This window comes from Streptomyces flaveolus (assembly GCF_000716535.1).
Classification (GTDB): Bacteria; Actinomycetota; Actinomycetes; order Streptomycetales; family Streptomycetaceae; genus Streptomyces; species Streptomyces flaveolus_A.
Map to the genome: position 1 here is coordinate 226,917 of NZ_JNWV01000006.1, position 113,885 is coordinate 340,801.

Annotated in this window: 106 protein-coding genes and 1 pseudogene (2 of these 107 cut by a window edge); 69 read left to right on the forward strand and 38 right to left on the reverse strand. The window is 70.9% G+C overall.

The features are described 5' to 3' along the window. The 4 genes from OO52_RS07610 to OO52_RS07630 form a co-directional block, all read right to left on the reverse strand. Window positions 1-870 carry the 5' portion of a glutamate synthase subunit beta gene (locus OO52_RS07610; protein ID WP_030642283.1) on the reverse strand. It extends 618 nt beyond the left edge of the window, so the window shows 870 of its 1,488 coding nt (coding positions 1-870); the start codon lies at window positions 868-870; the stop codon falls past the left edge of the window. 154 nt (window positions 871-1,024) lie between these two features. After that, entirely contained in the window at window positions 1,025-1,504 is a 480-nt protein-coding gene (locus OO52_RS07615) for a DUF1772 domain-containing protein (protein ID WP_030642286.1), read from the reverse strand. A gap of 251 nt (window positions 1,505-1,755) precedes the next feature. Further along, entirely contained in the window at window positions 1,756-2,454 is a 699-nt protein-coding gene (locus tag OO52_RS07620; RefSeq protein WP_196945481.1) for a DUF2293 domain-containing protein, read from the reverse strand. Between the two features lie 148 nt (window positions 2,455-2,602). Then, the gene (locus OO52_RS07630; RefSeq protein WP_030642290.1) at window positions 2,603-3,295 is read right to left on the reverse strand and encodes an NAD(P)-dependent oxidoreductase; all 693 of its coding nucleotides are present in this window, start codon (window positions 3,293-3,295) and stop codon (window positions 2,603-2,605) included. 98 nt (window positions 3,296-3,393) lie between these two features. Between OO52_RS07630 and OO52_RS07635 the strand changes: the two genes are divergently transcribed. The 3 genes from OO52_RS07635 (at window position 3,394) to OO52_RS07645 (ending at window position 4,964) form a co-directional block, all read left to right on the forward strand. After that, entirely contained in the window at window positions 3,394-3,786 is a 393-nt protein-coding gene (locus OO52_RS07635; protein ID WP_030642292.1) for a winged helix-turn-helix transcriptional regulator, read from the forward strand. Between the two features lie 48 nt (window positions 3,787-3,834). After that, complete coding sequence (locus OO52_RS07640) at window positions 3,835-4,467, forward strand: uridine kinase (protein ID WP_030642294.1); 633 nt, start codon at window positions 3,835-3,837, stop codon at window positions 4,465-4,467. Window positions 4,468-4,550: 83 nt separating this feature from the next. Then, window positions 4,551-4,964 (forward strand): PPOX class F420-dependent oxidoreductase, encoded by a 414-nt coding sequence (locus OO52_RS07645; protein WP_030642295.1) that lies wholly within the window; start codon window positions 4,551-4,553, stop codon window positions 4,962-4,964. Between the two features lie 88 nt (window positions 4,965-5,052). Here OO52_RS07645 and OO52_RS07650 read toward each other — a convergent pair whose 3' ends face one another. Then, entirely contained in the window at window positions 5,053-6,180 is a 1,128-nt protein-coding gene (locus OO52_RS07650; RefSeq protein ID WP_030642297.1) for a magnesium and cobalt transport protein CorA, read from the reverse strand. A 176-nt stretch (window positions 6,181-6,356) separates the two neighbouring features. On the opposite strand from OO52_RS07650, the gene OO52_RS07655 reads away from it, so the two are divergent. Further along, window positions 6,357-7,151, forward strand: a complete 795-nt coding sequence (locus tag OO52_RS07655; protein ID WP_030642298.1) for a methyltransferase — start codon at window positions 6,357-6,359, stop codon at window positions 7,149-7,151. A gap of 483 nt (window positions 7,152-7,634) precedes the next feature. Here OO52_RS07655 and OO52_RS07660 read toward each other — a convergent pair whose 3' ends face one another. Both OO52_RS07660 and OO52_RS07665 read right to left on the reverse strand, forming a co-directional pair. After that, window positions 7,635-8,570, reverse strand: a complete 936-nt coding sequence (locus OO52_RS07660) for a carbohydrate kinase family protein (protein ID WP_030642300.1) — start codon at window positions 8,568-8,570, stop codon at window positions 7,635-7,637. Next, the gene (locus OO52_RS07665; protein ID WP_030642302.1) at window positions 8,555-9,463 is read right to left on the reverse strand and encodes a pseudouridine-5'-phosphate glycosidase; all 909 of its coding nucleotides are present in this window, start codon (window positions 9,461-9,463) and stop codon (window positions 8,555-8,557) included. Before OO52_RS07665 ends, OO52_RS07660 begins: the two co-directional genes overlap by 16 nt. 99 nt (window positions 9,464-9,562) lie before the next feature. Here OO52_RS07665 and OO52_RS07670 point away from each other — a divergent pair, with 99 nt between their 5' ends. After that, complete coding sequence (locus tag OO52_RS07670; RefSeq protein WP_030642304.1) at window positions 9,563-9,994, forward strand: VOC family protein; 432 nt, start codon at window positions 9,563-9,565, stop codon at window positions 9,992-9,994. Between the two features lie 16 nt (window positions 9,995-10,010). Here the strand turns inward: OO52_RS07670 and OO52_RS07675 are convergent, their stop codons facing one another. Beyond that, the gene (locus OO52_RS07675; RefSeq protein ID WP_030642305.1) at window positions 10,011-10,565 is read right to left on the reverse strand and encodes a methylated-DNA--[protein]-cysteine S-methyltransferase; all 555 of its coding nucleotides are present in this window, start codon (window positions 10,563-10,565) and stop codon (window positions 10,011-10,013) included. 41 nt (window positions 10,566-10,606) lie between these two features. Next, window positions 10,607-11,479: a glycerophosphodiester phosphodiesterase gene (locus tag OO52_RS07680; RefSeq protein ID WP_030642306.1), complete on the reverse strand. Its 873-nt coding sequence runs from the start codon at window positions 11,477-11,479 to the stop codon at window positions 10,607-10,609. A 278-nt stretch (window positions 11,480-11,757) separates the two neighbouring features. Between OO52_RS07680 and OO52_RS07685 the strand changes: the two genes are divergently transcribed. From OO52_RS07685 to OO52_RS07710, 6 genes are all read left to right on the forward strand, one after another. Then, complete coding sequence (locus tag OO52_RS07685; protein ID WP_030642307.1) at window positions 11,758-12,624, forward strand: MHYT domain-containing protein; 867 nt, start codon at window positions 11,758-11,760, stop codon at window positions 12,622-12,624. Window positions 12,625-12,664: 40 nt separating this feature from the next. Beyond that, on the forward strand, window positions 12,665-14,812 hold the full coding sequence (uvrB, locus tag OO52_RS07690) for an excinuclease ABC subunit UvrB (RefSeq protein ID WP_030642309.1): 2,148 nt from the start codon (window positions 12,665-12,667) through the stop codon (window positions 14,810-14,812). A gap of 172 nt (window positions 14,813-14,984) precedes the next feature. Then, window positions 14,985-15,563, forward strand: coding sequence for a TerD family protein (locus OO52_RS07695; protein ID WP_030642310.1), 579 nt, complete (start codon window positions 14,985-14,987; stop codon window positions 15,561-15,563). 63 nt (window positions 15,564-15,626) lie between these two features. Continuing rightward, window positions 15,627-17,708, forward strand: a complete 2,082-nt coding sequence (locus OO52_RS07700; RefSeq protein ID WP_030642312.1) for a TerD family protein — start codon at window positions 15,627-15,629, stop codon at window positions 17,706-17,708. Between the two features lie 228 nt (window positions 17,709-17,936). Further along, window positions 17,937-18,938, forward strand: a complete 1,002-nt coding sequence (locus OO52_RS07705) for a TerC family protein (protein ID WP_030642314.1) — start codon at window positions 17,937-17,939, stop codon at window positions 18,936-18,938. A 275-nt stretch (window positions 18,939-19,213) separates the two neighbouring features. Then, window positions 19,214-20,314, forward strand: coding sequence for a calcium:proton antiporter (locus OO52_RS07710; RefSeq protein WP_030642316.1), 1,101 nt, complete (start codon window positions 19,214-19,216; stop codon window positions 20,312-20,314). A gap of 28 nt (window positions 20,315-20,342) precedes the next feature. On the opposite strand, the gene OO52_RS07715 is transcribed toward OO52_RS07710, so the two are convergent. Further along, the gene (locus tag OO52_RS07715) at window positions 20,343-21,614 is read right to left on the reverse strand and encodes an MFS transporter (protein WP_030642318.1); all 1,272 of its coding nucleotides are present in this window, start codon (window positions 21,612-21,614) and stop codon (window positions 20,343-20,345) included. A 210-nt stretch (window positions 21,615-21,824) separates the two neighbouring features. On the opposite strand from OO52_RS07715, the gene aroQ reads away from it, so the two are divergent. Next, entirely contained in the window at window positions 21,825-22,298 is a 474-nt protein-coding gene (aroQ, locus tag OO52_RS07720) for a type II 3-dehydroquinate dehydratase (protein WP_030642320.1), read from the forward strand. Between the two features lie 13 nt (window positions 22,299-22,311). On the opposite strand, the gene OO52_RS07725 is transcribed toward aroQ, so the two are convergent. The 5 genes from OO52_RS07725 to OO52_RS07745 form a co-directional block, all read right to left on the reverse strand. After that, on the reverse strand, window positions 22,312-23,040 hold the full coding sequence (locus OO52_RS07725) for an amino acid ABC transporter ATP-binding protein (protein WP_048910302.1): 729 nt from the start codon (window positions 23,038-23,040) through the stop codon (window positions 22,312-22,314). Window positions 23,041-23,107: 67 nt separating this feature from the next. Then, window positions 23,108-24,043: an amino acid ABC transporter permease gene (locus OO52_RS07730; protein WP_030642324.1), complete on the reverse strand. Its 936-nt coding sequence runs from the start codon at window positions 24,041-24,043 to the stop codon at window positions 23,108-23,110. Continuing rightward, window positions 24,040-24,924, reverse strand: a complete 885-nt coding sequence (locus tag OO52_RS07735) for an ABC transporter substrate-binding protein (protein WP_030642326.1) — start codon at window positions 24,922-24,924, stop codon at window positions 24,040-24,042. Before OO52_RS07735 ends, OO52_RS07730 begins: the two co-directional genes overlap by 4 nt. A gap of 461 nt (window positions 24,925-25,385) precedes the next feature. Next, on the reverse strand, window positions 25,386-26,042 hold the full coding sequence (locus OO52_RS07740) for an MBL fold metallo-hydrolase (protein ID WP_030642328.1): 657 nt from the start codon (window positions 26,040-26,042) through the stop codon (window positions 25,386-25,388). 55 nt (window positions 26,043-26,097) lie between these two features. After that, window positions 26,098-26,784, reverse strand: coding sequence for a maleylpyruvate isomerase family mycothiol-dependent enzyme (locus tag OO52_RS07745; protein WP_030642330.1), 687 nt, complete (start codon window positions 26,782-26,784; stop codon window positions 26,098-26,100). Window positions 26,785-27,008: 224 nt separating this feature from the next. On the opposite strand from OO52_RS07745, the gene uvrA reads away from it, so the two are divergent. After that, on the forward strand, window positions 27,009-30,035 hold the full coding sequence (uvrA, locus tag OO52_RS07750) for an excinuclease ABC subunit UvrA (RefSeq protein ID WP_030642332.1): 3,027 nt from the start codon (window positions 27,009-27,011) through the stop codon (window positions 30,033-30,035). 159 nt (window positions 30,036-30,194) lie between these two features. Here uvrA and OO52_RS07755 read toward each other — a convergent pair whose 3' ends face one another. After that, window positions 30,195-31,115, reverse strand: coding sequence for a carbohydrate kinase family protein (locus OO52_RS07755; protein ID WP_030642333.1), 921 nt, complete (start codon window positions 31,113-31,115; stop codon window positions 30,195-30,197). Further along, on the reverse strand, window positions 31,112-32,248 hold the full coding sequence (locus OO52_RS07760) for a LacI family DNA-binding transcriptional regulator (protein WP_030642334.1): 1,137 nt from the start codon (window positions 32,246-32,248) through the stop codon (window positions 31,112-31,114). Before OO52_RS07760 ends, OO52_RS07755 begins: the two co-directional genes overlap by 4 nt. 299 nt (window positions 32,249-32,547) lie before the next feature. On the opposite strand from OO52_RS07760, the gene OO52_RS07765 reads away from it, so the two are divergent. Further along, window positions 32,548-32,976, forward strand: coding sequence for a Rieske (2Fe-2S) protein (locus OO52_RS07765; protein WP_030642336.1), 429 nt, complete (start codon window positions 32,548-32,550; stop codon window positions 32,974-32,976). 67 nt (window positions 32,977-33,043) lie between these two features. Here OO52_RS07765 and OO52_RS07770 read toward each other — a convergent pair whose 3' ends face one another. Next, window positions 33,044-33,991: a hypothetical protein gene (locus OO52_RS07770; RefSeq protein ID WP_030937290.1), complete on the reverse strand. Its 948-nt coding sequence runs from the start codon at window positions 33,989-33,991 to the stop codon at window positions 33,044-33,046. Window positions 33,992-34,807: 816 nt separating this feature from the next. Here OO52_RS07770 and uvrC point away from each other — a divergent pair. The 13 genes from uvrC to OO52_RS07835 all read left to right on the forward strand — a co-directional run bounded on the left by uvrC (window position 34,808) and on the right by OO52_RS07835 (window position 51,353). Beyond that, window positions 34,808-36,934, forward strand: a complete 2,127-nt coding sequence (gene uvrC, locus OO52_RS07775; RefSeq protein ID WP_030642341.1) for an excinuclease ABC subunit UvrC — start codon at window positions 34,808-34,810, stop codon at window positions 36,932-36,934. Beyond that, the gene (gene rapZ / locus OO52_RS07780; RefSeq protein WP_030642343.1) at window positions 36,931-38,040 is read left to right on the forward strand and encodes an RNase adapter RapZ; all 1,110 of its coding nucleotides are present in this window, start codon (window positions 36,931-36,933) and stop codon (window positions 38,038-38,040) included. The genes uvrC and rapZ overlap by 4 nt, the downstream gene beginning before the upstream one ends. Continuing rightward, window positions 38,037-39,104, forward strand: coding sequence for a gluconeogenesis factor YvcK family protein (locus tag OO52_RS07785; protein WP_030642345.1), 1,068 nt, complete (start codon window positions 38,037-38,039; stop codon window positions 39,102-39,104). The genes rapZ and OO52_RS07785 overlap by 4 nt, the downstream gene beginning before the upstream one ends. Beyond that, window positions 39,095-40,084, forward strand: a complete 990-nt coding sequence (gene whiA, locus OO52_RS07790) for a DNA-binding protein WhiA (RefSeq protein ID WP_030642347.1) — start codon at window positions 39,095-39,097, stop codon at window positions 40,082-40,084. Before OO52_RS07785 ends, whiA begins: the two co-directional genes overlap by 10 nt. Window positions 40,085-40,236: 152 nt before the next feature. Beyond that, window positions 40,237-43,191: a M14 family metallopeptidase gene (locus tag OO52_RS07795; protein ID WP_030642349.1), complete on the forward strand. Its 2,955-nt coding sequence runs from the start codon at window positions 40,237-40,239 to the stop codon at window positions 43,189-43,191. Window positions 43,192-43,489: 298 nt separating this feature from the next. After that, on the forward strand, window positions 43,490-44,497 hold the full coding sequence (gap, locus tag OO52_RS07800; protein WP_030347989.1) for a type I glyceraldehyde-3-phosphate dehydrogenase: 1,008 nt from the start codon (window positions 43,490-43,492) through the stop codon (window positions 44,495-44,497). Window positions 44,498-44,633: 136 nt separating this feature from the next. Continuing rightward, window positions 44,634-45,845: a phosphoglycerate kinase gene (locus OO52_RS07805; protein WP_030642351.1), complete on the forward strand. Its 1,212-nt coding sequence runs from the start codon at window positions 44,634-44,636 to the stop codon at window positions 45,843-45,845. A gap of 3 nt (window positions 45,846-45,848) precedes the next feature. Next, the gene (tpiA, locus tag OO52_RS07810) at window positions 45,849-46,625 is read left to right on the forward strand and encodes a triose-phosphate isomerase (RefSeq protein ID WP_030642353.1); all 777 of its coding nucleotides are present in this window, start codon (window positions 45,849-45,851) and stop codon (window positions 46,623-46,625) included. Window positions 46,626-46,738: 113 nt separating this feature from the next. After that, window positions 46,739-46,969, forward strand: coding sequence for a preprotein translocase subunit SecG (gene secG, locus OO52_RS07815; RefSeq protein ID WP_030642355.1), 231 nt, complete (start codon window positions 46,739-46,741; stop codon window positions 46,967-46,969). A 203-nt stretch (window positions 46,970-47,172) separates the two neighbouring features. After that, window positions 47,173-47,508: an RNA polymerase-binding protein RbpA gene (locus tag OO52_RS07820; RefSeq protein ID WP_003976875.1), complete on the forward strand. Its 336-nt coding sequence runs from the start codon at window positions 47,173-47,175 to the stop codon at window positions 47,506-47,508. A gap of 196 nt (window positions 47,509-47,704) precedes the next feature. Further along, on the forward strand, window positions 47,705-48,898 hold the full coding sequence (locus tag OO52_RS07825) for an MFS transporter (RefSeq protein WP_030642357.1): 1,194 nt from the start codon (window positions 47,705-47,707) through the stop codon (window positions 48,896-48,898). Between the two features lie 52 nt (window positions 48,899-48,950). After that, entirely contained in the window at window positions 48,951-50,543 is a 1,593-nt protein-coding gene (gene pgi / locus OO52_RS07830) for a glucose-6-phosphate isomerase (RefSeq protein WP_051854384.1), read from the forward strand. Window positions 50,544-50,573: 30 nt separating this feature from the next. Continuing rightward, window positions 50,574-51,353: a DsbA family protein gene (locus OO52_RS07835; RefSeq protein WP_030642370.1), complete on the forward strand. Its 780-nt coding sequence runs from the start codon at window positions 50,574-50,576 to the stop codon at window positions 51,351-51,353. Window positions 51,354-51,361: 8 nt separating this feature from the next. On the opposite strand, the gene OO52_RS07840 is transcribed toward OO52_RS07835, so the two are convergent. Genes OO52_RS07840 through OO52_RS07850 form a run of 3 tightly spaced genes read right to left on the reverse strand, consistent with a single transcriptional unit; the run spans window position 51,362 to window position 54,929 of the window. After that, a complete protein-coding gene (locus OO52_RS07840) occupies window positions 51,362-53,644 on the reverse strand; it encodes an FtsX-like permease family protein (protein WP_030642371.1) in 2,283 nt (760 codons plus the stop codon). 20 nt (window positions 53,645-53,664) lie between these two features. Then, entirely contained in the window at window positions 53,665-54,417 is a 753-nt protein-coding gene (locus OO52_RS07845; RefSeq protein WP_030642373.1) for an ABC transporter ATP-binding protein, read from the reverse strand. Next, entirely contained in the window at window positions 54,414-54,929 is a 516-nt protein-coding gene (locus OO52_RS07850) for a PadR family transcriptional regulator (RefSeq protein ID WP_030642375.1), read from the reverse strand. Before OO52_RS07850 ends, OO52_RS07845 begins: the two co-directional genes overlap by 4 nt. A 123-nt stretch (window positions 54,930-55,052) precedes the next feature. On the opposite strand from OO52_RS07850, the gene OO52_RS07855 reads away from it, so the two are divergent. The 6 genes from OO52_RS07855 to OO52_RS07880 all read left to right on the forward strand — a co-directional run bounded on the left by OO52_RS07855 (window position 55,053) and on the right by OO52_RS07880 (window position 66,750). After that, window positions 55,053-56,324 (forward strand): ABC transporter substrate-binding protein, encoded by a 1,272-nt coding sequence (locus OO52_RS07855; protein WP_030642377.1) that lies wholly within the window; start codon window positions 55,053-55,055, stop codon window positions 56,322-56,324. A gap of 158 nt (window positions 56,325-56,482) precedes the next feature. Next, complete coding sequence (locus OO52_RS07860; RefSeq protein ID WP_030642379.1) at window positions 56,483-58,093, forward strand: glycoside hydrolase family 13 protein; 1,611 nt, start codon at window positions 56,483-56,485, stop codon at window positions 58,091-58,093. Window positions 58,094-58,125: 32 nt separating this feature from the next. After that, window positions 58,126-59,451, forward strand: coding sequence for an ABC transporter substrate-binding protein (locus OO52_RS07865; protein WP_030642381.1), 1,326 nt, complete (start codon window positions 58,126-58,128; stop codon window positions 59,449-59,451). A 10-nt stretch (window positions 59,452-59,461) separates the two neighbouring features. Then, window positions 59,462-60,817 carry an ABC transporter permease subunit gene (locus OO52_RS07870; RefSeq protein WP_030642383.1) on the forward strand — a complete coding sequence of 452 codons (1,356 nt, stop codon included), beginning with the start codon at window positions 59,462-59,464 and terminating at the stop codon, window positions 60,815-60,817. Between the two features lie 10 nt (window positions 60,818-60,827). Continuing rightward, a complete protein-coding gene (locus OO52_RS07875; protein ID WP_030642385.1) occupies window positions 60,828-61,667 on the forward strand; it encodes a carbohydrate ABC transporter permease in 840 nt (279 codons plus the stop codon). Window positions 61,668-61,827: 160 nt separating this feature from the next. Beyond that, window positions 61,828-66,750 carry a DUF3320 domain-containing protein gene (locus OO52_RS07880; RefSeq protein ID WP_051818277.1) on the forward strand — a complete coding sequence of 1,641 codons (4,923 nt, stop codon included), beginning with the start codon at window positions 61,828-61,830 and terminating at the stop codon, window positions 66,748-66,750. A 73-nt stretch (window positions 66,751-66,823) separates the two neighbouring features. Here the strand turns inward: OO52_RS07880 and pgl are convergent, their stop codons facing one another. The 5 genes and pseudogenes from pgl to tkt all read right to left on the reverse strand — a co-directional run bounded on the left by pgl (window position 66,824) and on the right by tkt (window position 73,334). Next, window positions 66,824-67,606 carry a 6-phosphogluconolactonase gene (gene pgl, locus OO52_RS07885; RefSeq protein WP_030642388.1) on the reverse strand — a complete coding sequence of 261 codons (783 nt, stop codon included), beginning with the start codon at window positions 67,604-67,606 and terminating at the stop codon, window positions 66,824-66,826. After that, a complete protein-coding gene (opcA, locus tag OO52_RS07890) occupies window positions 67,603-68,694 on the reverse strand; it encodes a glucose-6-phosphate dehydrogenase assembly protein OpcA (protein ID WP_030642390.1) in 1,092 nt (363 codons plus the stop codon). The genes pgl and opcA overlap by 4 nt, the downstream gene beginning before the upstream one ends. Further along, window positions 68,691-69,964 (reverse strand): annotated as a pseudogene (locus OO52_RS07895) (glucose-6-phosphate dehydrogenase). The gene opcA and the pseudogene OO52_RS07895 overlap by 4 nt, the downstream one beginning before the upstream one ends. A 130-nt stretch (window positions 69,965-70,094) precedes the next feature. Then, a complete protein-coding gene (gene tal / locus OO52_RS07900; protein ID WP_030642392.1) occupies window positions 70,095-71,213 on the reverse strand; it encodes a transaldolase in 1,119 nt (372 codons plus the stop codon). Between the two features lie 33 nt (window positions 71,214-71,246). Next, a complete protein-coding gene (tkt, locus tag OO52_RS07905; RefSeq protein WP_030642394.1) occupies window positions 71,247-73,334 on the reverse strand; it encodes a transketolase in 2,088 nt (695 codons plus the stop codon). Window positions 73,335-73,698: 364 nt separating this feature from the next. Between tkt and OO52_RS07910 the strand changes: the two genes are divergently transcribed. The 4 genes from OO52_RS07910 (at window position 73,699) to OO52_RS07925 (ending at window position 77,090) form a co-directional block, all read left to right on the forward strand. Next, window positions 73,699-74,670 (forward strand): heme o synthase, encoded by a 972-nt coding sequence (locus tag OO52_RS07910; RefSeq protein ID WP_199819922.1) that lies wholly within the window; start codon window positions 73,699-73,701, stop codon window positions 74,668-74,670. 58 nt (window positions 74,671-74,728) lie between these two features. After that, the gene (locus tag OO52_RS07915; RefSeq protein WP_030642397.1) at window positions 74,729-75,049 is read left to right on the forward strand and encodes a hypothetical protein; all 321 of its coding nucleotides are present in this window, start codon (window positions 74,729-74,731) and stop codon (window positions 75,047-75,049) included. A gap of 178 nt (window positions 75,050-75,227) precedes the next feature. After that, entirely contained in the window at window positions 75,228-76,334 is a 1,107-nt protein-coding gene (locus OO52_RS07920) for an amidohydrolase family protein (RefSeq protein WP_030642399.1), read from the forward strand. Between the two features lie 18 nt (window positions 76,335-76,352). Continuing rightward, window positions 76,353-77,090, forward strand: coding sequence for a nucleotidyltransferase (locus tag OO52_RS07925; protein ID WP_030642401.1), 738 nt, complete (start codon window positions 76,353-76,355; stop codon window positions 77,088-77,090). A 1-nt stretch (window position 77,091) separates the two neighbouring features. Here OO52_RS07925 and OO52_RS07930 read toward each other — a convergent pair whose 3' ends face one another. The 4 genes from OO52_RS07930 to OO52_RS07945 are packed head-to-tail and all read right to left on the reverse strand — an operon-like array spanning window position 77,092 to window position 80,698. After that, window positions 77,092-78,102, reverse strand: a complete 1,011-nt coding sequence (locus OO52_RS07930) for a COX15/CtaA family protein (RefSeq protein WP_030642403.1) — start codon at window positions 78,100-78,102, stop codon at window positions 77,092-77,094. Between the two features lie 59 nt (window positions 78,103-78,161). Next, complete coding sequence (locus tag OO52_RS07935; RefSeq protein WP_051818290.1) at window positions 78,162-78,878, reverse strand: ABC transporter permease; 717 nt, start codon at window positions 78,876-78,878, stop codon at window positions 78,162-78,164. A 50-nt stretch (window positions 78,879-78,928) separates the two neighbouring features. After that, a complete protein-coding gene (locus tag OO52_RS07940) occupies window positions 78,929-79,852 on the reverse strand; it encodes an ABC transporter ATP-binding protein (RefSeq protein WP_030642407.1) in 924 nt (307 codons plus the stop codon). A gap of 30 nt (window positions 79,853-79,882) precedes the next feature. Further along, window positions 79,883-80,698, reverse strand: coding sequence for an aminoglycoside N(3)-acetyltransferase (locus OO52_RS07945; RefSeq protein ID WP_030642409.1), 816 nt, complete (start codon window positions 80,696-80,698; stop codon window positions 79,883-79,885). 184 nt (window positions 80,699-80,882) lie between these two features. Between OO52_RS07945 and OO52_RS07950 the strand changes: the two genes are divergently transcribed. From OO52_RS07950 to OO52_RS07985, 8 genes are read left to right on the forward strand one after another with little or no spacing between them, the layout of a single operon-like run. Then, window positions 80,883-81,617 carry a helix-turn-helix transcriptional regulator gene (locus OO52_RS07950; protein ID WP_030642411.1) on the forward strand — a complete coding sequence of 245 codons (735 nt, stop codon included), beginning with the start codon at window positions 80,883-80,885 and terminating at the stop codon, window positions 81,615-81,617. After that, window positions 81,614-83,035 carry a Fe-S cluster assembly protein SufB gene (gene sufB / locus OO52_RS07955; RefSeq protein WP_014671980.1) on the forward strand — a complete coding sequence of 474 codons (1,422 nt, stop codon included), beginning with the start codon at window positions 81,614-81,616 and terminating at the stop codon, window positions 83,033-83,035. The genes OO52_RS07950 and sufB overlap by 4 nt, the downstream gene beginning before the upstream one ends. 55 nt (window positions 83,036-83,090) lie before the next feature. Continuing rightward, a complete protein-coding gene (gene sufD / locus OO52_RS07960) occupies window positions 83,091-84,275 on the forward strand; it encodes a Fe-S cluster assembly protein SufD (protein ID WP_030642414.1) in 1,185 nt (394 codons plus the stop codon). Further along, entirely contained in the window at window positions 84,272-84,592 is a 321-nt protein-coding gene (locus tag OO52_RS07965; RefSeq protein WP_014671978.1) for a non-heme iron oxygenase ferredoxin subunit, read from the forward strand. Before sufD ends, OO52_RS07965 begins: the two co-directional genes overlap by 4 nt. Window positions 84,593-84,599: 7 nt before the next feature. Further along, entirely contained in the window at window positions 84,600-85,364 is a 765-nt protein-coding gene (sufC, locus tag OO52_RS07970) for a Fe-S cluster assembly ATPase SufC (protein ID WP_030642416.1), read from the forward strand. Beyond that, the gene (locus OO52_RS07975) at window positions 85,361-86,617 is read left to right on the forward strand and encodes a cysteine desulfurase (RefSeq protein ID WP_030642418.1); all 1,257 of its coding nucleotides are present in this window, start codon (window positions 85,361-85,363) and stop codon (window positions 86,615-86,617) included. Before sufC ends, OO52_RS07975 begins: the two co-directional genes overlap by 4 nt. Before the next feature lie 18 nt (window positions 86,618-86,635). After that, window positions 86,636-87,103 carry a Fe-S cluster assembly sulfur transfer protein SufU gene (gene sufU / locus OO52_RS07980; protein ID WP_030642422.1) on the forward strand — a complete coding sequence of 156 codons (468 nt, stop codon included), beginning with the start codon at window positions 86,636-86,638 and terminating at the stop codon, window positions 87,101-87,103. Continuing rightward, window positions 87,100-87,432, forward strand: a complete 333-nt coding sequence (locus tag OO52_RS07985) for a metal-sulfur cluster assembly factor (protein WP_014671974.1) — start codon at window positions 87,100-87,102, stop codon at window positions 87,430-87,432. Before sufU ends, OO52_RS07985 begins: the two co-directional genes overlap by 4 nt. 53 nt (window positions 87,433-87,485) lie before the next feature. Here the strand turns inward: OO52_RS07985 and OO52_RS07990 are convergent, their stop codons facing one another. Further along, window positions 87,486-88,229, reverse strand: coding sequence for an AbfB domain-containing protein (locus OO52_RS07990; protein ID WP_051818280.1), 744 nt, complete (start codon window positions 88,227-88,229; stop codon window positions 87,486-87,488). Between the two features lie 119 nt (window positions 88,230-88,348). Between OO52_RS07990 and OO52_RS07995 the strand changes: the two genes are divergently transcribed. From OO52_RS07995 to OO52_RS54185, 6 genes are all read left to right on the forward strand, one after another. Next, window positions 88,349-88,672, forward strand: a complete 324-nt coding sequence (locus OO52_RS07995; protein WP_030642426.1) for a DMT family transporter — start codon at window positions 88,349-88,351, stop codon at window positions 88,670-88,672. Beyond that, window positions 88,672-89,208, forward strand: coding sequence for a TetR/AcrR family transcriptional regulator (locus OO52_RS08000; protein ID WP_030642428.1), 537 nt, complete (start codon window positions 88,672-88,674; stop codon window positions 89,206-89,208). Before OO52_RS07995 ends, OO52_RS08000 begins: the two co-directional genes overlap by 1 nt. A 64-nt stretch (window positions 89,209-89,272) precedes the next feature. Beyond that, on the forward strand, window positions 89,273-90,259 hold the full coding sequence (dapD, locus tag OO52_RS08005; RefSeq protein WP_030642430.1) for a 2,3,4,5-tetrahydropyridine-2,6-dicarboxylate N-succinyltransferase: 987 nt from the start codon (window positions 89,273-89,275) through the stop codon (window positions 90,257-90,259). 349 nt (window positions 90,260-90,608) lie between these two features. Next, window positions 90,609-91,406, forward strand: a complete 798-nt coding sequence (locus OO52_RS50715) for a DUF6414 family protein (RefSeq protein ID WP_158712478.1) — start codon at window positions 90,609-90,611, stop codon at window positions 91,404-91,406. Window positions 91,407-91,544: 138 nt separating this feature from the next. Beyond that, on the forward strand, window positions 91,545-92,132 hold the full coding sequence (locus tag OO52_RS50720; protein WP_158712479.1) for a hypothetical protein: 588 nt from the start codon (window positions 91,545-91,547) through the stop codon (window positions 92,130-92,132). Between the two features lie 406 nt (window positions 92,133-92,538). Beyond that, complete coding sequence (locus OO52_RS54185; protein WP_324608277.1) at window positions 92,539-93,468, forward strand: HDIG domain-containing metalloprotein; 930 nt, start codon at window positions 92,539-92,541, stop codon at window positions 93,466-93,468. On the opposite strand, the gene OO52_RS08020 is transcribed toward OO52_RS54185, so the two are convergent. Beyond that, window positions 93,456-93,926: an NUDIX hydrolase gene (locus OO52_RS08020; RefSeq protein WP_030642440.1), complete on the reverse strand. Its 471-nt coding sequence runs from the start codon at window positions 93,924-93,926 to the stop codon at window positions 93,456-93,458. The genes OO52_RS54185 and OO52_RS08020 overlap by 13 nt on opposite strands. Before the next feature lie 27 nt (window positions 93,927-93,953). Next, a complete protein-coding gene (locus OO52_RS08025) occupies window positions 93,954-94,685 on the reverse strand; it encodes an XRE family transcriptional regulator (protein WP_030642443.1) in 732 nt (243 codons plus the stop codon). Between the two features lie 156 nt (window positions 94,686-94,841). Between OO52_RS08025 and OO52_RS08030 the strand changes: the two genes are divergently transcribed. The 11 genes from OO52_RS08030 to OO52_RS08070 all read left to right on the forward strand — a co-directional run bounded on the left by OO52_RS08030 (window position 94,842) and on the right by OO52_RS08070 (window position 101,270). Beyond that, window positions 94,842-95,198 (forward strand): hypothetical protein, encoded by a 357-nt coding sequence (locus tag OO52_RS08030; RefSeq protein WP_030642445.1) that lies wholly within the window; start codon window positions 94,842-94,844, stop codon window positions 95,196-95,198. A 2-nt stretch (window positions 95,199-95,200) separates the two neighbouring features. Continuing rightward, on the forward strand, window positions 95,201-96,556 hold the full coding sequence (locus OO52_RS08035; RefSeq protein ID WP_030642446.1) for an FtsK/SpoIIIE domain-containing protein: 1,356 nt from the start codon (window positions 95,201-95,203) through the stop codon (window positions 96,554-96,556). An 82-nt stretch (window positions 96,557-96,638) separates the two neighbouring features. After that, a complete protein-coding gene (locus OO52_RS51415) occupies window positions 96,639-96,797 on the forward strand; it encodes a hypothetical protein (protein ID WP_167347899.1) in 159 nt (52 codons plus the stop codon). After that, window positions 96,797-97,465 carry a DUF2637 domain-containing protein gene (locus OO52_RS08040; protein WP_030642448.1) on the forward strand — a complete coding sequence of 223 codons (669 nt, stop codon included), beginning with the start codon at window positions 96,797-96,799 and terminating at the stop codon, window positions 97,463-97,465. Before OO52_RS51415 ends, OO52_RS08040 begins: the two co-directional genes overlap by 1 nt. Window positions 97,466-97,487: 22 nt before the next feature. Continuing rightward, entirely contained in the window at window positions 97,488-97,679 is a 192-nt protein-coding gene (locus tag OO52_RS08045) for a mobile element transfer protein (protein WP_030642450.1), read from the forward strand. An 11-nt stretch (window positions 97,680-97,690) separates the two neighbouring features. Then, complete coding sequence (locus OO52_RS49500) at window positions 97,691-97,849, forward strand: hypothetical protein (protein ID WP_106971953.1); 159 nt, start codon at window positions 97,691-97,693, stop codon at window positions 97,847-97,849. A gap of 16 nt (window positions 97,850-97,865) precedes the next feature. Then, window positions 97,866-98,180 (forward strand): hypothetical protein, encoded by a 315-nt coding sequence (locus OO52_RS08050; RefSeq protein ID WP_030642452.1) that lies wholly within the window; start codon window positions 97,866-97,868, stop codon window positions 98,178-98,180. An 85-nt stretch (window positions 98,181-98,265) separates the two neighbouring features. Next, a complete protein-coding gene (locus OO52_RS08055) occupies window positions 98,266-98,451 on the forward strand; it encodes a hypothetical protein (protein ID WP_030642454.1) in 186 nt (61 codons plus the stop codon). Continuing rightward, on the forward strand, window positions 98,444-99,817 hold the full coding sequence (gene repSA / locus OO52_RS08060) for a replication initiator protein RepSA (RefSeq protein WP_030642462.1): 1,374 nt from the start codon (window positions 98,444-98,446) through the stop codon (window positions 99,815-99,817). Before OO52_RS08055 ends, repSA begins: the two co-directional genes overlap by 8 nt. 2 nt (window positions 99,818-99,819) lie before the next feature. After that, entirely contained in the window at window positions 99,820-100,023 is a 204-nt protein-coding gene (locus OO52_RS08065; RefSeq protein ID WP_420711383.1) for a helix-turn-helix transcriptional regulator, read from the forward strand. Continuing rightward, window positions 100,023-101,270, forward strand: coding sequence for a tyrosine-type recombinase/integrase (locus tag OO52_RS08070; RefSeq protein ID WP_030642465.1), 1,248 nt, complete (start codon window positions 100,023-100,025; stop codon window positions 101,268-101,270). Before OO52_RS08065 ends, OO52_RS08070 begins: the two co-directional genes overlap by 1 nt. A 186-nt stretch (window positions 101,271-101,456) precedes the next feature. Here OO52_RS08070 and dapA read toward each other — a convergent pair whose 3' ends face one another. Then, window positions 101,457-102,356, reverse strand: coding sequence for a 4-hydroxy-tetrahydrodipicolinate synthase (gene dapA, locus OO52_RS08075; RefSeq protein WP_030642467.1), 900 nt, complete (start codon window positions 102,354-102,356; stop codon window positions 101,457-101,459). Window positions 102,357-102,523: 167 nt separating this feature from the next. Between dapA and OO52_RS51420 the strand changes: the two genes are divergently transcribed. The 4 genes from OO52_RS51420 to OO52_RS08090 are packed head-to-tail and all read left to right on the forward strand — an operon-like array spanning window position 102,524 to window position 104,368. Further along, window positions 102,524-102,673, forward strand: coding sequence for a hypothetical protein (locus tag OO52_RS51420; RefSeq protein ID WP_167347900.1), 150 nt, complete (start codon window positions 102,524-102,526; stop codon window positions 102,671-102,673). Further along, entirely contained in the window at window positions 102,670-103,365 is a 696-nt protein-coding gene (locus tag OO52_RS08080; protein WP_030642469.1) for a hypothetical protein, read from the forward strand. The genes OO52_RS51420 and OO52_RS08080 overlap by 4 nt, the downstream gene beginning before the upstream one ends. A gap of 53 nt (window positions 103,366-103,418) precedes the next feature. Further along, window positions 103,419-103,838 (forward strand): phage holin family protein, encoded by a 420-nt coding sequence (locus tag OO52_RS08085; RefSeq protein WP_030642471.1) that lies wholly within the window; start codon window positions 103,419-103,421, stop codon window positions 103,836-103,838. After that, complete coding sequence (locus OO52_RS08090; RefSeq protein ID WP_030642472.1) at window positions 103,835-104,368, forward strand: DUF3618 domain-containing protein; 534 nt, start codon at window positions 103,835-103,837, stop codon at window positions 104,366-104,368. The genes OO52_RS08085 and OO52_RS08090 overlap by 4 nt, the downstream gene beginning before the upstream one ends. A gap of 97 nt (window positions 104,369-104,465) precedes the next feature. Here OO52_RS08090 and OO52_RS08095 read toward each other — a convergent pair whose 3' ends face one another. Continuing rightward, a complete protein-coding gene (locus OO52_RS08095) occupies window positions 104,466-106,301 on the reverse strand; it encodes an endonuclease/exonuclease/phosphatase family protein (protein ID WP_030642474.1) in 1,836 nt (611 codons plus the stop codon). Between the two features lie 265 nt (window positions 106,302-106,566). Between OO52_RS08095 and OO52_RS08100 the strand changes: the two genes are divergently transcribed. Together OO52_RS08100 and OO52_RS08105 are read left to right on the forward strand one after the other, a co-directional pair. Next, window positions 106,567-107,994 (forward strand): hypothetical protein, encoded by a 1,428-nt coding sequence (locus OO52_RS08100; RefSeq protein ID WP_030642476.1) that lies wholly within the window; start codon window positions 106,567-106,569, stop codon window positions 107,992-107,994. Window positions 107,995-108,182: 188 nt separating this feature from the next. Beyond that, window positions 108,183-109,634 (forward strand): PhoX family protein, encoded by a 1,452-nt coding sequence (locus OO52_RS08105; RefSeq protein WP_030642478.1) that lies wholly within the window; start codon window positions 108,183-108,185, stop codon window positions 109,632-109,634. Between the two features lie 132 nt (window positions 109,635-109,766). On the opposite strand, the gene OO52_RS08110 is transcribed toward OO52_RS08105, so the two are convergent. After that, window positions 109,767-111,215, reverse strand: a complete 1,449-nt coding sequence (locus tag OO52_RS08110) for an MFS transporter (protein ID WP_030642480.1) — start codon at window positions 111,213-111,215, stop codon at window positions 109,767-109,769. A 150-nt stretch (window positions 111,216-111,365) separates the two neighbouring features. Here OO52_RS08110 and OO52_RS08115 point away from each other — a divergent pair, with 150 nt between their 5' ends. Continuing rightward, window positions 111,366-111,938 carry a TetR/AcrR family transcriptional regulator gene (locus OO52_RS08115; RefSeq protein ID WP_030642482.1) on the forward strand — a complete coding sequence of 191 codons (573 nt, stop codon included), beginning with the start codon at window positions 111,366-111,368 and terminating at the stop codon, window positions 111,936-111,938. Between the two features lie 93 nt (window positions 111,939-112,031). On the opposite strand, the gene OO52_RS08120 is transcribed toward OO52_RS08115, so the two are convergent. Then, the gene (locus tag OO52_RS08120) at window positions 112,032-113,198 is read right to left on the reverse strand and encodes a TerD family protein (RefSeq protein WP_030642484.1); all 1,167 of its coding nucleotides are present in this window, start codon (window positions 113,196-113,198) and stop codon (window positions 112,032-112,034) included. 63 nt (window positions 113,199-113,261) lie between these two features. Next, window positions 113,262-113,885, reverse strand: partial view of a zinc-dependent alcohol dehydrogenase family protein gene (locus OO52_RS08125; protein ID WP_030642486.1) — the 3' portion only. It continues 366 nt past the right edge of the window; 624 of the gene's 990 nt are visible here — the last part of the coding sequence; its start codon lies beyond the right edge, outside the window — the gene reads right to left on this strand; it ends in the stop codon at window positions 113,262-113,264.

Below are 113,885 nucleotides of genomic sequence, written 5' to 3' on the forward strand. Positions count from 1 at the left end.
ACCGCCGACGATCACGACGTGCTTGCCGGCGGCCGACAGCGGCGATACCTCCAGATCCCCCTCACACACCCGATTGGCCAGCGGCAGATACACCATCGCCTGGTGTATCCCGTTCAACGCACGGCCCGGCACCGGAAGTTCCCGCCAAGCCGTCGCACCCGTGGCGATCACCACCGCGTCGTACCGGGACCGCAGCTCGGCCGCCGGTACGTCCCGGCCGACCGCCGTCGACGTACGGAACTTCGTCCCCTCGGCCCGCATCTGCTCGATCCGCCGCTCCAGATGCCGCTTCTCCATCTTGAACGCGGGGATGCCGTACCGCATCAGCCCGCCGATCCGGTCGTCCTTCTCGTACACCGCGACCGTGTGCCCCGCCCGGGTCAGCTGCTGTGCCGCGGCCAGCCCGGTGGGCCCGGAGCCGATGACGGCGACCGTCTTCCCGGACAGCCGCTCCGGCGGCCGGGGCGGGGTGAAACCCTCCTCCCACGCCCGGTCGGCGATCGCGCACTCGACGTTCTTGATGGTGACGGCCGGCTGGTTGATCGCCAGCACGCACCCCGCCTCGCACGGCGCCGGACACAGCCGCCCGGTGAACTCCGGGAAGTTGTTCGTGGCGTGCAGCCGGTCGCTCGCCGACCGCCAGTCCTCCCGCGCGACCAGGTCGTTCCAGTCGGGGATGAGATTGCCCAGCGGGCAGGCCTGGTGGCAGAACGGGACGCCACAGTCCATGCAGCGGTCGGCCTGCTTGCTGATGATGGGGAGCAGCGCGCCCGGGACGTACACCTCGTCCCAGTCCCGCACCCGCTGCTCGACGGGCCGCCGCGGCCACTCCTGGCGCGGCGTGGTCATGAACCCCTTGGGATCGGCCATGGCGTCTTCCTCGCGTACGGGCACCGGAGGCACCGGGTGTACGAAGGGCCGTGCGTCATCGGGCGGCACTCTTCCGGCCACGATACGTCTCCGCCGACGCCCGCGCAGAGTGGCGGACAGCGCTTTCTCCCCGGGTCGCGCCACCGGGGGCGGCTCAGGCGAGGGCCACTATGTAGACCAAGGCAGCCGCGGCGGAGGCGACGGTCCGGACGTGGTTCCAGAACGTCCACTCGCGCACGTACTCGGGCCAGTACACGGCCGCCTCCGGCGCCCCCGGGGTGAGCCGGGCCAGCCGGTCGTTGCGGGGCACGTTCGCGACGATCGTCAGCCCGAACGCGCCGACCAGGTACAGCGCGCTGCCCAGCAGCAGCTCCACCTTCCCCTCGTCCGGCCACACCACGAACGTCACCACCGCGATCAGCGCGCTCAACGCCGCCGACCCGGCGAACACGGTCATGAAGGCCGGCCGTACCGCCGCGACGTTGATCGCGTTCATCGCCGCCACGCCCTGCGCGGGCGGCAGCGCCGCGAGCCCTCGCATCACGAAGGTCGAGAACCCGCAGAAGACACCGGCCACCAGCCCGGTCCCGAGAATGCCCATCACGACCAGCACGAAGAACGGCCCGCCGATCATCCCCACGCCCCCATTCCGTCCCATCCGGACCGCCGCCCGGCACCGACGTCACCTTTCACGCGCCACAGCACCCGTGCCCACGGGAAGGGGCACCCCCTCTGGGGGAGGCACCCGGCCAGCGCGGGCAAGCGGTGCCCGCCCACAGCCGAGGCCCGCGGTGGCGCATACCCCGGGCGAGCCCTCGCTCACGCACGCCCCATCGGCCGCCCCCTCCGCATTCACGCCCTCCCCATTCACCCCCTTTGCATTCCTCAGCCGACGTCCTCCTCCCCACCCCCCTGCCACGCGCGCAGCACGTTTTCCACGGTCCCCGCGATCCGGCGCCGCGCCTCGTACCGCGGCACCCCGCTCATCAGGAGCTGGTCGTACGCCGTGTCCACATGTCGTACGCCCGCCACGACCGCCGAGATCACCGCGCCCTCGGTCAGCGCCCGCCCGGCCGCGCTGCGCCCCACCCGCCCACTGCCCCGCACCGACGCGTGGGCCGCGATGGCGCGGGCCCGCTCGGCCGGGCAACCGGGGAACAGCCGAAGGATCTCGGCCGCGAACGCCGCCGCGAACCGTTCGTCCTCCGCCGCCCGGCGCCGGGCGTCCCGCGCCCGCCGCCGACGCCGGGCCTCCGCGTCCGCCAGGCAGCGGGCCTCGGCCCGTGCCAGCGCGGCCTCCTCCACGAGCACGCCCTGGCGTTCGTAGCGGCTCTTGCGCCGGTTGAACCGCACGACCACCACTGACAGCGTGCTCTCCTCCCGTGACCTGCGGGTCAGGGCCGTGTCGCCGCGTGGCAGGAACACCAGATGGCCGAGGTCGGCGCAGTCCAGGCAGCGCGGTGCCCCGTCCTCCAGTACCAGCAGCGACAGCGGACCCCGCCGGCAACCGGCACACCGCTTGCGCTTCAGCGACTGGATGACCACAAGCCGACCGGGGGAGTGGGGAGTTGCGGGAAGCGCCATACGCGGTTCTTTCCCCGCGACCGCCCAGGCCTCCCACACCCGCCCACGCCGCTTCCCCGTCCGCCAGTTCCCTCCTCCGTACCTCCTCCAGGGTCACCTCCCGCACTTCCCCCGTACGCCTTCCTCCCTCTCCTTCCGCCCGCTGGAACTACCCCTCCTCCCCCCGGAAGTTGAACACCGACACCCGCGTACGGTGCCGCACCGGTTCCTCGATCTCGTCGACCACCGCCACCGCGAGATCCGCGTACGACAGCCACGGCTCAGGACCGTCGCCGGGCAGCCGCTCCCCGCCGATGCGGTACCGCCCCGTCCGGGTACCGCCGTGCTCCAGGTGCCCGGCGGGCGTCAGCATCACCCAGTCGACGGGTCCGTCCCCGCGCTCCCGCAGCCGGTGCAGGCCGGCCGTGTGCGCCAGCGCGAACGGCCGGAGCTCCGGCGGGAAAGCGACGGGGTCGTCCATCACCGGCCGCCCCTCCGCGCCGAGCAGGTTCGCCCCCAGACCCACCGCGACGAGCCGGCCGACGCCGGCCACAGCGAGTCCGTCGAGCAGCGCGTCCGCCGCCTTCACGAAGAACTCGGGGTCGAGCGTGTCGAAGCCCTGCTCCGGCCCGCTGAACGGCGAGACGGCGTGCACGGCCCCGGTATGCCCGGCAGCGGTCCCGGTGACCGATCGGGGATCGGTGACATCGCCCCGTACGACCGTGACACCCTCCGCTTCGAGATCCGGGTATCCCGCCGGATCCCGCACCACGGCCGTCACCGCGTACCCACGCGCACGTGCCTCGGCCGTCACCGCCCGCCCGGCCCTGCCCCCGGCACCGAAGACCACGATCCCGCTCATCCCAACCTCCAAGTTCCCGCGCGGACGCCCGCGACGGACCAGGACGTTAGGGACCGGACCCCCGGTTACCGCAACGGAATCGGCGCTACCCTCGACGGATGACCGACGTGACGGACCACGACCGTTCGGTGCCTCTCGATCCCGACATGTTCCACCCCCTCTGCCCGTCGTCCGCCATGCCCTTCCGGGTCGGCGACAAGTGGTCCGGCATGGTGATCCGCTGTCTCCAGGACGGGCCACGCCGTTTCGGTGAACTGCGGGTCCCGCTCCAGGCCGTCACACCCAAGGTCCTCAGCGAGACCCTGCGCGCCATGGAGTGCGACGGCCTGGTGACCCGTACCGCGTACGACGAGAATCCGCCCCGTGTCGAGTACGCCCTCACCCCCCTCGGTCGCACCCTGATCCCCCTTCTCGACGCCGCCCGCGCCTGGAGCGAAACCCACCTTCCCGCCCTGCTCGCGGCCCGCCGCGCGGCCGGACACCCCGCCTGACGCCGGCACCCGCGCCGCTCTTGCCCGCCGCCCGGCATCATTGGGCCTGTGCGACTGGAAGCGATCACTTGGGAGCGGATGGCCGAGCGGCTCGCGGACCGGCTGGCCGGTGCGGAGCCGGCCGACGGCGCGGCCTGGCAGCGCGTCGGCTTCGACGGGGCCCCGGCCGCCCGTCCCGGAGACCTCGCCGCCCTGGTCGGCGAGGCGCTGCGGGTGCGCGGCCGGCCCTCGCTCGTGATCGGCACCGAAGGCTTCCTGCGCCCCGCCTCGCTCCGCCTGGAGCACGGGCGGCGGGACGCGGAGTCGTACTACAACGGATGGTTCGACACGAGCGCCCTGTGGCGGGAGGTCTTCGGGCCGCTCGATCCCGGAGGCAGCGGGCGGATCCTGCCCGACCTGTGGGATCCGGCCACGGACCGGGCCACCCGCAGCCCCTACGTCCAACTCCCGCCCGCCGGCATCCTGTTGCTCCACGGCCCCCTCCTGCTGCGCCACTGGTTCCCCTTCGATCTGACCGTGCACCTCCTCCTCTCCCCGGGCGCCCTCCGCCGCCGTACGCCCGCGGCCGACCACTGGACCCTCCCCGCCTTCGAGCGCTACGAGGCCGAGACCGACCCGGCCGGCACGGCGGACGTCCTGGTGCGTGCCGACGACCCGCGCCACCCCGCCTGGAGCGGCTGATCCGCAAATGCCGCCCGGGGAGTCGGCCGGTGAGCCGCCCAAAACCCCTTTTGTATGCGCGTGCATGTAACTAGAGTGCTGTCATGACGACCTCACCGGGCACTCCTGTCACCTTCGACGACTCCCTCCGCGCTCTGCTGGACGGCAAGAACTTCGCCAGCGTCGCCACCCTCGGTCCGGACGGCGCCCCGCAGAACTCCGTGGTCTGGATCAAGCGCGAGAGCGACAGCGTGCTCTTCTCGTCCGTCGACCGCCGCCAGAAGGTGCGCAACCTCCGCCGCGACCCGCGTATCAGCCTCTCCGTCTTCGACCTGGCGAATCCCTATCACTCGGCCGAGATCCGGGGTGTCGCCGAGATCCTGCCGGACGAGGGCAAGCGGCTCCCGCGCGAGCTGTCACACAAGTACCTCGGCATCGATCCGCCGGCCGAGAAGGAGGACGAGACCCGCGTGATCGTCAGGATCGTCCCTCGTAAGGTCGTTTCCTTCTCGCCCTGACCGGCCGCAGCCGCCGCCCCTGCGTGACCCTCACAGACCCGGTACCTCACAGCCCGGTCCCCGACCGAGGTCCCCGCAGCGCCGCCGCTCAGAGCCAGCCGTTGCGCCGGAAGCCCCGGTACACCGCCAGACACGCCCCCGCCGTCACGGCCATGATCAGCGGGTAGCCGAACCGCCAGTGCAGCTCCGGCATGTGCTCGAAGTTCATGCCGTACACCCCGCACACCATCGTCGGCACGGCGATCACCGCGGCCCATGCCGTGATCTTCCGCATGTCCTCGTTCTGCGCCACCGTCACCTGTGCGAGATGCGCCTGCAGGATGGAGTTGAGCAGCTCGTCGAACGCGGCGATCTGTTCCTTGGCCCGGATCAAGTGGTCGAGCACATCCCGGAAGTAGGTCTGTATCTCCGGGGCGACGACCCGTATGGGCCGGGTCGCCAGGTCCTCCACGGGGCGGCCCAGTGGCACCACCGCCCGCTTCAGCTCAAGCAGTTCACGCTTCATCTGGTAGATGCGGCCCGCGTCCAGACGCGCGCCGTTCTCCGAGAACACGTCCGTCTCGACCTGGTCGATGTCGGCCTGCACCGCGTCCGTGACGCTGAGATAGTCGTCGACCACGTGGTCGGCGATCGCGTGCAGCACCGCCGCCGGCCCCTTGGCCAGCTGGTGCGGGTCCGCCTCCAACTCCTCGCGCAGCGGGCCCAGTGAACCGTGCCGGCCGTGCCGCACCGTGATCACGAAGTCCTCGCCGACGAACACCATGATCTCGCCGGTGTCCACCACCTCGCTGGTCGCCGTGAGCTGCTCGTGCTCCACATAACAGACGGTCTTGAACACCGCGAAGAGCGTGTTCCCGTAGTGCTCCAGTTTCGGCCGCTGGTGTGCCTCGACCGCGTCCTCCACCGCCAGCGGATGGAGGTCGAACAACTCGGCGATTCCGGTGAACTCACGCTCCGTCGGCTCGTGCAGCCCGAGCCAGACGAAGCCCTCGCCGGTCTTGCGCACCAGCCGTACGGCATCCACCAGGTCGGCGCACCCGGGCACGCGCACGCCGTCCTGATACGTCACGCAGTTCACCACCGAGGAGCCCAGCGGCGACCTGGCGGGATGGCTCAGGTCCACGCGCGGCCGGCGCCGGGCCAACCGCGCCACCTTGCGCAGGCCGCCGACCCTGCCCAGCCCCGTGACCTTCCGCAGATTCCCTGCCATGGACATCTGGATCTCCTCGTGTGGATCTCCTCGTGCGACGCCTTCGCGCCTTGCCCGGCAAGTCTGCCAGCCCCGGGCAAAGCGCGGGCAAGCCTGTGGGAACAGGGAGTTCCGCTTTGTTCCCGCCTGTGGATGAAGGGACGACCGAGCCGGACGGGCCGGCTGACTGGGATGATCGGAGCATGGCGCGCTCCGACGGATACCTCCTGGACAACCGGCAGAACGAGGCGGGTGAACGCTTCGACGCCTTTACCGCCCTCTTCGACCCCACGACCTTCCGGCACCTCGAAGGCCTCGGCGTCGGCCCAGGCTGGCGCTGCTGGGAAGTAGGGGCCGGCGGGCCCTCCGTCGTGTCGTGGCTCGCCGAGAAGGCGGGCCCGACCGGTCGGGTCGTCGCCACCGACATCGACACCTCCCGGCTCACCGCCGCTGTCCGCCCGCCGGTGGAGGTCCGCGTCCACGACGTGGGCGCCGAGGAGCCGCCGGGGGAGGGCTTCGACCTGGTCCACGCCCGGCTCGTCCTCGTGCATGTACCCGACCGGGAACGGGCGTTGCGGAACATGATCAAGGCCCTGCGGCCCGGCGGACGACTGCTGATCGAGGACGCCGACCCCGCCCTCCAGCCCCTGACCTGCCCCGACGAGTACGGTCCCGAGCAGCGGCTCGCGAACCGGCTGCGCCAAGGCTTCCGCAAGCTGCTCGCCGACCGCGGCGCCGACCTGTCCTACGGCCGCAAACTCCCGCGGCTGCTCCGCGAGGCCGGACTGCACGGCGTGGAGGCCGACGCGTACTTCCCCGTGGCCTCGCCCGCCTGCACCGCCCTGGAGGCCGCGACCGTCCGTCAGATCCGTGAGCGGCTCGTCGCCGCGGGTCTGGCCACCGACGCGGAGATCGACCAGCACCTGGCCAATGTGGAGACCGGCACGATGGACCTGGCCACCGCGCCGATGATCTCGGCGTGGGGGCGCAAGGGGTAGTCGGTGGCAGCGGGGTACGCCACGGCGCCAGATCGTTTCAGGGGGCGGAGGTTCCACTGGGCTGTCGGATCGTGTCAGGGGGGCGGTGGCTGGACGGGGCTGTCGGATCGTTTCCAGGGTCGGTGGCTCCGTGGGGCTGCCGGGCGGTTTGGAGTGGTCGTAGGCCCCATGGGTCTGTCGGACCGGTTCAGGGGTCCTAGGTTCCAAGGGCCTGCTGGACCGTTTCAGGGGGCGTAGGCTCCAAGGATCTGCTGGACCGTTTCAGGGGGCGTAGGCTCCACGGGTCTGCTGGAGCACCGTCGGCAGGGCCCGACGTGCCCGGCTGAGGGCGTGAGTGGGCCACTGTTCGCGGCACCCAGACGCCCGGCAGGGGACATGACTGAGCCACCGTTCGAGGCCCCGGACCTTGGTAGGGGCATGACAGAGCCACCTTTAACAGGCCCCCGACCGATCCGGCAGTAGCGCCCAACGGTCCCCGGCCGCTTAACCCCCGTCGCCCGGACGCGGTGGCCTGCCACCCACCCGTCCCACCGCCTCCGCGCCTGCCCGGCACCCCCGTGCCGCCGCTTCCTCCGGGGTCGCGCCCGCGAGCAGGGCGGCGAGGAACGCGCCGGTGAAGGCGTCACCCGCGCCCGTGGTGTCCCGGGGCTCCGCCGAAACGGCCGGAACCCGGGCCGGCACGGCGCCGGAACGGGCCACGAGCGCCCCGTCCGCGCCCGCCTTGGCCACCACCAGCGGCACGAGCCGGCTCAGCTTCGCCGCCGCGTCCGCCGGATCCGGCAGCCCGGTCAGCAGACATGCCTCGTCCCGGCTGGGCAGCAGCACGTCCAGCCCCTCGGCGAACGCGAGGAAGCGGTCCACCCCCAGCTCGGCCAGGAAGCCGGCGGAGGCCGGGTCCAGGCTGACCGGCACACCACGCGCGCGTGCCGCCGCGAGCGCCGTCCCGGCGAGCGCCCGGCTCGACTCCGTGAACAGGAGATAGCCCGACAGATGCAGCCGGACCACCCCGTCGAGCAACGCGTCGGACCAGTCGGCGGGGCCGAGCCGCAGGGACGCCCCGCTGTCCGTCAGGAAGGTCCGTTCGGCCGCCGCGCCCGGGTCGACCAGGCAGATCACGGTCCCGGTCGCCGCCTCCCGGTCCACCACGAGCCGGGGCCGCACCCCGGCCGCGACCAGCTCGCGCTCGTGCCACGCGGCGGCGTCCGCGCCCACCCGCCCCAGCAGCCGTACGTCCGCGCAACCCGCGTGGGCCGCCCAGCAGGCCACATTGGCGCCCGCGCCGCCCGGCAGCCTCCGGATCACGGCGGCCGTGTCGGTGCCGGCCGCGAGCGGCCCCCGATGCCGGGCGATCACATCCGTGACCACGTCGCCGACGACCAGCAGCGCTCCGGTCCGGCCGGCGGTCACCCCCTGGCCCATGCCGAGGCGATCCGCGCCGCGAGCCGTACGTTGCCGCGCACCGCCGCCAGGTTGGCGCTCAGTGAGGTACCGTCCGTGTGCCGGACCAGGTAGTCCAGCAGGAACGGGGTCACCGCCTGCCCGGTGACACCCTGCTCCGCGCAGGCGCGCAGCGCGTCGGAGAGCACACGCGCGTGCAGCTCGGGATCGAGCTGTTCCGCTTCCGGGACGGGGTGGGCGACGATCAGCGCGGACTCGGGCGCGTCCAGCGCGTCCTGGGCGCGCATGACGGCGGCGACCTGCTCCGGGGTGTCCAGCGTCCAGTCGACCGGATGCCCCGAGTCCGACAGATAGAAGCCGGGGAACCGGTCCGTGCGGTACCCGGCGACGGCCACGCCCAGTGTTTCCAGCCGCTGCAGTGTCGCCGGTACGTCGAGGATCGACTTCACGCCCGCGCACACCACGGTGATCCGGGTCCGCGCCAGCAGCCCCAGGTCGGCCGACTCGTCCTGGGTCACTGTCCACTCCCGGTGCACCCCGCCCAAGCCGCCGGTGGCGAACACCCGCACCCCCGCGAGGGAGGCCAGCTGCGCCGTCGCCGACACGGTGGTCGCCCCGCTGGCCCCCGCCGCCACGGCGAGCGGCAGGTCACGATGGCCCAGCTTGCGGATGCCGTCCTCGTTCGCGACCCGCTCCAGCTGGTCCTTGTCCAGGCCGACCCGGGGCTGCCCGTCGAGCACGGCGATGGTCGCCGGAACGGCACCCTCCCGCCGAACCGCTTCCTCCAGCTCCCGCGCCACCTGCAGGTTGCGCGGGCGAGGCAGGCCGTGCGCGATGATCGTGGACTCCAGAGCCACCACCGGCCGCCGCGCGTCGATCGCCTCCCGGACTTCTTCCGACACCACCAGCACCACGTGCCCGCCTCCTGTCCGTCGGTCCTTCCTAGTCTCTGGCGGGCGCCGGCCACGGATAAACGCTTGTGACCCGTCGGGGAGGCCACCAGCCTGGTGCACATGAGGAACAACACCACGCGCCTCGACCACGTCGTCCTGTGGGTGGCCGACCCGGTCGCCGCGGCCGCCTTCTACGAGACGGCCGTCGGCCTGGAGCCGGTCAGGGTCGCCGAGTTCGCGGAGGGCGAGGTGGCCTTCCCCTCCGTACGCGTCAACGAGCACACCATCCTCGACCTCGCCCCGCACAGCTTCGCCGAACAGATGAGGATGCTGCCCGGCTCCGCCGACAGCGCGGGACACCCCGTCAACCACGTCTGCCTGTCGCTGCCGGCCGAGGCCTTCGACACCCTGCGCGCCCGCCTGGAGGCACACGGCGTCCCCATGTCGGGCATCGACTACGGCTTGTCCGGTGCCCGCGGCAACGCAACGCGCAGCTTCTACTTCCGCGACCCGGACGGCAACATCTTCGAGGCCCGGCACTACGACGACTAGCCGCGCCCCGGGCCGGTCAGAACAGCGGCTCCGGCAGTACACCCTCCAGGGCGAGCAGCTTCCGCTTGGTCTCCAGCCCGCCCCCGAAACCGCCGAGGCCGCCGCCGCTCTCCACCACCCGGTGGCACGGCACGACCACCGGCAGCGGATTGGCGCCCATGGCGACACCGACCGCCTGCGCCCCGCCGGGCTGGCCGACCCGGCCCGCCAGGTCGCCGTAGCCCACCACCGTGCCGTACGGCACGCCGGAGGCCAGCTCGCGCAGGACCTGCCGGTTGAAACCGGAGATCAGCGACCAGTCCAGCGGCAGGTCGAAATCGTGCCGCTCGCCCGCGAAGTACGCACGCAGTTGGCGTATCGCCTCGGTCAGCAGCGGCGAGTCCGGATCCTCCACGGGCTCGCCACCCAGCCGTGCGGCCAGCCGCTCCACCGCCCGGTCGCGCACCGCGTCCGAGGCGTGGAAGACGACGTTGACCAGGCCGTCACGGGTCGCCGCCAGCATCAGCGGGCAGATGTCCGTGCCGACGACCGCCCACACGACCCGCTGCTCATCCTGCCCATGGCTGTCCATCCGCCTACCGTACGACCCGCCACTGACAACGCCCGCCCGGCTCAGTCCGAACCCAGCGCCGCGCGTACCACGTCGGGCTGGTTGGTGATGATCCCGTCGACCCCGTAGCCGGCGACCTCGCGGGCGTCGGCCGCGTCGTCCACCGTCCAGGCGAAGAGTTCCAGCGGCCGGCCGTGCGGTCCGTCCGAGGCGTGCACGGAGGCGACGTACCACCGGGAGAGGGACCTGTACGAGGGATTGATCAGATCCGTGAAGCGCGCGAACCGGTGCAGCTCCGCCACGGTGGGCGTACCGAGGTAGCCGGTGACGACCGCCGGCTTCAGCTCGTGCACGGTCCGCACGCTGTCGGCGCTGAAGCTCTGCACGATCAGCCGCCCCAGGTGGCCGCGGTCCAGCCAGCCCTCGTTGCCGAGCAGCTTCAGCGTCTGCTGTTCGATGCCCGGGTACAGCTCCGGATTCTTGATCTCCAGGAGGAGTTTCTCGTGGTTGCGCTCGATCCGGCGCATGTACTCCTTCAGCGTCGGCACGCGCGCGCCCGCGTAGACGGGGGAGAACCAGCTTCCCGCGTCCAGCCGGGCGATCTCGGCGGCGGTGAAGTCCCGCACCTTCCACGGCGCCCGGCCGGGGAAGACCTCCTCGACGTTCGTGGTGCGCTGCAGGGTGTCGTCGTGCAGGACGACCAGCTCACCGTCCTTGGTGCGCTGGACGTCGTTCTCGACCCAGGAGAAGCCCAGCTCGGCGGCCTTGTCGATGGCGGCCAGCGTGTTCTCGGGTGCGTAGGTCGAGGCGCCCCGGTGGGCGATCACCGTGGGCACACTGTGCTCGCCTGCCCGGGCATCGGACGTGGGGCTCAGCAAGGCGGTCACCGTCCCCAGGGCCGCGGCGACCGGGGCGGCGACTACGCGCGCGTGCATGCGTACTCCTCGCTTCGAGCGGATACCGACAGCAACAGACTGACAGCACAGAGTCAACGGCATCCGGCGCACGACGGCCACACATTGAATGGAGATGTCCAAGTCCGCTCACCAGTGCCCCACAACTGCGGCAAGGCCGTGTTTCTTTGCCGGAAAATCGTTCGACCATTCCAGTGGGGGTCATACTCTCTGCGACGACCCTGACCGCCCGTGCGGTCCTGGGACGGGGGCATATTCAGGCTTTCCGGGACACAAGAAGGCGGGAAGGGCAGCCGCGGATGCAAGGCACGGTCGACGGATTCAGCTACGGGGCCGTCACCCCGTTGGTGGCCTACCTGATGGCGTGCCTCGGCGGCGCCCTCGGCCTGCGCTGCACCACACGCTCCCTGCTGGTCACGCACGCACGACGGCCCGCCTGGCTGGCCCTCGGCTCGGCGGCGATCGGCTCCGGCATCTGGACCATGCACTTCGTCGCCATGATGGGCTTCAGCATTAAGGAGACGCCGCTCCACTACGACCAGCCGATCACCTATGCGAGCCTCGGCCTCGCCATCGTCATGGTCGGCGTCGGGATCTTCATCGTCGGCTACCGGGGCGCCACCGGCACCGCCCTCTTCACGGGCGGCACGATCACCGGTCTGGGCGTCGCCTCGATGCACTACCTGGGCATGGCGGGCGTCCACTTCCACGGACGGTTCACCTACAACACGTTCACCGTCGCCGCCTCCGTCGTCATAGCGGTCGTGGCCGCCACCGCCGCCCTGTGGGCCGCCGGACAGGTGAGGGGCTTCCTGTGGAGCGTCGGCGCGAGCCTGGTCATGGGGCTCGCCGTCAGCGGCATGCACTACACCGGCATGGCCGCCCTGAGCGTCCACCTCGACGGCGCCCCCCACACCGCCGGGGGCGCGCCCGCCGCGTCGGTGCTGGCGCCGATGCTGATCGGCCCGCTCGCCTTCCTGCTCCTCGCGGGCGTCGTCGTGATCTTCGACCCGCTGATGGTCATGGGGCGCCCCGACTGGCGGCCCGTCGAGCAGAAACCGGGCGTCCCGGCCGCCGCCGTCGCCTCCCACGCCGAACGCCGCCCCGCCGTTCTCGACGGACGCCGGCCCCAGCACCACGCCTCCCGCACCCCGCAGAACCGCTGATCGGAACCCGTTGTCAGTGCGGGGTCGTACGGTTGATGTCATGCGGCCCGTTTCCCACATCGAACGCACGGTGGCGCCCTTCGAGGTCGTCAGCCCCTACCAGCCCAGCGGCGACCAGCCTGCGGCCATCGCCGAGCTGGCCAAGCGCATCGAGGCCGGTGAGAAGGACGTCGTCCTCCTGGGCGCGACCGGCACCGGCAAGTCCGCCACCACCGCGTGGATGATCGAGAAGCTCCAGCGCCCCACCCTCGTGATGGCGCCGAACAAGACGCTGGCCGCCCAGCTGGCCAACGAGTTCCGCGAGCTGCTGCCGAACAACGCCGTCGAGTACTTCGTCTCGTACTACGACTACTACCAGCCCGAGGCCTACGTCCCGCAGTCGGACACCTACATCGAGAAGGACTCCTCGATCAACGAGGAGGTCGAGCGCCTGCGCCACTCCGCGACCAACTCGCTGCTCACCCGCCGCGACGTCGTCGTCGTCGCCTCGGTGTCCTGCATCTACGGCCTCGGTACTCCACAGGAGTACGTGGACCGCATGGTCCCCCTCAGGGTCGGCGACGAGATCGACCGGGACGAGCTGCTGCGCCGCTTCGTCGACATCCAGTACACGCGCAACGACATGGCCTTCAGCCGCGGCACCTTCCGGGTCCGCGGCGACACCATCGAGATCTTCCCGGTCTACGAGGAGCTGGCCGTCCGCATCGAGATGTTCGGCGACGAGATCGAGGCGCTGTCCACGCTGCACCCGCTCACCGGCGAGATCATCAGCGACGACCAGCAGCTCTACGTCTTCCCCGCCTCCCACTACGTCGCCGGCCCCGAGCGCATGGAGCGGGCCGTCAACGACATCGAGAAGGAGCTGGGGGAGCGCCTGGCCGAGCTGGAGAAGCAGGGCAAACTGCTGGAGGCCCAGCGCCTGCGGATGCGCACCACGTACGACATCGAGATGCTCCGCCAGATCGGCACCTGCTCCGGCGTGGAGAACTACTCGATGCACTTCGACGGCCGCTCGCCGGGCTCCCCGCCCAACACGCTGCTGGACTACTTCCCGGACGACTTCCTGCTCGTCATCGACGAGTCGCACGTCACCGTTCCGCAGATCGGCGCGATGTACGAGGGCGACGCCTCCCGCAAGCGGACCCTCGTGGACCACGGCTTCCGCCTGCCCTCCGCCCTGGACAACCGCCCGCTGAAGTGGGAGGAGTTCCAGGAACGCATCGGGCAGACCGTCTACCTGTCGGCCACCCCGGGCACCTACGAGCTGTCGCGCTCGGACGGCTTCGTCGAGCAGATCATCCGCCCGACCGGCCTGGTCGACCCGGAGGTCGTGGTCAAGCCCACCGAGGGCCAGATCGACGACCTGGTGCACGAGATCCGCAAGCGCACCGAGAAGGACGAGAGGGTCCTCGTCACCACGCTGACCAAGAAGATGGCCGAGGACCTCACCGACTACTTCCTGGAACTCGGCATCCAGGTGCGCTACCTGCACAGCGACGTCGACACCCTGCGCCGCGTCGAGCTGCTGCGCGAACTGCGCTCCGGTGAGTACGACGTCCTGGTCGGCATCAACCTGCTCCGTGAGGGACTCGACCTGCCCGAGGTGTCCCTGGTGGCGATCCTGGACGCCGACAAGGAGGGCTTCCTGCGCTCGGGCACCTCGCTGATCCAGACCATCGGCCGCGCGGCGCGCAACGTCTCCGGCCAGGTCCACATGTACGCCGACAAGATCACCCCGGCGATGGAGAAGGCCATCGAGGAGACCAACCGTCGCCGGGAGAAGCAGATCGCCTACAACAAGGCCAACGGCATCGACCCGCAGCCGCTGCGTAAGAAGATCAACGACATCGTCGCCCAGATCGCTCGCGAAGAGGTCGACACGGAACAGCTCCTCGGCTCCGGGTACCGCAAGACGAAGGACGGCAAGGGAGCGAAGGCCCCCGTTCCGTCGCTCGGCGACAAGGCGGCCAAGGGAGCGAAGGCCGGAAAGGCCGCGAAGACGGCCAAGGGCAAGACGGTGCCCACCGACCGTCCCGCGGCCGAACTCGCGGAGCAGATCGAGGAGATGACCGAGCGCATGCGTGCCGCCGCCGCGGAACTGCAGTTCGAGATCGCGGCCCGGCTGCGCGATGAGGTCTCCGAGATGAAGAAGGAGCTGCGCCAGATGCGGGAGGCAGGCCTCGCCTGAGTCTCCGCCCGGTACCGGCTCTCGGCCCGAAAGCGAAGTGTTGCAACCCCGACACAAAGCGCGGGCCGGGGGTCGGCACTGTCCGTGGCTCTGCGTAGGGTTCTGAACAACCGCGCGGTGCGCAGCAACGGCTCGGCGCGGCAACAGGGGACCGTCGAGAGGGGATTCAGCCGTGTCCGTCAACTTGTCCAAGGGTCAGGCCATCAGCCTGGAGAAGAAGGACGGGGCCACCCTGACGGCGGTCCGCATGGGCCTCGGCTGGCAGGCGGCCAAGCGGCGCGGCCTGTTCGGCTCCCGCACCCGCGAGATCGACCTGGACGCTTCGGCGGTCCTGTTCGCCGGTGCGGAACCCAAGGACGTCGTCTTCTTCCGCCACCTGGTCAGCGACGACGGTTCCGTGCGCCACACCGGCGACAACCTCGTCGGCGGCGCCGGCCAGGGCGGGGACGACGAGGCCATCCTGGTGGACCTGCAGCGCGTCCCGGTCCACATCGACCAGATCGTCTTCACGGTCAACTCCTTCACCGGCCAGACCTTCCAGGAGGTGCAGAACGCCTTCTGCCGGCTCGTGGACGAGACCAACGGCCAGGAACTGGCTCGCTACACGCTGGCCGGCGGGGGCGAGTACACCGCCCAGATCATGGCCAAGGTGCACCGGGCAGGCACCAGCTGGACGATGACGGCCATCGGCGCCCCGGCCAGGGGCCGTACCTTCCAGGACCTGATGCCGGCGATCCTTCCGCACCTCTAGCACCGGACCGCCCGCTCACCCGGCGCGGCTCGCACGACCGAACGACACAGGGGGGCGACGGCGATGGGGGCCGAGCTGGTGCGGGGGCAGAACCACCCGCTGTCCCAAGCCAGGCTGGAGATCCGGATTTCGGCCGGAGTGCCGGTCCTCGCCGGAGCCACGCTGGGCGACGAGCACGGCACGGTGCACGGTCGCCAGTGGGTGGCCCACCCCGGCGCCCCTGCCCTGCCCGGCGTCGAGGCACCACTGCGGGCGGCCGCCGAGCACCGCCTGACCGTCGACCTGGCCGCCCTGCCCGAGGCCGTGCACCGCGTCGACGTGTTCCTCGCCCTGCCCACCGGCACGGCAGGCCCGCTCGGCTTCGGCGCCGTCCCGGCCCCGCACACCACGGTGAGCGGCCTCGACGGCACCGAGCTGGCCTGTTACACCCTCACCGGCCTGGACACCGAGACGGCCGTGCTCGCCTTGGAGCTGTACCGCAGACAGGGCGTCTGGAAAGTGCGCGCGATGGGTCAGGGCTACGCGAGCGGCCTCCCCGCCCTCCTCGCCGACCAGGGGCTGCGCGACGCTGACGACCTCGCGGCGGCCATTCAGGAGGCTGCGGCCCAGAGCCCGCCCGGTGCGACAGCCGTACCGTCGGCCGATCGCGGCCCGCAGACCACCCCCGCTTCCGCACCGCAGGCTTCACCCACCCATCAAGCGGCGTCCGCCTCTCAGCCCGCCGCAGCTTCCCAGCCGGCCTGGGCTTCTCAGTCCACCGCCGCTGCCCAGCCCGCGTCGGCTTCTCGGCCCCCTGCCGCTTCCCAGCCCGCGTCGGCCTCTCCACCCGCCGCCGCTTCCCAGTCGTCCGCTTCCGGGCCGGGGGAGCCGCCGCCGCCTTCGTACGACCCGCAGAGCCCTGACGAGGATGGCGGCCCCGATCCCCGCCGGCCCGACGGCCCGGTCGACTACACGCACCCGCGCCGCACCCGCGGCTTTCCGCCTCAGCCCCCTGCCCCCTCGGTCGCCGACGTCCAGCCCGCTCGGCCCGTTGCCGGAGACGCCGTGGGGTGGTCGATGGAGGAACGGCTGTACAACCAGGTATGGGGCATGTTCGAGGACCTCGCCCGCACCACGACCGCCTACCGTAGCGCCATCGACTTCGCCGACTCCCGCCTGGAGAAGGAACTGGACCAGGCCCTCGCCGACCCCTGCGCGCGGCTCGGCGCGGCGGGCGATGCCGCTCGCGAGGCGGCCCACGCTCGCCGGGCCCAGCTGGCCGACCAAGCACGGGCTGCCTTCGATCGCGACCTCGCCCAGCTGATCGCCGAGGCCGAGGTGGTCGAGCCCGCGCTCCCGCCCGCCTACGCCCGCTGGGACAGCCCCGTCTGGCGCGCCTACCGCGTCCCCGACGAGCCGCCGATGGCGCTGCGGCTCGGTGATCTTCACCTGCCGGAAAGCGCGCCCTTGCGCATCCCGCTGCTGGTCCGGCTGCCGCTGGAGAGGGGTTTGTGGATCGACAGCGGTCCGTCGGCGGCCGGCGACGCTCATCTGCCGGACTCCGCCGAGCTGCGGCACCTGGCCATGTCCGTGGCCGTCGCCCTCGCCGCGCGCCTGCTCGCCGTGCACCCGGCTGGGGAGTTCGCCGTGCAGGTCGTCGACCCTGCCGGTGCCGGGACCCACGCGCTGCTGCCGCTGACGCAGGCCGGGGTCCTCACGGCGCCGCCCGCGACCGGGGCGGCGGGGGTCTCGCAGACGCTGGAGAGGCTCACCCGGCGGGTCGACCTGGTGCAGATGGCGGTGCGCGGCGGCGCGGCCGAGTCGCTGCCCGCCGATGTGGACTCCGCCCAGCAGCTCCTGATCGTCAACGACTTCCCGCACGGGTTCGACGACCGGTCGGTGACCCGGCTCCGTTATCTCGCCGACGAGGGCCCGGCCGTCGGCGTGCACCTGCTGCTGGTCGCCGACCGTGAGGAGGCCGCCGCCTACGGCTCCTTGCTCGATCCGCTGTGGCGTTCGCTGTTGCGACTCACCCCTCTGCCCGACGACCACCTCGCCGATCCGTGGGTCGGTCACGCCTGGACGTACGAACCCTCACTGGCCCCGGCCGCCGACCGGATCGTGGACGACGTGCTATCCGAGGTGGCCACAGCCCGTACCAAGTGATGGTAAAGGCGGTTTGAACAGCGGACTTGGCACTTCTTTTACTTACCGCTTTACCTTTACTTGGTGATTGGGGTACAGTCTTCCGTACGGAGGGGAGTACTCCTTGACTGCGGCGCACCCGTCAGTACGGACCGGTTCGGTCCCGGGGCGTCGGCCCATCTCGGGTGGAAGAGACCTCCGGCAGCGACAACGCTGATGTGTTTGCCGTCACGTAATGCCGGAGGTGCAGTGGAAGTCTCCATGACCCTATGGGTCCTCACCATCGCGGGTCTCGCCGCCCTGATCGCGGTCGACTTCTTCATCGGCCGCAAGCCGCCTGAGGTGTCGATCAAGGAAGCGGGCATCTGGACAGCCGTCTGGATCGCCCTGGCCGGCCTCTTCGGTCTCGGTCTCCTCGTCTTCGGCGGCGGGCAGCCGGCCGGTGAGTTCTTCGCGGGCTTCATCACCGAGAAGTCGCTGAGCGTCGACAACCTCTTCGTCTTCGTCCTGATCATGGCGAAGTTCGCGGTGCCCACGCAGTACCAGCAGCGCGTCCTGCTCGTCGGCGTCCTCATAGCCCTGGTCCTGCGGGCCGTCTTCATCGCCGCCGGCGCCGCGATCCTCGCCAGCTTCTCCTGGGTGTTCTACCTCTTCGGCGCCTTCCTGATCTGGACCGCCTGGAAGCTCATCCAGGAGGCCCGCACGGACGAGGCCGACGAGGAGTACGAGGAGAACAAGCTCCTGAAGGCCGCGGAGCGCAAGTTCGGCGTGGCCGACCGGTACCACGGCACCAAGCTGTGGATCCAGCAGAACGGCAAGCGCGTCATGACCCCGATGCTGGTCGTGATGCTCGCCATCGGCACCACGGACGTGCTGTTCGCCCTGGACTCCATCCCCGCGATCTTCGGCCTGACCCAGGACCCGTACATCGTCTTCACCGCCAACGCGTTCGCCCTGATGGGTCTGCGCCAGCTGTACTTCCTCATCGGCGGGCTGCTCAAGAAGCTGGTCCACCTCTCGTACGGGCTGTCGATCATCCTCGGCTTCATCGGCGTCAAGCTGGTGCTGCACGCCCTGCACGAGTCCGGTGTCCACGTGCCCGAGATCAGCATCCCGGTCTCGCTCGGCGTGATCTGCGCGGTCCTGGCCGTCACCACGGTCACCAGCCTCCTGGCCGTCAGGAAGCAGGCGGCCGTCGAGGAGGCGCACGCCGACGGCGAGGGTGCTCGCAAGAGCAGCGTCGATGTCTGACCAAGGCGCAGCGGAAGCCCGCGCTCCCGCATAGCCGCATAGCCGCACGGGGCACGGGTGCACTGGCCCTCGCCGGGGGTGCCTGAGCCCTCGACGGGGGCCATCACGCTTCGACGGGGCCATCAGCCTTCGGCGAGGCCCCCATACCCCTCGGCGGCGACTCGTCGCGACGCGGAGGCCCGGCCTCACCGGCGCCGGGTCCCGCACCGGAAAGGATGAGAGGTATCCGGAAAGAACGGAATGCGAATCTTGTACGCCTCTGCGACCATCGCCGCATGATCACTCGGCTCCGGTCGCTCACCCGACAATGGACGATCCTCGTGCCGGTGCTCGCGATCGTCCTGCTGGTCCTCACCTGGGGCCGGGCCCTCCCCGGCGCGGTCGTCGGCCTGGTGACCCTCGTTCTCGCCGGTGCCGTCCTGGCGGCGGTGCACCACGCCGAGGTGGTCGCCCATCGAGTCGGCGAGCCCTTCGGTTCCCTGGTGCTCGCCATCGCCGTCACGATCATCGAGGTGGCCTTGATCGTCACTCTTATGGTCGACGGCGGGGACAAGAGTGCCACCCTGGCCCGGGACACCGTCTTCGCCGCCGTGATGATCACGTGCAACGGCGTCGTCGGGATCTGCCTGCTCGTCGCATCCCTGCGGCACGGCACGGCCGTCTTCAACCCCGAGGGCACCGGAGCGGCGCTGGCGACCGTGGCGACACTGGCCACGCTCAGCCTGGTGCTGCCGACCTTCACCACGAGCAAGCCCGGACCAGAGTTCTCCACCATCCAGCTGACCTTCGCCGCGCTGTCCTCACTGATCCTGTACGGGCTGTTCGTGGCCACCCAGACCGTGCGCCACCGCGACTACTTCCTGCCCATCACCCGGCAGGGCGAGGTCATCACCGCCGAGGACCACGCCCGCCCCCCGTCCGCGCGCACCGCCTGGACCAGCCTCGGCCTGCTCGGGCTGGCGCTGATCGGTGTGGTCGGCCTGGCCAAGAGCGTGTCGCCAACGATCGAGTCGGGCGTGGCGGCGGCGGGCCTGCATCAAGCCGTCGTCGGTGTGATCATCGCTCTGCTCGTCCTGCTGCCCGAGACCATCGCCGCGCTGCGCTCCGCTCGCCGCGACCGGGTGCAGACCAGCCTCAACCTCGCGCTCGGCTCCGCCATGGCCAGCATCGGCCTGACCATCCCGGCCGTGGCGCTCGCGTCCGTGTGGCTGTCCGGACCGCTCGTCCTCGGTCTCGGGGCGACCCACATGCTGCTGCTCGCGCTGACCGTGGTGGTCAGTTCTCTGACCGTGGTGCCGGGCCGGGCCACACCGCTCCAAGGGGGTGTCCACCTGGTGCTGTTCGCCGCCTACCTGGAACTGGCGATCAACCCGTAGCGGGCGGGGAAGTCCCCGACGCGTCCGGTCAGCCCGTGACCGGCTCGACCGCCGGCACGGGCACCGGCCGCGTCTCCGGCAGCAGTGCGAAACAGACCAGGCTGATCAGCGCGATGCCCGTCAGGTAGGCCCCCACGGCCCAGGGGACCCGCCCGCCCTGCTCCGCGAGCGCCGTGGCCACGATCGGGGTGAGGGCACCGCCGAAGACCCCGCCGAGGTTGTAGCCCACGGCGGCGCCCGTGCAGCGCACCCGGGCCTCGTACAGTTCCGGCAGGTACGCGGCGATCACCGCGAACATGGTGACGAAGGCCAGCAGGGCGCCCAGGATGGCGAGGAACATCAGCAGCGGTTCGCCGGTCGCCAGGAGGGCGACCATCGGGAGCATCCACAGGACGCAGGCCGTGCACCCCGTCAGACACAGCGGCCGGCGTCCGTACCGGTCGCCGAGCAGCGCCACTACGGGCGTGAGCGCGCCCTTCACCAGCACCGCGCCCATGACGCACATCAGCATGACCGTACGGCTCACGCCGAGCCGTTCCGTCGCGTACGCCAGCGACCAGGTCGTCACCGCGTAGAACACCGCGTAACCGACCGCCAGCGCTCCGGCCGTCAGCAGCACCAGCCGCCCGTGGTGCCGAACGACCTCCACGAACGGCACGCGCGCGTGGTCGTCGATCTCCAGGAATCGGGGGCTCTCCTTCAGGGAGGAGCGCAGCCACAGACCGGCCAGCGCGAGAGCGCCGGCCGCCCAGAATGGTACGCGCCAGCCCCACCGGGCGAACTCCGCGTCGGACAGCCCTGCCGACAGCGCGAGCATCACCCCGTTCGCCAGGACGAAGCCGACCGCGGGTCCGATCTGGGGGAAGCTCGACCACAGGGCACGCCGTCCGGCAGGAGCGTGTTCGGCCGTCAACAGCACCGCCCCGCCCCACTCACCGCCGAGCCCCAGGCCCTGCAGGAAACGCAGCACGAGCAGCAGTACGGGCGCGGCCACGCCGATGGTCCCGTAGGACGGCACACAGCCGACCGCGACCGTGGAGGCGCCGGTGAGCAGCAGCGAGACGACGAGCACCGGACGTCGGCCGCGCCGGTCCCCGAGGTGCCCGAAGATCACCGAGCCCAGCGGCCGGGCCACGAACCCCACCCCGAACGTCCCGAAGGCCGCGAGCGTCCCGGCGACCGGCGAGAACGTGGGGAAGAACAGCGGCCCCAGGACCAGAGCCGCCGCGGTCCCGTAGACGAAGAAGTCGTAGAACTCGATCGCTGTCCCGGCGAGCGAGGCTGCGGCGAGCCGCGGCATGGACGGGGTGCTTACGGCGCGTACATCGTGCATGCCGCGTCAACTACCCACAGTGATCAAGGGTTACGGGGGCGCGCGGAGGTGATCACGGGGCCTGGGTGCACGCGGTGGCGACCGGCGTGCGGGGCCGGTTGTCGGCGCCGACCGGCGTGATAGACCGGGTGCGAGCAGCGGTCGTAGACGCACCGCCACGAACGGACCGGAGGAACCGTGCCCCGCACCCTGGCCAACGCCCCGATCATGATCCTCAACGGGCCCAACCTGAACCTCCTCGGTCAGCGCCAGCCCGAGATCTACGGCCACGAGACGCTGGCCGACGTGGAGGCGCTGTGCGCCAAGGCGGCGGCCGCGCACGGCGGCACGGTCGACTTCCGCCAGTCCAACCACGAGGGGGAGCTGGTCGACTGGATCCACGAGGCGCGGCTGGGTCACTGCGGGATCGTCATCAACCCCGGCGCCTACTCGCACACGTCGGTCGCCATCCTGGACGCGCTCAACACCTGTGACGGCATGCCCGTGCTGGAGGTGCACATCTCCAACATCCACCGGCGCGAATCGTTCCGGCACCACTCCTACGTCTCGCTGCGCGCCGACGGCGTGATCGCGGGATGCGGAGTGCAGGGCTATGTGTTCGGCGTGGAGCGGGTCGCGGCACTGGTCGGGGCGGCGCGAGCGGAGGCGTGACCCGCGCGGGGGACTACAGCCGGCCCGCCTCCACGATCCGCCGCAGGAAACGCCGCGTGCGCTCCTGCCGCGGGTCGCCGAAGACCTGCTCGGCGGTGCCGCGCTCCAGTACGACCCCGCCGTCCAGGAAGCAGACCTGGTCGGCGACGTCCCGGGCGAAGCCCATCTCGTGCGTGGCCAGCACCATGGTCATGCCCTCGTCCTTCAGGCCACGCACCACCTCCAGCACCTCGCCCACCAGCTCGGGATCGAGCGCGGCCGTGATCTCGTCCAGCAGCAACAGCCGGGGCCGCACCGCGAGGGCCCGTACGATCGCCACACGCTGCTGCTGACCGCCGCTGAGCCGGTCCGGGTAGGCATCCGCCTTCCCGCCCAGTCCGAGGCGCTCCAGCAGCTCCCTGGCCCGTTCCTCGGCCTCCGCGCGGGAGACGCCGTGCACCCGGCGCGGCGCGAGCGTGATGTTGTCCAGCACGGTCATGTGCGGGAAGAGGTTGTACGCCTGGAAGACGACGCCGATCCGGCGCCGTACCGCGTCCTGGTCCACGCGCGGATCGGTGATCTCCTCGCCGTCCAGCCAGATGGCGCCGTCGTCGATCTCCTCCAGGAGGTTGGCGCAGCGCAGCAGCGTGGACTTGCCAGAGCCGGAGGCGCCGATCAGCGCGGTCACCGTGTGCGGGGCGACCTCGAGAGCGACGTCCCGCAGGACGACCGAGCCGCCGAAGGTCTTGCGGACGGACTCCATCCGCAGCACCGGCGCGTTGCTCACGGGCGTGTTCCCGGGCGTGCTCACAGGGCTCCTCCCCAAGCGCTCACAGGGACCCTCCCTGGGCCCGCCGCCGGTCCATCCGGGCCGTCACCCAGTCGGTGAACCGGGTCATCGGGATGGTCAGCGCCACGAACACCAGCCCCGCGACGATGTACGGCGTGTAGTTCAGACTGCGGCCCACGATGATGTCGGCCGCCCGTACGGCGTCCACCGCACCCCCGATGGAGACCAGACCGGTGTCCTTCTGCAACGACACCAGGTCGTTGAGCAGCGGCGGCACCTGGCGGCGCACCGCCTGTGGCAGGACGACGTGGCGCAGGGCCTGCCGGTTGGTCAGGCCCAGTGAGCGCGCCGCGGCACGCTGCGAGGGGTGGATCGACTCGATGCCGGCCCGGAACACCTCCGCCACGTACGCCGAGTACGTCAGCGTCAGCGCCGTACCACCGAGCAGCACCGGATCGACCGTCACGCCCTGCAGCCGTAGCGCCGGCACACCCAGGACCACGATCATCAGGTTGATGATCAGCGGCAGACCGCGGAAGAAGTCGGTGTACGCCGCCGCCAGCACCCGCAGCGGGAAGAAGACCGGACCGCGCAGGGTGCGCGCGACGGCGATCAGCATGCCCAGGACCAGAACGGCGGCACCGCAGACGAGCAGCAGACGGACGTTCAGCCACAGCCCTTCGAGGACCTTCGGGAACGCCTCACGCGCGTAATGCGCGCTGAAGAACGTCTCCTTGGTGCGCGGCCAGCCCGGTGCGTTGACGACGACCAGGTAGAGCAGGACGGCCGTGGCGAGCGTCGAGACGGCCGCGACGGTCGTGGCGCGGCGGGCACGCGCGCGTTTGTAGCGCTCACGCGCCAGCCGCCGCTCGGACGGCGCGTAGCCGTCGCCCGCGACACCGTCGCCGGTGCCGCCGGTCATGTCCCCCTTGTCGGCCGCCCCCTCCGGGGCCGACTCTCCCTTGGTGACCGTCACTTGAGCACCGGGGCGTCGACGGCGTCCGAGAGCCACTGCTTCTCGATCCCGGCCAGTGTGCCGTCCTTGCGGAGGGCGTCGACGGCGCCGCTCACGCACGAGGTCAGCGCACTGCCCTTGTCCAGTACGAGCCCGAACTGCTCGGGCGCGCCGCCCTGGTTCTCGAACTGGCCGACGATCCTGGCGTTCGTCACCTCGGCGGCCGTGATGTAGAAAGCGGTCGGCAGGTCCGTGACGATGGCGTCGACCTGGCCGTTCTTCAGCGCGGACTTCGCCTGGTCGTTCTTGGCGTAGACGGCCGCGTCCTGTGCCGGCTTCACGAGGTCGGTGATGTAGTCGAGGCTCGTGGTGCCGACCTGGGCGCCCAGCTTCAGCTTCTTGAGGTCCGCGATGCTCTTCGCCCCGGCGGCCTTACTGCCCTTCAGGGCGATGACCGCCTGGCGCACGTCGTAGTAACCGGAGGAGAAGTCCACGGCCTTCTTGCGCTCGGCGCTGATCGACACCTGGTTGATGTCGAAGTCGAACGTCTTCACCCCGGGCGCGAACGCCTTGTTGAACGGCACGCTCTGCCAGACGACCGCGCTCTTGTCGTACCCCAGTTGCTTCGCCACGGCGTAGGCGACGGCCGACTCGAAGCCCTTGCCGTTGGCGGGCTTGTCGTCCTTGAACCAGGGCTCGTACGCCGGTTCGTCCGTCGCGATCGTCAGTTTCCCGGCCGTCTTGGTGGCGAGCTTTCCCTTGGCGCAGCTCTTCGCGGCCGACCCGGACGGGGCGGCCGACGCCTTGTCCTCGGGCTGCGGAGCGCAGCCGACGGCGGTGGCGAGCAGGGCTACGGTGACGGCGGCGGCCGCGCGGCGCAGGGCGCGAGGGGCAGGATGCATGGCGGGAGACTGGCAGCGAACGCGGCGTCTGTCCAGGTCACGGCGGTGGTTGTCCGCATACTGGGAACGGGTGTTGCGGCCGTGTGAACGCCCGCCCGCAGCCCACGCGCGCGCGTGGGCTGAGCCTGGGCCGCCGGCCGAGGGCGGGGTTGGAGACCGGCGGCCCCTACCGCTCAGGAGCCGTCATCCTGCGCGGGGCTCCTACCAGTTGACTGCGGTCGACCGGTCTCCGGGAGTGCGCACAGGGGCCCGTTGCGTGCGAAAGGTTCACACGGGGCGCGCGGAGGGGTGGTGCACGCCGGGCGCTTGCACGGCGCGCGCTCGGCGCACGCGCAACTGTCGCGCGTAGGGCGCGCGTACGGCCTGTGCGCCGGGCGCAGCCTGGCACACGAGCCGGCCGGTGGTGCGAGCCGGTCGGGGAGGCTGGCCGGTCGGCGGACACGAGCCGGGCGGCACCCCGCTCACCACCCGCGCGCGTGCCACTCAGGCAGATGCGGCCGTTCCGCGCCCAGCGTGGTGTCGTTGCCGTGCCCGGGATAGACCCACGTCTCGTCCGGCAGCACGCCGAAGAGCTTCGTCTCCACGTCGTGGATCAGGCTGGCGAACGCCTTGGGGTCCTTGCGCGTGTTGCCGACACCACCGGGGAAGAGGCAGTCGCCGGTGAAGACGTGCGGGTGGCCGTGCGGGTCGTCGTAGACCAGCGCGATCGATCCGGGCGTGTGCCCCACCAGATGGCGCGCGGTGAGTTCCACGCGGCCCACCCTGATGACGTCGCCGTCGTCGACGAGGACGTCGGTGGGCACCGGGATGCCGGGGGCATCGTCGCGTCCGGCGTACGTACGCGCGCCCGTGGCCGTGACGACCTCGGCGAGCGCCTGCCAGTGGTCGCCGTGCTGGTGCGTGGTGACGACGGACGCGATGCCGTCGTCACCGATCATGCCGAGGAGCACCTCCGCCTCGCTGGCGGCGTCGATCAGGAGCTGCTCGTCGGTGGCCCGGCAGCGCAGCAGATAGGCGTTGTTGTCCATCGGGCCGACCGCGATCTTGGTGATCATCAGGTCTTTCAGCTCGTGCACATCCGCCGGTCCGCCGACCCTGACCTCTCCGGAGTACGTCATGACGGTCAGCCTATAGCGCGGGAGTGGTCCCGGCGGACGGCCGCCCTGGTCGGCCCTACAGCGGAGGCAGTTTCGGCAGCGCCCCGCCCCGCACCTTCAGTGCCGCCCCGTCGCGGCGCCCGGCGAGCCAGCCCACAAGCTCCGCCGGCCGGCCGGTGACCGTGATCGCGGGCTCGTCCGCCGCGCGCCCGGTCGTCCACGCGCGCGTGCCGTCCGTGATGCGGGTCTGCGGGACGTCGGGGTTCCCGGAGAACCGCTCGGCGAGGAAGCCGGTCTCCCGCTCGAGAAACTCCGCCGGAAGATCCTCCAGCTCGTACCCGATCCCGAGGTCGGCGTGGTGCAGCTCCACCTCCACCCACCGGCGGAACGGCACCCGGGACGCGGAGTCGGTGACTCCGTTGCGCAGCTCCACCGTGCGCGTCCAGTCCGCGGGCGCCTCCCCGGCCGCCTGGAAGCGGGCCGCGCTGTCCCGGAGGTCGGCGAGCTGGACCTCCAAGGGCCGCGGGGCGTCCCGCTCGATGTCGGCGTCCCGCACCTCGGCGCTCGCGTACATGGGACGGCCCTGGAGGACGTTCACGAGCGCGTCCGCGTTGCGGGCGAGATGGGCGAGCACGTGCCCGCGGCTCCAGCCCGGAAGCCGTGACGACTCGGCGAGCGATGCGTTGTCCATCGTGGCGACCGCGGTGAGGAGCCGATCCGTCGCTTCCCGTACACAGGCCAGGTCATGAGCGTGATCCATCATGACGCCGACCCTAGTCCGGCCACACCTTCGGGTGAAGGTGACGAACGCCGCCCGCAAATCGAATGCACGTGCTATATGGTCGAGGGCGGCGTCGGGCATGCTGGAGGGTCGGGGGTTGTTATGCAACCGGGCAATCCGACCGGCGTTGTCAGTGGCTCCCCCTAGTCTGAAGAAGCACGGGGGCCCCGCCCCTGTCACTTCTCTCAAGAAAGGTGCGGACCGGCGTGGCCGACCGTCTCATCGTCCGTGGCGCGCGCGAGCACAACCTGAAGAATGTCTCGCTCGACCTGCCTCGTGACTCGCTCATCGTCTTCACGGGCCTGTCCGGGTCGGGCAAGTCCTCGCTGGCCTTCGACACGATCTTCGCGGAGGGCCAGCGCCGTTACGTGGAGTCGCTCTCCTCGTACGCACGGCAGTTCCTCGGCCAGATGGACAAGCCCGACGTCGACTTCATCGAGGGCCTCTCCCCGGCCGTCTCCATCGACCAGAAGTCGACCTCGCGCAACCCGCGCTCGACGGTCGGCACGATCACCGAGGTCTACGACTACCTGCGTCTGCTCTTCGCGCGCATCGGCAAGCCGCACTGCCCCGAGTGCGGCCGCCCGATCTCGCGCCAGTCGCCGCAGGCCATCGTGGACAAGGTCCTGGAGCTTCCGGAGGGGAGCCGCTTCCAGGTGCTGTCCCCGCTGGTCCGCGAGCGCAAGGGCGAGTTCGTCGACCTCTTCACGGATCTCCAGACCAAGGGTTACTCCCGCGCGCGCGTGGACGGCCAGACCATCCAGCTGTCCGAGCCGCCGGTCCTGAAGAAGCAGGAGAAGCACACCATCGAGGTGGTCGTGGACCGCCTCACGGTCAAGGACTCCGCCAAGCGCCGCCTCACCGACTCCGTGGAGACCGCCCTCGGTCTGTCCGGCGGCATGGTCGTGCTCGACTTCGTCGATCTCCCCGAGGACGACCCCGAGCGCGAGCGCATGTACTCGGAGCACCTGTACTGCCCGTACGACGACCTGTCCTTCGAGGAGCTGGAGCCCCGCTCCTTCTCCTTCAACTCGCCCTTCGGCGCCTGCCCGGAGTGCACCGGCATCGGCACGCGCATGGAGGTCGACCCGGAGCTGATCGTCCCGGACGAGGACAAGTCCCTGGACGAGGGTGCCATCCACCCGTGGTCCCACGGACACACCAAGGACTACTTCGGCCGTCTGATCGGCGCTCTCGCCGACGCCCTCGGCTTCCGCACGGACATCCCCTTCGCGGGCCTGCCCCAGCGCGCCAAGAAGGCCCTGCTCTACGGCCACAAGACCCAGATCGAGGTGCGCTACCGCAACCGGTACGGCCGCGAGCGGGTCTACACCACCCCCTTCGAGGGCGCGGTGCCCTTCGTCAAGCGCCGGCACAGCGAGGCCGAGAGCGATGCCAGTCGCGAGCGCTTCGAGGGCTACATGCGCGAGGTGCCCTGCCCCTCCTGCGAGGGCACGCGCCTGAAGCCGATCGTCCTCGCGGTCACGATCATGGGGAAGTCGATCGCCGAGGTCTCAGGGATGTCCATCAGCGACTGCGCGGACTTCCTGGGCGAACTGAAGCTCAACGCCCGCGACAAGAAGATCGCCGAGCGGGTCCTGAAGGAGGTCAACGAGCGGCTCCGCTTCCTGGTCGACGTCGGCCTGGACTACCTCTCGCTCAACCGCGCGGCCGGCACCCTCTCCGGCGGCGAGGCCCAGCGCATCCGCCTGGCCACCCAGATCGGCTCGGGCCTCGTCGGCGTGCTGTACGTCCTGGACGAGCCGTCCATCGGTCTGCACCAGCGGGACAACCACCGTCTGATCGAGACCCTGGTCCGCCTGCGCGACATGGGCAACACGCTCATCGTGGTGGAGCACGACGAGGACACCATCAAGGTCGCCGACTGGATCGTGGACATCGGCCCGGGCGCCGGTGAGCACGGCGGCAAGGTCGTGCACAGCGGTTCCCTGAAGGAACTGCTCGCCAACACCGAGTCGCAGACCGGCGCGTACCTCTCGGGCCGCAAGGCGATCCCGCTCCCGGACGTACGGCGCCCCCGCGACCCGTCCCGCCAGCTCACCGTGCACGGCGCCCGGGAGAACAACCTGCAGGACATCGACGTGTCCTTCCCGCTGGGTGTCTTCACGGCCGTCACCGGCGTCTCCGGGTCCGGCAAGTCGACCCTGGTCAACGACATCCTGTACACGCACCTGGCCCGCGAGCTGAACGGCGCCCGGACCGTCCCCGGACGGCACACGCGCGTGGCCGGCGACGACCTGGTCGACAAGGTCGTGCACGTCGATCAGTCGCCGATCGGCCGCACCCCGCGGTCCAACCCGGCCACGTACACCGGTGTCTTCGACCACATCCGCAAGCTGTTCGCCGAGACCACCGAGGCGAAGGTCCGGGGCTACCTGCCCGGCCGCTTCTCCTTCAACGTCAAGGGCGGTCGCTGCGAGAACTGCGCGGGCGACGGCACGATCAAGATCGAGATGAACTTCCTCCCGGACGTCTACGTCCCGTGCGAGGTCTGCCACGGCGCCCGGTACAACCGGGAGACCCTGGAGGTCCACTACAAGGGCAAGTCCATCGCCGAGGTCCTGAACATGCCGATCGAGGAGGCCATGCACTTCTTCGAGGCGGTGCCGGCGATCTCCCGCCACCTGAGGACGCTGCACGACGTCGGCCTCGGTTACGTCCGCCTCGGTCAGTCCGCCACCACCCTCTCCGGTGGTGAGGCGCAGCGCGTCAAGCTCGCCAGCGAACTGCAGAAGCGATCCACCGGACGCACGGTCTACGTCCTGGACGAGCCGACCACGGGTCTGCACTTCGAGGACATCAGCAAGCTGCTGACGGTGCTCGGCGGACTGGTCGACAAGGGCAACACGGTCATCGTCATCGAGCACAACCTCGACGTGATCAAGACCGCCGACTGGATCGTGGACATGGGCCCGGAGGGCGGCGCCGGCGGTGGCCTGGTGGTCGCCGAGGGCACGCCGGAGGAGGTCGCCGGGGTCCCGACGAGCCACACGGGCAAGTTCCTGCGCGAGATCCTCGGCGCCGACCGCATCAGTGACGCCGAGCCGGTGAAGGCCCGGCGGGGCAGCGCGACGCGGAAGACGGCCGCGGCCAAGTCGTCGACGAGGAAGACGGTGACGGCCAAGGCCAACAACACCGCGACCAAGAAGGCGGCCACGGCCAAGAAGGCGGCGACGCCCGCCAAGAAGACGACGCGGGCCCGTAAGGCCTGAGTCGTTCTGACATAGCGTCAAAAATTCGGCGCCCCGCGGGAACTCCCCGCGGGGCGCCGTTCGTTCCACCATCAGCCAGCCCGGTCCAGCGGTCCGACAGGTCCCCGCGCACCGCAGGCCCGGCCGTACCTTGTCAACAGCACAGGGAAAGCAGACCGATCACAGCGCGGCCGAACCGCCCAGCTCCGCCGCGTACGGCGGCTCGGCCCCCGCCCGCGAGCAGGTGATCGCCGCCGCCCGTGCCGCGAAGCGCAGCAGCCGTGTCCATCCCTCCGTCCCGAGGTCGGCCAGCGCTTCCGCGGACAGCGCGTCCCGGGCGGCCAGCCCGTGCAGCAAGGCCGCGTTCACCGTGTCACCGGCGCCGATGGTGTCCACGACGTCGACCTTCTCACCCGGCACGGAGTGCTCCCCACCGTCCCGGGTGAACACGGTCAGACCGTCGCCGCCCCGCGTGACCACCACGGCCGCCGGTCCCGCGGCCAGCCACTCGCTCGGGGTGCCGCCGAGCCACGCCGCGTCCTCCGCGGACAGCTTCAACAGGGTCACCGAGGGCAGCCAGCTCTTGAAACGCGCCCGGTAGGCGTCCGCGTCCGGGATGAGTCCCGCCCGGATGTTGGGATCGAGAGCGGTGAACAGCCCCTGTCCGGCAGCGGTCCGCATCAGCTCCTCGTACGCGCTCGCACCCGGTTCCAGGACGAGCGAGCAGGTACCGAAGGACACCGCCCGGGTGCCGGCGGGGAGCGCGGTGGGGGCGGTGAACAGACGGTCGGCGGTGCCCTCGACATAGAAGGAGTAGGCGGCCGAACCGTCGGTGTCGAGCGTGGCCACGGCGAGGGTCGTCGGCTCCGGCCCCCGCTGGACACCGGACACATCGACGCCGGCCCGCCGCAGCCCGTCCAGCAGGGCCTCGCCGAAGGCGTCGTCCGACGTCCGGGAGCAGAAGGCGGTGCGGGAGCCGAGCCTGCCCAGCGCCACGGCGGTGTTGTACGGGCCGCCGCCGAGCGCCGGCTTCAGGCCCGCGAGGGCACCGGAGCCCTGCGGTACCAGGTCGATCAGTGCCTCACCGGCGACGACGATCACGAGGCGGTTCCCTTCTCGGCAAGCGTGGATGATGCAAAGGCCCCGGCGGCACCGCTGCCGTTGCCCGGCTCCTCCGGGCAGCCGCAGGACGTGCGGTGGACGAACGCGCACGGCAGCCGGACCGTCCGCGCCGGCCGGTCCGGCTCGGCCAGACGATCCAGCAGCACCCGGACGGCCCGGGCGCCCAACTCCCGGCTGGGCTGGGCGATGGCGGTCAGCCGGGGCGAGAACAGATCGGCCCAGGCGAAGTCGTCGAAGCAGCACAGGGCGAGGTCGTCCGGCACGGACCGGCCGTGCCGGCGCAGCGCGCGCAGCGCGCCGATGGTCATCGCGTTGTTGGCGGTGACGAGTGCGGTGGGCGGATCGGACAGGGCGAGCAGGCCGGCCGTGGCCCGCTCGGCCCCGGCGGACTCCGAGTTGCCGTACACGAGGAGACGCTCGTCGTATGCCAGACCGGCCGCGGTGAGACCCTCCTGGTAGCCGGAGACGCGCTCACTGGTGGTACTGAGCCCGGGCAGGCCCGCGACCAGCGCGATCCGGCGGTGCCCCAGCCCGGCGAGGTGGGCCACGAGCAGGGCCGTCGGTGCGGCACTCTCGGCACAGACCTGGTCGAAACACGGGGTGCCCGGCGAAGGGGCGGCACCGTCCGGACCGTCGCCCGGCGCGATGTCCTCCGTCGCGCGGGCGTCGACCAGCCGGTCCAGGAACACCGTCGGTACGCCGTGGCGGCGCAGGTAACCGACGAGGTCACTCGGGTCCGGGGACGGGGCGACGATCATGCCGTCCACCCGGCGTTCATGGAGGAGCTGCACGACCTTGCGCTCGTGCCGGGGGTCGTCGTGCGGATCCGCGATGAGCAGGCTGTAGCCCGCCTCCAGGGCGGCGGCCTCGACGCCTTGGAGGATCTCCGTGAAGTACGGGTTGCTGATGGCCGACACCGCGAGGCCGATGGAGCGGGTGCGCGAGGTCACCAGGGAGCGGGCCAGGGTGTTCGGGGTGTAGCCGAGGGCGTCGACGGCGTCGAGCACGGCCTGGCGGGTATGGGGGAGCACCGGACGCGTGCCGTTGAGCACGTGGGAGACGGTCGCCACGGAGACCCCGGCAGTACGGGCGACATCCGCCATGGTGGCCATCGCGCTCCCTTTCCTGAGCCGGCCGTTGGGTCGGCGCCGGCTCCGGTCATCTCAGCTTCCGGCCGGACGTTATCCCATGGCCCTGCTCCGCGTAAACGCTTACGTAAGCGTTTACGTCCGGCAAGCGTCCTCATTCCACCCCCTAGACCGGCCTGCATGCCGCTTGGCCGGTAACCCGGCCCGCCCGCATCCAGCGCGGGCCCCGCCTCCGGAGCGCCCGCGCGGCCCCCCGCTCGGAGACCGCCCCCTCTGCCCGGGTATCGTCCACCCTGCACACCCCTTGACCAGTGGAGTTCCAGATGCCCGCCCGCTCCTCCGCGACCCGCCGTACCGTTCTTCGAGGGGCCGCCGCGGCCCCGGTCGCCGGGCTCGGCCTGGCCGCGTGCTCGGCCCAGGACGGCAGTGGTTCCGCCGCGGCCACCCCCACCGCGCCGGTCGACCTCGGCGCCGAGAGCGAGGTCGCGAAGGGTGGGGCCAAGCTCTACCGGGAACACAACGTGGTGGTCAGCCGTGCCGAGGACGGCACCCTGAAGGCGTACAGCACGATCTGCACGCACGCGGGGTGCCCCATCAACAAGCTGCAGGGGACGACCCTGATCTGCCCCTGCCACGGCAGTGAGTTCGATGCCGTGACGGGCAAGGTGGTCCAGGCGCCGGCCACCGAGCCCCTGCCCGAGCTGTCGGTGAAGGCCGCTAAGGGCAGGATCGTCGCCGGTCCCGCGGACTGACCGAAGAGCCGCAGGCCGGCGGGAGCGGTGGGCGGAAGCCCGGCTCAGCGTGGACGTGAGGCTCGGCTCACTCCCAGTCCCAGGCGATCCCCAGGATGCCCGGCCGGATCCGGGGCTCGACCACGTGGGCACAGTGGTGCGGGCCGGTCACGGACAACTCCTGCCGGCCGCTGCGCGGAGCCGCGGCCGAGTGCTGGGTGAAGCGGTGGCAGCGCACCGGCAGCGCGGACGTGTCGAAGCGCACCTGGAGCGCGTACTGCCCGCCGGGGAAGTCGAACCGCTGGAGATACTCGCGGGACGCCCCGGCCGTGCCGTCCTCGACGCGGTACCGGAAGAGGAAGGTGTCGCCGGAGCGCAGCCGGGTGCCGAAGAGCAGCTCGGCGACGAGGACACCGGTGTCCTGGTCCCACCGGAGACGACCGGTGCGGCAGTTCTCCAGGGCGTGCACGGTGACACGGCGCGGGTCGCAGCCCGGGTCGCCGTGGTGGACGGCGACGAAGCGGTCGACGCCGTCGCGGTGGGCCCGCACGATGTGGTGGGCCTCGCGGCTCACCAGCTCGCGCCGGGCGCCGATCCGGACGCATTCGTGGTGCCCCACGGTGTGCAGCCCGCCGTCCAGGGACCAGCCGAGGTCCGCGGTGAGCCGGTCCACGACGCCCGAGGCCTCGATCAGGGAGCGGTAGGAGCGGCCCCCCGGACGGTCGGCCGCCGCCCGTTCGTCGGATTCCGCGAGCAGCCGGATCAGCGACTCGTCCGGCAGCTGGAGGATCTCCTCCAGCGCGCGTACGGCGCGCAGCGACTCCGGGCGCTGCGGGCGGCGAGCACCCTGTTGCCAGTAACTCAGGCTGGTGACGCCCACCTTGACCCCGTGGCGTGACAGATGGTGCTGCACGCGCTGGAGCGGCAGTCCGCGGGCGGCGATCGCGGCGCGCAGCGCCACATGGAAGGGGCCGCCGCGCAGGGCCGTGTCCAGTTCCGCGGTAGGGACGTCCGCGTGCTCTGTGGCATGCCGCATGCCGAGGGGCCTTTCTGTGAGGTGTCGCTACGGCTGGTCAGACCGCCTGTGCGGGTGTGCGGGGCCACCCCCGTGGGCACGGCGGCGTCCCTGGCTGGGCACGCCGCGCTTGCCCGTACGCCTGTGTGTACGGCCCCGAGTTCCCCCGCATTGAAGCGTGTTGACCAGAACCCGACAACACCTAGAGCCCGGCCGTTCCGGACGACTGGCCGGACCGTGACGTGCCGCGGTCGGCGGGCGGGGCCGCCGGGGGTTGCCGCACGCTTCGTCCTGGGCCTTGCCCGAGGGACGACGCCAGGCGGGGCGTCACCGGCATGGCTGGAATCGCGACCGGCGGACGGGCCGAGGGGCGCGGCGGAAGCCAGCAGCTGGGCGCTGAGGGCGTCAGGAGGAGGGACGCGGAGGGGATCAAGGGGGAGGGGCCCGTAGGACGCCAGCAGGAGGACGCCTGTGTCCCGGCCCTGATCCACCCAAGGACATACCGCGCCGGCCCGCCCCCGCGCGGACCTGGCGCACCGGCCCTTCCGCGCTGAACGCTCCGTCCCTCCGTGCGGAACGCTCTGCCCTTCCCAGCGGAACACCGTGCCCTCCGTGCCGGACGTGTCACCCTTTCGACGCGGACCGTGCCCCGCCTCGTACCGCCCCGGGTGACTCGCGCGCCCCATGTCCGGCAGTCCCGGCAAGCACCCGAGCGGGACGTCCAGTCGGCCGCAGACCGGAAGGGGTGCCGCGAGCCCACCGGGGGGACGCCGTCCGGGTGGGAGCGTCGTCCCCAGGCCCGACGCGGTGTCGGTGCTCGCCAGTAGGGTGTGAGACATGGCCGACCCCTCCAGCTACCGCCCCAGGCCGGGAGACATCCCGGACTCTCCGGGGGTGTACAGGTTCCGTGACGAGCACCGCCGGGTGATCTACGTCGGAAAGGCGAAAAGCCTGCGCCAGCGCCTGGCGAACTACTTCCAGGACCTGGCGAACCTGCACCCGCGCACCCGGTCGATGGTGACCACAGCAGCGTCCGTGGAGTGGACGGTGGTGTCCACGGAGGTCGAGGCGCTGCAGCTGGAGTACTCCTGGATCAAGGAGTACGACCCCCGGTTCAACGTGAAGTACCGGGACGACAAGAGCTACCCGTACCTCGCGGTCACGATGAACGAGCAGTTCCCGCGGGTCCAGGTGATGCGCGGTCACAAGAAGAAGGGCGTCCGCTACTTCGGGCCGTACGCGCACGCATGGGCCATCCGGGACACCGTCGACCTGCTGCTGCGCGTCTTCCCGGTGCGCACCTGCTCGGCCGGCGTCTTCAAGAACGCCGCCCGCACCGGCCGGCCCTGTCTGCTCGGCTACATCGGCAAGTGCTCCGCCCCCTGCGTCGGCCGGATCACCCCCGAGGACCACCAGGAGCTGGCCGAGGAGTTCTGCGACTTCATGGCCGGCCGCACCGGCACCTACCTCCGCCGTCTGGAGAAGCAGATGATGGAGGCGGCCGAGGAGATGGAGTACGAGCGGGCGGCCCGCCTGCGGGACGACATCGGGGCCCTGAAGAAGGCCATGGAGAAGAACGCGGTCGTGCTCGCCGACGCGACCGACGCCGACCTCATCGCCGTCGCCGAGGACGAACTGGAGGCGGCCGTGCAGATCTTCCATGTACGCGGCGGCCGGGTCCGCGGTCAGCGCGGCTGGGTGACCGACAAGGTCGAGGAGGTCACCACCGGCGCCCTGGTCGAGCACGCCCTGCAACAGCTGTACGGGGAGGAGAGCGGGGACGCGGTTCCGAAGGAGGTGCTGGTCCCGGCGCTGCCCGAGCCGGTCGAGCCGGTGCAGGAGTGGCTGACCGGCCGCCGGGGGTCGAACGTGTCGCTGCGCATCCCGCAGCGCGGCGACAAGAAGGCGCTCATGGAGACCGTGCAGCGCAACGCCCAGCAGGCCCTCGCGCTGCACAAGACCAAGCGCGCCTCCGACCTGACCACGCGCTCGCGTGCGCTGGAGGAGATCGCCGAGGCCCTCGACCTGGACAGCGCCCCGCTGCGGATCGAGTGCTACGACATCTCGCACCTCCAGGGTGACGACGTGGTGGCCTCCATGGTCGTCTTCGAGGACGGCCTGCAGCGCAAGAGCGAGTACCGGCGGTTCCAGATCAAGGGCTTCGCCGGGCAGGACGACGTCCGTTCCATGCACGAGGTGATCACCCGCCGCTTCAGGCGCTACCTCGCCGAGAAGGAGCGGACGGGGGAGTGGACCGACGGCTCCGGCACCGACGGGTCCTTCGCCATAGGCTCCGGCACCGACGGCTCCCTGGCCGACGGCGACGCCGTGGTCACCGGCCCCGAGGCGATCAACGGTTCCCTCAAGGACGACGACGGCCGCCCCAGGAAGTTCGCCTACCCGCCCCAGCTCGTCGTGGTCGACGGCGGTCAGCCGCAGGTCGCGGCGGCACGGCGTGCGCTGGACGAGCTGGGCATCGACGACATCGCCGTCTGCGGCCTCGCCAAGCGCCTGGAGGAGGTCTGGGTGCCCGGCGAGGACGACCCGGTGGTGCTGCCCCGCACCAGCGAGGGTCTCTATCTGCTCCAGCGCGTCCGCGACGAGGCCCACCGGTTCGCGATCACCTACCAGCGCACCAAGCGCGCCAAGCGCTTCCGCGCGGGCCCGCTGGACGACGTCCCCGGTCTCGGCGAGACCCGCAAACAGGCGCTCATCAAGCATTTCGGCTCGGTGAAGAAGCTGCGGTCCGCCACAATCGAGCAGATCCAGGAAGTGCCCGGGATAGGCCGGAAGACGGCCGAGACCATCGCCGTGGCCCTTGCCCAGGCGGCCCCGGCCGCGCCCGCCGTGAACACGGCGACCGGAGAGATCATTGAGGACGAGGAACCCGACACGACGGGGGGTTCCTCGGGGGAGCCCGTGACCGCGGGCGTCCCGGACGAACGACGGGGGCAGGAGACATGACCGAGCACGACGCACAGCCCACAGCACAGCGAGATCAGGCGCACAGCGGCACGGGCGACGATGTCGTCCGGCACGACACCGGCCGGCCCGCGAGCCGGCCCGAAACCGGCCGGGACAGCAGTCGGCAAGGCGCCGGCCAGGACAGCGGCCGGCCCGGCCCCGACCAGGACGCCGGACAGGACACCGGCCAGGACAACGGAGCACAGGTGAGTACGGGCAGCGAGACAGCCGGGGTCCCCGAGGCGGCCATCCCCGAGCTGGTGATCATCTCCGGCATGTCCGGGGCCGGCCGGTCCACGGCCGCGAAGTGTCTGGAGGACCTCGGCTGGTTCGTCGTAGACAACCTCCCGCCCGCCCTGATCCCCACCATGGTGGAGCTGGGAGCCCGCTCCCAGGGCAACGTGGCGCGGATCGCGGTCGTCGTGGACGTGCGCGGCCGGCGCTTCTTCGACAACCTGCGCGAGTCCCTCGCCGACCTGGACACCCGGGGCGTCACCCGGCGGATCGTCTTCCTGGAGTCCTCCGACGAGGCACTGGTCCGCCGCTTCGAGTCGGTGCGCCGCCCGCACCCGCTCCAGGGCGACGGGCGCATCGTGGACGGCATCGCCGCCGAGCGGGAGCTGCTGCGCGAGCTGCGCGGCGACGCCGACCTGGTGATCGACACCTCCAGCCTCAACGTGCACGAGCTGCGCGCCAAGATGGACGCCCAGTTCGCCGGCGAGGAGGAGCCCGAACTGCGGGCCACCGTGATGTCCTTCGGCTTCAAGTACGGCCTCCCGGTCGACGCCGACCTGGTCGCGGACATGCGGTTCCTGCCCAACCCGCACTGGGTCCCGGAGCTGCGCCCCTACACCGGCCTCAACGAGGAGGTCGCCGCCTACGTCTTCAACCAGCCCGGCGCGAAGGAGTTCCTCGACCGGTACGCCGAACTGCTGCGGCTCATCGCGGCCGGCTACCGGCGCGAGGGCAAGCGGTATGTGACCATCGCCATCGGCTGTACCGGCGGCAAGCACCGCTCGGTCGCGATGTCGGAGAAGCTCGCCGCGCGTCTCGCGGCCGAGGGTGTGGAGACGGTGGTCGTGCACCGGGACATGGGACGGGAATGACGGAACGTACACCGCGGCTGAGCAGGCTGCGCCGGATGGTGCCCGACGCGCGCGCCGGCCGCTCGGCCGAGGCCCGCGGGGGCCGGCCCCGCAGGCGCGGCACCCAGCCCAAGGTGGTCGCGCTCGGCGGCGGCATGGGCCTGTCCGCCTCGCTCGCCGCACTGCGCCGGATCACCGGCGATCTGACCGCAGTCGTCACCGTGGCAGACGACGGCGGCTCCAGCGGCCGGCTCCGGGACGAGCTGGGCGTGCTGCCGCCCGGCGACCTGCGCAAGGCGCTGGCCGCGCTGTGCGGGGACGACGACTGGGGCCAGACCTGGGCACGGGTCATCCAGCACCGCTTCCAGTCCCAGGGCGAGCTGCACGAGCACGCGGTCGGGAACCTGCTGATCGTCGCCCTGTGGGAGCAGCTCGGCGACCATGTGCAGGCCCTGGACCTGGTCGGCAAGCTGCTCGGCGCGCACGGGCGCGTGCTGCCCATGTCGGCCGTGCCGCTGGAGCTGCAGGCGCTGGTCAAGGGCCACGACCCGGAGCGCCCGGACGACGTGGACACGGTGCGCGGGCAGGCGACCGTGGCCCTGACGCCCGGCGAGGTGCAGTCGGTGCACCTCGTGCCCAACGACCCGCCCGCCGTCCCGGAGGCCGTCGCGGCGGTCCTGGACGCCGACTGGGTGGTGCTCGGCCCCGGCTCCTGGTTCTCCTCGGTGATCCCGCACCTGCTCGTCCCCGAGCTGCTGGACGCCCTCACCGAGACCAAGGCACGCCGTGTGCTCTCGCTGAACCTGGCGCCGCAGCCGGGAGAAACCGAGGGCTTCTCCCCGCAGCGTCATTTGGAGGTTTTGGGGCGACACGCCCCTAAACTCGCCCTGGACGTGGTGCTGGCCGACGAGGCCGCCGTGCCCGACCGCGACTCGCTCACCGAGGCCGCCAAGCGGCTGGGAGCCGCGGTCGAGCTGGCTCCCGTGGCCCGGACCGACGGATCACCCCGGCACGATCCGGAGCTGTTGGCCGCCGCGTACGACCGTATTTTTCGGATGCATGGAAGGATCGGCCCATGGCGATGACGGCAGCGGTGAAGGACGAGATCTCCCGGCTCCCCGTCACCCGGACCTGCTGCAGGAAGGCGGAGGTCTCCGCCATTCTGCGGTTCGCCGGAGGCCTCCACCTGGTGAGCGGGCGCATCGTGATCGAGGCGGAGCTGGACACCGCGATGGCGGCGCGCCGGCTCAAGCGGGACATCCTGGAGATCTTCGGGCACAGCTCCGAGCTGATCGTGATGGCGCCCGGCGGGCTGCGCCGCGGCTCGCGGTATGTCGTACGGGTCGTCGCGGGCGGTGACCAGCTGGCCCGGCAGACGGGTCTCGTGGACGGCAGAGGCCGTCCGATCCGCGGTCTGCCCCCGCAGGTGGTCTCGGGGGCCACCTGTGACGCGGAGGCCGCCTGGCGCGGGGCCTTCCTGGCGCACGGCTCGCTGACCGAGCCCGGCCGTTCCTCCTCCCTGGAGGTGACCTGCCCGGGCCCGGAGGCGGCGCTCGCGCTGGTCGGCGCCGCCCGCAGACTGTCGATCGCCGCGAAGGCCCGCGAGGTGCGCGGGGTGGACCGGGTGGTCGTCCGGGACGGTGACGCGATCGGCGCCCTGCTCACCCGCCTGGGCGCCCATGAGTCCGTGCTGGCCTGGGAGGAGCGCCGGATGCGCCGCGAGGTGCGGGCCACGGCCAACCGGCTCGCCAACTTCGACGACGCCAACCTGCGCCGCTCGGCCCGTGCCGCCGTGGCCGCCGGGGCCCGGGTCCAGCGCGCGCTGGAGATCCTGGGCGACGAGGTGCCCGAGCACCTGGCCGCAGCGGGACGGCTGCGCATGGAGCACAAGCAGGCATCCTTGGAGGAGCTGGGCGCGCTCGCCGATCCGCCGCTGACGAAGGACGCGGTCGCGGGACGTATCCGCCGGCTGCTGGCGATGGCCGACAAGCGCGCGTCCGATCTGGGCATCCCGGGCACGGAGGCCAACCTCAGCGAGGAGCTGGCGGACAACCTGGCCGGCTGACCGGACGACGCGTCACATCGCCGGTGCCGACGGCCGTTCGGGTGGTCGGCACCGGCGTTTGCGTGTCCTTGTGGTGCTCTTGACTCGATCATGAAGTGACATGAGCCTGGCAACCTGTTCGTCGCTGTGGCGGACCACCGCTAGGGGGGTTCATGAGACACAGAGCGAGATCGATCCTCGCTGTCGGCGCGCTTCTGATCGGCGGAGCGAGCCTCTCACCCATTGCCCAGGCACAGAACGGAAGTCCGGCGCCGTCCGATCCGGACGAAGTCAAGGTCTACCGCGCCGAGGTCACCAAGCAGCAGGTACCCCTGCTGCTCAAGGCCGGCCAGGACGGCCATGAACTCGGTGAGCGGGTGAGCGGAGGCGGCAGGACCAAGGTCGAGGTCTACCTCACCGGCAAGCAGGCCGCGCACCTGCGCGAGCAGGGCGTCGACCTCACCGAGCACGCCCTGTCGGCCAAGGCGGAGGCCAGGGTCGAGGACGCCGCCCAGGGCGTGTTCCGCCCGTACAGCGCAAGCGGCGGGCTCAAGGAGGAGATCCTCCGGACCGCCCAGGCCCATCCCGGCCTGACCAAGGTCGAGTCCATCGGCAGAACCCTGGGCGGCCAGGACATCCTCGCGCTCAAACTGACCAGGAACGCGAAGAAGTCGAAGGACGGCTCCAGGCCCGCGGTGCTGTACATGTCCAACCAGCACGCGCGCGAGTGGATCACGCCGGAGATGACCCGGCGTCTGATGCACTACTACCTGGACCGCTACACGACCGACCGGCGCGTCAAGAAGATCGTCGACTCGACCGAGCTGTGGTTCGTCCTCTCGGCCAACCCGGACGGCTACGACTACACCTTCAAGGACTCCGGCACCCGCCTGTGGCGCAAGAACCTGCGGGACGTCAACGGCGACGGCGTCATCAGCACCGGCGACGGCGTCGACCTCAACCGCAACTTCCCCTACAAGTGGGGCTACGACGACGAGGGTTCGTCCCCCAACCCCACCAGCCAGACCTACCGCGGCGCGAGCCCCGGCTCCGAGCCCGAGACCAAGGCCCTCGACGCCTTCGAGAAGCGCGTCGGCTTCCGGTACGGCATCAACTACCACTCCGCCGCCGAACTCCTCCTCTACGGCGTCGGCTGGCAGGTGGCGACCCCGACCCCCGACGACGTCCTCTACAAGGCGCTCGCCGGCACCCCCGGCAACTCCGCCGTCCCGGGCTACCACCCGCAGGTCTCCTCGGAGCTGTACACCACCAACGGCGAGGCGGACGGCCACGCGTCGAACGTCAACGGGATGGCCATGTTCACCCCGGAGATGTCGACCTGTCAGACCGCGTCGGACCTCGACCCGGACGACGCCTGGAAGAGCCAGGACTGCCAGTCCGTCTTCAACTTCCCCGACGACGAGAAGCTGATCCAGCAGGAGTTCGCCAAGAACGTCCCGTTCGCGCTCTCCGTCGCCGAGACCGCCGTGCACCCCGACAAGCCGGCCTCCTCGGTCGGTCTGAGCGCCGCCGACTTCACCCCGGCCGCGTTCTCGACGTCGTACTCCCGGGGTGCTGACCAGGAGGTCTCGGTCGTCGTCCGCAAGGCGGTCCGGGACAAGGAACTCAAGTACCGCGTCAACGGCGGCCGTACGCGCGACCAGGCACTGAGGCACTGGAAGGGCGGAGAGACGTACGGCGGTGAGGACAACCTCTACTTCGACGAGTACCGCGCGAAGGTGCGGGACGGCGAGCCGGGCGACAAGGTCGAGGTGTGGTTCACCGGCAGGACCAGGGGCGGGAAGAAGGTCTCCAGCGCCCACTTCACCTACACGATCGCGAAGCGGCCGACCGCCGACACCCTGGTGGTCGCCGAGGAGGGCACGGCCGCCGCACAGGCGCGGACGTACGTGGACGCGCTGAAGGGCGCCGGGCACCGCGCGCTCGTGTGGGACGTGGCCACGCAAGGTGCCCCGGACGCGCTCGGCGTGCTGAAGCACTTCCGGACGGTCGTGCACTACTCCGGCGCGAACGGCCCCGCCAACGCCACCCAGCTCCAGTTGCGCGCCTACCTCAACGAGGGCGGCAGGCTGATCGAGGCCGGCGAGCTGGCCGGCGGCAGCGTCGACCTCGGCGACGGCACCCTCTCGGACGACTTCAGCCAGTACTACCTGGGCGCCTACAGCCGTACGTCGACCAAGGGGGCCACCGGGTTCACCGGCTCCGGCGCGCTCGACGGCTTCACCGGCGCCCTCGGTGACGCGCCCGGCAACCCGCTCGACAAGGCCGGCACCTACGGCGTCACCTCCGACGAGCTGCCGGCCGCCACCTACCCGCAGTTCAAGAGCGCGGGGGCGGGCACCTTCGCCGGCACCGTCAACCCGTACGGGCCGTACACGGGCGCCTCGATGGCCGCCGCCGTGCACACCGACGACGCCTACAAGCGGCTCACCCGCACCATCGACCTCACCGGGGTCGCCGCCGCCGACAAGCCGGCCCTGGGCACCCGGCTGCTGTGGGACACCGAACCCGGCTACGACCACGCGGTGGTCGAGGCGCACACCGTCGGCGCGGACGACTGGACGACCCTGCCGGAGACCGGAGGGGCCACGAAGGCGGCCGTGCCGGACGAGTGCGGGGGCGGCTTCCTGATCGGTGAGCACCCCTGGCTCAAGCACTACCTGACGCTCACGGGCAACGCCTGCACCGCGACCGGCACCACCGGCGCGTGGCACAGCCTCACCGGCAGCTCCGGCGGCTGGCAGCAGGTGAGCTTCGACCTGAGCGCGTACGCCGGGAAGTCCGTCGAGGTCTCGATCAGCTACATCACCGACCCCGGCAGCGGCGGCCACGGAGTCCTCGCCGACGACGCCTCGCTGGTCGTCGGCGGCACGGCGAGGGAGACCGAGGGCTTCGAGTCGTCCCTGGGTGCCTGGAAGGCGGCCGGACCGCCCGCCGGCAGCCCGGCGGTGCTGAAGGACTGGACGCGCACCGGGACCCTGTTCCAGACGTACGGAGCGGTCACCACGGACGACACCGTGCTGCTCGGTTTCGGTCTGGAACAGGTGCCGTCGGCGGCCGACCGGACGGCTCTGCTGCGGAAGGCGTTCGACTCGCTCGACAGGTGAGCGGGACCCCGTCTCAACGGTGCACGGACGGGGCAGGTATCAAGTGAGCCGACCCGCTCACGAACGAGTGAAAACGGCGTCAAAAACGCGCCGCGTTCCGTGATGAATGCGGGTGAATCCACTGTCGATCCGAGGCGGTCCGTACCCCTACTGGCTGGTACGGACCGCCTGCCCGTGTATGGGCCATCTCGATGTCACCCCGGGGCCCGCAGAGAGGTAGGGTCGGTGGTGGTCGGGGACATCCCAAACAGAGCTCGCCGGCACCGCATGGCCGGCGTACCAACGAGGAGATCGGTTCGTGACGATCCGCGTAGGCATCAACGGCTTCGGCCGCATCGGGCGCAACTACTTCCGCGCGCTGCTGGAGCAGGGAGCGGACATCGAGGTCGTGGCTGTCAACGACCTGGGTGACACCGCGACCACCGCCCACCTGCTCAAGTACGACACGATCCTGGGCCGCCTCAAGCAGGAGGTCTCCCACACCGCGGACACCATCACCGTGGACGGCCACACCATCAAGGTGCTGTCCGAGCGCAACCCGGCCGACATCCCGTGGGGCGAGCTGGGTGTCGACATCGTCATCGAGTCGACCGGCATCTTCACCAAGAAGGAAGACGCCGCGAAGCACATCGCCGGTGGCGCGAAGAAGGTCCTCATCTCGGCCCCGGCCAAGGACGAGGACATCACCATCGTGATGGGCGTCAACCAGGACAAGTACGACCCGGCGAACCACCACGTCATCTCCAACGCCTCCTGCACCACCAACTGTGTGGCGCCGATGGCGAAGGTCCTCGACGAGAACTTCGGCATCGTCAAGGGTCTGATGACCACGGTGCACGCGTACACGAACGACCAGCGCATCCTGGACTTCCCGCACAAGGACCTGCGCCGCGCCCGTGCCGCCGCCGAGAACATCATCCCGACCACCACGGGTGCCGCGAAGGCCACCGCGCTGGTCCTCCCGCAGCTGAAGGGCAAGCTGGACGGCATCGCCATGCGCGTCCCGGTCCCGACGGGCTCCGTCACCGACCTCGTCGTGGAGCTGGGCCGCGAGGTCACCAAGGAAGAGGTCAACGCCGCCTTCCAGAAGGCCGCCGAGGGCGAGCTGAAGGGCCTCCTGGAGTACACGGAGGACGCGATCGTCTCCTCCGACATCGTCAACGAGCCGGCCTCCTGCACCTTCGACTCCTCCCTGACCATGGTCCAGGAGGGCAAGAACGTGAAGGTCATCGGCTGGTACGACAACGAGTGGGGCTACTCCAACCGCCTCGTCGACCTCACGGTCTTCGTCGGCAACCAGCTCTGATCGCTGAAGCAGGACCCCGAAGTGGGAGCAGGGCCCGTGCAGCGCACCGCCGCGCTGTCCGGGCCCTGTCCCACGTACTGACCACGTCCTTTTACGATCAGGTGCACCACGAGCCCTCCTGTAGGAGTCCACTCCCATGAAGACGATCGACGAACTTCTCGCCGACGGCGTGAGCGGCAAGCGGGTCTTCGTCCGCGCCGACCTCAACGTGCCGCTGGCCGACGGGACGATCACCGACGACGGCCGCATCCGCGCCGTCCTGCCCACCGTCAAGGCACTCGCGCAGGCGGGCGCCAAGGTGGTCGTCGCCTCGCACCTGGGCCGCCCCAAGGGCGCCCCGGACCTCGCCTTCTCGCTGCTGCCCGCCGCCGAGCGCCTCGGTGAACTGCTCGGCGCCCCGGTCGCCTTCGCCCAGGACACCGTCGGCCCGGCCGCCCACGACGCCGTCGACGGCCTCCAGCCCGGCCAGGTCGCGGTCATCGAGAACCTGCGCTTCAACCCCGGCGAGACGTCCAAGGACGACGCCGAGCGCGGTGAGTTCGCCGACCGGCTGGCCGCCCTCGCCGACGTCTACGTCGGTGACGGCTTCGGCGCCGTGCACCGGGGGCACGCCTCGGTCTACGACCTCCCGGCCCGGCTGCCGCACTACGCCGGCTACCTGATCGCCACCGAGGTCGGCGTCCTGAAGAAGCTCACCGAGGACGTCAAGCGCCCCTACGTCGTCGCGCTCGGCGGCGCCAAGGTCTCCGACAAGCTCGCCGTCATCGACCAGCTCCTCGGCAAGGCCGACCGGCTCCTCATCGGCGGCGGTATGGCCTACACCTTCCTCAAGGCCAAGGGCTACGAGGTCGGCATCTCCCTCCTCCAGGAGGACCAGGTCCCGGCCGTCACGGAGTACATGGAGCGCGCCGAGAAGCAGGGCGTCGAGCTGGTGCTCCCCGTCGACGTCGTGGTCTCCCGGACCTTCCCGGACCTGAAGACCAAGGCGCCCACCGAGAACACCGTGGTCGACGCGGACAAGATCCCCGCCGACCAGGAGGGCCTGGACATCGGCCCGAAGACCCGAGAGCTCTACGCCTCGAAGCTCGCCGACGCCTCGACCGTCTTCTGGAACGGTCCCATGGGCGTCTTCGAGCACCCCGACTACGCCGAGGGCACCAAGGCGGTCGCCCAGGCGCTCGTCGACACCAACGGCTTCACCGTCGTCGGCGGCGGTGACTCCGCCGCGGCCGTGCGTACGCTCGGCTTCGACGAGAACGCATTCGGCCACATCTCGACCGGTGGCGGCGCCTCCCTCGAATACCTCGAGGGCAAGACGCTCCCCGGCCTCGCCGCACTGGAGGACTGACCCTTGAGCACGCGCACGCCGCTGATGGCGGGCAACTGGAAGATGAACCTCAACCACCTGGAGGCCATCGCACACGTCCAGAAGCTCGCGTTCGCCCTGGCCGACAAGGACTACGAGGCCGTCGAGGTCGCCGTCCTGCCGCCCTTCACCGACCTGCGCTCCGTGCAGACGCTGGTCGACGGCGACAAGCTCAAGATCAAGTACGGCGCCCAGGACATCTCCCAGCACGACTCCGGCGCCTACACGGGCGAGATCTCCGGCCCGATGCTGGCCAAGCTGAAGTGCACCTACGTGGTGATCGGCCACTCCGAGCGGCGCCAGTACCACAACGAGACCGACGAGGTGGTCAACGCCAAGGTCAAGGCCGCGTACAAGCACGGCCTCACCCCGATCCTGTGCGTCGGCGAGGAACTGGACGTCCGCGAGGCGGGCGAGCACGTCAGCCACACCCTCACCCAGGTCGAGGGCGGCCTCAAGGACCTGCCGGCCGAGCAGGCCGAGACCGTGGTGATCGCCTACGAGCCCGTGTGGGCCATCGGCACCGGCAAGGTCTGCGGCGCCGGGGACGCCCAGGAGGTCTGCGCCGCCATCCGCGCCAAGATCGCCGAGCTGTACTCCCAGGACGTGGCCGACAAGGTCCGCATCCAGTACGGCGGCTCCGTCAAGTCGGGCAACGTCGCCGAGATCATGTCCCAGGCCGACATCGACGGCGCCCTGGTCGGCGGCGCCTCGCTGGACGCCGACGAGTTCGTCAAGATCGTGCGCTTCCGCGACCAGTGATCATGTCCGTGAGTAGGCGGTAGCGGCGATACGTCGTACCCTTGCGGGGGCACAGCCAGGTGCTGTGCCCCCGTCGTCCATCCGAATCCGAGGAAGTTGGTCCAGCCGTGGTTTTGGGGTTCTCGATCGCCCTGATCGTCTTCAGCCTGCTGCTGATGCTGCTGGTGCTGATGCACAAGGGAAAGGGCGGCGGCCTCTCCGACATGTTCGGTGGCGGCATGCAGTCCTCCGTCGGCGGCTCCTCGGTCGCCGAGCGCAACCTCGACCGGATCACCATCGTGGTCGGCCTGCTGTGGTTCGCGTGCATCATCGTCCTCGGCATGCTGATCAAGACGAACAGCTGACACGCGAACAGTACATTCCGCACGTAAAGCCCCATGTTCGGTACGCGCTCCTGAGCGCGGCCTATCATGGGGCTTGCGTCTGGGTGTGGGGGCCGGTAACTCCAATCACTGGACGCGCGTTGGGCCTTACGTAGACTGAGGCGCTCGCGGCGAAGCGAAACGCCGACTCGCTTCGCGGCACCATCACGCAGGGAGTTACGACCGTGGCAAGTGGCAACGCGATCCGAGGAAGCCGGGTCGGGGCGGGGCCGATGGGCGAGGCCGAGCGCGGCGAGTCCGCGCCGCGTCTGCGCATCTCCTTCTGGTGCTCCAACGGGCATGAGACGCAGCCCAGCTTCGCCAGCGACGCGCAGGTTCCCGAGACCTGGGACTGCCCGCGCTGCGGCTTCCCGGCCGGCCAGGACCGGGACAACCCGCCGGACCCGCCGCGCACCGAGCCGTACAAGACGCACCTGGCGTATGTACGGGAGCGGCGCAGCGACGCGGACGGCGAGGCGATCCTCGCCGAGGCGCTCGCCAAACTGCGAGGCGAGATCTAGGAGTTGTGACCGGCCGGGTGCCCGCGGGCGCCTGGCCGGAGCCGTTTCGCCCCGCTGCGGACGGTCCGTTGTCAGTGCTGCCCTCTACCGTGTGTGCATCGGCGCATCGGAGGGGGCGAGCGTGGTGGCGGTCGGGACGGCGAGCAGGGGGACACCTGCCTGGCGCGGTGGATTCGGCCGGCTGTGGACGGCCGCCGTGGTCTCCCGGTTCGGTGACGCGTTGCGCACGTCCGCGCTGCCGTTGCTCGCCGTGCGCCTCACCGACCAGCCCCTGGTCATCGCCTCCGTCACCGCCTGTGGCTATCTGCCCTGGCTGCTGTTCGGGCTGTTCGGCGGTGCCGTGGCGGACCGCGTCGACCAACGGCGGGCGATGTGGCTGGTGGACACGGTGCGGGGCCTGCTCGTCGCCGGTTTCGCCCTCGCCGTGGGCCTCGGGTGCGCCTCGATACCCCTGCTGATCGCGCTCGCCTTCTCTCTCACCGCGCTCCAGACGCTCTTCGACAACGCCTCCACGGCCCTGTTGCCCTCCCTGGTGGACCGGGAGGCCCTGGGCGGTGCGAACGCCCGGCTGATGACCGGCCAGCAGTTGGCGGGCGGACTGCTGGCGGGCCCGTTCGTGCCGCTGTTGCTGGCGGCCGGGGCGTTCATGCCGTTCGTGGCGGACGCGGGCACGTACCTGGTGGCCGCCGCGCTCGTGGCGTCCCTGCGAGTACGGCCGCCGGAGCGGGAGCCCCGCCCGCCCGGCAGCACCCTGCGCACGGAGATCGGGGCGGGCCTGCGCGCGCTGTGGCGGGACCGGGTGCTCCGCGCGGTCTGTGTGGCCACGCTGCTGTGCAACATCGGCATGGGTGCCCTGATCGCCACGCTGGCGCTGCACGTCACCCGCTGGCTGCACGCGGGCGACACCGGCTACATCGCCGCCATGACGTCGTACTCGGCCGGCAGCCTGGCCGGCGGTCTCGTCGCCCAGCGGATCGCGCGCCGCACCGGCCGGGTGCGGGCCCTGCTGCTCGGCGGCACGCTCCAGACGGGCGCGCTGCTGCTCATCGGCTCCGTGCGGCACGTGCCCGCGCTGGTCGCCGGGATGCTGGTGCTCGGCGCGATGAACATGGTCTGGAACGTCAACCAGGTCACCCTGATGCAGCAACGCAGTCCCGGGTCCATGGTGGGCCGCATCGCCTCGGCCTTCCGTACGTCCTCCACCTCCGGTGCCCCGCTCGGCGCGTTCCTCGGCGGGGCCGTGGCCGGACTGTACGGCCTCAACGCACCGGCCCTGCTCGCGGCCGTCCTGTTCGCCTCGGCCGTCGTCGCGCTGATACCAGGGCGCGAACCCGACGTATCCGTCGTCGTGCGTGAAGACAGCGTCTCCACCGCTCGTCCCGCGCGCTGATCAATTAGGTTGGAACGGCTGGGACAGGCACGAAAGAAGGCGGAAGTCGGACATGAACGCAGACGGCCGTACCAGGCTCAACCAGACCCCCGAGTGGACCGCTCTCGCCAAGCACCGGGAGGAGCTGGCGGACACCCGTCTCAGGGACCTGTTCGCCGCCGATCCCGCGCGCGGCACCGGGTACACGCTCCAGGTCGGCGACCTGTACATCGACTACTCGAAGCACCTGGTCACCGACGAGACCCTGCGCCTGCTGCGCGAGCTGGCCGCGGCGACGGACGTCTTCGGCCTCAGGGACGCCATGTTCCGCGGCGAGAAGATCAACGTCACCGAGAACCGGGCCGTGCTGCACACCGCGCTGCGCGCCCCGCGTGACGCGGTCGTCGAGGTCGACGGCGAGAACGTGGTCCCGGACGTGCACGCGGTGCTCGACAAGATGGCCGGCTTCGCCGACCGGGTCCGCTCCGGCGAGTGGACCGGCCACACCGGCAAGCGCATCAAGAACGTGATCAACGTCGGCATCGGCGGTTCGGACCTCGGGCCCGCGATGGCCTACGAGGTGCTGCGCTGCTTCACCGACCGCGACCTCACGGTCCGCTTCGTCTCCAACGTGGACGGCGCCGACCTGCACGAGGCCACCCGGGACCTCGACCCGGCGGAGACGCTGTTCGTCATCGCCTCCAAGACCTTCACCACCATCGAGACCATCACCAACGCGACCTCCGCGCGGAAGTGGCTGCTGGCGGCGCTCGGTGACCAGGCCGCCGTGGCCAAGCACTTCGTGGCGCTGTCCACGAACGCCGAGAAGGTCGCCGAGTTCGGCATCGACACGGCCAACATGTTCGAGTTCTGGGACTGGGTCGGCGGCCGGTACTCCTACGACTCCGCGATCGGCCTCTCCTTGATGATCGCCATCGGCCCGGACCGCTTCCGCGAGATGCTGGACGGCTTCCGGATCGTCGACGACCACTTCCGCACCGCGCCCGCCGAGGCCAACGTCCCGCTGCTGCTGGGCCTGTTGGGCATCTGGTACGACAACTTCCACGACGCCCAGTCGCACGCCGTGCTGCCGTACAGCCACTACCTCTCCAAGTTCACCGCCTATCTCCAGCAGCTCGACATGGAGTCCAACGGCAAGTACGTCGCCCGCGACGGCAAGCAGGTGGACTGGCAGACCGGGCCGATCGTGTGGGGCACGCCCGGCACCAACGGGCAGCACGCCTACTACCAGTTGATCCACCAGGGCACCAAGCTGATCCCGGCCGACTTCATCGGCTTCGCCCGGCCGGTCGCCGAACTGAGCGAGGAACTCAAGGCCCAGCACGATCTGTTGATGGCCAACTTCTTCGCCCAGACCCAGGCGCTCGCCTTCGGCAAGACCGCCGAGGAGGTCCGCGCGGAGGGTGTCCCCGAGGAACTGGTCCCGCACAAGACCTTCCAGGGCAACCGGCCGACCACGACGATCCTCGCCCGTGAGCTGACCCCGTCCGTGCTGGGCCAGCTCGTCGCCCTCTACGAGCACAAGGTGTTCGTGCAGGGCGCGGTGTGGAACATCGACTCCTTCGACCAGTGGGGCGTGGAGCTGGGCAAGGTCCTCGCCAAGCGTGGTGATGTCCCTGCGCGCTCTGCCGCCTCCATCCCCTAGGGTTCCGCTGGACCAGGGGAGGGAGTGCGCATGGTGCGCAGGGTGCTGGCCACGGCGGTAGCGGTGGCCGTGGCGGGGGTGTCGGCGGTGGGCTGCGACGGCAGACACCAGCCGGACCAGTCGGAGGGCGGCCGGCCGGACGCCCCGGCGAAGGCCGTGAAGGCCGTGCCGTACACCGGGCCGGCGGACGTGCCGGAGCGGCTGGGGAACGACGGCACGACCATCACGGTCGGGGACCCGGCCGCCCCGCTGACCGTGCACCTGTACGAGGATCCGCGGTGCCCGGTGTGCAAGGAGTTCGAGACCACCGGTGGTGCCCCGCAGCTGCGCGAGGCGACCGTCCGGCGCGAGGCGAAGACCCAGTACACCCTCGCCTCCTTCCTGGACGGCCGGCTCGGCGGCACGGGGTCCCGGAAGGCGGTCAACGCCCTGCGGGCCGCGCTGGACATGGGGAAGTTCGCCGAATACCACGACGTGCTCTACGCCCACCAGCCCGCCGAGAGCGTCGACGGATTCACCGACGTCTACCTGCTCAAGCTGGCGGGACGGGTCCCCGGGCTGCGCGGGCCGGACTTCGACTCGGCCGTCAAGACCATGAAATACCGGACGTTCGTGACCAACGCCCAGGACGCGTACGAGCGTGCGGGCGGGCCGCAGGACCCCGAGGGCCCCGGCACCCCCACGGCCGAGATCAACGACGTACGCATCCCGGTGCGGTACAACGGCCTGCTGTTCGACGGGCCGGTCTTCGACGGCCTGCTGAAGAAGATCCGCGAAGACCCCGGGAGCTGGCGGGCCGTTTCCCCCTGAGAGCGGGCTCAGGCCACCGCGCTCAGCGTGTCCGCGAGGCGGCGGCGGGCCGCGCGGGACGCGGGCAGGGTGGCCAGGGCCGCCGCCCCCAGGACGGCGGCCGCGCCCAGCAGGAGCAGCAGGCCGGGGGAGGGGGACTGGGCGATTCCGGCGCCGATGCCGGAGGAGCCGCCCTGGGCGTCGATCAGCCGGCGGGCCAGCGGCAGTCCCAGCGCCGTGCCGGCGACGACCGCCGCCAGGGCCGTACAGCTCGTCGCCGTGACGGTGATCGCGGTGATCTGCCGGGGCGACATGCCGATCGCCCGGAGCGCCAGCACGTCCCGCTCGCCCTCGCGGACGCTGCCGCCGATCGCGGTGAGCAGTTCCACCAGCCCGATCAGGGCCAGGACGGCGATGAGCCCGGCGACGACACCGCGCAGCGGGGACAGCCCGTCGGCGGGGTTCGTCACGGGATGCACCTCCAGGTGGCCGTCGCCGGCCGAGGCGAGCGCGGCGGCCACGCGGTGCGGGTCGGCGCCCGGACGCAGCCGCAGCTCGTAGAAGGCCGGGGACAGCTCAGGGTCGTTCTCGCGGAGGGTGTCCAGGGAGGTGGTGACGACCCGCCCGGCGTTGCGCGGTTCGAGGGTGCGGCCCACGATGTGCAGGATCTGCGGGCGGTCGCCCACCGTCATCCGCACCCAGTCGCCGACCCGCGCGTCCAGCAGGTCGAGCAGGCCCTGGCCGGCCACCGCCTCGTCCGGTCCGCGTGCGGCGCGGCCCTCGGCGAGGGCGTAGGGGTAGGGCTCGGCGCGGGTGCCGACGCCGCGCAGGGCGATGGTCCCGGTCTGGCCGGGGACCAGCGCGGCCACCTCGACGCCCGGATAGGCGGCGGCGACCCGGGAGTCGTGGGCCAGCACGGCGCGTACCCCGGACGCGTCCAGGGCGCCGTCCGAGCGGACCGTGAGCGCCGTCGGCAGGCCCACCCGCTCGGGGCTGCTGTGGAAGCGGTCGATCGTGGTCCAGGCGCTGAGCGCCACCACGATGAGCAGCAGCGGCAGTGTCAGCCGGGCCACGGTGGCCAGTGACCGGCCGCGCCCCGCGAACGCCTTGTGGCAGCCGAGGACCAGCGCGGCCGGCAGCCGCAGCCCGAGCGCCCGCCGGGCCGCCCCGCTCAGCCGCCCGCCCGTCGGCGCGGCCCGGCGCGGCACCGGAACCGGCGGCACCCGCCCGGCCCGCCAGGCGGCGAGCCCCGTGGTCAGGCCGATGTACAGGACCGCCCCCGCCGGCACCACGCACAGCGCCAGGGTGTGCCCGGGCAGCCCCTGCCACACGCCCACCGCGTCCCCGAGCCGCCCCGGCACCCGGCTGCCCAGGCCCTCGGTGAGCGCGGCCGCGGCCACCGCGCCGAGCAGCGCGTACGCCAGGTGCTGGAGGAGGAAGATCCGTACGACCTGGCCGGGCGTGAAGCCGATCGCCTTCAGCACCGACAGGTCCCGCAGGTGCCCGCGGATGCGGGTCGCGATGGCCCCGTGCACCGCGAACCCGGCGGCGACCAGGGCGCCCAGACCGAACAGCCCGAGCACCTGGCCGAGCAGCCGGTTGTCGCCCTGCGCCTCGGCGCGGGCCTGGTGCCAGGTGGAGACCTCGCCGACCGCGCCGGCACCCAGCACGGTGACCGCGCGCTGGACGGCGTAGTCGGTGTCGGACGGATCGCCCAGGCGCAGCCCGATGACCTGGCCGACCGGGGCTCGCACGGCGGACGGCAGCGCCCACACCAGTCCGGGCTGCTCGCCGGGGCGGTACGGGGCTTCGGCGCTGTCCGCGATGCCCTCCACGGTGAGGGTGCGCGCCGTGCCGGGCAGCGTCAGGGTGTCGCCGGGCTCGGCCAGCAGGGCCCGGGCCAGGCTGCTCTCCAGCACCACGCCGTCCGGCGCGGCCGGGTCCAGCCAGTGCCCGGTGGTGAGCAGGGGCCGCCCGACGGAGGGCAGGTCCGGGGTGGCGCGCAGTTCGACGGAGGCGCGGGTGCCGCGGGCGGCGACGGTGGCGGACTCGGCGCGATAGGGGCCGGCGACGGCGGTGACGCCGTCCAGCCGGGCCAGTGCGCGGGCGTCGGCGGACGGCGCGGTGTGCAGCCAGACATGGGCGCCGCGCGCCTCGGCGAAGGTCCGCTGCCAGGGGTTCGTGGCGTAGCCGAACAGGGCGGTGGCGAGCAGCAGCGAGGCGACGACGCCGGCGGTGGCCAGCACCAGGAACAGCGCCTCGCCGCGGTGGGTGCGCAGATCGGAGTGCGCCCAGCGCAGGGTGGCCCGCACATCCCTCAGGTCGAGCACGGTCAGTCCCTCAGCTCCAGTACGCCGGAGATGCCGCTCCGCCGGGGCGGTGGCGCGCCGTCCAGGGTCGCGTCGTCGGCTATGCGGCCGTCGAAGAAGCTGATCACGCGGTCGGCGGCGCTGGCCAGCCGGGCGTCGTGGGTGACCAGCACGATGGTCTGGCCGCGCCCGTGGAAGCGGGACAGCAGCCGCATCACCTCGCGGGTGCCCTTGCTGTCCAGGCTGCCGGCCGGCTCGTCCGCGAGCAGCAGCGGCGGATGGTTGACCAGCGCCCGGGCGAGCGCGACCCGCTGCTGCTCGCCGCCGGACAGCTCGCCCGGCATGCTGCGCTCCTTGCCCTCCAGGCCCAGCTCGGCGAGAAGCGCCTCCCGCTCGGCGCGGGCCTTCTTCGGCGGGACCCCGGCCAGCAGGGCGGGCAGCTCCACGTTGTCGGCGACCGACAGGTTCGACACCAGGTTGAAGAACTGGAAGACGATCCCGATGGCCTTCCTGCGCTCCACCGCCCAGCGGGCCTCGCTGAAGGAGTCGGTGCACCGGCCGTCGAGCCAGACGCTGCCCTCGTCCGGCCGCTGGAGCCCGCCGAGCAGGTGCAGCAGCGTGGACTTGCCCGCGCCGGACGGCCCGGTGATCGCGACGAACTCGCCCCGGGCCACGCTCAGGTCGACCCCGCGCACGGCGTGCGCGGGCGCGCCCTCGCCGTGGTGGGTCTTCACCAGGCCCGCGGCCCGCAGTACCGGAGCGTGGCCGTCACTCACCCCAGATCCTCCAGTTCCTCCTGGCACCGCTCCAGCCAGTCGAGGTCGGCCTGCAGGTGCAGCATCGCGCCCTCGATCAGCAGCTGGGCGATTCGGTTGTCCCGGCTCTCGGCCGCGGCCAGTTTCGACAGGTTGCGCATGGTGTTGAGGTACTGGCGCCGCTGCCGGTTGATGAGGGCGATCTGGTCGGCGAGACCGGTCTGCGGGGCGAGGGCGAGCTTCATGAAGAACTCGTCCCGCACCCGCGGCTCGTCCTCGGTCTCCTCGAACCAGGCGAGCAGCGCCTCGCGCCCGGCGTCGGTGAGGTGGTAGACCTTCTTGTTGGGCCGGCTGGACTGCTCGACGTCCTCGCCCTGGATCAGCCCGGACTTCTCCAGGCGGCCGAGGGTGACGTAGATCTGGCCGACGTTCGGCTGAGGGTACGCGGCGCCCAGCAGTTGCTCAAGGTCCTGCTTCAGCTCGTAGCCGTGGGCCGGGCCGCGGGCGAGGAGTGCCAGGAGGGGCAGGCGCACTCGTGCTGTCCTCCTGTCTGCTTCATGTGCTCCAGGCCCTAGTATCGCGCATACCTAACAGGTATACATGGCCTCTGTCCCCGGGCGAGGATGCCCGTGGTGCCGGTGTACAGGGAGGAACCTATGCGGTGGATGCGCACCGCCGGTAGGGGCCTTCTCGTTCTCGTCGTGGTCCTGGCCGGGTACGTGGCCTCGGGCGCCCGCGCCGACGGGGGCGCGGGAGGCGGTCGCGGCCCGCTCACCCTGGCCACCGCCGGTGACCTCACCGGCTATCTCGGCCCGCTGCTCCAGGGCTGGAACCGCACCCACCCCGGCGAGAAGGTCACCCTGGTCGAGCTGCCGGACTCCGCCGACGAGACACACGCGCAGATGACGACCGACCTGCGCGGGGGCGACCGCGGCCGCTTCGACGTCCTGAACATCGACGTCGACTGGACCTCCGAGTTCGCGGCGGCCGGCTGGATCCGCCCGCTGCCCCGTGACCGCTTCCCGCTGGACAGCTTCCTGCCCCCGGTGGTGGACACGGCGACGTACGACGGACGGCTGTACGCGGTGCCGTACGTCACGAACGCCGGGCTCCTCCTGTATCGCAAGGACATTCTCGACAAGGAGGGGGTGTCCCCGCCGCACACCTGGGCCGAGCTGGAGCACGATGCGAGAACCATCGCGCCGAAGTACGGACTCGACGGCTACGCGGGGCAGTTCCTGCCCTACGAGGGCCTGACCGTGAACGCGGCGGAGGCGGTGTACTCGGCGGGCGGCACCATCCTCGGCGGCGAGGGCACCCGCGTCACCGTCGACTCGGCCGCCGCCCGCGAGGGCATCGGCTTCCTCGCCCGCGGCATCCGCGAGGGCTGGATCCCGAGGCAGGCGCTGACGTACAAGGAGGAGGAGTCCAAACAGGCCTTCCAGGACGGCAGGCTGCTCTTCCTGCGCAACTGGCCCTACGCGTACGCCGTCGCCTCCGCCCCGGGCTCCAGGGTCGCCGGGAAGATCGGCGCCGTACCGCTGCCCGGGCCCGACGGTCCGGGGACGAGTGTCCTCGGCGGCTCCAACCTCGCGGTCAACACCCACGCCCGGCACCCCGACTCGGCCGCGCGCCTGATCGCCTACCTCACCAGCGCGCCCGTGCAGCGCCAGGTGCTCACGCGGGGCGCGCTGCCGCCCGTACGCGCCGGGCTCTACGAGGACCCCGCGCTCATCCGGCGCTTCCCCTATCTGCCGACCCTGCGCACCGCCGTCCTCACCGCCCGGCCGCGCCCCAAGAGCCCGCACTACGACCAGGTCAGCCTGGCCGTGCAGGCGGTCGTGCAGGACGCGCTCACCGGGCGGCAGACGCCCGGGCAGGCCGTGCGCCGGCTGGCGCGCGAACTCGACGCGATCGCCAGCCGATAGCCGGTCACCGATCCGCCCTCTAGTTACTTGTTAGGTAACGCGGACATCTCAACTGGCTCAGAAGTGCCCCGTTAAGTCCGTGTTTGTCGCGCCAACTCCCTGGTAACTCCTGTTCTTTTCGTTGACACCGCCGCGACACGCCTACCTAACATGCATGCATGTTGAGTAAGTACCACTGGTGGCGGGACGCCGTGATCTACCAGGTGTACGTCCGCAGCTTCCTGGACAGCACCGGTGACGGCATCGGCGATCTGGCCGGCGTCCGGGCCGGGCTGCCGTACCTGAAGAAGCTCGGCGTCGACGGGATCTGGCTGAGCCCCTTCTACCCCTCGCCGCAGCACGACCACGGCTACGACGTGGCCGACTACCGCGGTGTCGACCCGCTCTTCGGCGACCTCGCCGAGTTCGACCTGCTGATGGCCGCGGCCCGGCGGCTCGGCATCAAGGTGCTGCTCGACATCGTCCCCAACCACTGCTCCAGCGAGCACCCGTGGTTCCGCGAGGCCCTGGACAGCGAGCCCGGCAGCCCGGCCCGCGCCCGCTTCCACTTCGCCGACGGCCGCGGCCCCGACGGCAGCGAGCCGCCCAACAACTGGCACGCCATGTTCGGCGGCCCCGCCTGGACCCGGGTCGCCGACGGCCAGTGGTACCTGCACATGTTCACGCCCGAACAGCCCGACTGGAACTGGCGCAACCCCGAGATCCCCGACGAGTTCGACCGGACCCTGCGGTTCTGGCTCGACCGGGGCGTCGACGGCTTCCGCATCGACGTCGCCGCCGGCCTGTTCAAGCACCCCGGCCTGCCCGACTCCGACGACCCGGAGGCCGACGCCCGCACCCGCGACTCGGTCAACCCGCTCGCCTGGAACCAGCCCGAGGTGCACGAGGTGTGGCGCCGCTGGCGCTCCATCTGCGAGGAGTACGGCGCCCGGGACGGCCGCGAACGGCTGCTCGTCGGCGAGGTCTCCGTCCCCACCGCCCGCGAACACGCCCTGTACGTCCGCCCCGACGAGCTCCACCAGGCCTTCTTCTTCGACCTGCTCAGCGCCCCCTGGGACGCCGACGCCTTCCGCAAGGTCATCTCCGAGGCCATGCAGGACATCGCCGGCACCGGCTCCACGGTCACCTGGGTCCTCAACAACCACGACCAGGTCCGCACCGTCACCCGCTACGGCGAACCCGCCACCGAGGGCAGCGGTCTCGGCGCCGCCCGCGCCCGCGCCGCCGCGCTGCTGATGCTGGCGCTGCCCGGAGCCGCGTACATCTACCAGGGCGAGGAACTGGGCCTGCCCGAGGTCGTCGACCTGCCCGACGACGTGCTCACCGACCCGATCTTCCGGCGCACCGGCAGCCGCGCCCGGATCCGCGACGGCTGCCGCGTGCCGCTGCCCTGGTCCGGGCAGGCCTCGCCGTTCGGCTTCACCTCCGGCGCGGAGGGTGCCAAGCCCTGGCTGCCGCAGCCGCCGTACTTCGCCGAGTACGCCACCGACCGCGCCCTCGCCGACACCCGCTCCTTCTGGCACCTGTACCGGGACGGCCTCCAACTGCGCAAGTCCCTGCCCCAGTTGGGCGAGGGCGCGCTGCGCTGGCTGGACACCCCGCCGGACGTCCTCGCCTTCGTCCGCGGCGACGGCCTGGTCTGCGCCGTCAACTTCGGTACGGCCCCCGCGCCCGCGCCGGTCCCCGGTACCCCCCTGCTCTCCAGCGGCCCGTGCCCGCCCGGCGTCCTGCCCGGCGCCACGGCGGCCTGGTGGCTGAACGACCTGTGATCACCCCGTCCCCGATGAAAGGTCCGTCAACGATGATGCGACGACGCACGACCCTGCTCACCGGCTGCACCGCCCTCGCCCTCGCCCTCGGCGCCACCGCCTGCGGCGGCGGACCCGTCTCGGCGGGCGGCGGCGACAAGGCGCTCAGCGGCCAGACCGTCACCGTGGCCGGTGTCTGGTCCGGCAGCGAGCAGAAGAACTTCCAGAAGGTGCTGGACGCCTTCACCGAGAAGACCGGCGCCAAGACCCAGTTCGTGTCCACCGGCGACAACGTCTCCACGGTCGTCGGCAGCAAGATCGAAGGCGGCAACGCGCCCGACGTCGTGATGGTCCCGCAGGTCGGCGTCCTGCAGCAGTTCGCGAAGAAGGGCTGGCTCAAGCCGCTCTCGCCCACCGCCCAGCAGACCATCGACGCCGACTACGCGCCCGTCTGGAAGAAGTACGGCAGCGTCGACGGCGCCCTCTACGGCCTCTACTTCAAGGCCGCCCACAAGTCGACGGTCTGGTACAGCCCCGACGCCCTCGCCCAGGCCGGGGTCGAGCCGCCGAAGACGTACGACGAACTGCTCAAGGCCGGGCACACCGTCTCCGACTCCGGCCTCGCCGCCTTCGCGGTCGCCGGGCAGGACGGCTGGACCCTCACCGACTGGTTCGAGAACATCTACCTCTCCCAGGCCGGCCCCGAGAAGTACGACGCCCTGGCCGCCCACCGGCTCAAGTGGACCGACCCCACGGTGGTCGAGGCGCTCACCACCCTCGGCAAGCTCTTCAAGGACAAGCAGCTCATCGCCGGCGGCCAGAAGGAGGCCCTGAACACGGACTTCCCCGGCTCGGTGGAGAAGGTGTTCGGCCCCAAGCCCGAGGCCGGCATGGTCTACGAGGGCGACTTCGTCGCCGGCGTCGCCCACGACCAGTACGGCAAGGCGATCGGCAAGGACGCGGACTTCTTCCCCTTCCCGGCGGTCGGCGGCGGCACCGCACCCGTCGTCAGCGGCGGTGACGCGGCCGTCGTCCTCAAGGACGGCAAGAACGCCAAGGCCGGCATGAAGCTCCTGGAGTACCTGGCCACCCCCGAGGCGGCGGCCGTGTGGGCGAAGGCGGGCGGCTTCCTGTCCCCGAACAAGAAGCTGAGCCTGTCCGCGTACGGCGACGACGTCACCCGCGCCACCGCCAAGTCCCTCGTCGGCGCCGGGGACTCGGTCCGCTTCGACATGTCCGACCAGGCACCGGCGGCCTTCGGCGGCACCAAGGGCACCGGCGAGTGGAAGCTCCTCCAGGACTTCCTGCGCGACCCGTCGGACCCGAAGGGCACGGCGGCCAGGCTCGAAGCCGCCGCGGCCAAGGCCTACCAGGGCTGAGCGGCACACCATGACCGCCACCACTGTCGTCAAGCAGCAGGCGGGCCCGCGGGCCGCCGCCGACCCGGCGCCCGCGCGCCGCGGCCGGCGGCGCGCCCGGCTGATCGCCCTGCTCTTCGTCTTCCCCGCGCTGCTCCTGCTCGGCGCGCTCGTCGTCTACCCGGTGCTGTTCTCCGTCGGCCGCAGCTTCTTCGACGCCTCCGGCACCCGGTTCGTCGGCGGCGACAACTACACCGAGATGTTCCGCGACCCGGCCACCCTCAAGGCCATCCGCAACACCACCATCTGGGTCGTCGTCGCCCCCGCCCTGCTCACCGGCCTCGGCCTGATCCTGGCCGTCCTGGTGGAGAAGGTCCGCTGGGCGACGGCCTTCAAGCTGCTCCTCTTCATGCCGATGGCGGTGTCCTTCCTCGCCGCCGGCATCATCTTCCGCCTCGCCTACGACGAGGACCCGGACAAGGGCGTGCTCAACGCGGCCGTCGTCTCCGTCCACGACGCCTTCAAGGGCACGTCCACCTACCCGACCGCCCGTGGCCGCACCGGACTGCTCACTCAGGACCCGGACGGCTCCTACCGCACCACCGCCTCGGCGGGCGACACGGTGGCACTGCCGATGGTCGGCGTGCTGCCCAAGGACCTGCCCGGCGACACCTCACCCGCCAGTACGGCGGCGGCAGGCAAGGCCGCGCCCGGCGAACTGCGCGGTGTCGTCTACTTGGACTTCACCCCCGGCGGAGGAGGCCGGCAGGGCGAGGTCGACGCCGAGGAGAGCGGCCTGCCCGGCATGAAGGTCGAGGCGGTACGCGACGGGAAGACGGTCGCGAGCGCGACCACCGCCGCCGACGGCTCCTTCCGCTTCTCCGGTCTCACGGCCGGCCCGTACACGGTGAAGCTGCCGGAGTCGAACTTCGCGCCGCCCTACCAGGGCGTCTCCTGGCTCGGCCCGACCCTCGTCACCCCCGCGATCATCGGCGCCTACCTGTGGATCTGGACGGGCTTCGCGATGGTCCTGATCGGCGCGGGCCTCTCCACGCTCCCGCGGGACGCCCTGGAGGCCGCCCGGATGGACGGGGCCAACGAGTGGCAGATCTTCCGCAGGATCACCGTCCCGCTGCTCGCGCCCGTGCTCACCGTGGTCTTCGTGACCCTGGTGATCAACGTGATGAAGGTCTTCGACCTCGTCTACATCATCGCGCCCGGCCCGGTGCAGGAGGACGCCACCGTCCTCGCCACCCAGATGTGGCTGGTGTCCTTCGGCGGCGGCAACGACCAGGGCCTCGGCAGCGCCCTCGGTGTGCTCCTGCTGCTCCTGGTGATCCCCGCGATGGTCTTCAACGTCCGCCGCTTCCGCAACAGTCAACGATGAGGAGTCAGCGATGAACGCGATCAGGCGCGGCCTGGGCAGCGGTCTGGTGCAGGCCTTCCTGGTGGTCATCGGCCTGGTCTGGCTGACCCCGCTGGCCGGCCTGTTCCTGTCCTCCCTGCGCTCCGCCCAGGACACGGCGAAGGGCGGCTGGTGGACGGCGCTGGCCAGTCCCGGCCAGCTCTCCTTCGACAACTACTCGGCGCTGCTGAAGAACGCGGGCATCACCCAGGCCTTCTGGAACACCGTGCTGATCTCGGTGCCGGCCACCACCCTGGTCGTCGTCATCGCGGCCCTCGCCGGATACGCCTTCGCCTGGCTGGACTTCCCGCTGCGGGAACCCCTCTTCCTGCTGGTGGTGGCCCTGTTGGTGGTGCCGGTGCAGATCGGTCTGCTGCCGGTCGCCAAACTCTTCGGCGCGCTGGGCCTGTTCGGCACGATCCCCGGTGTCGTCCTCTTCCACGTCGCCTACGGCCTCCCCTTCGCCGTCTTCCTGCTCCGCAACTACTTCGCGGACATTCCGAAGGAGATGCTGGAGGCGGCCCGGATGGACGGCGGCAGCGAATGGCGCATCTTCACCCGCCTCGTCCTGCCGGTGGGCCGCCCGGCGATCGCCTCGCTCGCCATCTTCCAGTTCCTGTGGGTCTGGAACGACATGCTGGTCGCCCTGCTCTTCGCCGACAGCTCGTCGCAGCCGCTGACCGTGCAACTCCAGTCACAGATACGCCAGTTCGGCAGCAACATCGATGTCCTCGCCCCGGGCGCGTTCCTGTCCCTGATCGTCCCGGTCGTGGTGTTCTTCGCCTTCCAGCGACACTTCGTGCAGGGCGTGATGGCCGGGTCGGTCAAGTGAGGAAAGGAAGCGGCACACTTCGTGTGCACTTCCTTCGCAACAAATTCATATCGTGTCAGGCGCCCCTAGCGTGTCGGTACTCCCGAACTGATAGGGAGAGATCTCCAGGGGGGCCGGTACGGGTGATCTCCCTGTGCGCAGCTCAGGAGGTACCCAGCCCATGGCTCACCAGCGCCCGACCGTGAAGGCCGTTCTCGACGGCTGGCGGAACTCTCTGCTGGACATGGGCGGACGCAACCGGCTGCTGCATTTCCGGCACGCCAGGACGGGGACCCTGGAGATCACCGCGCCCGGCACCGACGCACTCCTGGCGGATCTGGCGCGAGGCTGGGACTTCGCGCCGGTCGTCGAACGGGGTGCCGGCATCGCGCTGGAGAAGACCGCCGGAGAACGCACCCCCGCCACCGGCCGTGGCCCGCGCCCGGGACTCGTCACCCAGAAGAGCACTCAGGCGTCCCTGGACAGCGCGCTCTACCAACTGCGCCAGAAGTCAGGCCAGATGTACAACGACTACGGTCTGTGGGTGCTCTGGCTAGGCGTCGGCATGCTCGACTGGCGCGAGGCCGGTGCCCAGGAGTCCAGTGCCGCGCCGCTGCTGCTGGTCCCGGTCGAGTTGCGGAGGGACAGCAACCGCCGTTACCGCGTGTACACGGCCGAGGACCAGGAGCGCATCCACAATCCCGCCCTCGCGGTGAAGCTGGAACGGCTCGGCGTGGACTGGAGTCCCGTCATCGGTACCGACGTCACCGATCTGCCCGGCATTCTCGCCGCGGCCCGCGCGGTCGCGTCCGGCCTCCAGGGGTGGTCGGTGGCGGACCGGGCGGTGCTGGGACTGTTCGCCTCGCACCGTGAGGCGATGTACCAGGACCTCCAGCAGAACGAGGAGCAGATCCTCGCCCACCCACTGGTGCGTGCCGTCGCCCTCGGGCCCGACGCGGACGTGCCCGCCGACCTCATCGCCTTCGACCCCCCGGACGCGGACCGCATCGACGACGTCCAGCTGCCCGAGCGGACGCCGCTGGTCCTCGACGCGGACGCCTCGCAGCGCCAGTGCATAGCGGCCGCGCTCGACCAGCGGTCCTTCGTCATGAGCGGCCCGCCCGGTACCGGCAAGAGCCAGACCATCACGAACATGATCGCCGCGCTCATGCACGCGGGACGCAGTGTGCTCTTCGTCAGCGAGAAGGCGGCGGCACTCGACGTCGTACGCAACCGGCTGCGGAGCGTCGGCCTCGGTGACTTCGTCATGGCGCTGCACAGCGGTGACACGAGCAAGAAGGCGGTGGCCACCGAACTCGCCCGCGTGCTGACCACCGAGACGCGGGTCACCGGAGCGGCAGAACACGAGCTGGAGCGGGCCCGCAGGCTCCGCGAGGAACTGTCCGCGTACGCGGCGGCCATGAACGAGACCCGCGAACCACTCGGCCGCACTCTGCACGACGTGCTCGGACGGCTGGTCCTCCTGGAGCAGTCCGGCATCCCCGCACTCGGTGCAGGCGACGCGGAGACGGTGCGCACGCTCAGCGCCGGAGCCCTCCAGGAACTCGCGGCGGCCTCCCGGACCGTCGCCCGCGCCTGGCGGCCCGCCGCCGAGGGCGAGGCGTTCCCCTGGCGCGGACTGATCGGCGACTCGGCGCACCAGGTCGTCATCGAGGCGGTCGACGCCCTCGACGGCCTGATGACGGTGGCCGGGCGACGCCCGTTCGCGGCCACGCAGGAGGAGCCCCGCACGGTACGCGAGATCCAGCAGCTCGTCCGTTCCCTGCGTTCCCGGCTCCCGGACGGGGTGACCGCCGGCGACGGCAGCGTGCCGGACGACGCCTCGGCACAGGCGGCGCAGCTCGCCGACCTGCTCGGTATGCCCAAGGCCGACCAGCCGGAGGCGGCCTTCGACCTGTGCGAGCTGGCCGACCTCACCCGCGCCGACCGGCGGCCGCCGAGCGGCTGGTTCGACCCGGACTTCCTCGGCCGGGCCCACAGAGCGGCACGCGAACTGCGCACGGCCCTGGACGCCGAGGTGGCCGCCCGAGCCGCCGCGGCCGACGTCTTCGGCGAGCAGGTGCTGACCCGAGCGGACCTGCCGGAGCTGACACGGCGTTTCGCCACGGAGCACCGGGGCCTGATGTCCCGCTTCTCGGCGCAGTTCAAGACCGACCGGGACGCCGTCGCCGCCCTCACCCACACCGGCACCTGGAACAAGTCCCTCGTGGGTCGCCTGGAGCAGGCGCTGGCCTGGCAGCGGGCCGCCACCGAGGTGACCCGGCTGGCCGACGGCCACAAGGACCTCCTCGGCAGGTACACCCCGCGCACCCCGGACGCGTGCGCGGACCTCGACGCCGCCCTGGCGACGGCCGACCGCATCGCGACGCTGAGCGGCACCGCTGTACGGCGTGAACTGCTCGTCGGACACCTCGCGGACGGGACCGACACCGATCCGTTGCCCGCGCTGCTCGCGGAGAACATCCGCCGGGCGCTCGGAGCGTGGTGCGCGGTCGCCGCCGCCCGCGCGGAGCGCTGGACCCGCTCCGCCACCGAGCTGCTCGATCTCTTCGACGCGGACCGCCGGACCCAGCTCTCACCCGCCCTGCTCGGTCCCCTGGAACAGGCGGCACAGGTGCTCGGCGCCCTGCACGCCGACCCGCAGGGCCCCGAGGTGTGGCGCGCTCATCGCGACGGCCTCGCCGTGCTGGCCCGGTACGGCGCCGACGCCCTCGTGGGGAGCGTCGCCGAGCGCGGACTCGATCCCCAGTGCCTGCCCGACGTGGTCGAACAGGCGATGTTGCGCGCCTGGGCCGACTACGTGCTCGCCACCGACCGGCGGCTGCGCACCACCCGCGCCGCCGACCTGGACGCGCGGGTGACCGACTTCCGGGCGGCCGACAGGCGGCTGATCGCCGCTGCCGGCGGTGCCGTCGTCGAGGCGTGCAACAAACGCCGTCCACGCAGCTTCGCCGGCGGTTCAGGCGCGGTCATCGTCCGGGAGGCGGAGAAGAAGACCCGGCACATGCCGGTGCGGGAACTGCTCGGCCGGGCCCGCGAGGTGGTGCAGGCCGTCAAGCCGTGCTTCATGATGAGCCCGCTGACGGTCAGCCAGTTTCTGCCGTCCGACTTCCACTTCGACGTCGTCGTCTTCGACGAGGCGTCCCAGGTCCGGCCCGGCGACGCCGTCAACTGCATCTACCGGGGACGCACCCTGATCGTCGCGGGTGACGAGAAGCAGCTGCCCCCGACGTCCTTCTTCGACTCCTCGGCGGACGACGACTCGGACGAGTACGACGACGAGGTCCCGGACTCCTTCGAGTCGCTGCTGCACGCATGCAAGGCCGGCGCCATGCGCGAACTCCCGCTGCGCTGGCACTACCGCAGCCGCCACGAGAACCTCATCACCTTCAGCAACCACGAGTTCTACGGCAACTCGATGATCACCTTTCCGGGTGCCCTGGACGAGGGGAACGACGTCGGCGTCGCCTTCTTCGACGGCGGCGGTGTCTACGACCGGGGAGGCCGCCGGGACAACCAGGCCGAGGCGGAGTTCGTGGCGCGACGCGTCCTGCACCACTTCGACACCCGCCCCGGCAGAACGCTCGGCGTGGTCGCGCTCTCCCAGGCACAGGCTTCCGCCATCGACCTGGCCGTCCAGCAGGCCCGGCTGGCCCGGCCCGACCTAGACCACTGCTTCACCGAGGACCGCCTCGACGGCTTCTTCGTCAAGAACCTGGAGTCGGTCCAGGGCGACGAGCGCGATGTGATGATCATGTCGGTGGGCTACGGCCCTGACGAACACGGCAAGCTGGGCCTGAACTTCGGCCCGATCAACAAGGGAGGCGGCTGGCGCCGGCTCAACGTGGCCGTGACCCGGGCCCGTTACCGCATGGAGGTCGTCGCCTCCTTCCGCGGGGCAGGCATGCCGGACAGCCCCAACGAGAGCGTCCAGTACCTGAAGCGCTACCTCGAATACGCCGAGAGCGGTCCGTCCGTCCTCGCCCGGGACGTCGTCCAGTCCGACGCCGAACCGGACAGCCCCTTCGAGGAGTCGGTGCTCGCGGTCCTGCGCGGCTGGGGCTACCGGGTCCAACCACAGGTCGGCGTGGCCGGTTACCGCATCGACATCGGCGTACGCCACCCCGAGTGGCCCGGCGCCTACGCGCTCGGCATCGAGTGCGACGGCGCGATGTACCACTCCTCGAAGGCCGCCCGGGACCGGGACCGGCTGCGCGAGCAGGTCCTGAACGGACTCGGCTGGCGTCTGCACCGCATCTGGGGCACAGACTGGTACCGCGGCCGGGCCGCCGCCGAACAGCGGCTGCGCGAGGCGGTCGAACAGGCGCTGACGCAGGGGCCGCTCACCGTACCGGCCGCACCCGCGCCGCCGGCTTCCCCCTCCTCCGCCTCCCTGGCGCCCGCACCCGCGCCGTCCGCGGCGGCGGAGCCCGGACAGGACGGAGCGGCATCGGCCGTGGTACCGCCCCCCAGGGCTCCGCGACAGCCGGAACCGGAGTACGAACGCGTCCCGGTGGACATCGCCGCGGAGCGCCTGTGGAGCAGCCGGTACCGGACCAGCACCGCCTCCGTGCTGCCGCGCCACGAACTGCACACCCAGGAGGCGCGTCCCATGCTGCGCACCCTGCTGACCCAGGTCATCGAGACCGAGGGCCCTGTCCACGAGGACCTGCTGGTGCAGCGGGCCCGGGAGGCGTGGGGCGTCGGCCGGGCGGGCAGCCGGATCCGGGACAACGTCCGCGGGGTGGCGCTCGCCCTGGTCCGCGCCGGCCGGGTCACCGCCGACGGGCCGTTCTACGACACCCCGGGCCGCGGCACGCTGAGAGCCCGGCAGCCCGAGGACGGAACCGCGCCGCGCAAGGTCGTGCACATCGCCCCCGCCGAGCGGCACCTCGCGCTGTACGAACTGGCCGTCGAGTGTCCGGGCATGACGCAGGACGAGCTGATCAAGCAGGCATGCGAGTTCTTCGGCTGGCGGCGCATCGGCAAGGACATCCGTGACCGCCTCGCCTCGGACGTCGCCGAGCTGCGGCGGCAGGGCCGGCTGGACGGCGAGCCCGACCGGGTCAACGCGGTGCGCTGAGCCGACCGGGCGACGCGCACAGGGGCCGGCGGGAAGATCCCGCCGGCCCCTGTGCTTCCAGGCGTTCACCGGTTCACGGAGACGCCGGCGGATACAGCGACCTCGGCAGCTGCGAAGCCGCCGCCGAATCCAGCAGCCACAGCGTGCGCGAGCGGCCGTACGCGCCCGCCGCCGGGGCCTGGATCTCACCCGCGCCGGACAGGGCGATGGCCACGGCCTCCGCCTTGTCCTCGCCGGCCGCGAGGAGCCAGACCTCGCGGGCCGCGCGGATCGCCGGGAGGGTGAGGGAGACCCGGGTCGGCGGCGGCTTGGGGGCGCCGTGGACGCCGACCACCGTGCGCTCCGTCTCCCGGACCGCGGGCAGCTCCGGGAAGAGCGAGGCCACGTGGGTGTCCGGGCCGACGCCCAGCATCAGGACGTCGAAGGTGGGCACCGCGCCGTGGTTCTCCGGTCCGGCCGCCTTCGCCAGCTCCGCCGCGTACGCCTCCGCCGCCGCCTCCACGTCCGCGCCGTACGGGCCGTCGGAGGCGGGCATGGCGTGCACGCGCTCCGGGTCCACCGGTACGGAGTCCAGCAGTGCCTCGCGGGCCTGCGTGACATTGCGCTCGGGGTCGCCCTCGGGGAGGTAGCGCTCGTCGCCCCACCACAGGTCGAGGCGGCCCCAGTCGATGGCGTCCCGGGCGGGAGCCGCCGCCAGCGCGGCCAGCAGGCCGTTGCCGTTGCGACCGCCCGTGAGGACCACGGACGCGGTGCCCCGGGAGGCCTGCGCGTCCACGATCTTCGTGATCAGGCGGGCCGCGGCGGCCTGCGCCATCAGTTCCTTGTCGTGGTGGACGACCAGCTGCGGAGTGCTCACTTCGCCGTCGCCTTCCTCGCCGGTGCCTTCTTCGCGGTCTTGGCCGCCGCCTTCTTCGCGGGGGCCTTGGCCGCTTCCTCGACCGGTTCCGGTACGGCGACCGGCTCGGCCGCGGACTCGGTGCCCGCCGCCCCGGCCGGGGCCTCGGCCGCCTGCCGCGGAACCGTGTTCAGCCGCTCCACGCCGTAGCGCAGCGCCGACGCGTAGGTGTCGTCCGGGTCCAGCCGGCGCAGCTCCTCCGCGATCAGCTCGGCGGTGTCCCGCCGCTTCAGCGCCACCGCGCGGGCAGGCTGACCCTCGATGGACAGCGTGGCCAGCGAGCCGTCGGCCCGGTCCAGCACGATCGGGCCGCAGTCGGTGTCCATGCGGACCGCCGTCAGACCGGGACCGGACGACAGCGAACGCTTCACGGGCACGTCCAGCCGGTCCGCGAGCCACATGGCCAGCAGTTCACAGCTCGGGTTGAACTCCTCGCCCTCCACCTCGACGGCCTTCACCTCACAGGTGACCTGGTCGAGCGCCGCCGCGAGCATGGAACGCCACGGCGTGATCCGCGTCCAGGACAGGTCGGTGTCGCCGGGCGTGTAGGCCTCGGCGCGGGCGGACAGCTCCCGCACCGGCTCCTCGGCCGCGTAGGTGTCGGTGACCCGGCGCTGGGCGAGCGCGCCCAGCGGGTCCTTCGCCGGGTCGAGCGGCGCGTTCACCGGCCACCACACGACGACGGGCGCGTCCGGCAGCAGCAGCGGCAGGACGACCGAGTCGGCGTGGTCGGCGGCCTCGCCGTACAGACGCAGGACGACCGTCTCGCCGGTGCCCGCGTCCGCGCCCACCCGCACCTCGGCGTCCAGTCGCGAGGACGTACGGTCGCGCGGGGAGCGGGAGACCCGCTTGATGACGACCAGGGTGCGGGAGGGGTGCTCGCGCGAGGCGTCGTTGGCGGCCTTCAGGGCGTCGTAGGCGTTCTCCTCGTCGGTGACGATGACGAGGGTCAGCACCATGCCGACGGCCGGCGTGCCGATGGCCCGGCGGCCCTGCACGAGCGCCTTGTTGATCGCTCCGGCGGTGGTGTCGGTCAGGTCTATCTTCATGGCCGGCGCCAGCTCCGTCCGTCTCGTGCGAGCATCTCGTCCGCCTCCACGGGACCCCAGGTGCCCGACTTGTACTGCGCGGGCCTGCCGTGCGTGTCCCAGTACTCCTCGATCGGGTCGAGGATCTTCCAGGACAGCTCGACCTCCTCCGTGCGCGGGAAGAGGTTGGCGTCGCCCAGCAGCACGTCCAGGATCAGGCGCTCGTACGCCTCCGGGCTCGACTCCGTGAACGACTCGCCGTAGGCGAAGTCCATGGAGACGTCCCGGATCTCCATCGAGGTGCCCGGCACCTTAGAGCCGAAGCGGACGGTGACGCCCTCGTCGGGCTGGACGCGGATGACGATCGCGTTCTGCCCGAGCTCCTCGGTCGCCGTCGTGTCGAACGGCGAGTGCGGGGCCCGCTGGAAGACGACCGCGATCTCGGTGACCCGGCGGCCGAGCCGCTTGCCGGTGCGCAGGTAGAAGGGGACGCCCGCCCAGCGGCGGTTGTCGATCTCCAGCTTGACCGCGGCGTAGGTGTCGGTCTTCGACTTCTCGTCGATGCCCTCCTCTTCGAGGTAGCCGATGACCTTCTCACCGCCCTGCCAGCCCGCCGCGTACTGCCCGCGCACGGTGTCGGCGCCCAGGTCCTTCGGCAGCCGGACGGCGCCGAGCACCTTCTCCTTCTCCGCGGCCAGCGCGTCCGCGCCGAAGGAGGCGGGCTCCTCCATGGCGGTGAGAGCCATGAGCTGGAGCAGGTGGTTCTGGATGACGTCCCGGGCGGCGCCGATGCCGTCGTAGTAGCCGGCCCGGCCGCCGATGCCGATGTCCTCGGCCATCACACCTCGTGCACGACCTTGTTCAGCTCCTCGGCCGACTTCAGGTCGTGCCCGAACGGCTTCTCGATGACCGCTCGCCGCCAGGAACCGCCGGTCTGGTCGGCCAGACCGTGCTTCTTCAGCTGCTGGATCACCACCGGGAAGGAGCGTGGCGGCACGGACAGGTAGAAGGCGAAGTTGCCGCCCGTGCCCTGTGCCTTGTCGAGCTCCTCGATGGTGGCGCGCAGCCGCTCGAATGCCTCGTCGTCGTCGAAGGTGCCCTGGACGAAGCGCATCCCCTGGATGAGCTGCTGCCAGACCTCCTCGCGGAACGGAGTACGCGAGTGCTCCTTGACCGCGTCGTGGACGACCTCGGCGAAGTCCTCGTGCTCCCAGTCGCGGCGGGCGAAGCCCACCAGCGAGAAGCCCGGCGGCAGCAGACCCCGGTTGGCGAGGTCGTACACCGCGGGCATCAGCTTCTTGCGCGACAGGTCGCCGGTGACGCCGAAGATGACCAGGCCCGACGGCCCCGCGATACGCGGGAGCCGTCGGTCGGCCGGGTCACGAAGCGGGTTCGCTCCGGAACCGGAAACGGGTGACAAATCAGCCCTCCGAAGGGGCGAGGCGCTCGAGCTCCGCCTGGGTGGACTTCAGCAGGTCGATCCAGGACGCCTCGAACTTCTCGACGCCCTCGTCCTCCAGCACCTGCACGACGTCGTCGTACGAGATGCCGAGCTTCTCCAGCGCGTCGAGGTCGGCGCGCGCCTGCTCGTAGGTGCCGGCGATGGCATTGCCGGTGATCTCGGCCTGGGCCTCGGTGGCCTCCAACGTGGCCTCCGGCATGGTGTTGACCGTGTTCGGGGCGACGAGCCCGTCGACGTAGAGGGTGGCCGGGTACGCCGGGTCCTTCACGCCGGTCGACGCCCACAGCGGACGCTGCTTGTTGGCGCCCGCGTTCTCCAGCGCGCTCCACCGGTCCGAGGAGAAGACCTCCTCGTACGCCTGGTAGGCGAGACGCGCGTTGGCGACGGCGGCCTTGCCGCGCAGCGCCTTGGCCTCGTCGGTGCCGATGCCGTCCAGCCGCTTGTCGATCTCGGTGTCCACGCGGGACACGAAGAAGGACGCCACGGAGTGGATCTTCGACAGGTCGAGACCCCGCTCCTTCGCCTTCTCCAGACCGGTCAGGTAGGCGTCCATGACCGCGCGGTAGCGCTTCAGCGAGAAGATCAGCGTGACGTTGACGCTGATGCCGAGGCCGATCGTCTCGGCGATCGCCGGCAGACCCGCCTGGGTGGCCGGGATCTTGATCAGGGTGTTGGGGCGGTCCACCAGCCAGGCCAGCTGCTTGGCCTCGGCGACGGTCGCCTTGGTGTTGTGCGCGAGGCGGGGGTCCACCTCGATGGAGACCCGGCCGTCCTGGCCGTCGGTGGCGTCGAAGACCGGCCGCAGGATGTCGGCGGCGTCCCGGACGTCCGCCGTCGTGATCATGCGGATGGCCTCTTCGACGGTGACCTTGCGGGCGGCGAGGTCCGAGAGCTGCTGGTCGTAGCCGTCGCCCTGGGAGATCGCCTTCTGGAAGATCGTCGGGTTGGTGGTGACGCCCACGACGTGCTGCTGGTCGATCAGCTCGGCGAGGTTGCCGGACGTGATCCGCTTGCGCGACAGGTCGTCCAGCCAGATCGCGACGCCTTCCTCGGAGAGGCGCTTGAGTGCGTCTGTCATGGAATTACATCTCCTACGTGTCGTATGTGAGCGTCAGCGCTGAGCGTCGGCGAGGGATTCCCGCGCCTTCGCGGCCACGTTCTCCGCGGTGAAGCCGAACTCCTTGAAGAGCACCTTGCCGTCGGCGGAAGCACCGAAGTGCTCCAGGGAAACGATGCGGCCGGCGTCTCCGACGTACTTGTGCCAGGTCAGGCCGATGCCCGCCTCGACCGAGACGCGGGCCTTCACGGACGGCGGCAGCACGGAGTCCCGGTACCCCTGGTCCTGCTGCTCGAACCACTCCACGGACGGCATCGAGACGACGCGCGTGGGCACGCCCTCGGCCTGGAGCTGCTCACGGGCCTCCACGGCCACGTGCACCTCGGAACCGGTGGCGATCAGGATCACCTGCGGCTCGCCGCCGTCGGCCTCGAACAGCACGTAGCCGCCCTTGGCCGCGTCCTCGTTCGGCTCGTACACCGGCACGCCCTGGCGGGTGAGCGCGAGGCCGTGCGGCTGGCCCTTGCCGAACTCCTTGGTCCAGCGGCGCAGGATCTCGCGCCAGGCGATGGCGGTCTCGTTGGCGTCCGCCGGACGCACGATGTTCAGACCGGGGATCGCGCGCAGCGAGGCCAGGTGCTCGACCGGCTGGTGGGTGGGGCCGTCCTCGCCGAGGCCGATGGAGTCGTGCGTCCACACGAACGTCACCGGCAGGTGCATCAGGGCCGACAGGCGCACCGCGTTGCGCATGTAGTCGGAGAAGACGAGGAAGGTTCCGCCGTAGACACGGGTGTTGCCGTGCAGGGTGATGCCGTTCAGCTCCGCGCCCATCGAGTGCTCGCGGATGCCGAAGTGGATCGTGCGGCCGTACGGGTTGGCCTCGGGCAGCGGGTTGCCCTCGGGCAGGAAGGAGCTGTCCTTGTCGATGGTGGTGTTGTTCGAGCCGGCGAGGTCGGCGGAGCCGCCCCACAGCTCGGGGATCACCGCGCCGAGCGCCTGGAGCACCTTGCCGGACGCGGCACGCGTCGCGACGCCCTTGCCGGGCTCGAAGACCGGGAGCTTCTCCTCCCAGCCGGTGGGCAGCTCGCCCCTGCTGATCCGGTCGAACTCGGCGGCCCGCTCCGGGTTGGCCTCGCGCCACACCTGGAGGGACTTCTCCCACTCGGACTTCGCCTCCGCGCCGCGCTCCAGCGCCTTGCGGGTGTGCGCGATGACCTCGTCGGCGACCTCGAAGGACTTCTCCGGGTCGAAGCCGAGGACGCGCTTGGTGGCCGCGACCTCCTCCTCGCCCAGCGCCGAGCCGTGCGCGGCCTCGGTGTTCTGGGCGTTCGGGGCCGGCCAGGCGATGATGGAGCGCATCGCGATGAACGACGGCCGGTCGGTGACCTTCTTCGCCTCCTGGATCGCGGCGAAGATCGCCCGCGGGTCCAGGTCGCCGTTCTCATGGGCCTCCACCCGCTGCACGTGCCAGCCGTAGGCCTCGTACCGCTTGACGGTGTCCTCGGAGACGGCCGTCTCGGTGTCGCCCTCGATCGAGATGTGGTTGTCGTCCCACAGCAGGATCAGGTTGCCGAGCTTCTGGTGGCCGGCCAGGGAGGACGCCTCGGCGGAGATGCCCTCCTGGAGGCAGCCGTCACCGGCGATGCAGTAGATGAAGTGGTCGAAGGGTGACTCGCCGGCCGGGGCCTCGGGGTCGAACAGACCGCGCTCGTAGCGGGCGGCCATCGCCATGCCCACCGCGTTGGCGACACCCTGACCCAGCGGGCCCGTGGTGGTCTCGACGCCCTTGGTGTGCCCGTACTCCGGGTGCCCGGGGGTCTTGGAACCCCACGTCCTGAACGACTTCAGATCGTCCAGCTCCAGGCCGAAGCCGGCCAGGTAGAGCTGGGTGTAGAGGGTCAGGGACGAGTGTCCGGCGGACAGCACGAAGCGGTCGCGGCCGACCCACTCCGGATCCGCCGGGTCGTGCCGCATCACCTTCTGGAAGAGGGTGTAGGCGGCCGGGGCCAGGCTCATCGCCGTACCGGGATGGCCGTTGCCGACCTTCTGTACGGCGTCTGCGGCCAGGACACGGGCGGTGTCCACGGCCCGCTGGTCCAGCTCGGTCCACTCAAGGTCTGTGGTGGTCGGCTTTGTGCTCACCCTGGGTCAGGGCTCCTCTCCACATGTCGGTCGCCGGTCGTCGGGGCATGCGCCCACCCGGCCGCCGGCGTGCTTGTCGCCCGCCGGCCGCTGTCGAGCCTACCCCCGTAAGGACGTGCGTTTTTTCGAGTGATTCCAGACTGCCGGGAGTCCGCGCGATCCGCCTCCCGACCGGCCGGGAACGGCATTTGGCACATGAATACGGAGCCGGTCATCTGAGCGCTCAATCGAGTGCGGGGACCCCTCTTATGGGGCGTGCGTCAACACGACCCCACCCCCGCGAAGGGCGGGGTATGGGCAACGTCTAAAGTGGCGTGGTACGCGCGAGCCTTTACCGGGACTTCACACGGGGGGGCTTGCTGGGATGTCTCTGTCAGGGGTGTGCGTGACGGCCGTCGAATCCCGTCCAGCAGGTGTGCTCGGGGGTGCGAGCCAAGGCCCGGTTCACCGGCCGTTCGGGGCCCGTGCCAAGGCGTTCGTGGCGCTGACCAAGCCGCGGATCATCGAGCTGCTGCTCATCACCACCGTTCCGGTGATGTTCCTCGCGCAGCAGGGCGTGCCCGACCTCACGCTGGTCCTGCTCACCTGTGTCGGCGGCTATCTGTCGGCGGGCGGCGCCAACGCGCTGAACATGTACATCGACCGGGACATCGACGCCCTGATGGACCGCACCTCGCAGCGGCCCCTGGTGACCGGCATGGTCAGCCCGGCCGAGTGCCTGGTCTTCGGCATCGCCCTCGCGGTCGTCTCGACGCTGCTGTTCGGCTTCACCGTCAACTGGCTGAGCGCCTGGCTCTCGCTCGGGGCGCTCCTCTTCTACGTCGTCGTCTACACGATGCTCCTCAAACGGCGTACCTCGCAGAACATCGTGTGGGGCGGCATCGCGGGTTGCATGCCGGTGCTCATCGGCTGGTCGGCCGTGACGAACTCGATCTCCTGGGCGCCGGTCATCCTGTTCCTGGTGATCTTCTTCTGGACCCCGCCGCACTACTGGCCGCTGTCCATGAAGGTGAAGGACGACTACGCGCGCGTGGGCGTGCCGATGCTCCCGGTCATCGCCTCCAACAAGGTCGTGGCCCGGCAGATCGTCGTCTACAGCTGGGTCATGGTCGCCGTCTCCCTGCTCCTCACCCCCCTCGGCTACACCGGTTGGTTCTACACGGCCGTCGCGCTGGTCGCCGGCGGCTGGTGGCTGTGGGAGGCGCACGCGCTGCAGAACCGGGCGAAGGCCGAGGTCACGGGCGCGAAACTGAAGGAGATGCGGCTGTTCCACTGGTCGATCACCTATGTGTCGCTGCTGTTCGTGGCGATCGCGGTGGACCCGTTCCTGCGCTGACGCATGTCACAACGGCCTGCTCTCGCCAGTCGATCTACTCGTCGGTAGCATCCTGACCATGGCAGACACGCAGCAGGTTGACGCGAAGGCCGAGCGCAAGGTGGCCAGGCTCGCCCGGGAGATCAGCGCCTTCTCCAAGGCCCACGGCGGCGCCGAGGGGCAGGTCGCCCACATCGGCGAGCGCGGCGCCCGCATCGTCCTCGTCGGCGAGGACGGCGGCTGGGGTGACCTGGTCGCCCCCAGCAGCGAGATCGCCCGGCAGGCGGTGGAGAAGGCCGGCATCACCGTCCACGAGTCCTTCGACGGCGAGTTCGCGGCGAAGGTGCGGACGGGCCCGTACGAGTGGAAGCGGATGGCCGGCATCCAGGTGGGCGGCTGAACCACGCGCCCCCGACGGGGCGCGGCGCCCTCCTCGGCACGCGGCCCGGCCGCGGGGGCGCGCGCGGCACGGGACGTCCCGTGGCCGCCGGACCGCGAGCAGTCCCGGGCTCATCCGCGACCTCACACCCCGTTCACCCGTTAGGCCGGTCAAAGCCAGCGCACGCGGGGAGACCGGGATGATCGAGACGCCGTCCCTCGTGGACCAGTACTGCCACGGCGTACTGCGCACGGAACTGGGCCTCGGCACCTTCGAGGCCCAGCTCGCCCGCACCGAGGGGCCCCCGGCCCCGGGCACCACCCTCTTCGACACCCAGACCGGCTTCGCCGTACGGCGCTGGTGCCCGCCCCTGCTGGGCCTCGAACCGCACTGCCCGCCCGCCCGCTATCTGGCCCGGCGCCGCGAACTGGGCGTCCTGGAGTCGGGCCGCAGACTGCTGCGCGGCAGCGGCGTCACGACGTACCTGGTCGACACGGGGCTGCCCGGCGACCTCACCGGCCCCACCGAACTGGCCTCCGCGGCGGCGGCCCAGGCCCGCGAGATCATCCGGCTCGAACCCCTCGCGGAGCAGGTCGCCGACACCTCCGGCACCGTCGAGTCCTTCCTCGCCAACCTCGCCGAGTCGGTGCACGGAGCCGCGGCCGACGCCGTCGCCTTCACCTCCGTCGCCGGCCTGAGACACGGCCTGGCCCTCGCGCCCGAGCCGCCGGGACCGGGGGAGGTGCGGGGCGCGGCGGGCCGCTGGCTGGCCGGACGGCGTGTCGGCGGCGCGCTCACCGACCCCGTCCTGCTCCGGCACCTGCTGTGGATCGCCGTCGCCTCGGGCCTGCCCCTGCAACTGCACGCGGGCCTCGGCGAGCCCGGCGCCCGCATCGACCGCACGGACCCGGTGCTGCTCACCGACTTCGTCCGGGCCACCGCCGGGCTCGGCACCGACCTGATCCTGCTGCACGGCTACCCGTACCACCGCCACGCCGCCCACCTGGCCGGTGTCTTCCCGCACGTCTACGCCGACTCCGGCGCCGCGCTCGTCCGCACCGGCGCCCGGGCGGCCACCGTCCTCGCCGAGATCCTGGAACTGGCCCCCTTCGGCAAGATCCTCTTCTCCACCGGTGCGCGGGGCCTGCCGGAGCTGCATGTCGTCGGCGCCCGTCTCTTCCGCGAGGCGCTGGGCCGTGTGCTGGGCAACTGGGTCGGCGAAGGCGCCTGGTCCCTGGAGGACGCCCAGCGGGTGGCGAGAATGATCGCGGCGGACAACGCGCGACGGGTGTACGGGCTCGGGTGAGCCACCCAGACTGAGCGGATGACGACCGCATCGCTGCTCGACGGGTTCCTGCACGCCCTGCTGCCCCTGCGGCCCCACGCCGTCTGGGCGCACGGTTCACTGGCCGGCGGCGACTACCAGGAGGGCCGCAGCGACCTCGACCTGATCGCCGTCCTGCCGGGCCCGCTGACCCTGGGAACCGTACGACGGCTCGTGGCGCGGCACAGAAGGCAGCGGAGCGAGCCCCTCGCGGCGAAGCTCCACTGCAGCTACCTCACGCCGGCCACCTTGCCCGACGCGGACCGCCCGCACCTCACCTGGGCGCACGGACGGGTGACGCGCCGACCCGTCACCCCCGTCACCCGGCGCGAGCTGCACGCCTTCGGACGCGTGCTGCACGGTGAGGCCCCGGCCGCGCTGCTCCCGCCGGTACCGGACCGGCAGCTCGCCGACTTCGTCGTACGCGACCAGCGCGAGTTCTGGCGGTCGGCGGTGGACAAGCCCCGGCTGTGGCGGCAGGACATCTGGGTCGACCTCGGCCTGCTGACCTTCGCCCGGGCCACCGTGACCCTGCGCGAGGGCCGGCTGATCTCCAAGCGGGAGGCCCTGACCGAGCTGGTGGCGCTGGGCGCTCCGGCGGAGGTCGTCGAGGACATCACCCGCCGCCGCTACGACACCCCGGCCCCGGCCCCCGCCGGCTGGCCCGCCCGCCGGGCCGAGCTGACCCGCGGATATCTGGGGCCGGCGATCGACGCCCTCGTCACCACGTACGGGTGACTCACGCCCGCGTGCCCACCGGCACCTCGGCCGACGGGCCCGGCAGGCCCAGCCCGGTCTCCGGGCGCTCGCGCAGCGACAGCAGGACGCGCAGGGTGGCGATCCAGATCAGGCACGAACCGAGCATGTGCAGGGCGACCAGGACCTCGGGCAGGTGCGTGAAGTACTGCACGTAACCGATCACGCCCTGGGCGAGCAGCACGATGAACAGCTCACGCGTCCGGGCCAGGGGGCCCTGGGGCGCGTCGACCGCCTTCAGGACGAACCACAGGGCGAACGTGAGCGTCACCACGATCCAGGCGAGCACCGCGTGCAGCTTGGCGACCGTCTCCCAGTCGATCGGGATGCGATCCACCTCACTGGAGTCGCCGGCGTGCGGCCCGGCCCCGGTCACCACGGTGCCGACCGCGATGAGCAGCACGGACGCCAGCACCAGGAACCACACCAGCTGCTGCACCGCCTTGCCGACCAGCGGACGCGGCGCCTCGTCGCCCTCCCGCGTGCGCTGCCACATCACCGTGGCGATGGCGATCAGGGCGGTGGAGAGCAGGAAGTGCGCGGCGACGGTGTACGGGTTGAGACCGACCAGGACGACGATGCCGCCGAGCACGGCGTTGCCCATGACCACCCAGAACTGGGCCCAGCCCAGCCGGGTCAGGCCGCGCCGCCACGGCTTCCCGGCCCGGGCCGCGATGATCGCCCAGCCGACGGCCGCGCACAGCACGTACGTCAGCATCCGGTTGCCGAACTCGATGACCCCGTGGAAGCCCATGGCCCGGGTGGTGGTCAGGGAGTCGTCGGTGCAGGTGGGCCAGGTCGGGCAGCCGAGGCCCGAGCCGGTCAGGCGGACGGCGCCGCCGGTCACGACGATCACCACCGACATCACGAGCGCGGCGAGCGCCGCCCGCCGGACGGTCCGGGGGTCCGGGGTCCAGCGGTCGGCGATGAAGGCGAGCGGGTTGCGCAGGGCGGCTTCGGCGTCGGCGCGGTTCAGCTTTGGCACGCGCACCATCGTAGGCCGCCGCTTGTGCACGCGTTCACGAGGGTCCGCTCCCACGCGTGCGGCACGGGTCACTCCCAGCGGAAGAACTTCCCGGCCGCGGCCAGGCCCACCACCGCCCAGACGGCGAGAACGCCCAGGTCGGCCCAGGGCATGCCGGCGCCGTGCTGGAGCACGTCCCGCAGGCCGTCCGACAGGGCGGAGATCGGCAGCAGGCCGAGCACCTGTTCACCCGTCGAGCCGAACTTCTCCAGCGGCACGATGACGCCGCCGCCGACGAGCAGCAGCAGGAAGACCAGGTTGGCGGCGGCCAGCGTCGCCTCCGCCTTCAACGTGCCCGCCATCAGCAGGCCGAGCCCGGAGAAGGCGGCGGTGCCGACGACGAGCAGCAGCAGGACGGCGGCCGGGTTGCCGTGCGGGGACCAGCCCAGCGCGAAGGCGATGACGGTCAGCAGGATGATCTGGAGGACCTCTGTGACCAGCACGGACGCCGTCTTGGCGGTCATCAGGGCCCAGCGGGGCAGCGGCGAGGAGGCGAGCCGCTTCAGGACGCCGTAGCGCCGCTCGAAGCCGGTGGCGATGGCCTGGCCGGTGAAGGCCGTCGACATCACGGCCAGGGCCAGGACGCCGGGGGCGAGGAAGTCGACCGCCTCGCCCTTGCCGGTGTCCACGATGTCGACCGAGCTGAAGAGCACCAGCAGCAGGGTCGGGATGACGACCGTCAGCAGGAGCTGCTCGCCGTTGCGCAGCAGCATCCTCGTCTCCAGCGCCGCCTGCGCCGCGATCATGCGGGGGAGCGGGGCGGCTCCGGGCTTCGGGGTGTACGTACCCGCCGTGGTCACGAGCGCAGCTCCTTGCCGGTCAGTTCCAGGAAGACGTCCTCCAGCGTGTGCCGCTCCACCGAGATCCGGTCCGGCATCACCCCGTGCTGGGCGCACCAGGACGTCACCGTGGCCAGCAGCTGGGGGTCGACCTTGCCGACGACCCGGTAGGAGCCCGGGGTCAGCTCGGCGGCCGTGCAGTCGGCCGGGAGCGCCTTGAGCAGGGAGCCGACGTCGAGGCCGGGCCGGCCGGTGAAGCGCAGGGTGTTCTCGGCGCCGCCCTTGCACAGCTCCTCCGGGGTGCCCTGGGCGATGACCCGGCCGCCGTCGATGATCGCGACGTCGTCGGCGAGCTGCTCGGCCTCGTCCATGTGGTGCGTGGTGAGGATCACCGAGACGCCGTCGGCGCGCAGGTCCCGCACCAGGTCCCAGGTGGCCCGGCGCGCCTGCGGGTCGAGTCCGGCGGTCGGCTCGTCCAGGAACACCAGCTCCGGGCGGCCCACGACGGCCATGGCGAGCGCGAGCCGCTGCTGCTGGCCGCCGGACAGCCGGCGGTAGCTGGTCCGGCCGCAGGAGCCGAGGCCGAGGCGTTCGACGAGGGCGTCGACGTCCAGCGGGTGCGCGTGCAGCTTCGCCATGTGGCGCAGCATCTCCTCCGCCCGGGCGCCGGAGTACACGCCTCCGGACTGGAGCATCACGCCGATGCGGGGACGCAGCTCGGCGGACTGCCGCACCGGGTCGAGGCCCAGGACGCGCACCGTGCCGGAATCCGGCTTCCGGTACCCCTCGCAGGTCTCGACCGTGGTCGTCTTCCCCGCCCCGTTGGGGCCGAGTACGGCGGTCACGCCCGGCTGGGCCACCAGGTCGAGGCCGTCCACCGCGGTCTTCGTGCCGTACCGCTTCACCAAGGCCTGGACCTGGACCACGGGCTCACTTCGCATGGTCCAGAGTCTAGGGAGACCGCTTGCTCCTCAGGCGGGCGGGTGCGGGAAGTCCTCCGCACGGGGCCGGTGCAGCGGCAGCCACCGTTCGGCGTAGGCCACGGCGTCGGCCACCGGGAACAGCCTGGCGTCCGCCGCGCCCACCTTTCCCCGCACGACCGGCCGGTCCCGCTCGAAGTCGTGTCCCAGCTCGTCGAACCGGTCGGAGGTGATCGACACCTCGGTCACGGTCTCCCAGCCGCCGCCGGGAGCGGGCCGGCCGACCGTCACGCGCGGCGCGGGTATCCGGTACTCGGCGAGGTGGAAGGCGGTGCAGGAGTCGTAGCCCGCGCCCAGCAGCAGCACGCGGGCGCCCAGTTTCTCCAGCCGGGCGAGGGGACTGTGCTCACCGAGCCGGCAGTCGCTCGCGTGGCCGTCGGTGATCTCCCGCGCGCGGGGGCCGACGGCCGCGAAGGAGGTCTGCGGGTGGGCGCTGCGCACGGCACCCGGCCAGGTGCGCACGGTCTCCGGGACCACGCCGACCCCGAGGGAGGGGGTGATCAGCGGGTCGTACGGCGGCATGGTGGCGCGGATCCGGTCCCACCACTCCTCGGGCACCGGCGGGTTCGCCCAGACGGCCGGATCGGACAGGGCGCCCGTCTGGGTGGGAACGACGAGCGTGCCCGCCGGACCGAGCGCGTCCAGGAGCCCCTGGACGACCGCGATCGCGCCTCCGTTGACCCAGCCGAGTGAGCTGAGCGAGGAGTGCACGAGGAGCGTCTCACCGGCCTGGACACCGAGCAGTCGCAGCTGTGCGGCGATGTCGTCCCGGGTGACAAGAGGGCCGGTCGGAGGGGGTGTGGGCATGGTTCGGGAGTCTCCCGGACGGGCACGCGCGGCGCCACCGGTTTGCCCTTGCCGGCGACCCTGGATGATCGATCAGATGATCGTTTCCGCAGGTCAGTTTAGGTATGCCTAAGTGACGTAGGGCACCGTGGGGTGATCCGGACGGCGCTTGTCAGGCTCCGCGGAATTACGCAACAATGGCGTTGTGAAAAACGTCGGCGAGGCTCGGGAGACCCCCACGGGGGCCCCTCAGGAGGAGCTAGCGACCGGTGAGCGTTCGACGCGCAACCGGGTCGCGCGCTCCATCCTGGACCACGGGCCGTCGACCGTCGCCGAACTCGCCGGCCGGCTGGGGCTGACCCAGGCGGCCGTCCGCCGTCACCTGGACGCGCTGGTGGCCGACGACGTCGTGGAGGCCCGCGAGCAGCGGGTGTACGGCACGCGCACGCGCGGCCGCCCCGCGAAGGTCTTCGCGCTCACCGACTGCGGCCGGGACGCCTTCGACCAGTCGTACGACAAGCTCGCCGTGGACGCGCTCCGCTGGATCGCCGAGCAGGGGGGCGGCCCCGAGGCGGTCGCCGCCTTCGCCCGCGCCCGGATCGCCGCCCAGGCGAGCGCGTACCGCGAGGCGATCGAGGCGGTGACCCCCGACAAACGCGCCGAAGCGCTGGCCAAGGCCTTGAGCGCCGACGGGTACGCTGCTACGGCGCGCAGCGCACCGGTCGGCGAGCAGCTCTGCCAGCACCACTGCCCGGTCGCACACGTCGCGGAACAGTTCCCGCAGCTGTGCGAGGCGGAGACGGAGATCTTCGCCGAGCTGCTGGGCACCCACGTCCAACGACTGGCGACCATCGCGCACGGCGACGGCGTCTGCACGACGTTCATCCCCGAGATTTCCACTGACGCACCTGCAAGCACGGCCGGGAGGAACCCCGCATGACTCTCCCCACGGAGACTGCCCACCCTGAGCTGGAGGGCCTGGGCAAGTACGAATACGGCTGGGCCGACTCCGACGTGGCCGGTGCCTCCGCCAGGCGCGGCCTGAACGAGGACGTCGTCCGCGACATCTCGGGCAAGAAGTCCGAGCCGGAGTGGATGACGAAGCTGCGCCTGAAGGGCCTGAAGCTCTTCGAGAAGAAGCCGATGCCGAACTGGGGCTCGGACCTCTCGGGCATCGACTTCGACAACATCAAGTACTTCGTGCGCTCCACGGAGAAGCAGGCGGAGTCCTGGGAGGACCTGCCCGAGGACATCAAGAACACCTACGACAAGCTGGGCATCCCGGAGGCCGAGAAGCAGCGCCTCGTCGCCGGTGTCGCCGCCCAGTACGAGTCGGAGGTCGTCTACCACCAGATCCGCGAGGACCTGGAGGAGCAGGGCGTCATCTTCCTCGACACCGACACCGCGCTGAAGGAGCACCCGGAGCTCTTCAAGGAGTACTTCGGCACGGTCATCCCGGCCGGCGACAACAAGTTCGCCGCGCTGAACACCGCCGTGTGGTCCGGCGGCTCCTTCATCTACGTGCCGAAGGGCGTCCACGTCGAGATCCCGCTCCAGGCCTACTTCCGTATCAACACGGAGAACATGGGCCAGTTCGAGCGGACCCTGATCATCGTCGACGAGGGTGCCTACGTGCACTACGTCGAGGGCTGCACCGCGCCGATCTACAAGTCGGACTCGCTGCACTCCGCGGTGGTCGAGATCATCGTCAAGAAGAACGCCCGCTGCCGCTACACGACCATCCAGAACTGGTCGAACAACGTCTACAACCTGGTCACCAAGCGCGCCGTTGCCTACGAGGGCGCGACCATGGAGTGGATCGACGGCAACATCGGCTCCAAGGTGACGATGAAGTACCCGGCCGTCTACCTGATGGGCGAGCACGCCAAGGGCGAGACCCTGTCCATCGCCTTCGCGGGCGAGGGCCAGCACCAGGACGCGGGCGCCAAGATGGTCCACATGGCGCCGAACACGTCGTCCAACATCGTCTCGAAGTCGGTCGCGCGCGGCGGCGGCCGTACGTCCTACCGCGGTCTGATCGAGATCGGCGAGGGCGCCGCCGGGTCGAAGTCGAACGTGCTCTGCGACGCGCTGCTGGTCGACACCATCTCCCGGTCGGACACGTACCCGTACGTCGACGTCCGCGAGGACGACGTCTCCATGGGCCACGAGGCCACCGTCTCCAAGGTCTCCGAGGACCAGCTCTTCTACCTGATGAGCCGCGGCCTGTCCGAGGACGAGGCGATGGCGATGATCGTGCGCGGCTTCGTCGAGCCGATCGCCAAGGAACTGCCGATGGAGTACGCGCTGGAGCTCAACCGGCTGATCGAGCTGCAGATGGAGGGCGCGGTCGGTTAAGACCGCCCCCATCGCCGGCACACGTCTTACTCAGAGAGAGAGCACTACGACAGCCATGGCTGAGGCCCAGAACATCCCCGTGGGTTCCACCACCGCGGGCTCGATCGCGGTCGCCGCGGAGTCGACCGTCGTCTCGCGCATGAGCGCGCCCCCGTCCTTCGACGTCGCGGACTTCCCGGTCCCGCACGGCCGTGAGGAGGAGTGGCGGTTCACCCCGCTGGAGCGCCTGCGCGGGCTGCACGACGGCACCGCCGTCGCGAACGGCGACGGCGTGAAGGTCGACGTCCACGCCCCCGAGGCCGTCACCGTCGAGACCGTCGGCCGCGGCGACGCGCGCCTCGGCAAGGCGGGCACCCCGGTGGACCGTGTCGCCGCCCAGGCGTACTCCGCCTTCGAGAAGGCCCTGGTCGTGACCGTCCCCAAGGAGACCGTCCTCACCGAGCCGATCCGCATCGCCGTGCACGGCCAGGGCGGCACCGCCTTCGGCCACCAGGTGATCGAGCTGGGTGCCTTCGCCGAGGCCGTCGTGGTCATCGACCACACCGGTGACGGGGTGCTGGCCGCCAACGTCGACTACCTCCTCGGGGACGGCGCCAAGCTGACCGTCGTCTCCGTCCAGGACTGGGACGACAAGGCCGTCCACGTCGCCCAGCACAACGCGCTGGTCGGCCGGGACGCCTCCTTCAAGTCCGTGGTCGTGACCTTCGGCGGCGACGTGGTCCGCCTGCACCCGCGCGTGGAGTACGCCGGCCCCGGCGGCGAGGCCGAGCTGTTCGGCCTGTACTTCACCGACGCCGGGCAGCACCAGGAGCACCGCCTGCTGGTCACCCACAACACCCCGCACTGCAAGTCGAACGTCGTCTACAAGGGCGCGCTCCAGGGCGACGACGCGCACGCGGTCTGGATCGGTGACGTGCTCATCGAGGCCAAGGCCGAGGGCACGGACACCTACGAGATGAACCGCAACCTGGTCCTCACGGACGGCGCGCGCGTCGACTCGGTGCCGAACCTGGAGATCGAGACCGGCGAGATCGTCGGCGCCGGGCACGCCTCCGCCACCGGCCGCTTCGACGACGAGCAGCTCTTCTACCTGATGGCCCGCGGCATCCCGGAGCACGAGGCCCGCCGCCTGGTGGTCCGCGGCTTCTTCGCCGAGCTGGTCCAGCAGATCGGTGTCGCCGACATCGAGGAGCGCCTGCTCGCCAAGATCGAGGAAGAGCTGGAGGCTTCGGTCGCATGACGTCGTTCGTACGCGCCTGTGGGCTGAGCGAGCTGGAGGAGGACACCCCGAAGCGGGTGGAACTCGACGGCACGCCGGTCTCGGTCGTGAAGACCGAGGGCGAGGTGTTCGCGATCTACGACATCTGCTCCCACGCGAACGTCTCCCTCTCCGAGGGCGAGGTGGAGGACTGCCAGATCGAGTGCTGGCTGCACGGCTCCGCCTTCGACCTGCGCACCGGCAAGCCGTCCGGCCTCCCCGCGACGCGCCCCGTCCCCGTATACCCCGTAAAGATCGAAGGGGACGACGTTCTCGTCTCCCTCACCCAGGAGTCCTGAGGCACCCATGGCAACGCTTGAAATCCGAGACCTGCACGTCACCGTCGAGGCCGACAACGCCACGAAGGAGATCCTCAAGGGCGTCGACCTCACCGTGAAGCAGGGCGAGACGCACGCCATCATGGGCCCCAACGGCTCCGGCAAGTCGACCCTCGCCTACTCCCTCGCGGGTCACCCGAAGTACACGATCACCAGCGGCACCGTCCTGCTCGACGGCGAGGACGTCCTGGAGATGTCCGTCGACGAGCGCGCCCGCGCGGGCCTGTTCCTGGCGATGCAGTACCCGGTCGAGGTCCCCGGCGTCTCGGTCTCCAACTTCCTGCGCACCTCCGCCACCGCCATCCGCGGCGAGGCCCCGAAGCTGCGCACCTGGGTGAAGGAGGTCAAGGAGGCCATGGAGCGCCTCAACATGGACCCGGCCTTCGCCGAGCGCAACGTCAACGAGGGCTTCTCCGGCGGTGAGAAGAAGCGCCACGAGATCCTTCAGCTCGAGCTGCTCAAGCCGAAGGTCGCGATCCTGGACGAGACCGACTCCGGTCTGGACGTCGACGCCCTCCGCATCGTCTCCGAGGGCGTCAACCGCGTCCGCGAGACCGGCGAGGTCGGCACCCTGCTGATCACGCACTACACGCGCATCCTGCGCTACATCAAGCCCGACTTCGTCCACGTCTTCTCCGCCGGCCGGATCGTGGAGTCCGGCGGCGCCGAGCTCGCCGACAAGCTGGAGGACGAGGGCTACGAGGCATACACGAAGGGTGGCGCATCCGCGTGACACAGCTGCCGGGCCTCCTCGACGTCGAGGCGATCCGCAAGGACTTCCCCGTTCTGGACCGAGTCGTCCACGACGGCAAGAAGCTCGTGTACCTGGACAACGCGGCGACCTCGCAGAAGCCGCGCCAGGTGCTGGACGCTTTGAGCGAGTACTACGAGCGCTACAACGCCAACGTCCACCGCGGTGTGCATGTGCTCGCCGAGGAGGCCACGGCGCTGTACGAGGGCGCGCGCGACAAGGTCGCCGAGTTCATCAACGCGCCGAGCCGCGACGAGGTGATCTTCACCAAGAACGCCTCCGAGTCGCTGAACCTCGTGGCGAACATGCTGGGCTGGGCCGACGAGCCCTACCGGGTGGACCACGAGACCGAGATCGTCATCACGGAGATGGAGCACCACTCCAACATCGTGCCGTGGCAGCTGCTGGCGCAGCGCACGGGCGCGAAGCTGAAGTGGTTCGGCCTCACGGACGACGGGCGTCTCGACCTGTCGAACATCGAGGAGATCATCACCGAGAAGACGAAGATCGTCTCCTTCGTGCTGGTGTCCAACATCCTGGGCACGGTCAACCCGGTCGAGACGATAATCCGCCGCGCCCAGGAGGTCGGCGCCCTCGTCTGCATCGACGCCTCCCAGGCCGCGCCCCACATGCCGCTGGACGTGCAGGCCCTCCAGGCCGACTTCGTGGCCTTCACCGGCCACAAGATGTGCGGCCCGACCGGCATCGGCGTCCTCTGGGGCCGCCAGGAGCTGCTGGAGGACCTGCCTCCGTTCCTCGGCGGCGGCGAGATGATCGAGACGGTCTCGATGCACTCCTCGACGTACGCCCCCGCCCCGCACAAGTTCGAGGCGGGCACGCCCCCGATCGCCCAGGCGGTCGGCCTCGGAGCGGCGATCGACTACCTCCAGTCGATCGGCATGGACAGGATCCTCGCCCATGAGCACGCGCTGACGGAGTACGCGGTGCGGCGCCTGGCGGAGGTCCCCGACCTGAAGATCATCGGCCCGACGACGGCCGAGGACCGCGGGGCGGCGATCTCCTTCACGCTCGGGGACATCCACCCGCACGACGTGGGCCAGGTCCTGGACGAGCAGGGCATCGCGGTCCGCGTCGGCCACCACTGCGCCCGTCCGGTCTGCCTCCGCTACGGAATTCCTGCGACCACGCGAGCGTCGTTCTATCTGTACTCCTCGCCGGCCGAGATCGACGCTCTGGTCGACGGCCTGGAGCACGTACGGAACTTCTTCGGCTGAGAGGCGTGAGCTGAGACCGTGAAGCTGGACTCGATGTACCAGGACGTCATCCTGGACCACTACAAGAACCCGCACGGGCGTGGTCTGAGGGATGGCGACGCCGAGGTGCACCATGTGAACCCGACCTGCGGCGACGAGATCACCCTGCGCGTGAAGTACGACGGCACGAAGATCGAGGACGTCTCGTACGAGGGCCAGGGCTGCTCGATCAGTCAGGCGAGCGCCTCCGTGCTCAACGAGCTCCTCGTCGGCAAGGACCTGGCCGAGGCGCGGAAGATCCAGGAGACCTTCCTGGAGCTGATGCAGTCCAAGGGCAAGATCGAGCCCGACGACGCGATGGAGGAGGTGCTGGAGGACGCGGTCGCGTTCGCCGGTGTCTCCAAGTACCCCGCGCGGGTCAAGTGCGCCCTCCTGAGCTGGATGGCGTGGAAGGACGCGACGGCCCAGGCGCTGGGTGGCGCCGACGCCGAAAGGAAGACGGCATGACCGACACCGCAGAGATGAAGCCGGTCTCGGAGGAAGAACTCCGCGAGGCCCTGATGGACGTGGTCGACCCCGAGCTGGGCATCGACGTCGTCAACCTCGGCCTGATCTACGGCATCCACATCGACGACTCCAACGTCGCCACGATCGACATGACCCTGACCTCGGCGGCCTGCCCGCTGACGGACGTCATCGAGGACCAGGCCAAGTCCGCCACGGACGGCCTCGTCAACGAACTCCGCATCAACTGGGTCTGGATGCCGCCGTGGGGGCCGGACAAGATCACGGACGACGGCCGGGAGCAGCTTCGGGCGCTCGGGTTCAACGTCTGACACAGAGCCTGTGACAGGGGCCGTGGCCATGTGCCGCGGCCCCTTTCGCGTGCTCAGGAGAGCCCGTCCACCAACCGGAACGCGGAGTCCGCGCGGTAGAGGTCCGTGTTCTGGTACGGGTCCAGTCTCAACTGGAAGCTCTGGTGGCGGAGGAAGCGGCCGGGGTAGTTCAGCGACTCCAGGGTGACGGCGCCGGCGTGGGCGGAGGGGCGGGGGCAGAACGTGGCGTCCTGGGTGAAGAGGCGGGAGCCGTCGTCGGGTTCGGCGCGGAGCAGGAACTCACGGTGGCGCAGGTAGCTGCCGTCGGCCGTGGCGAAGGACCAGCAGCGGGCGTCGGCGAGGCCTTTGACGCGGGTGAAGGTGGCGGCACGGCGGGCCGGGGCCGAGGTGACCGGGTCGAGCCTCACCAGGCCGGCGCTGAGGTGCCAGTAGCGGTCGGGGTAGTTGACGGAGCGGACGGAGGTCCCGTGCTCCACCGGCTTCGGGGAACTCGCCGGGGGACCGGGTGACTTGGCGGGCGTGTGCTTCGGACGGGTGTGGGGCGCGGGGGAGTTGAGGGCGGAGGGCCGCTGTGACGGCTTCTCCGGCTCGTTCCGCGCGGAAGCCGGTGGGGTGGACGGGGTGGCGAAGGAGAGCAGGCCGGGGCCGTCGTCCGGCGGGGTGATGGGCGCGGTGGCGGTTCTCCGTTCCGCGGGCTCGTCGTTCATGGTGAGGGCGGTCACGCAGGCGGCCACGGTCGCCAGGGCCAGTGCGGCGGCCAGCCGGAGTCTTCGGGCGCGGGGGGTGTTTGCGGGCACGGGCCCGCACAGTAGTGGAGGCGCGAGCCGGCCGTGGGCCGATTCAGCGAGCGGTTTCCATGAAACTGCAACTTTCTTGTCGGGTACGGCCGTACGCATCGCTGTGTACGCTCGTACATATGGGGTATCTGCTGCTCTCCGGTGCCATCGCCGCCGAGGTCGCCGCCACGACGGCGATGAAGTACAGCGAGGGATTCAGCCGGCTCTGGCCCTCGCTCGTGACCGCGCTGGGGTACGTCGTCTCGTTCGCGCTGCTCGCCCAGACGCTGAAGACCGTGCAGATCGGTACGGCGTACGCGATCTGGTCCGGCGTGGGCACCGCGACCATCGCCGTCCTCGGCCTGCTGCTGTTCGGCGAGGGACTGAGCCCGACCAAGGTCGCCGGGATCCTGTTGATCATCGGGGGAGTGGTGGTGCTCAACCTGGGCGGGGCGACGCACTGATGCCGCGCCGCTACGACCCCGGCCGCCGGCAGCGGATCATCGACGCGGCGATCCGCGTGGTCGGCCGGGACGGCATCGCCGGGCTGAGCCACCGCACGGTCGCCGCCGAGGCGGACGTACCGCTCGGCTCCACGACGTACCACTTCGCCACCCTCGAAGAGCTGCTGGTGGCCGCGCTGCGGCAGGCGAACGAGGGGTTCGGCCGGGTGCTGGCCGAGCTGTTGCCGGAAGGCGGCGGCGAGGGCGACCTCGCCGCGGATCTCGCCCGGGCGCTCGGGGAGTGGCTGGCGGGCGAGCGCACCGGCGTGGAGCTGGAGTACGAGCTGTACCTGGCGGCGCTGCGCCGCCCGGCGCTGCGCCCCGTCGCCGCGGAGTGGACCGAGCAGGCCGCCGCGCTGCTGGCCCGCCGCACGGACCCGGTCACGGCGCGGGCCCTGCTCGCGCTGATGGACGGCATCTGCCTCCAGGTGCTGCTGACGGGCGGTTCCTACGACGAGGAGTACGCGCGCGCCACGCTGGCTCGGCTGATCCCCTGAACCCGCGCCCGGCACGTGAGACGCGGTTCGCCCTCACCACCCCGCCCACGTTAGGTTTTCTCCCATGACCGAGTCTGCAACCCGTACCACCGGCGCCGTCGCCGCCGGCCTCGCCACGATCGCCTCCGACGGCACCGTTCTCGACACCTGGTTCCCGGCCCCCGAGCTGGTCGAGGAGCCGGGTCCGGCCGGCACCGAGCGGCTGACCGCCGAGCAGGCGGCCGAGCTGCTGGGCGGCGGCGCGACCGCGGCGACCGGCCCGGACGCCCGCCGGGGCGTCGAGGTGGTCGCGGTCCGCACGGTCATCGCCTCGCTGGACGAGAAGCCGCTCGACGCCCACGACGTCTACCTGCGCCTGCACCTGCTCTCGCACCGCCTGGTCAAGCCGCACGGCCAGAACCTCGACGGCATCTTCGGCCACCTCGCCAACGTCGCCTGGACCTCGCTCGGCCCGGTCGCCGTGGACGACATCGAGAAGGTGCGCCTGAACGCCCGCGCCGAGGGCCTGCACCTCCAGGTGACCTCGATCGACAAGTTCCCGCGCATGACGGACTACGTCGCCCCGAAGGGCGTGCGCATCGCCGACGCCGACCGGGTCCGCCTCGGCGCGCACCTCGCGGCCGGCACCACGGTGATGCACGAGGGCTTCGTCAACTTCAACGCCGGCACCCTCGGCACCTCCATGGTCGAGGGCCGGATCTCCGCGGGCGTCGTGGTCGGCGACGGCTCGGACATCGGCGGCGGCGCCTCCACCATGGGCACCCTGTCCGGCGGCGGCAACGTGATCATCTCCATCGGCGAGCGCTGCCTGGTCGGCGCCGAGGCGGGCGTCGGCATCGCGCTCGGCGACGAGTGCGTGGTCGAGGCCGGCCTGTACATCACCGCGGGCACCCGCATCACCATGCCCGACGGCCAGATCGTCAAGGCCCGCGAGCTCAACGGCGCCTCCAACATCCTGTTCCGCCGCAACTCGGTCACCGGCACGGTCGAGGCCCGCCCGAACAACGCGGTCTGGGGCGGCCTGAACGACATCCTGCACAGCCACAACTGATCACCGGCGGCCGTGACCTGCGGCCGCCTAATCGATCAACGCCCTGACCTGCTGCCGAGCTGTCGGCACCTGTCGACGTTGGTCACCATTGAGCGCCCTTCCACGGCCCGAGCACGGCCCGGAAGGGCGCTCGTGCGTGAGCATCGAACGAGATCGGCTTGTGAGCCGATCGGTCTGCTAAGAGCCCTGGCGGGTCGTGCGGTTCGGGATGAAGCCCCGACCTCCGGGACGCTGCTGGGTGCTTGTCTGGCCGGGGGCAGCAGAGGTCCACACTGAGACAATCGCCCTCCTCCCTCATTTCTCAAGAAGCCAGGCCCGCAGATGCACCTGTAGGCATACCATGACGCGTATGCTGCGACGCTTCATGTACTTGGACACTGCCACGCTGAGCGAATACCTCAGCGGCCTCGAAGATGGAGTTCGGGATTCGATCGAACGCAAGAATCTTTCTGGGCGTAATGCGGAGGGTAGCGTGAGCGCTAAGGTTGTTAGCGCTAAAGTCGGGGGGTCCCGGCAAACCGAAGAGTCGGCTACCTATTCAGACTCTCCGAATTCGAAGTTCGAGCGCCTTCTTGAACTCTGCCAGGCGGAACCTGAGATCGCCGCATGGATCGATGTCGCCGATCCAGACGTGGACTTCTCTGAGATCGGCATCGGCGCTGTCTTCGATGTGGAATGCGAGGTCTACATACCCGAGACGGTTAAAGCCCTTGCCTCCAGTGGTGGCATGGCAGACGCATTGAGTCAGCTTGAGAGCCTGCTTCCTTTTGTAAGTGTATTTGACCCTAGCGCTGCCGACGGCTTGCCAGATAGGCGGGAAAGGGAAGCCATGCGAGGCTTCCTGGGGGCTTTTGGTGGAAAGGTTATCGCCGTCGGTGAATTTGACGACTCTAACTGGCATATCGCTGGGCAGCTTGACGATCAGTACGTGCGCTCTGATATTGAAGGCCGTGCCAGAGTGTTCGGCAAAGTATCTAATCGGTGGGAACAGGGTAAGTGGAAACCGCTTCTGGCTCTCCCCGGTTCAAACCTACTCAGTCGCGATCAGCGTCGAGCACTAGAGCGTCGGCGCCCTGAGCCGAACGAAGCAGACCAGTATCTCGAAGGGCCCGCACTAATGCTGGACATTCTTGCGATCTATCGGTAGGAATCGAGCCCGTCGAGAGCATGACGCGCGTGCCTCGCTCAGACGCGTCTGGCGCGAACCGTGAGCTGACGGTCCCTTTGGTGCAAGTTGTGCCTGAAGGCTGTACTGGTCGCGGTTTGGACCGGCACACTGCTGTGCATGGCACAGTGGATTCTTCCTCTCCTCACCGCCTTCCTCGGCTACCTCGTGCATTGGGCGCAGCAGACACTTGCGTTGAGGTATGAGTTTCATAGGGAAGATCGCAATCGAATCTCTACAATGCGCGAGAAACTAGTCGAGCTCCGGGAGGCGGGTGATAGGGAAGTACTTGAAGCCTCTCGCCCGACTGTGCGCAGCTTGATAAGCGATGCGGCTTTGTTGCGCGATGAACGGTTACGGAAGCGCATAACCAGAAACGCCTTGCTCATCAGTAGCGCGTGGGTTCAGCAGCGGCGGAGGCCCGCTTGGAGCGAAGGCTATCTTGTAAACGTGTTCGTCGATGATTCTTACGAATGCTTATCTGCTGTCCTTCGTGGCGATTCGCTGCCCCCAGAAAAAGATCAGGTGTTGCATCTGGTTTTCGATCAGGAAAGAGCAGGGTTGGAGGCGGCGCGTGCCTGGCTGATGATTGGCGATCAAGAGCAGTCAGATACTGAATGGCATAGGAGATTTCTGGAGTGGCGCTCGGAGTATCTCCGGCGTAACAGAGGTGGATTTTCAAGAGTCCGGAGACGTCGCATAACCTAGGAGTAAGAGGTCGGTGGAGCGGCTTTGGGCTGGAGCTGATTTGGCGCGAGTGATCATGGCCCATTACGCTAGCCAGCGGATCGGGCAGGTTTGTGAGCCTGCCCGTTAGTGCCCGATCTTGGGCCATGATCTTCGAGGCTCGCGCCAAATTGGCTGCCTAAAGCCGTGGAGCCGACCGCCCCAGCCACAGAGGGTTTCTCCCACGACATGCCCGCAGCCGCCGAGCGCGCCGCCGGGCGCGGCCAGCCGGGGCGAAGACAGGAGGCAGGCCGCGCCGCAGAGGCGGCGCGCGCCCGCGCCGTGCGCGGGCCTTGATGAAGTAGGGAAAGTTGTACCGCACCCGCGATCAGCATCGCTCGATCGTGGCCCTGTCGGCTCACCGCGCGTCTCGACTACCGTTCCGGGTATGCCTTCTGCACTGGACACGCCTCAGGGAGCATCTGCACTCGCTGAGTCTCTGCTTCCTCAGCTCGGGAACCGCTGGCTGCACACTCAGGCGGTGGCTGCTCGTGCTCAAGAGGCTGCCGCGGCTGTGCGTAAGGCTGATCGGGGCCTCCTCGTCGCCGCAGCCTGGCTGCATGACATCGGTTACGCCCCCGAACTTCGTGACACCGGGTTCCATCCCCTAGACGGCGCCCGTCACCTGGAAGAACTGGGTGCGCCGGCGCGCCTGGTGCGACTGGTCGCCCATCACTCCGGCGCTGTGTACGAGGCAGAGCAGCGCGGGCTGTCGGCAGAGCTGGCCGTCTACGAGCGGGAGGACTCCCCGGTCCTCGACGCCCTGATCTTTGCTGACATGACGACCGGCCCCGCCGGGCAGCCCTTCGACTTCGACACCCGCATTGACGAGATCCTGGTCCGCTACGAACCGGGCAGTGAAGTGCACAACGCAATCAGCAAAGCGCGCCCATACCTCGGCGCTGCGGTGGAGCGCACCCAACGACGGATCGCAGCGTTCATGTCACTGCCGCCGAGTCAACGGTCGATCATCGACGGAAGCGGCTGGTGGCCTCCGACGCTCTTCGCGGTGGAACACCAGGACGTGGAACTACTGGCTCGACTGCTGGATGCCGGCGCAGACCCCGATGAAGGCAACGGTGCGACTCCGCTGACGCACGCGATTGGGACGGAGGGCGATGTCGCGCTGCAGAGCGGTGATCCGCACACCGTGGCAACGACGGCGGTACTCCTCGCATACGGCGCAGACCCGGAACTACCCGACGCGACTGGTGAGACGCCGCTCCAGGTAGCCGAGTACTACGACCACGCCCCTGCTATCCGGTTGCTGCGCCGGCATCTGCCGGGCGGTCGCTCCAGTAAGCCTCAGCCGATGTAAGGCTCGGTCCGGTCGGCCAATCCGTGCTCGATCCGCATGCGCATCGACGGGTGGATGCTCAGCTCGTCCAGCTTGCCCGGGTCGACGAACGCCACTTCCTTGCTCTCGCTGCTCGTCCGCAGCTGGCCGCCAACGATGCGGGCGTGGAAGCAGATGGAGAACTGCTGGCGGACTTCGCCGTCGTCGTACGCCATGACGTGTCCGGGGTTCGTGTAGATGCCGACCAGGCCGGTTACCTCCACGTCGAACCCTGTCTCTTCCTTGGTCTCGCGTACCGCCGCGTCGGGGGCTGACTCGCCCAGGTCAATACCGCCTCCAGGCAGGGCCCACAGATCGTTGTCGGTCTTGTGGATCAGCAAGACTTCTCCGGCCTCGTTGCGGGCCACGGCGGTCACGGAGGGGACGAGACTGTTCGCCTTCGGGGCGTTCGGATCGTTGAAGTAGTCGACACGTGCCATGCGTTCAGCGTCGCATGCCGTGCCCTGCTACGCCGTCCGGCCCTGCTCCCATGCGTAGTCGAAGCTTCGCATGTAGTGCCGGAACGTGCGCGCTCCCGGCAGGTACTTGAAGTGCATCACCGGGTTCTGCCCAGCGGGAGCCCCAAGCACATGGGGGTTCACCAGCACGTCCTCATCGAACCTGTAGATGGAGTTGTAGAGGATCGTGTCGTGCAGCCGTACCTCGATGCCGGGCGTCGACATGGCGGGCTGCAGGTATCGGCGAGTGATTCGGGCTCGCGCGGCGAGGTCGTCACCAATGCCCTCCTCTTCACCACGCTGGCGAACAGCCTCGGACTCAGGGTCGCCCAGCAGGATCCGAACCTGCGCGCCGGCCTTCGCCTTGTCGGCCAACTGGTCGGGTAGGTCCGGGTGGCTGTCGAAGAGGAACAGCCCCGCGTACACCAGGATGTCGATCTGATCCGTCGCTTGCTCAATCAGAGACGACCACAGCGGGGCAGGGACCGCACCACGGTGCGGGTAGTACGTGATTAGCTCGGACGCGCTTGCCTTCTCGGCCTGCTTCTCGGCTGACGGCCACAGGTAGACCTCATCGGCCCCCAGGAAGCTCGCGGCCTTCCATCGGTGCCCCCTGTGGGGCGTGCGGTTGGTGGTGATCCAGCGCTCGACGCTCTTTGGGTCTACTCCGACGTGCTCGGCAACGGACTGGATCGTCTCGCCCTTCGCCGAAATCGCTGCACGTAAACGCTCGTTCGCCATGGTGTGCCCTTCCCAGGAACCTGTAGGGACGTTTTGACGGTAGCTCAGACGTCCCTAAACGTCCATAGAGACCGTGATGCGTCCACCCCATCTCGCGGTCTCCTGATCTCACCGACGGGACGTCGGTCAAGAACCCACCTCATCAGGAGACAGAGGATGCGTCAGATTCCCGTGGACACCTCCGCCGCGACCGTGATGGTTGCCAAGCCCCCGCAGCCCAAGGTGAAGGACCGCCGTACCGGTGAGATCGCCACCGACGTCGAGACCGGCGCGAAGCTGATGACCGTCGACGTGATGTTCGCGGCCAACGACGAGGTGGAGATCCTGTCCATCACCGTTCCCGAGCCGGGCATCTCCGGTGAACTGACCATGGGCACCCCGGTCGCGCTCACGGGCCTGATCGCCCGGCCGTGGGAGAACGACTTCAACGGCCAGAAGAGGCACGGCATCGCCTTCCGCGCCGTCGCGGTCACGTCCCTGGTTGCTACTGCCGCGAACTCCAAGGCGGCCTGATCATGGCCGCGTTCACGGTCGCTCTGGTGCTGGTCGTCGCCGCTGCGGGTCTCCTGCGGTGGCGGCGCCCCGCCTGGTACTGGATGACCTTCGGTGTCACCCTGGCAAGCCTGCGGGTTCTGGTCCGCTACGCCTCCGTCATGGACGCGTGCGGGCTGACGGTCCCGCCCTCGTGCTGGCGTCTGACCCTGGCCCGGGTCACCAACCGGCCCGTTCCGGAGTCCCGTCCACCGCGCATCCTGCGCTTCCGCCCGACCCGAACCGGCCTAGTACTGCGGCTGGGACTGCGGCCCGGACAGGACGCCTTCGACGTCGCCGCCGCCTCGGACCGGCTTCGTCACTCCTTCTCGATGTACGGCGTCACCTCGCGTGAGGTGCGGTCGGGTGTCGTGGAAGTGCGGATGACCGGCTACGACGTGCTCAAGCGGGTGCAGATGCCCGCCAAGGTCGACACCCGGCCGATGCGGGTCCCGGTCGCCCTGCGCGAGGACGGGTCGGTGCACTACCGCGACTACCGCGCCGTCCCACACGCCCTCACCCTTGGCGCTACCGAGTCGGGCAAGTCCGTCTATCAGCGCAACCTGGTTGCCGGGCTCGCCCCGATGGACGTCGCCCTGGTCGGCATCGACTGCAAGCAGGGGGTGGAGCTGTTCCCGCTGGCCCGCCGGTTCTCCGCCCTCGCCGACAACCCCGACACCGCCGTCGAACTGCTTGATGCGCTCGTGTCCCGCATGGAAGGGATCTACCAGCTCATCCGGGCTGAGCAGCGCATCACCGCCGCCGTGCCGGACGCCGAGATAGCCGCCGACATCTGGGACCTGCCCGACCACCTGCGACCAGTGCCGGTCGTGGTCCTGGTCGACGAAGTTGCCGAGCTGGCCCTGTTCGCCAGCAAGGACGAGGAAAAGCGGCGCGACCGCATCATCACCGCGCTGGCCCGCCTCGCTCAGCTCGGCCGCGCGGCCGGCATCTACCTCGAAATCTGCGGGCAGCGCTTCGGCTCCGAACTCGGCAAGGGCATCACCATGCTCCGCGCCCAGCTCACCGGCCGAACCGCGCACCGCGTCAACGACGAGACATCCGCCAACATGGCCTTCGGCGACATCTCCCCGGACGCCGTCCTCGCCGCCATCCAGATCCCCGCAGAACTGCGCGGCCTTGCCATCGCCGGGGACTCCACCGGCGGCTGGCACCGCATCCGCGCCCCGCACACCTCCCTCCGGCAGGCCGTCAACACCTGCAACCGGCATGCCGACCGCACCCCGGACCTGCCCGAGCTGGCCCCCTTCCGGCCCGAGCCGACCGCTCCCGCTGCAACCGCAGTGCCGCTGTCCAAGACGGCTCCTGCCACGGCGTAACTACTCCGCTCCCCGGTCGGCGCGACCGCCTTCGCGCCAGGTCCCTACCCCCGCCATGTCTGTTGAAGGGAGAACCCCCGTCATGTGCCCCGACTGCGAGGACTTCGCCCGGACCGTCCTGCTCCTGGGCCAACTCGCCCTCTACGCCGACACCATCGGCGCCGACCTGGACTTCGTGGACGCCGTCAGTCCGTCCCTGGCCGCCTCGCTCCCGCAGCCGCCGACCGGTGGGGAGTCCTGATGGCCACCCGTCACGCCCTGCGCGTGGATGCCGTCCTGGTCCAGGCCGTCATCGCCGGAGCGCTGTCTTTTGCCCACCTGCACGACCTGGCCGCCGCTGCCGGACAGGACGGTTGGAAGGCCTGGGCCTACCCCGTCTCCGTAGATCTGCTCCTGGTCGCCGCCTGGCGACGGCTCCGCAGCGAGGGCCCGTCCCGCCTGGCTTGGTGCTGGTTCCTCATCGCCCTCTTCGCCTCGCTCGGTGCCAACGTCGCCACCGCCGGATTCCTCGACCTGACCGACCCGCCCGCGCTGCTCCGCCTCGGCATCGCCGGATGGCCGGCCCTGGCCTTCCTCGGCGGCACCCTCCTCGCCCACTCCGCCAAGCAACCGACGGCCGAACCGCCGGCACCCGCCTTGGCCCCGGAACCCGAGATCGCGGACGACCACGAACCGGCTCCCGAACTCGTCCCGGACCCGGAGCCCGCCCCGGCCCCCGTGGAGGAACCTGCGGCGCTTCCGCCCGCCGACCCGGTGCCCGCGGTTCCCGCCGTTCTCATCGACCACGCCCGCAAGGTCGCCGCCGACTACCGCGACCGCACCGGCGCCCCCATCGACACCGACACCCTGCGCGCCCACCTCGGCGTCCCGCCCCACCTCGCCGACGCCATCGCCGCCCAGCTCGCCTGACCCGGAAGGAGAACCAGCCGCCATGCCCGCCCGCGACAACTTCCACTCCGTGATGCGGATCGGCCCCGTGCAGATCGGCACCCACCGCGACCGCAACGGCCAGACGAAACACGCCGCCGTGTGCACCGCCGACCGCTGCGGCTGGTCCGCCGACTACTCCAGCCAGACCGCCGCCCAGCTCGCCGCCCGCACCCACCGCTGCCGCGTCCGCTAGGAGACACCGCCATGCAGGTCCCGCTCTGGTTCGCCCTGGCCGTCGTCGGCTACCTCGGCGTCAAGTTCCTCCGCCCGCCCTGGTGGCTCGTCACCGTCCTCCTCCTCGGCGGCTACCTCCTCGCCGACAGCGTCCTCGCCCCCGCCATCGACACCGCCCTCACCAAGTAGCGAAGGGAGAACCGCCATGCTCCGCCCGAAGCTCCCGACCATGCCCACCCCGACCGGCCTCGTTTCCTCGACTGCCGTCATCGAGCCGACCACCGTGGACCAGCACCACCCGACTCCCGCCCCGGCCCAGGCCGTCCAGGTCCCCTCCCGGCCCACCGTCCAGCTCACCCCGGGCGCCGTCCTCGCCCTCGTCGGCGGCGGTACGGCCGTAGTCCTGGTCGTCGGCGCCGTACTCGTCTCGATGCTCCTGGCCGTCGCCGTCACCGGCGCGTCCGTGGCCGTCTGCGCCCTGGTCATCCGCTCACTCATCACCTCGCAGCACCGCCGCTGAACGGTCCCAGGAGCGACGCACAAACCGCCAAGCACGCGCCACCCCGGGCCGTTCCTTCCAACCGCGATCGAAAGGAACCACCGTCATGGACCACCGCACCCCGCCCCCGCCGAGGATCTGCCCGGCCTGCGACGGCTTCGCCTCCGTCGCCGTCACCCTCGGCGGCCGGGACCACCGTGGCCACCTGCGCACCGTCACGGCCCACTGTCCGGCCTGCCAGGGCACCGGCACCGTCACCGCCCGCCGCTTCCCGGAGGGCGCCCGTGCCTGAGCAGCTGCTCGACCGTGCCACCCTCGGCGACCTGCTGAGGGTGGCTTCGGCCGCTGACTACCACCGCTGGCACGAGCAGATACGCCGCACAGGCGGCTGCGCCGACCCCATCCACCTGACCGGCTGGGTCCTGCACAAGGACAAGACGACCGGCGAGACCCTGCACCACTACTCCACCGAGGGCGAACCCGGTGGACGGCTCCGCCTCGCCTGCGGCAACCGCCGCGCCTCCCGCTGCCCGTCCTGCGCCTGGACCTACGCGGGCGACACCTACCACCTCATCCGCGCCGGACTCGCCGGGGACGACCGCCGTGACATCCCCGCCACCGTCCGCGACCATCCCCGCGTCTTCGCCACCTTCACCGCCCCCTCGTTCGGCCGTGTGCACAACCGGCCCGCCCGGGGCGTCTGCCGCTGCGGCACCCGCCACACCGCTGACGCCCCCACACTCGGCACCGCCCTCGACCCGGAGACGTACGACTACGCGGGCGCCGCGTTGTTCAACAACCACGCCGGACAGCTCTGGCAGCGCTTCACCAACCGGCTCCGCCGTGAGATCGCCGCCCGCGCCGGCCTCTCACAGCGGGAGCTGAAGGAGTGCGCCCGGCTGTCCTACGGCAAGGTTGCCGAGTTCCAGAAGCGGGGTGCCGTGCACTTCCATGCCGTGATCCGCATCGACGGACCGGAAGGCCCGGACACCCCGCCGCCCACCTGGGCCACGGTCGACGTTCTCTCCGACGCGATCCGCGCCGCTGCCACGCACTCCTACACCTCCGTCTCCGTCCCGGCCGTCGCCGACCAACCAGCCCGGACCTTCCGCTGGGGCCGACAGCTCGACGTACGGCCGGTCAAGGCTTTCGGGGACGGCTCCGACATCACTGAGCAGGCCGTCGCCTCCTACGTCGCCAAGTACGCCACCAAGGCCGCCGAGAACACCGGCACGCTCGACCGCCGCATCGGCGAACTCTCTGAACTCGACCGCCACGGCGTCCCCGAGCACACCCGCCGCCTGATCGAGGCCTGCAAGCTGCTCGACCCGCTGTATCCGGACCGGCGCCTGTGGGCCTGGGCTCACATGCTCGGCTTCCGTGGCCACTTCTCCTCGAAGTCCCGCCGCTACTCGACCACCCTCGGTGCTCTCCGCCAGGCCCGTGCCGACTATCGCGCCGCGCAGGAGCAGGCAGTCCTCGGCCTCGGCGACCAGGAGCCGGACACCGTCCTGGTCCTGGCCGACTGGCAGTACGCCGGCCACGGCCACACCCCCGGCGAATCCGTCCTCGCCGCCACTATCGCCCGCGACCTTCAACTGAACCGCGAAACCGCCCGTGAGGCACTTGCCGCGCTGCCAGAGGACGGTGAGTGGTGATCGTGGCGACACGTCTGCCCGACCGGTACCTGACGCCCGAGGACCTGGTCGAACTGTTCGAGCTGCCCAGCGTCGAGACCGTCTACCAGTGGCGCCGCAAGCGCATCGGCCCCCGCGGCTTCCGTGTCGGCCGGCACCTCCGCTACGACCCTGAAGACGTCCGCGCCTGGGTGAAATCCCGTATGGAAGAAGGAGCCGCCGCGTAATGGCCGGACACGTCCAAGACCGTTGGTACAAGAGCGTCCCCGGCCCCGACGGCAAGACCGTCCGGGTCAAGACCGACCGATACGGCGTCGGCCACCGCTACCGCGCCCGGTACATCGCGCCGGACGGCTCCGAGAAGTCCAAGAGCTTCCCGGACAAGCAGAAGCGCAAGGCGGACCAGTGGCTCGCCAACATCGAAGCGGACATGTCGCAGGGGCGATACATCGACCCGGCTGCGGGCTCCGTGACCTTCGGTGAGTACGCCAAGAAGTGGATGGCGGCACTCACCATCGACCCGGTGACCCGAGAGAGTGTCGAGATCCGTCTCCGGGTTCACGCCCTTCCGTATCTCGGTGATCGACCGATGGCCTCATTCCGTCCCTCGCACCTGCGCATATGGATGCGGGAGCTGGAGGCCACGGGCCGCGCGGCGTCCTACCGGAGATCAATCTTCGCCAACGTGTCCGCCGTGTTCACGGCTGCCGTGGAGGACCGGATCATCGTCGAGAATCCCTGCCGGGCGCGATCGGTCCGGGCGCCGTCCCTCGACGGGCGCAAGGTCAAGCCATGGTCGGTCGAGCGTGTCATGGCCGTACACGATGCCCTGCCCGATGCCTACCGAGAGATGGTGTCCCTGGGGGCTGGGTGCGGCCTTCGGCAAGGCGAGATCTTCGGCCTGGCCCTCGAAGACGTCGACTTCCTCGGCGGTATCGTCCACGTCGTCCGGCAGGTCAAGCTCTTGCGCGGCACACAGGCGGTCTTCGGCCCGCCCAAGGGCGGCAAGGAACGGCGTGTGCCTCTGCCCGAGACGGTCGCCTTCGCGCTGGCCGCCCACATCACCAAGCATGAGCCGGTCGAGGTCACGCTGCCGTGGAAGACGCCGGACGGCCCGCCGGTGACGGCCTCGCTGCTGTTCTCCAATGCCCGGAACAGGGCGGTGGCCCTGCACCGCACTCGCTTCAACCGCTATGTGTGGCGCCCCGCGCTCACGGCCGCCGGCATCCCCTTCGGACGCGAGAACGGCATGCACGCCCTTCGCCACTTCTACGCGTCCGTGCTCCTGGACGCGGGGGAGAGCATCAAGGCCCTGAGCGAGTACCTCGGCCACCACGACCCCAGCTTCACCCTGCGGACGTACACCCATCTCATGCCGAACAGCGAGGCACGGACCCGGGCCGCCGTGGATCGCGTCTTCCGGGACCCCGACAGCATCGAGGACGGCCCCGAGACGGCCCAGGGGGAAAGCTAGGTTCCTGACCTGCACCGGAATCAGAACAGCCACAACTGACGCACCGCGTCCGGCGGAGCGCCCTTCACCGTGGGGTGGAGGGCGCTTGGTCATGCGGGTGGTGCCGCGTCGTGCGGTCAGGGGTGCCCGGCGCCGTCGTGGCCGGCCGCGCGGTTCCCCGTCCCCCTTCGGAACGCGCCGCGCGTATCAGCCCGCGGTGAGCGCCTCGTAGACCGCCAGCAGTCCGTCGGCTGTCTCCCGGTCGGCGGGCAGCAACGGCGCACGGACCGGGCCCGCGGGCAGGCCGAGGCGGGCCAGGAGGGCCTTCGCGGTGACCGTGCCGGGCAGACCGGCGCCCATCATGGCCTCGGTCAACGGGGTCACGGCCCGCTGGAGTCCGGCCGCGCCGGCGGTGTCGCCGGCGTCGAACGCGGCCAGGATCGCGGCGACGCGGTCCGGTACGGCGTTCGCGACCGTGCTCACACAGCCCGCCGCGCCGACCGCGTACAGCGCCAGTACGTGCTCGTCGCACCCGGCGTAGTACGCCAACTCCGTACGCCCCAGCACCTTCAGGGTGCCGAGGAAGTCGTAGGAGCAGTCCTTGACGGCCACGATCCGCGGATGGTCCGCGAGGCGGATCATCGTGTCCGGCTCGATCCGGGTGCCGGTGCGGCCCGGGATGTCGTAGAGCATCACCGGCAGGTCGCTCGCGTCGGCGACCTGGAGGAAGTGGGCGGCCACGGCCTCCTGCGGGGGCCGGCTGTAGTACGGCGTCACCACCAGGACACCGTCGGCGCCCGCCTTCCCGGCCGCCAGCGCCAGTTCCACCGTGTGCCGGGTGTCGGCCGTGCCCACGCCCGTGACCAGTGCGGCCCGGTCGCCGACCGCCTCCCGCACCGCCGCGACCAGCCGCGCCTTCTCCTCGTCGGTGGTGGTGGGCGACTCGCCGGTGGTGCCGTTGAGGACCAGACCGTCACAGCCCCGCGCCACCAGGTGCGCGGCCAGCCGCTGGGCGCCGTCCAGGTCGAGGGCGCCCTCCTCGGTGAAGGGCGTGATCATGGCGCAGAGGGTGCGGCCGAAGGGAGCGGGCCCACGGGTACTCGTCATGGGAGTAGTCTCGGCAGCACATCTGTGAAGCTCTACTTAATTCTTCTACGAGGTATCGGTAAGTGTTTCTGATGACTCGGGGGTGGGGGCGGAGGCCCTGTGTCCAACTCGGCACCTCATGGGTCACTATGGCCGGAGGGTCACCGACGTCCGTCATGGGAGGCACCATGAAGCTCGGCAAGGCACTGGCCACCGGGGTCGCGGAGGAGCGGCCGCTCGTCCGGGAGGAGAAGCCGCAGGTCACCGAGGACACCGTCCGCACGGACGCGGCCGAACCGGCCGAGCCGGCCCGCGAAGAGGTCCCGGCCGCCCGATGAGGCTGCGGCTCCCGGCGGAACGCCCGACGGAGCCGCCGACCGGCTACAAGATCGCCCACCCGGTGCTGTCCCAGGACGGCACCCGGGCGGGGTTCACCGGTGTGTCGCTCGGCGGCGCGCTGCCGTACGGCGTCCTGGACGACGCCTCCTGCGTCTACGGCTTCCGGCACCGCTCGCCCGCGCGCCGGTGCGACTGCGGTTTCCACTGCGTGCACGACCGGGCGGCGGCCGAGGCCCTGCTGTGCACCGCCGACCACCGCGCGGCCGTTCTGCTGGAGGTCTCCGTCCTCGGCGCCTACATCCGCTTCGAACGCGGCTTCCGCTACGCCCGGCAGCGGGTGCGCACGGCCACGACCGGGCCCTGCGGCTGCGGCGCCGGCGCCGTCGCGCTGGCCGACGCCGGCTGGGGCCGGCCGGGCTGGCGGGTCCTGGCACCCGTCTGCGCGGGCTGCGTGCGCGGGCGCACGTCGGTCCCGCTCGCGGGGTTCGCCCGGCTGGCCGGGCACGGGCTCCGGGTGATCGCGGGCGCCGGCGGTACGGCACCCGCGGCCGTCCAGTTGACAGCGGGCGGTGAACTGGGCGTACCCGAACTGGTGGCGGAGGCTGCCCTGTTGCAGGCCCGCCTCGACTGGTTCCAGTCCCAACTCGCGCGTCTCGGCGAGCACGGGCCCGGCGGCGCCGGGCAGGGCTAACGACCTTCGGCCCGGGTACCCGGAGGTTCCGCACTGAGAGGAGGCGGAACACCGTGACCGTGACCCCGCACACCCGGCCCGCGGCCGACGGGCACCCCTCCACGGGCGAACTCGTCGGCCGGGCCACCGAACAGCTCTCGCGGCTGCTGCGGCAGGAGGTCGCCCTCGCCAAGGAGGAGCTGACCGAGAAAGGACGCCGGGCCGGACGCGGCGGTGGCCTGCTGGGCGCCGCCGGCGCCGTCGGCTACGTCGGGCTGATCACCCTGGCCGGAGCGGCCACCGCCGCCCTCTCCCTGGCGCTGCCCGTGTGGGCGGCGGCGCTGATCGTGGCGGCGGTGTTCTTCGCCGTCGCCGGCCTGCTGGCCGCGGCCGGCCGCGCCCAGCTGCGCCGCGCTGCCCCGCCCGCGCCCGAGAAGACGCTCGGCAGTGTCAGGGCGGACGTCGACGCCATCAGGGAAAGGGCACACCGATGACGCACAGGAACCCGCACGGCTCGGGCGCCAAGGGCCCCGACGAGCTACGGCGGCAGATCGAACACACCCGGAGCCAGCTCGGCGACACCGTCGCCCAGCTCGTGGGCCGGGCCGATGTGAAGGGCCGGGCCCGGGCGCGGGCCGCGGACCTGAGGGACAAGGCCGGCGCCATGACCGTCCAGCTCCGTGCCGGTGCCGCCCAGGCGGGGCACGGCGTGCAGGACCGGGCGGCCAAGGCCGGCCACCTGGTGCAGGACCGCGCCGCGCAGGTCGGCCACACCGCGCAGGAACGGATGACCAAGGCCGGGCACCTGGTGCAGGAACGGGCCGGGCACAGCCGGCACGCCCTGCGGGACCGGGCGACCCACACCGGTCACACCATGGAGCACGACGTGCGGGTGCCGCGCCCGGTGCGGTCCGCCATGGGCGCAGCGATGCGCCACCCCCGGCCGGCACTGATCATCGGCGCGGCGGGCGCCGCCCTCGTCGGGGCCGCCGTGATCTGGCGCCGCATCGACCGCTGCCAGTGATCCGCTGCCAGTGATCCGCTGCCGGTGAGTCGCTGTCGGTGAGCACGGGACGGCGGGACCGGCCGGGCGCGATGCCCGGCACGGTCCCGCCGTCGTGTCACGGACGGAACCGCAGCACCTGCGGGTCGTGGTCGCTGATCTGGTCGTTGAACTCCGAGTTGATGTGCACGCTGTCGTACTCGAAGTCGCAGCCGCGACGGATCGCCGGGCTGATCAGGATCTGGTCCAGGACCTGCTGGTTGCCCTGGTAGTCATAGGTGTAGCGCTCGCTCTTCGGCAGCGACTTGATCGCCGACCACAGCTCGCCGTCGCCCTCCAGGATCTGCGTGGTCCCGGAGAACTCGAAGTCGTTCATGTCGCCGAGCGCGATGACGTTCGCGTTGTTCTGCGCGGACAGGATGTCCTTGACGAACGCGTTCACCGCGGTCGCCTGGGCGTGCCGCTGGATCTCCGAGCTGCGCACCGGCGGCTGGTACTGCGCGGTCAGCCCCTGGTCGCCGCCCTTGGAGTTGAGGTGGTTGGCGATCACGAAGACGGTCTTGCCGCGGAAGACGAACTCGCCCGCGAGCGGCTTGCGGCTGTTGCTCCAGGCCGCGTTCGCCGGGTCGATCCGGCCCGGCGAGACCGTCAGCCGGGCCTTGCCCTGCACCTTGGTGACGCCGACCGCGGTGGTGGAGTCGCCGCCCGCGCGGTCCACGAAGGACACCCGCTCCGGGTTGAACAGGAACACCTGGCGGATGTTGCCGCCGGGCTCGCCGCCGTCCTGGTCGTTGACCGGGTTGACCGAGCGCCAGTCGTACCGGGGGCCGCCGGCCGCGACGATCGCGTCGATCAGCTTGGTCACGGTCTGGTCCGCGTCGACCGTGCCGTCGTCCTTGGCGCCGTTGTTGTCCTGGATCTCCTCCAGGGACACGATGTCCGGCGACTGGAGGTTGTGCACGATCGCGGAGGCGTGCCGGTCGAAGGTGGCGTCCGACGGGTCGAGGTTCTCGACGTTGTACGTGGCCACCGCCAGCTCGCGGGCCGACTGCTTCCGCGTCGTCTCGCGCTCCAGCCCGGCGCTGTGCAGCGTGCCGAGCTCGCTCGCGACCAGGGTGTAGCCGCCGTACTGGTTGAAGTCCAGCGGGCCGGTGGTGGTGCCCTCCAGGGTGTCGCCGACGTTCGCCTCGGGGAAGTCGGCGGTCGAGCCCAGCGACTGGATCTGGAGCCGGCCGGTGTTCTGGGAGTCGTACGAGCCGTACACCGTGCCTCCGCGGCGGCTGCGGTGCTCCCACGGCTTCACGGTGACCCACAGCTCGCTGTACGGGTCGGTCGCGGTGACCACGCGGACGTCGGCGACCTGGACGTTCATGCCCTCCAGGGACTCGTAGTAGTCCAGCGCGTACGCCGACGGGTCCAGGGGCAGGCCGTTGATCGAGTTGGCCGCGGCGGCGTCGCCGGTGGGCGCGTACGCGTCCGGCACCGCGTTCTCGTCGACGACGACCGGCGCCGGGACCGCGTTGCCGGTGGAGACGGTGGTGATCACCGGCTTGCTGATCTCCGTCAGCGACTGGTTGCCGGAGGAGGTGCCGCCCGGGACGTACTCGGAGACCGTGCCGGTCACCTTCACCGCGTCACCGACCGCGACCTTCGGCGTGGAGCTGGTGAAGACGAACACGCCCTCGCTGGTGGCCGGGTTGTCGTCGGGGGTCGGGTCCTGGATCCAGAAGCCCCTGGAGGAGCCGTATGTGCGCGTGGCCGTGACGATGCCGGGCACGTCCGACACCTTCTGCCCGGCGAACGGGGAGGTCCGGGTCGTGCCCTGGATGTCGTGGACGCGCACCGAGTCGGCGTGCGCGGGCGTGGGGAGGGCGACTATCTGGCTGACCGCCGCCGCGCTGCAGACGGTGGCGACGGTGAGCGCGGCGAGGCGCGCGGAAGACCTGCTCGGCAAGGGATCCCTCCGGGGACGTGACGATGCGCCGGGACGAGGGTGGAACGGGAGCGTGTGGAGGCCGTAGCCCTCTGTCACACGCATAGAGCCGAGTGAACAGTTGTCCCCCCAACTTCTACGCGCGTCAATCTCCTGCCTGGCCCGGGGAGTTGTCAAGGTTTCGGCCATGGACGACTGCTTACGGTGAGATGAACCGGGCGGCATGGGTGGAAATCCGTCTAGGCTGAGCGGCTGAGCCCGTTCACGGTCCGAGGAGAACCAGCCGATGTCAGACAGCTCCCCCCTGCCGCCCGTACGGCTGCATCCCGAAGCGGAGCTGGCGCGCGCCGCGCTGTCCACGCCGTTGCTCTCCCGCGCGGCCCGGCTCGCCCGCTGGGCCGGGCCCGGCACCCGCGTCGACGCCGGCGGCGGGCTGGTCGAGGAGCAGTTGCCGGCCGCCGTCGAACTGCTCGGACTGACCGGTGACGACGCCGCCGCCCACGCGAGCGAGGCCTGGCGGGTCGCCGTGGACGCCGGTCTGGTCGAGATCGTGGACGAGGAGGCCGGCACCGTCCGGGCCGGTGCGGAGCTGGAGCTGCTCACCGGTGGCTCCCCGCGGGACGTGCTCACCGTGTGGCTGGCCGCACTGGAGACCGTCATCGCCGACGCGACCGTCCCCGACCTGGACGACCTGGTCGACGCGCTGGACGAGGGCGGCGAGGTCGATTTCTCGTCACTCGACTGGGACCCGGAGGCCGAGGCTGAGTTCCTCGACGGCGTCCTCGGCAACCTCTACCTGCTGACCGTCAGTGAGGACGGCCCCGGCGACGGCACCGTCCCGCTGCCCGCCCTCGCCGCTTCCATGATCATGCCCGACGGCATGGGCGAGCCCAGCAACGACGTCCTGGAGCAGGTCTCCGACGCGATGATGCGGCTGGACGACCAGTTCCGGGTGCTGGAGCCGGTCGGACTCGTGGCCTACCGGCCGGTGGACGAGGCGCTGATGGCCGACACCGACGAGGAACCCGCCGCGACCGTGGACGACACCGACGTCGCCCGCTACGGCATGGTCCGTCTGACCCCGCTCGGCGTGTACGGGCTGCGGGCGCGGCTGCTGGATGCCGGGTTCGACGCGCCGGCCGTCGGCGACCTGGCCGACAAGGGCGCCGACGTCCTGCTCGACGGGACCGCCCGGTTCGGCCAGTCCGCCGCCCGGGCCGAGACCGAGCAGTGGCTGGCCCGCCGCGAACCGCTCGCGGCCGCACGCGAGTTGCTGGCGGCGGCGCGCGGCGCGGACGCCGGGGCCCCGCTGCGCAGGCTCCGCTGCCAGCAGGCGCTGTCGCTGGTCGGCGCCGAGGCCGAACCCGCGCTGCGCGAGGTGCTGGACGACCCCGAGCTGGGCGGGCTCGCCCGGGTCTGGCTGAGCGAGCGGGGCGCCGCCGCGGTGCCGGCGCCGTCCGAGGACATGGTGTTCTGGCTGACCGTCGACACGCTGGCCGCGCAGCTGGCGGCCGAGGGCAACTCCGCGGAGCTCCAGGCCCTCGTGGAGGGGCTGGCCGCACAGCACAGCGGGTTCTTCGCGGCGGCCTGGCGGGTGGAGCACCCCGCCACCGCCGAGGTGCTGGACGCGATGGGGCGGCTGCACCCGGACAAGAAGGTGGCCAAGCAGGCGCGGAAGGCGGCGTTCAAGGCGCGCTCCCAGCAAGGGGGTTGAGAGGACGGCCGGTCGCGGGCCCGGCTGGTGCCTTTTGCTGGCGATGGGGTGGTGCGTACGGATTCTTGAACAAGGACCGGTGAAGTAGCCCGGCGTTCAACTCGCGTTCACAAGTGGGCGGGAGCGTGTGCGCCGAACCGAGGCCCCCCACCCTCCACGGCACTACCACCGTCGTCACAGGAGACACCATGTCGCTCACCCGCAGGGACTTCGCCAGAAAATCCGCGATCACCGGTGCCGGGGTCGCCCTGGCGGGCAGCGTCGGCGCCCTCGCCACCGCGCCGAACGCCCTCGCCGCCACGGACACCGAGAGCGCCGAGGCCGAGTCCGCGCACGGGGGCCACCGCGGCGTCGGCTACGGCCCGCTGATCGCCGACCCCAAGGGCATCCTCGCCCTGCCCGCCGGCTTCTCGTACAAGATCATCACCTACAGCGGCAAGACCAAGCTGGAGTCCGGCGAGTTCACCCCGTCCAACCACGACGGTACGGCCACCTTCGAGGGCCCCCGCGGCACCACCCTCCTGGTCAACAACCACGAGCTGGCCGGCGCCCGCGCCCAGTGGCCGTACCCGGTGCCGCTCACCGAGGGCCTGGTCTACGACCCGGCGGCGGCCGGCGGCTGCACCGTCGTCGAGGTCCGCCGCGGCGGCGAGGTCGCCGAGTGGGTGGGCATCGCCGGCACCGCCACCAACTGCGCGGGCGGTAGCACCCCCTGGGGCACCTGGCTGACCTGCGAGGAGACCGAGGACAAGGCCGGCAAGAACGGCTTCACCAAGGACCACGGCTACGTCTTCGAGGTTGATCCGGAGGACCGCCGGGCCAACCGCGAGCCCAAGCCCATCAAGGCCCTGGGCCGCTACGCCCACGAGGCCGTCGTGGTCGACCCCAAGCGCGGGCACGTCTACCTCACCGAGGACGCCTCCGGCCCCAACGGCCTGTTCTACCGCTGGACCCCGCCGGAGGGCTTCCGCCACGGCCGGGGCAAGCTGCGCACCCTTGCCGACGACGCGGGCGTGCTCCAGGCGTTCAAGTGCTTCGACTCCGGCGGCAAGTTCGTGGACGACCTGTCCCGGGCCACGAAGATCGGCACCGTGTACGGCGTCGACTGGGTGGACGTCCCCGACCGTGACGCCAAGACCGTCTCGGTGCGCAAGCAGTTCACCGACGGCCAGGTCACCCGCGCCCGCAAGCTGGAGGGCATGTGGTGGGGCGACGGCGGTGTCTACGTCGTCTCCTCCTACGCCCGCCAGGAGAGCCCGGTCCAGCACGACGGCCAGGTCTGGTTCTACGACCCCAAGCGCCGCACGCTGACGCTGAAGGTGCTGCTCGGCGTGAACCCGGACCCGGCGAAGGACGGCGCCTTCGACGGTCCCGACAACATCACCGTCTCGCCGTACGGCGGCCTGGTCATCGCCGAGGACGGCGAGGGCGTCCAGCACCTGTTCGGCGCCACCGAGAGCGGCCGTACCTACCCGATCGCGCGCAACGAGCTGAACATCGGCACCGCCGAGGCGCCGGAGTACAGCGAGTTCACCGGTGTGACCTTCTCGCCCGACGGCAAGACGCTCTTCGCCAACATCCAGACGCCCGGCATCATGCTCGCCATCACCGGCCCCTGGAAGCGCCAGAAGTGCGACTGAGCTCCGCTCGGTGACTGATGCGCGGGCTCGTTCCCGCGGCCCCCTCCGGGAGTGATCCCGTGCGGGTGGCCGTGGGAACGGGCCCCGCGTCTTCGGGTGCCGCGTCAGGCACCGTTCGGCGCGCGGCCGCCGTCACTTCCTCGGATCGCGGCGGCCGGTCAGGACCGTCGCCGCCGGCAGCAGGGCGGCCAGGGTGATCAGGGCACCGGCGGCGAAGGCGTGGGCGGCGCCGTGGGTGAGGACGGCGCCGGGGGAGCCGGTGGTGTGCCGGGTGGCCGTGCCGTACACCGTGACCAGGACCGCCAGGCCGACCGTGCCACCCAGCCACTGCAGGGTCTGGAGCAGTCCGGAGGCCGCGCCCGCGTCCCTGGGGGCGACGGCGGACAGGATCGTGGCGTTGAGCGGCATGAAGCTCAGACCGAGGCCCAGGCCCACCAGGAGCAGCGGCCCGAGCAGCCCGGCCGCGTAGCCGTCCCCGGGCTCCAGCCGGGCCAGCCACCCGGTGCCGAGCGCGGCCAGGGACATGCCGGTCAGCAGCACCGGCTTGGTGCCGAACCGGGCCAGCAGCCGGGGGACCAGCCGCACGGTCGTGAACATCACCAGGGTCATCGGCAGGAAGGCGAAGCCCGCGCGCAGCGGGCTGTAGCCCAGCACCTGCTGGCCGAACAGGGTGAGGAAGTAGAAGGCGCCGAACATGCCCGCGGGCAGCAGCAGGATGCTCGCGTACCCGCCGGCCCGGTCGCGGTCGGCGAACAGGCGCAGCGGCAGCACCGGTTGGTCCGCGCGGGACTCCACCAGCAGGAAGCCGGCGAGCAGGACGGCCGCCGCGGCGAAGCCGAGCAGCGCCCGCGTGTCGCCCCAGCCGCCCTGCGAGACCCGGATGAACGCGTACACCAGCGAGGTCGTGCCGGCCGTCCCCGTCAGCGCGCCCGGCAGGTCGAACCGGCCCGTGTGACGCGGGGTCTCGGGGACGAACCGGGGCAGGGCGAGGGCCAGGGCGAGGCCGATGGGCACGTTGACGAGCAGCGCCCAGCGCCACGAGGCCCAGGAGGTGAGCATGCCGCCGAGGACCAGACCGACGGAGCCGCCGATGCCGGCCATGGAGGAGTAGACGCTCAGCGCGCGGTGCCGGCGCGGGCCGTCGGGGAAGCTCGTGGTGATCAGGGCCAGGGTGCTCGGGGCGATCAGGGCCGCGCCCAGACCCTGCGCCGCGCGGGCGACGAGCAGCCAGGCGCCGTCGGTGGCGAGGCCGCCGAGCAGGGAGGACAGGGCGAACAGCAGGACGCCCGAGGTCAGGGTGCGACGGCGGCCGAGGAGGTCGCCGACGCGTCCGCCGAGCAGCAGCAGGCCGCCGAAGGTCAGGGTGTAGGCGTTGAGGACCCAGGACAGGCCGGTGCGGCTGAAGTGCAGTCCGCGCTGGATGTCCGGCAGCGCCACGTTGACGACGGTGGAGTCGACGCCGACCATCAGGTAGGCGGTGACGATGACGAGGAGCGTGGTGCCGAGCCGCGCCGGTGGCGCGGCCTCGGCGGAGGAGGGTGCGGTGGTCGTGGAGGCGGACGGTGCGGACGGGGTGGACATGGCGGTCTCCCGGTCTGGGCGTCCCCGGGCACGCTGATTTCCGGGCAGGGGTGAGCTGCCCGCGAAGGACTGCGACGTAAGCGGGGACTGTCTCCGTTTAATGCTCGATAAGATACGGAGAGGGTCCCCGGTTTTGCAAGGAGTGAGTGGATGACGCAGGGCAGGCCCATGCGCGCGGACGCCCGGCGCAACTACGAGCGGCTGCTGAAGGTGGCGGCCGAGGCCTTCGCCGAGCACGGGGAGAACGCGTCACTCGACGACATCGCCAAGCGTGCGGGCGTCGGTTCGGGCACGCTCTACCGGCACTTCCCGACCCGGCAGGCGCTGCTGGAGGCGGCGTACGTCGACCGGATCGAGGCGCTCGGGGCGCGCGCCGACGAGCTGGCGGCGGAACGGCCGCCGGGCGAGGCGCTCATGGAGTGGCTGTACGAGCTGGCGGTCCGCACCCTTCAGGTGCGGGGGATGAAGGCCCTGCTCAGCTCGGCGGTGACGGAGCAGAGCAGCGCGGCGGCGCTGACCGCGTGCGGGACCGTGGTGAAGAGTGCGGTGACCCGGCTCGTGGAGGCGGCGCAGGCGGAGGGCGCGCTGCGGCGGGACGTGGAGCCGATCGAGGTACTGCGCCTGGCCCACGGAGTGGCTTCGGCGGCGGAGCTGGCCGGAGTGGGCGAGGGGGAGATCCGGCGCTACCTGGGGCTGCTGACCGAGGGGCTGCGGGCCGGCTGAGGTGGTGGTTGCCCGGCCGTGGCGGAGCTGCGGCCGGGGGACCGCCGTCAGGACGACGGCGAGTCCCCGGCACAGCTCGGGCTCCCCACCGCACTACAGGGCGCGAGCCCCCGGATCCACCATGTTCCGTACGGTGCGGGCCTTCACGAACTCGCCCATCGCCGTCATGTCCCACTCCCCGGAGAACTGGCGGACGAGCTTGGCCATCAGGACGCCGGTCCGGGGCTCCGCGCCGGTGAGGTCGAAGCGGACCAGTTCCTCGCCCGAGAAGGCGTCGACCAGCCGGCAGTACGCCTTCGCGACCTCGGTGAACTTCTGGCCCGAGAACGAGTTCACGGTGAAGACCAGCCCGGTGACCTCCTGGGGCAGCCGGCCGAGGTCGACCGTGATGACCTCGTCGTCGCCCCCGCCCTCACCGGTCAGGTTGTCCCCGGAGTGCCGGATCGCGCCGTTCAGGATCGTCAGCTTGCCGAAGTAGCAGCTGTCGATGGGGTTGCGCTGCGGGCCGTAGGCGATGACCGAGGCGTCCAGGTCGATGTCCTTGCCACGGAACGCCGGCTCCCAGCCGAGACCCATCCGCACCTGGGAGAGCAGCGGCCGGCCGCCCTTGATGAGGGACACGGTCTGGTTCTTCTGCAGGCTGACCCGGCCCTTGTCCAGGTTGATCTTCCCGGCGCCGGGCGTGGGAGCGGGCGGCGGGGTCACCGGCTGCGGCGGGGCGGCGGGCGCGGCGACGGGCTGCGGCGGAGCCGCGGGGGCGGCGGCCGGCTCCTCCACCGTCACGCCGAAGTCGGTCGCGATGCCCGCGAGCCCGTTGGCGTACCCCTGCCCGACGGCCCGCGCCTTCCACTGGCCGCCCCGGCGGTAGATCTCCACGACCACCAGCGCGGTCTCACTGCCGAGCTGCGGCGGGGTGAACGACGCCAGCACGGCGCCGCCGTCGGCCTCCCGGATCGTGGCCGTCGGCTCGATGCCCTGGAACGTCTGGCCGGCCGCGTCCGGGCTGGCCGTGACGACGATCTTCTCGATCTCCGGCGGTACGGCGGCCGTGTCGACCGTGACCGCGTCCGGCGCCGTACCGCCACCCGACCGGTACGTCACGCCCGGCCCCGTGGGCTGGTTGTAGAAGATGAAGTCGTCGTCGGAGCGCACCTTGCCGTCGCCGGTGAGCAGCAGGCCCGACACGTCGAGCCGCACCGGAGCGGAGACGTCCACCGTCACGCGCGCGGCCGGGAGAGGGATGTTCGAGCCAGGGGTCATAGCTGTCATGCCGGGAGAACGAACGACACCGCTTTACCGTTCCCTTACCCACCCCCGATCGGCTCAGGGCACCACCACGATCTTCCGCCCCACCCCCGCCGCGAACTGCTCCAGCGCCTGCGGGTACCGCTCCAGCGGGATCCGGTCGCTGATGAAGACGCCCGGGTCCAGCACGCCGTTCGCGAACAGCTCGGCCGCCCGCTCGAAGCTGTGCAGCACCGCCATGGAGCCGGTGATCGTGATCTCCTGGTTGTAGATCCGGTACGGGTCGATCGTCACGCGGGTCGCGTAGTCCGCCACCCCGAACTGGAGGAACGTGCCCGCCTTCGCGACCCGGTCCAGGCCGTCCTGGATCGCCGCCGCGTTGCCGGTGGCGTCGATCACCACGTCCCAGCCCTGCGGGCGGTCCAGTTCGTCGGCGTTCGCCGCGGACGCCGAGACGCCGAGCAGGCGGGCCGTCTCCAGGCGGGCCGGGTTGACGTCGACCACGTCCACGCTCGCCGCGCCGGTCCGCTTGGCCAGCTCCAGCATCATCAGGCCCATGGTTCCGGAGCCGTAGATCAGGACGTGGGCGCCCAGGCGGGACCGGAGGACGTCGTAGCCGCGGACCGCGCAGGACAGGGGCTCCACCAGGGCCGCGTCCTCGGTGCGGACGTGGTCGGGGAGCTTCACGCAGTTGGCGACCGG

Coding starts and splice junctions, on each gene's coding strand:
- OO52_RS07615 (WP_030642286.1), bottom strand. CDS start 1,504: ATGATCGGCGGGCCGTTCTTCGTGCTGGTCGTGATGGGCATTCTCGGG.
- OO52_RS07620 (WP_196945481.1), bottom strand. CDS start 2,454: ATGGCGCTTCCCGCAACTCCCCACTCCCCCGGTCGGCTTGTGGTCATC.
- OO52_RS07630 (WP_030642290.1), bottom strand. CDS start 3,295: ATGAGCGGGATCGTGGTCTTCGGTGCCGGGGGCAGGGCCGGGCGGGCG.
- OO52_RS07635 (WP_030642292.1), top strand. CDS start 3,394: ATGACCGACGTGACGGACCACGACCGTTCGGTGCCTCTCGATCCCGAC.
- OO52_RS07645 (WP_030642295.1), top strand. CDS start 4,551: ATGACGACCTCACCGGGCACTCCTGTCACCTTCGACGACTCCCTCCGC.
- OO52_RS07650 (WP_030642297.1), bottom strand. CDS start 6,180: ATGTCCATGGCAGGGAATCTGCGGAAGGTCACGGGGCTGGGCAGGGTC.
- OO52_RS07655 (WP_030642298.1), top strand. CDS start 6,357: ATGGCGCGCTCCGACGGATACCTCCTGGACAACCGGCAGAACGAGGCG.
- OO52_RS07660 (WP_030642300.1), bottom strand. CDS start 8,570: ATGGGCCAGGGGGTGACCGCCGGCCGGACCGGAGCGCTGCTGGTCGTC.
- OO52_RS07670 (WP_030642304.1), top strand. CDS start 9,563: ATGAGGAACAACACCACGCGCCTCGACCACGTCGTCCTGTGGGTGGCC.
- OO52_RS07675 (WP_030642305.1), bottom strand. CDS start 10,565: ATGGACAGCCATGGGCAGGATGAGCAGCGGGTCGTGTGGGCGGTCGTC.
- OO52_RS07680 (WP_030642306.1), bottom strand. CDS start 11,479: ATGCACGCGCGCGTAGTCGCCGCCCCGGTCGCCGCGGCCCTGGGGACG.
- OO52_RS07685 (WP_030642307.1), top strand. CDS start 11,758: ATGCAAGGCACGGTCGACGGATTCAGCTACGGGGCCGTCACCCCGTTG.
- uvrB (WP_030642309.1), top strand. CDS start 12,665: ATGCGGCCCGTTTCCCACATCGAACGCACGGTGGCGCCCTTCGAGGTC.
- OO52_RS07700 (WP_030642312.1), top strand. CDS start 15,627: ATGGGGGCCGAGCTGGTGCGGGGGCAGAACCACCCGCTGTCCCAAGCC.
- OO52_RS07710 (WP_030642316.1), top strand. CDS start 19,214: ATGATCACTCGGCTCCGGTCGCTCACCCGACAATGGACGATCCTCGTG.
- OO52_RS07715 (WP_030642318.1), bottom strand. CDS start 21,614: ATGCCGCGGCTCGCCGCAGCCTCGCTCGCCGGGACAGCGATCGAGTTC.
- OO52_RS07725 (WP_048910302.1), bottom strand. CDS start 23,040: ATGGAGTCCGTCCGCAAGACCTTCGGCGGCTCGGTCGTCCTGCGGGAC.
- OO52_RS07735 (WP_030642326.1), bottom strand. CDS start 24,924: ATGCATCCTGCCCCTCGCGCCCTGCGCCGCGCGGCCGCCGCCGTCACC.
- OO52_RS07740 (WP_030642328.1), bottom strand. CDS start 26,042: ATGACGTACTCCGGAGAGGTCAGGGTCGGCGGACCGGCGGATGTGCAC.
- OO52_RS07745 (WP_030642330.1), bottom strand. CDS start 26,784: ATGATGGATCACGCTCATGACCTGGCCTGTGTACGGGAAGCGACGGAT.
- OO52_RS07760 (WP_030642334.1), bottom strand. CDS start 32,248: ATGGCCACCATGGCGGATGTCGCCCGTACTGCCGGGGTCTCCGTGGCG.
- OO52_RS07765 (WP_030642336.1), top strand. CDS start 32,548: ATGCCCGCCCGCTCCTCCGCGACCCGCCGTACCGTTCTTCGAGGGGCC.
- OO52_RS07770 (WP_030937290.1), bottom strand. CDS start 33,991: ATGCGGCATGCCACAGAGCACGCGGACGTCCCTACCGCGGAACTGGAC.
- uvrC (WP_030642341.1), top strand. CDS start 34,808: ATGGCCGACCCCTCCAGCTACCGCCCCAGGCCGGGAGACATCCCGGAC.
- rapZ (WP_030642343.1), top strand. CDS start 36,931: ATGACCGAGCACGACGCACAGCCCACAGCACAGCGAGATCAGGCGCAC.
- OO52_RS07785 (WP_030642345.1), top strand. CDS start 38,037: ATGACGGAACGTACACCGCGGCTGAGCAGGCTGCGCCGGATGGTGCCC.
- whiA (WP_030642347.1), top strand. CDS start 39,095: ATGGCGATGACGGCAGCGGTGAAGGACGAGATCTCCCGGCTCCCCGTC.
- OO52_RS07795 (WP_030642349.1), top strand. CDS start 40,237: ATGAGACACAGAGCGAGATCGATCCTCGCTGTCGGCGCGCTTCTGATC.
- OO52_RS07805 (WP_030642351.1), top strand. CDS start 44,634: ATGAAGACGATCGACGAACTTCTCGCCGACGGCGTGAGCGGCAAGCGG.
- pgi (WP_051854384.1), top strand. CDS start 48,951: ATGAACGCAGACGGCCGTACCAGGCTCAACCAGACCCCCGAGTGGACC.
- OO52_RS07835 (WP_030642370.1), top strand. CDS start 50,574: ATGGTGCGCAGGGTGCTGGCCACGGCGGTAGCGGTGGCCGTGGCGGGG.
- OO52_RS07855 (WP_030642377.1), top strand. CDS start 55,053: ATGCGGTGGATGCGCACCGCCGGTAGGGGCCTTCTCGTTCTCGTCGTG.
- OO52_RS07860 (WP_030642379.1), top strand. CDS start 56,483: ATGTTGAGTAAGTACCACTGGTGGCGGGACGCCGTGATCTACCAGGTG.
- OO52_RS07865 (WP_030642381.1), top strand. CDS start 58,126: ATGATGCGACGACGCACGACCCTGCTCACCGGCTGCACCGCCCTCGCC.
- OO52_RS07870 (WP_030642383.1), top strand. CDS start 59,462: ATGACCGCCACCACTGTCGTCAAGCAGCAGGCGGGCCCGCGGGCCGCC.
- OO52_RS07875 (WP_030642385.1), top strand. CDS start 60,828: ATGAACGCGATCAGGCGCGGCCTGGGCAGCGGTCTGGTGCAGGCCTTC.
- OO52_RS07880 (WP_051818277.1), top strand. CDS start 61,828: ATGGCTCACCAGCGCCCGACCGTGAAGGCCGTTCTCGACGGCTGGCGG.
- opcA (WP_030642390.1), bottom strand. CDS start 68,694: ATGAAGATAGACCTGACCGACACCACCGCCGGAGCGATCAACAAGGCG.
- tal (WP_030642392.1), bottom strand. CDS start 71,213: ATGACAGACGCACTCAAGCGCCTCTCCGAGGAAGGCGTCGCGATCTGG.
- OO52_RS07910 (WP_199819922.1), top strand. CDS start 73,699: ATGTCTCTGTCAGGGGTGTGCGTGACGGCCGTCGAATCCCGTCCAGCA.
- OO52_RS07915 (WP_030642397.1), top strand. CDS start 74,729: ATGGCAGACACGCAGCAGGTTGACGCGAAGGCCGAGCGCAAGGTGGCC.
- OO52_RS07920 (WP_030642399.1), top strand. CDS start 75,228: ATGATCGAGACGCCGTCCCTCGTGGACCAGTACTGCCACGGCGTACTG.
- OO52_RS07925 (WP_030642401.1), top strand. CDS start 76,353: ATGACGACCGCATCGCTGCTCGACGGGTTCCTGCACGCCCTGCTGCCC.
- OO52_RS07930 (WP_030642403.1), bottom strand. CDS start 78,102: ATGGTGCGCGTGCCAAAGCTGAACCGCGCCGACGCCGAAGCCGCCCTG.
- OO52_RS07935 (WP_051818290.1), bottom strand. CDS start 78,878: ATGATCGCGGCGCAGGCGGCGCTGGAGACGAGGATGCTGCTGCGCAAC.
- OO52_RS07940 (WP_030642407.1), bottom strand. CDS start 79,852: ATGCGAAGTGAGCCCGTGGTCCAGGTCCAGGCCTTGGTGAAGCGGTAC.
- OO52_RS07945 (WP_030642409.1), bottom strand. CDS start 80,698: ATGCCCACACCCCCTCCGACCGGCCCTCTTGTCACCCGGGACGACATC.
- sufB (WP_014671980.1), top strand. CDS start 81,614: ATGACTCTCCCCACGGAGACTGCCCACCCTGAGCTGGAGGGCCTGGGC.
- sufD (WP_030642414.1), top strand. CDS start 83,091: ATGGCTGAGGCCCAGAACATCCCCGTGGGTTCCACCACCGCGGGCTCG.
- OO52_RS07965 (WP_014671978.1), top strand. CDS start 84,272: ATGACGTCGTTCGTACGCGCCTGTGGGCTGAGCGAGCTGGAGGAGGAC.
- sufC (WP_030642416.1), top strand. CDS start 84,600: ATGGCAACGCTTGAAATCCGAGACCTGCACGTCACCGTCGAGGCCGAC.
- OO52_RS07985 (WP_014671974.1), top strand. CDS start 87,100: ATGACCGACACCGCAGAGATGAAGCCGGTCTCGGAGGAAGAACTCCGC.
- OO52_RS07995 (WP_030642426.1), top strand. CDS start 88,349: ATGGGGTATCTGCTGCTCTCCGGTGCCATCGCCGCCGAGGTCGCCGCC.
- OO52_RS08000 (WP_030642428.1), top strand. CDS start 88,672: ATGCCGCGCCGCTACGACCCCGGCCGCCGGCAGCGGATCATCGACGCG.
- dapD (WP_030642430.1), top strand. CDS start 89,273: ATGACCGAGTCTGCAACCCGTACCACCGGCGCCGTCGCCGCCGGCCTC.
- OO52_RS50715 (WP_158712478.1), top strand. CDS start 90,609: ATGCTGCGACGCTTCATGTACTTGGACACTGCCACGCTGAGCGAATAC.
- OO52_RS50720 (WP_158712479.1), top strand. CDS start 91,545: ATGGCACAGTGGATTCTTCCTCTCCTCACCGCCTTCCTCGGCTACCTC.
- OO52_RS54185 (WP_324608277.1), top strand. CDS start 92,539: ATGCCTTCTGCACTGGACACGCCTCAGGGAGCATCTGCACTCGCTGAG.
- OO52_RS08020 (WP_030642440.1), bottom strand. CDS start 93,926: ATGGCACGTGTCGACTACTTCAACGATCCGAACGCCCCGAAGGCGAAC.
- OO52_RS08025 (WP_030642443.1), bottom strand. CDS start 94,685: ATGGCGAACGAGCGTTTACGTGCAGCGATTTCGGCGAAGGGCGAGACG.
- OO52_RS08030 (WP_030642445.1), top strand. CDS start 94,842: ATGCGTCAGATTCCCGTGGACACCTCCGCCGCGACCGTGATGGTTGCC.
- OO52_RS08035 (WP_030642446.1), top strand. CDS start 95,201: ATGGCCGCGTTCACGGTCGCTCTGGTGCTGGTCGTCGCCGCTGCGGGT.
- OO52_RS51415 (WP_167347899.1), top strand. CDS start 96,639: ATGTGCCCCGACTGCGAGGACTTCGCCCGGACCGTCCTGCTCCTGGGC.
- OO52_RS08040 (WP_030642448.1), top strand. CDS start 96,797: ATGGCCACCCGTCACGCCCTGCGCGTGGATGCCGTCCTGGTCCAGGCC.
- OO52_RS08045 (WP_030642450.1), top strand. CDS start 97,488: ATGCCCGCCCGCGACAACTTCCACTCCGTGATGCGGATCGGCCCCGTG.
- OO52_RS49500 (WP_106971953.1), top strand. CDS start 97,691: ATGCAGGTCCCGCTCTGGTTCGCCCTGGCCGTCGTCGGCTACCTCGGC.
- OO52_RS08050 (WP_030642452.1), top strand. CDS start 97,866: ATGCTCCGCCCGAAGCTCCCGACCATGCCCACCCCGACCGGCCTCGTT.
- OO52_RS08055 (WP_030642454.1), top strand. CDS start 98,266: ATGGACCACCGCACCCCGCCCCCGCCGAGGATCTGCCCGGCCTGCGAC.
- OO52_RS08070 (WP_030642465.1), top strand. CDS start 100,023: ATGGCCGGACACGTCCAAGACCGTTGGTACAAGAGCGTCCCCGGCCCC.
- dapA (WP_030642467.1), bottom strand. CDS start 102,356: ATGACGAGTACCCGTGGGCCCGCTCCCTTCGGCCGCACCCTCTGCGCC.
- OO52_RS51420 (WP_167347900.1), top strand. CDS start 102,524: ATGAAGCTCGGCAAGGCACTGGCCACCGGGGTCGCGGAGGAGCGGCCG.
- OO52_RS08080 (WP_030642469.1), top strand. CDS start 102,670: ATGAGGCTGCGGCTCCCGGCGGAACGCCCGACGGAGCCGCCGACCGGC.
- OO52_RS08090 (WP_030642472.1), top strand. CDS start 103,835: ATGACGCACAGGAACCCGCACGGCTCGGGCGCCAAGGGCCCCGACGAG.
- OO52_RS08100 (WP_030642476.1), top strand. CDS start 106,567: ATGTCAGACAGCTCCCCCCTGCCGCCCGTACGGCTGCATCCCGAAGCG.
- OO52_RS08105 (WP_030642478.1), top strand. CDS start 108,183: ATGTCGCTCACCCGCAGGGACTTCGCCAGAAAATCCGCGATCACCGGT.
- OO52_RS08110 (WP_030642480.1), bottom strand. CDS start 111,215: ATGTCCACCCCGTCCGCACCGTCCGCCTCCACGACCACCGCACCCTCC.
- OO52_RS08115 (WP_030642482.1), top strand. CDS start 111,366: ATGACGCAGGGCAGGCCCATGCGCGCGGACGCCCGGCGCAACTACGAG.
- OO52_RS08120 (WP_030642484.1), bottom strand. CDS start 113,198: ATGACCCCTGGCTCGAACATCCCTCTCCCGGCCGCGCGCGTGACGGTG.